Here is a 111,835-nt window from a genome sequence, read left to right on the forward strand (position 1 = left end):
TGCCGCTGCACAACGCGGCCTATGATTTCCAGGACGGGCTGCTGCCCCTGGGCGCGGCCTATTTCGCCACCCTGGCGCGTCAGAGGCTGGCCGGCTGAGGCCGCTACCAGCGCCTGCCATAGCCGCCATGGCCATAGCCACCATGGCCGTAGCCATGCGAAGGGCGGCCATAGCCGTGCCCGCGGCCGTAGCCATGGCCGCGCGACGGGCGGCGGTAATGCCGGCGGTCGTCATCGTCGTTCAGCGAGCCCGCGAGCAGACCCGCCGCCAGGCCGGCACCGGCGCCCAGTGCCAGGGTGCTGCCCCAGTCGGTCGAGCCGTCCGGGTTCTGGCAGCCGGTCAGGGACAGCATGGCGGCAAGAGCCAGGGGAGCCAGGATGCGACGCATGGTGGAATCTCCTCCGATCCTTCGCAACCTAGCGCAGGGTCAAGGCGGCATGGCAGCGGAACCGGGGCGTTCCTGTGGCGCATCGTGGCAATCGGGGCGCCGACGCCGCGCCTTCCCTTCCACCTCCTCCTGCGCCGCCCCGCCCTTCAGCCCCGCGCGCCGGAGAAGGCGTTGAAGGTCTGCAGCGTGTAGGTGTCCTTCACCCCCTCGACCGACTGCACCTTCTCCACCACGAACAGGCCGATATCGCGGTCGTTCTCCAGGTAGAACTTGCCCAGCAGGTCGTACTGGCCGGAGATGGAGTGCATCTCCGACAGCTCCTCGATGGTGTCCGCCATCTCGCGGGCCACCTGGTAGGCCTTGCCCATCTCACATTTCAGCATGACGAAAATGGCGCGCATCGCTTCCCAACCCTTGCCTGAGTGCCCGGCTCCGCCGCGCGGCGGCGGGGCCGGGGCCAGCATCGCCCGATCCTGGCCCCGCGCACAGGACCTAGAGCAGATGCCCGCCGCGATGAAGGCCCGGCCGGAGCGGGGAGGGGGCGGACCGGCGGCGGGCGGTGGCATGGCAGGGGTCCGTTAACGGCCGCCCGCCCAGGCTGGCCGCCTTGCCCCACCCAGCCTGCGAGGCCCCTCCGCCCATGACCATCCCTGGTCTTTCCCCGGCCCTGACGGCCGCCCTGGCAGCCGCACCGCGCCGCCTGCTGCCCGCCCTGCTGCTCTGCCTCGCCACCTGGCCAGCCCTGGCCCAGGGGCGGCAGGACTTCACCCTCATCAACCGCACCGGCTACGAGATCCGCGAGGTCTATGTCGGCCCCACCCGCAGCGACAGCTGGGGCCGCGACGTGCTGGGCGACGGCGTGCTGCCCGCCAATGCGCGCCGCGAGATCCGCTTCTCCGCCCGCACGCGGGACTGCATGTTCGACATCAAGGTGGTCTACAGCGACGACGACAGCACCGCCGAGTGGCGCAACCTCGACCTCTGCTCCATCTCGCGCATCTCTCTCTACTGGGACGCCAAGCGCCAGGTCAGCCGCGCCGAGTGGGAGTGAGCGCCCTCCGGAAATCCCCTGGAAATCACGCCAGGGCCGGGTAGCCCTGCCGCGCGCCCTCGGCTAGCTTGCCGCCCTGGTTGTCATATGACTGGCCGAGGGAACGAGACCATGGACGGGATGAGCACAGTTGGCCGCACGGGCGGCCAGCTTCTGGCCGACGCGCTGGTGGCGCAGGGCGTCACGCACGCCTTCTGCGTGCCGGGCGAATCCTATCTCGACCTGCTCGACGGCCTCTACGCCAACAGCGACAAGATCAGCCTCACCACCTGCCGCTTCGAGGCGGGCGCGGTGAACATGGCCGAGGCCCATGGCAAGCTGACCGGCCGCCCGGGCGTGGCCCTCGTCACCCGCGGCCCCGGCGCCGCCCATGCCGCCATCGGCGTGCATGTGGCGATGCAGGACAGCACGCCGCTGGTGCTCATCGTCGGCCAGATCCCCTTCGCCGAGACCGACCGCGAGAGCTTCCAGGAGGTGGATTACCGCCGCATGTTCGGCTCCGTCGCCAAGTGGGTGACGCAGATCGACGACGCCGCGCGCATTCCCGAGCTGATGGCGCATGCCTTCGATGTCGCGACCAGCGGCCGCCCCGGCCCGGTGGTGGTGGCCATCTCGGAGGAGATGCAGAAGGCCCAGGTGCAGGTGCCCGATATCGGTCCCGCCGAGGTGGCGGCGGCCCACCCCTCGCCGGCGGCACTGGAAAAAATGCTGGCCATGCTGGACGCGGCCGAGCGCCCGCTGGTGGTGCTGGGCGGCTCCCGCTGGAGCGCCGAGACGCGCCGCATCGTGCGCGAGTTCTGCGTGGCGCGCGACCTGCCCGTGGCCGTCGGCTTCCGCCGCCAGAGCCTCTATGACTGCACCCTGCCCAACTATGCGGGCGACCTCGGCGTCGGCGCCGATGCCGGGCTGGTGGCCAAGGCGAAGCAGGCCGACCTGATCCTGGCCCTCGGCACCCGCATCGGCGAACCGGTGAGCCAGGGCTACACCCTGTTCGACATGGCGGGCCAGGGGCCGCAGAAGATCGTCCACGTCTATCCGGACCAGGCCGAGATCGGCCGCGTCTACCGCCCGGCGCTCGGCATCACCGCCGAGATCAACGCCTTCGCGGAGGCGCTGGCGAAGCTGCCGTCACCCACCGGCCCGGCCCGCTGGTCGGCCTGGACGCAGGAGGTGCACGCCGCCCGCGTCAAGCAGGCCGAGGCGCCGGACTATGCCGGCCCGCTCAACCTCGCCCGCGAATTGCAGGCGCTGGAGAAGGTGCTGCCGGCCGACACCATCTTCACCTGCGACGCCGGCAACTTCGCCACCTGGCCCAACCGCTTCATGCACATGACGGAGCAGCAGGAGTTCCTGGGGCCCACCAACGGCGCCATGGGCTATGCGGTGCCGGCGGCGATCGGCGCCAAGATCAGCTTCCCCGGGCGCACCGTCATCGGGCTGGTGGGGGATGGCGGGTTCCTGATGACGGGGCAGGAGATCGCCACCGCCTTCCAGGCGGGCGTGGCGCCCATCGTGCTGGTGTTCAACAACGGCATGTACGGCACCATCCGCATGTATCAGGAGCGCGCCTATCCCGGCCGCGTCTCCGGCACCAAGCTGACCAACCCCGACTTCACCAAGTTCATCGAGAGCTTCGGCGGGCATGGCGAGCTGGTGGAGAAGGATGGCGAGCTGGTGCCCGCCTTCCAGCGCGCCGTGGCCAGCGGCAAGCCCGCCGTCATCGAGGTGCGGATCAACCCGGAGCAGGTGACGCACCGCGCCACCATCAGCGACCTGCGCGCGCAGGGGAGCACCAAGAAGCACTGACAGGCAGTCCGGGGGAGTGAACTCCCCCGGGCCCCCTCCTTTTTCTGTCAGGCTGCCGCAGTCGGGTTGAGAAGCGGGACGCTCTGACCGCAGCGTCCCGCCTCTCCGCCAGCCCGCGGCAGCCTTGCAGAATCAATCGCCGAGGGCGGCGCCCTCGCGGCGGGGATCGGCGCCACCGAGCAGGCCCTGCGGCGTCACCACGATGGCCTGTAGGCCCGAGGGCTGCGGGCGGATATCGGTCTTGTGGCCGCGCGCCTGGAGCTCGCCGGCCAGGGTGACGGCGGGGCTGCCGGCCTCCAGTTCCACCGCGCCGCCCAGGCTGTTGACGCGCGGCAGCGAAACGGCGGCCTGCGGGTCCAGCTTCCAGTCCAGCAGCCCCAACAGCGTCTGCGCCACATAGCCGATGATGCGCGCCCCGCCCGGCGAGCCGAGGCTGGCCACCAGCTTTCCTTCCGCGTCGAACACCAGCGTCGGCGCCATGGAGGAGCGGGGGCGCTTGCCGCCCTCCACCCGGTTGGCCACGGGGCGGCCTTCCATCTCGGGGCGGAAGGAGAAGTCGGTCAGCTCGTTGTTCAGCACGAAGCCGCGCACCATCAGCCGGGCGCCGAAGGCATCCTCCACCGTGGTGGTCATGGAGAGGGCGTTGCCCGCCGCATCCACCACCGAGACATGGCTGGTGCCGTGCTCCGGCTGCTCCGGCTGGGGCGCGAGGCCAGCCTGCCGCCAGCGCGGATTGCCGGGGCGAACGGCGGGGGCGGCGCGGTCCGCGTCGAGAAGCTGAGCGCGCAGGGTGAGGTAGCTGTCTTCCGTCAGCCCGCGCACGGGAACGGGCACGAAGTCGCTGTCGGCGAGGTAGAGGTTGCGGTCGGCATAGGCGAGGCGGCTGGCCTCCGCCAGCAGGTGCGCCGCCTGCGGCCCGCGCGGGTCGAGCCGCGCCATGTCGAAATGCTCCAGCAGGCCGAGGATCTGCGCCACCGCGACGCCGCCCGAGGAGGGTGGCGGGAAGCCGCAGACGCGCCACACCCGGTAGGGGGTGCAGAGCGGCTCGCGCTGCTTCGGGCGGTAGGCGGCGAGGTCGGCCTCCGTCATGCCGTTGCCGGCGCCGCCATGCCGCGCCACGGCGGCCACGATGTCGCGCGCCACCGGCCCTTCCGTCAGCGCCTTGCTGCCCTGGGCGGCCAGGGCGCGCAGCGTCTCGGCCAAGGCGGGGTTGCGGAGCACATGGCCGGCGGGGAGGGGGCTGCCATCGGGCGCCAGGAAATAGGCCGCTGAAGCCGGGTCCTGCCGCAGCCGCGCGGCATCGGCGGCGATGGTGCCGGCCAGGCGCGGCGAGATGGGGAAGCCCTGCTCCGCCAGCCGGATGGCGGGGGCGAAGAGACCGGCCCAGGGGAGCCTGCCTTCCGCCTTGTGGGCGGCCTCCAGCATCGGCATCACGCCGGGCACGCCGACGCTGCGGCCGGAGAGCACCGCCTCGTAGAAGGTCAGCGGCGTGCCATCAGCACGCAGGAAGAGAGCAGGGGTGGCGGCGGCGGGGGCGGCCTCGCGCCCGTCCCAGGCGGAGAGGGCGCGGCCGGCTGCGTTCCAGTGCAGCAGCAGCGCGCCGCCGCCGAGGCCGGAGGATTGCGGCTCTACCAGCGTCAGCACCGCCTGGATGGCGATGGCGGCATCGACCGCCGCGCCGCCCTGTCGCAGCATCGCGCGCCCGGCTTCGGCGGCCAGCGGGTGGGCGGCGGCCACCATCTGCCGCTCGGCCCGCACCGGGGCGCGGCTGCCGGCGAGCGCACCCGGCATGGATTGCGTGTCCTGCGCCCGGGCCGGCGGGGTGGCGGGCAGGGCGAGCAGCCATGCGCCAAGGAACAGGGAGAGGCGCGTCATCGGTCGATTCCTCCGCGGGACCGTGCCAGGATAGGCGGGTTGCGGCCGGGCTTGCATCCGGCGGCACTGGCGTCACCTATGGAGCATGACTCTCCAGGCGACGGAAAAGGCGTGATGGAACAGGACGAAACGGGCGCTGGCGGCCGCATCCGCCAGAAGCTGGTGGAGACGAAGCAGGCCTGGGCCAAGGCCGGCCGGCTGCTGACCGGCGAGACCGCCCGCCCCGAGGAGCAGCGCCTGCCCCCCGGCCAGCGCCTGGTGAAGGACTTCCCCGTTCTCGACCTCGGCATCCAGCCCGATGTGCCGGAGGGCGCCTTCCGGCTGACGCTGGACGGGCTGGTGGAGAACCCGGTGACGCTGGACTGGGCCTGGCTGAGCGAGCTGCCGCAGGAGGATCGCTTCAACGACATCCACTGCGTCACCCAGTGGTCGCGCTACGACAACACCTGGACCGGCGTGCCGGTGCAGGCGCTGCTGGACCTGGCGCGGCTGAAGCCGGGCGCGAAGTTCGTCAGCTTCGAGGCCTATGACGGCTACACCACCAACCTGTCGCTGGAGGATTTCGCCCGGCCCGAGAACCTGCTGGCGCATTCCTGGGAAGGCGAGCGCCTGACCCGCCAGCATGGCGGGCCGCTGCGGGCAGTGGTGCCGCATCTCTATCTCTGGAAGAGTACCAAGTGGGTGAAGCGCATCACCTTCCTGTCGGCGAACCAGCCGGGCTTCTGGGAGGTGCGCGGCTATCACGACCGGGGCGACCCGTGGCTGGAGGAACGCTATGGCTGAGCTTCCGCGCCGCGCCATCCTGCGCGCGGCGCCCCTTCTGGCGGTGCCGCTGCGCCCCGCGCGCGCGGCCGACGAGGCCGCCCGGGGCCATGATTTCCGCTTCGAGGACATCGATGGCGGCGAGATCGACCTCGGCGATCTCCGCGGCAAGCCCCTGCTGGTGGTGAACACCGCCAGCTTCTGCGGCTTCGCCCGGCAGTTCGAGGGCCTCCAGGCGCTGCACGACAGTTACGGCCCGCGCGGCCTGCTGGTGCTGGGCGTGCCCTCCAACGACTTCAACCAGGAAGCGGCCGACCGCAAGACCATCAAGGATTTCTGCGAGGCCACCTTCGGCGTCGCCTTCCCGATGGCGGCGCCCTGCCACGTGAAGGGGCCGCAGGCGCATCCCTTCTTCGCCTGGGCCGCCGCGCGCAGCACGGCGCCGCGCTGGAACTTCTTCAAGTATCTCGTTGCGAGGGACAGCCGCCTGTTGCAGGCCTTCCCGAGCAATGTGGAGCCGGACGCGCCCGCCTTCCGGCAGGCGATCGAGGCGGCGCTGGCGTGAGCGCGGCCTGGCGCCCGATGGCGCCCGGAGACCTGCCGGCGGTGAGCCGCATCGCCGCCGCCGTGCATCCCGGCTATCCGGAGGAGGATGCGGTGCTGGCCGAGCGGCTGGCCCTCTTCCCCGCGGGCTGCTGGATGCTGGAGGGGGCGGGCGGCCTGCTGGGCTACGCCATCAGCCATCCCTGGCACCGGGCCCGCCCGCCGGCCCTGAACACCCGGCTCGGCGCGCTGCCGGAGAACCCCGGCACCCATTACGTGCATGACGTGGCGCTGCTGCCGGAGGCGCGCGGCCAGGGTGCCGCCGGCCGCCTGATGCCGCTGCTGCTGGAGGCCGCGCGGGGCCTGCCGGAGCTTTCCCTGGTGGCGGTGGGCGGCTCCGTGCCCTTCTGGCGGCGCCAGGGCTTCCAGCTGGTGGACGATCCCGCCCTGGCCGCGAAGCTGCGCAGCTACGATGCTGAGGCACGCTTCATGGCCCGCCCGGCCGGTCCTCCGGGAGCGGCGGCCTGAGCGGCCCGGCAGGGCCGCGGCACTGCTTCACGCTGAAAATGACAGGCTTGTCATGACAGGTGCCGCCGCTCCCATGGCCGGCTGGTGGCGGAACAGGGGCGGCCGCGCCGGAATCGCCTTGCTCCACGGAAACATTTTGTTTCGGTTATTCAATTCCATATCATTTTCGCCTTCTCCTCCGCCCTGCCTAGACTGAGCAGGGGATTGCCGGAAATTCATCCGCGTGACGCGGGCCCGGTCTGTCTGGCGATCCTCCGGCTTCTTCGGGCCTCCCCGGCCGGAGCGGCTGCCGCGATGGAGGGGCTGGAAGCCTGGATGCCGCACACGCAGAGCCCCGGGCGGGAGCCCACGCTGTCCGTCTTCGATGCCGTCGTGATCCTGGTGGGCATCGTCGTCGGCATCGGCATCTTCAGGACGCCCTCGCTGGTGGCCGCGCATGTGGAGAGCGAGGCCGCCTTCATCGCCGTCTGGGTGGCGGGCGGTGCCGTCACCCTGGTCGGCGCGCTCTGCTACGCGGAGCTGGCGGCCGCGCACCCGCATGCCGGCGGGGAATACCATTTCCTCTCCCGCGCCTATGGCCGGCCGGTGGCCATGCTGTTCGGCTGGGCCCGCGGCACGGTCATCCAGACGGGCGCCATCGCCGGGGTGGCCTTCGTGCTGGGCGACTACGCGGCCCACGCCCTGCCGGCCGGGCCGCACGGCCCCGCCCTCTACGCCGCCCTCGCGGTCATCGTGCTGACGGGGGTCAACGTCGCCGGCACGTTCCAGGGCAAGACGCTGCAGATCGCCGTCACGATCCTCGAGATCGCCGCCATCCTGGCCATCATCGCCTTCGGCCTGTCCGGCACCGCCACGCCGCCCGTGCCGCCGGCGGAGACCGCCCCCGCCCAGGCCGCCGGGCTGGGCATGGCCATGATCTTCGTGCTGCTCACCTATGGGGGCTGGAACGAAGCGTCCTACCTGACCGGCGAGCTGAGGGACGCACAGCGGAGCATTCCGCGCGTGCTGCTGGCCGGCACGGCGTTCATCGTGGCGCTCTATGTTCTGGTCAACCTGGCGCTGCTGATGGTGCTGGGGCTGGAGGGGCTGCGCGCCTCGCCGGCGGTGGCCGCCGACATGATGCAGCGCGTCGCCGGCCCTGCCGGCGCCGGGCTCGTCACCGCCGCCATCGTCGTCGCGGCGGTGTCGACGCTGAACGCCACGATCTTCACCGGCGCCCGCACCTGCGCCGCCATGGCGGAGGACATCACCGTCCTCGCCCGGCTCGGGCGCTGGAGCGGGCGCGGCCGGACCCCGGCCAATGGCCTGCTCGCGCAGGGCGCCATCGCCCTGGCGCTGGTCGGGCTGGGGGCCGTCACGCAGGATGGCTTCCGCGCCATGGTGGATTACACCGCGCCGGTCTTCTGGGCCTTCCTGCTGCTCGTCGGCATCGCGCTCTTTGTGCTGCGCCGGCGGGAGCCGCGCCGCGTGCTGCCCTACCGGGTGCCGCTCTACCCCCTCACGCCGCTGCTCTTCTGCCTGACCTGCCTCTACATGCTGCATGCGAGCATCGCCTACACTGGCATGGGCGCGCTGGCCGGGCTGGCCGTCGTCGCCGCCGGCACGCCGCTGCTGCTGTTCCGCCGGCGGGAGGAGAGGGAACCCGCTGCCACCCTGCCGGCCGGGAAGGCCGCCCTGTCCCGCCCGACACGCTGACGATGGAGAGATCCGCCATGACACGCCTGCCCCTCCTCGCCACCGCCTGCCTTCTCTCCTTCTGGGGTGGGCAGCCCGCCGCCGCCCAGCCTGCCATCGGCACGCCGGCACCCGCCTACGCCCCCTCGGTCGGCCAGACCGGCAAGGACGTCGTCTGGGTGCCGACCCATCAGGAGCTGGTGGACCGGATGCTCGACATGGCCAAGGTCACGGCCGAGGACTACGTGGTCGATCTCGGCTCCGGCGACGGGCGGACGGTGATCACCGCCGCCCGGCGCGGCGCCCGGGCGCACGGCATCGAGTACAACCCGGATCTGGTGGCGCTGTCGCAGCGCAACGCGCAGGCGGCGGGGGTGGCCGGCCGCGCCACCTTCGCCCAGGGCGACATCTTCCAGTCGGATTTCTCCGACGCCACGGTCGTCACCCTCTTCCTGCTGCAGACGCTGAACGAGCGGCTGCGGCCGACCCTGCTGGCGATGAAGCCCGGCACCCGGGTGGTCTCCAACACCTTCACCATGGGCGACTGGGAGGCAGACCAGTCCTTCGAGCGGGATGGCCAGTGCACCAGCTTCTGCCGCGCCTATCTCTGGATCATCCCCGCCCGGGCCGGGGGGGCTTGGCGGCTGGGGGAGGAGGGCCGGCTCACCCTGGACCAGACCTTCCAGATGCTGAGCGGCACCCTGACGCGCGAGGGCCGCGAGCTGCCCCTCAGCGAAGCCCGGATGACGGGCGACCGCATCACCTTCACCGCCGGCGGGCAACGCTATTCCGGCACGCTGGAGGGCGACCGGATCGCCGGCCGGATCGAGGGCGGCGGCGCGTGGAGCGCCACCCGCGCCGCGCGCTGAGCGGGGGGAAGGGCGGGAGCAGTGGGGCTCCCGCCCTTCCTGTCACTCGAAGCGGTTGTTGCGCGGGAAGCCGTTGGGCGGCTGGCGGCCGGCGCCGGCGCGGTTGCCGCGCCAGGTGGTGAGGTCGGTCTCCAGCCGCATCCGCTCGCCGATGCGCCAGGTGAGGCCGGCCGTCCCCTGGAACACCTTCACGTCCGAGAGCCGCCCGTCGCGGTAGCCCTGCAGCGCCACGCCGCGGCCGCGCGTCATCTCCGGCACCTGCTCCAGCGGGAAGACCAGCAGCTTGCGGTTGGTGCCGATGATGGCCACCGTGTCGCCCTCCACCGGCACGCAGGCGGCCGCCTCGTGGCCGGCCTCCAGCGTCAGCACCTGCTTGCCGGTGCGCTTCTCGGCCACCAGATCCTCGGAGCGGATGACGAAGCCGCGCCCGTCATCGGCGGCCACCAGGTACTTGCGGCCCTCCTTCCAGACGAACAGCTCCACCACCTCGTCCTCGTTGGTGAGGTCCACCATCAGCCGCACCGGCTGGCCGTCGCCACGGCCGCGCGGCAGGGCCTCGGCCTTGATGGTGAAGCTCTTGCCGTTGGTGGCGAAGAGGCAGAGGCGGTCGGTGGTCTCGGCATGCAGGGCGATGCGCAGCCGGTCGCCCTCCTTGAACTTGTGCTCCGTCTCCAGCGGCACATGCCCCTTCAGCGCGCGGATCCAGCCCTTCTCGGAGAGGATGACGGTGACCGGCTCGCGCTCGACGAAGGCGCGCTCGTCGATCACCACGGCGGCGGGGGCGGTGTCGATGGCGGTGCGGCGGCGGCCGAGCTCCGTCTCCTCGCCGAACTTCTCCCGCGTCGCGGCGATCTGCTCGGCGAGCTTCCTCCAGCGCAGCTTCTCGCTGCCGAGCAGCGCCTGCAGGGATTTCTGCTCCGCGCTGAGCTTCTTGTGCTCCTTGCGGATCTCCATCTCCTCCAGCTTGCGCAGGGAGCGCAGCCGCATGTTCAGGATCGCCTCGGCCTGCATGTCGGTCAGGCTGAAGGTGCTGATCAGCACCGGCTTGGGCTGGTCCTCCTCGCGGATGATGCGGATCACCGCGTCGAGGTTGAGATAGGCGATGAGGTAGCCGTCCAGGATCTCCAGCCGCCGGGCGATGGCGTCCAGCCGGTGCTGGCTGCGGCGCACCAGCACCTCGTGCCGGTGGTCGAGCCAGGAACGCAGGACCTCCTTCAGCCCCATGACGCGCGGGGTGCGGCTGGCATCCAGCACGTTCATGTTCAGCGAGAGGCGGGATTCCAGCGGGGTCGCGCGGAACAGCGTCTCCATCAGCACCGCCGGCTCCACCGTGCGGTTCTTCGGCTCCAGCACGATGCGCACCACGTCGGTGCTCTCGTCCCGCACATCGGCCAGCAGGGGGAGCTTCTTCTCCTCCATCAGCTGCGCGATCTGCTCGATCAGGCGGGACTTCGCCACCTGGTAGGGGATCTCGGTGACCACCACCTGCCAGGTGCCGTTCTTCAGCGCCTCGCGTTCCCACCGGGCGCGGACGCGGAAGCCGCCGCGGCCGGTGGCATAGGCCTCGCGTATCGCCTCCGGCGATTCCACCAGCACGCCGCCCGTGGGGAAGTCCGGCCCCCGCATGTGGCGCAGCAGCTCGTCGATCTCGGCCTTCGGGTTCTCGATCAGCGCCAGCGCGGCGGCGCAGAGCTCGCCCGCATTGTGCGGCGGGATGGAGGTGGCCATGCCCACCGCGATGCCGTTGGCGCCATTGGCCAGCAGGTTGGGGAAGGCGGCGGGCAGGACGATCGGCTCCTGCTCCTCGCCATCATAGGTGGCGCGGAAATCGACCGCGTTCTCCTCGATGCCTTCCAGCATCGCGCTCGCGATGGCGGTGAGCCGCGCCTCGGTGTAGCGCATGGCCGCGGCGTTATCGCCGTCGATATTGCCGAAATTGCCCTGGCCCTCGACCAGCGGGTAGCGGGCGGCGAATTCCTGCGCCAGCCGCACCATGGCCTCGTAGATCGAGGCATCGCCATGCGGATGGTACTTGCCCATCACGTCGCCGACGATGCGGGCGCATTTCTTGAAGCCCGCCGCCGGGTCCAGCCGCAGCTGGTGCATGGCCCAGAGCAGCCGCCGGTGCACCGGCTTCAGCCCGTCCCGCACATCCGGCAGCGAGCGCGCCGTGATGGTGGACATGGCATAGGCCAGGTACCGCTCCGAGAGGGCGGCGGAAAGGTTGGTCGGCCTTACGGCGCCGCCTTCGGGCAGGGTGGTCAGGTCGTCGGGCATGGCGGTACTCCAGCACTCTCGGCACGCGCATGTGTCGGGGAGGGGCTAGCGCAGCGGGGCGCGTCGCACCAGGGGCTTCCCGCCGGAATAGAACAAAAAATGAACGAACAGCCAAGCCTTACAACGCCGTGTGACCGGGCCCGCAGGGGCTGACGCCGGCGAAGCGCGGCGGCCATAGTGGCAGCCGACCAACCCAAGAAAAACAAGAACGAATTCGGGAGAAATTCAGGAATGAGCGCCAGCGCGGACGCCATTGTACAACGCGGCATCGAGGCCGAGGACGATCCTTATCGCCTCACCAAGGACGGGGTCATGGAGCCCCCGGTCGGTTGGAGGCACTCGCTGAAGCATCTGGGGCCGGGGTTGATCCTCAGCGCCTCCATCGTCGGCTCGGGCGAGCTGATCGTCACCACCACCCTTGGCGCCACGGTGGGCTTCGCGCTGCTGTGGATGGTCATCTTCAGCACCTTCGTGAAGGTGGCGGTGCAGATCGAGCTGGCCCGCTGGTGCATCTCCACCGGCCAGCCGGCGCTCACCGGCTACAACAAGGTGGGGCCGCATGTCGGGCGGCTGAGCTGGATCAACCTGCTCTGGGCGCTCATGGCGCTCTCCAAGGTGCTGCAGATGGGCGGCGTGGTGGGTGGCGTGGCCCTGGCCATGAGCATCCTGCTGCCGCTTTCCGGGCCGCCCATGGGCGCCACCTCGATCACCATCTGGACCGTCATCGTCGCGGTGGGCAGCATCGCGCTGCTCTACAGCAACAAGTACAGCCGCATCGAGCGCGGCGCCGGCATCCTGGTGGTGATCTTCTCCTTCATCACCATCGGCATCGCCCTGGGCCTGCCCTTCACCCCCTACGCCTATTCGATGGACGACATCGCCAGCGGCCTGTCCTTCGCCATCCCGGCGGGGGCGGTGGGCGCCGCCATCGCCATGTTCGGCATCACCGGCGTCGGCGCCGACGAGCTGACCTTCTACACCTACTGGTGCATCGAGAAGGGCTATGCCCGCCATGTCGGGCCCAATGACGGCAGCGAGGCCTGGCAGCGCCGCGCCAAGGGCTGGATCAGCGTCATGTACAAGGACGCCTTCCTCTCCTGGGTCATCTACACCTTCGGCACCATCGCCTTCTTCATCATGGGCGCCGCGGTGCTGAACCCGCAGGGCGTGGTGCCGCAGGGCAACGAGATGATCACCGCCCTCTCGCGCATGTACACCGACACGCTGGGCCAGTGGGCTGGCACGGTGTTCCTGCTGGGCGCGGTGGTGGTGCTGGGCTCCACCCTGTGGGCGGCGGTGCCGAGCTGGTCGCGCATGTACGTCAACCTGCTGGCCGAGATGGGCGTGCTGGAATGGCGCGACACGGCGGCCCGGCTGCGCTGGATCCGCATCTTCACCATCGCCCTGCCGCTGATCTGGGGCGCCGCCTACCTGTTCATGCGCTCGCCGGTGCTGATGGTGCAGATCGGCGGCATCGCCACCGGCATCTTCCTGCTCGCCGTGGTGGTGGCGGTGTGGCACCTCCGCCGCACCGAGACCGATCCGCGCCTCTACGGCAGCGGCGCGTTCAACGCGCTGCTGGTGGTCAGCAGCATCGCCATCGTGCTGCTCGGCATCTACACGGGGCTGAGCGCGCTCAAGCTGGTCTGAGGCAGGGCCAGGGGGCGCAGCCCCCTGGATCCTTCCCTTGTCAGGGCGCGATGCGCCTCTCCTCCAGCAGGCGGGTCAGCATCTCGATCTGCCGCTCCTGCTTTTCCAGCAGCGCCGTCATCTGCTCGGCGCGCAGCCGGTCCAGCTTCTCGTGCAGGGCCATGATCTCGATCTCGGCCTTCAGGTTCACCTCGTAGTCATGCGCCGCCACCAGCCGGTCCTTCGCCGATTGCCGGTTCTGGCTCATCATGATGATCGGCGCCTGCAAGGCCGCGATCATCGAGAGCAGCAGGTTCAGGAAGACGAAGGGGTAGGGGTCGAAGGGCTGGCGCAGCAGCCAGAGATTGGCGCCCGTCCAGAGCACCAGCAGCAGCAGGCTGAGCAGGATGAAGCTCCAGGAGCCGCCGAAGCTGGCTACCTTGTCCGCCACCCGGTCGCCGAAGCTCAGCTTCTCGGAGAAGGCCTCGTTGGTGTCGTGGCTGAGCGGGCGGCGCTCCAGCGCGCGGCTCAGCGCGCGGTGCTCGGCCTCGCCCAGCGCCTCGCCGGCGCCGAACCAGCGCGCGGCGGCCTCGCGGAATTCCGGCTTCGGGGATTCGGACATGGCGGCGGCTCCGGGGCGCGGGGAAGCTTTCAGGGGCGGGCGTGGAACCACTGGCCCAGCGCCAGCCAGGGCCGCGCATCCCAGAAGCGGCTGGCCTGGCCGGAGGTGGAGGGCATCACCCAGACGGGCGGGAAATCCGCCGGCCCCTCCACGCGGCCATAGGGGATGGCGCCGGTGCGGCGGCCGAGGAAGGCGGCGGCCGGCGCCTTGGCGGTGAAGGCCACCGCCTGCGGCCGCACCGCGCGGATGCGGGCGGCGAAGCCCGCCGGGTCGTAGGCACCGGGGGGGAGCTGGTCGTCATTGCCGGCGGCGTGCTTGGCCATGTCGGTCAGGCCGATGCCGTGACGCAGGAGCTCCGGATACTCGGCCGGCGCCAGCCGCCGCGGCGTCAGCCCCGCCTGGTGCAGGATGCCCCAGAAGCGGTTGCCCGGATGCGCGTAGTAGGCGCCGCGCGCCGCCGAGACGAGGCCGGGCGCCGAGCCGCAGAACACCAGCCGCAGCCCGGGCGCCAGCAGGTCGGGCAGCACCGGGTCTGACATAGTGGGGTCAGGCATCGGCGGGGGCCTCGGGCTGCGGTGGCAGCAGGGCCTGGATGCGCGTCTCCAGCCATTCCCGCGCCGCCGGCACGGGGCGGTGGCGGCTGCCGAAGGCGTCGCGCGTCAGGAAGTGCCCGGTCAGCCGCAGCCCGGCGAGCCATTCGGCCGGGTCCGCCTCGGCCTGCCCGCCCTGCAGGAACAGCGGCAGCGGCAGCAGCCGCCCGGCATAGGGCGCGGCAGCCTCGGCGCTCACCGCCCGGCCGCTGCGGGGGGAGACATGGGTGAGATGCCCGGCCGTGCCGGTGACGGCGCAGGCGGAAAGGTCCAGCCCATAGCCCAGCGCCTCCAGCAGCAGCGCCTCCCAGCGTATGTAGTCGGCCAGCAGGGCCGGGGCGCCGCGCCCGAGATTGGCCATCAGCGCCAGCAGGCCGGAGAAGACGCGCGGCTGTGCCTCGCGCTCCGGCAGCGCGTCGGCGGCGAGGGCACAGGCGGAGTTGAGCAGGGCGAGGGCGAGGGGGTCGTCCAGCGCCAGGGCGGCGGTGGGGTGCACCATCTCGCCGCTGAAGGCGCCGAGCTGCTCGGAGAGCCGCGCCACCCAGCGCACCTCGACCAGGTTGCCCGGCTGCCACAGCCCCGCCTGGGCGCGGGAGGCGCCGCCCTTGGCCAGCCCCAGGTGCCGCCCCTGCGCCTCGGTCAGCACGCCGACGACGGCGCCGCCCTCGCCATGCGGGCGGGCCTCCAGCACGATGGCGGGGGCCTGCCACTCCATGTGTTCAGGCCGCGGTCGCCGGAGGCGAAGCCGGAAGCGTGGATCGCCGGGTCAACACCCCGGCCCTTAGCCCGCGTCGTCCAGGCCGATGGCGCGCAGCCGGGCGCGCTCCTCGTCCCAGCCCTGGCGTTCCTTGACGTTGAGGAACAGGTGGACGCGGCGCTCCAGCAGCTTCTCCAGCTCGGCGCGCGCCCGGCGGCCGATCTCCTTCACCTTGGAGCCGCCATCGCCGATCAGGATCGCCTTCTGCGTGGCGCGGCCGACATAGATGGTGCAGTCGATCCGCACCGAGCCGTCGCGCCGCTCCTGCCACTGCTCGGTCTCCACCGTGGCGTGGTGCGGCACCTCCTCATGCGTCTGGCGCAGGATCTGCTCGCGCACGATCTCGGCGGCCAGCATCCGCTCCGGCAGGTCGGAGAGCTCGTCCTCCGGGAACAGCCAGGGGCCGTAGGGCAGGCGGGCGGCCAGGGCCGTCATCAGCCGGTCCAGCCCGTCGCCCTTCTCGGCGCTGATCATGAAGGTCTCCTCGAAGGAGAGCTGCTCGTTCAGCGTGGCGGTCAGCGGCAGCAGCCGCTTGGTGTCGATCAGGTCGGACTTGTTCAGCACCAGCCAGATCGGCACCTTGCTGCGCTTGAGGACGGAGATGATGGATTCCACCGCCTCCGTCATGCCGGCGCGCGCATCGACGATCAGCAGCGCCACGTCGGCGTCCTGCGCGCCTTCCCAGGCGGCGGCGACCATGGCGCGGTCGAGCCGCCGGCGGGGCGCGAAGATGCCCGGCGTGTCGGTCAGCACGATCTGCGTGCGGTCCTGCATCACCACGGCGCGGATGCGGAAGCGGGTGGTCTGCGGCTTCGGCGAGACGATGCTCACCTTGCTGCCGGCCAGCCGGTTCACCAGGGTGGACTTGCCGGCATTCGGCGCGCCCACCACGGCGACAAGGCCGCAGCGCGTCGGCGCCTCCGGTGTTCCGGCGGCGGGCGGGGGGTTGTTGGGGGTGTCGTTGGGCGGTGTGTCGTCGGTCATGTCTTGTTGCGTCCTGCCAGCCAGGCCTCGGCCGCCGCCTGCTCGGCCGCGCGCTTGGATTCGCCCTGTCCCTCCGCCTCGCGCCCGGCGGCGCGGACGGCCACGACGAAGACCGGCATATGGGACGGCCCGGTGGTGGAAACCAGCCGGTATTCGGGGAGACCCTCGGCGCGCCCCAGCGTGTATTCCTGCAGCCGGCTCTTGGCCGACATGGGCGGGGTCGGGTCGGCTTCCATGAAGGCGCCCCATTCGCGGCGGATGAAGCCGCGCGCCACCTCCAGCCCGGCATCGAGATAGAGGGCGCCGATCAGCGCCTCGGTCGCGTCGGCGATGACGGTGAAGCGGCCGCGCAGGCCCGTGCGCCCCTCGGCGGGCGGGATGCGCAGCGCGGCGGGCAGGCCGATCGCCTCGCCCACCTTGGCCAGCGTCTCGGCCGCGACCAGCACGGAGAGGCGCTTGCCGAGCGCCCCCTCGCGCTCCTCGGGGAAGCGCTCGGCCAGCCATTCGGCCATCACCAGCGCCAGCACGCGGTCGCCCAGGAATTCCAGCCGCTCGTTGGAATCGAGCATGCCGCGCCTGGGATCGGCGGCGGAGCGATGGGTGAGGGCGTGCGAGAGCAGCCCCGGATCGTTGAAGCTGTGGCCGATGCGGGACAGGAAGGCCGCCCCGTCCGGCAGGGCGGGACCGGCCTTGCTCATGCCGCCCGCTCCCTCACCGCACGCCCGAGAAGATGCGGTCCCAGCGCACCGCGAAGGGCCAGGCCCAGACTTCCCACCACGCCGCCGTGCCATCGACCGAGAAGAAGATCATCTCGGCGCGGCCCACCAGGTTCTCCACCGGCACGAAGCCCACCGCGTTCATCTCGCGGCTGTCGAGGCTGTTGTCGCGGTTGTCGCCCATGGCGAAGACATGGCCGGCCGGCACCACGTATTCGGTGGTGTTGTCGTACTGCCCGTCATCCGAGGCTTCCAGGATCTCGTGCCGCACGGGCGCGCCGCCGCCGGCGGCGGGCAGCGTCTCGCGGTAGCGGCGCACCGTCATGCGCGGGCCGTCGCCCTCCACCGTGTAGAGGCCGAGCCCCTCGCGCGGCACTTCTTGGCCGTTCAGGAACAGCCGGCCGCCGCGCATCTGGATCCGGTCTCCGGGCAGGCCGACGATGCGCTTGATGTAGTCCGTGCTGTTGTCGCGCGGGTACTTGAACACCGCCACGTCGCCGCGCGCCGGCAGCGAGCCGAAGATGCGGCCCTGGAACAGTTCCGGGCTGAACGGCATGGAGTGCCGCGAATAGCCATAGGCGTATTTCGAGACGAACAGGTAGTCGCCCACCAGCAGGGTGGGGATCATGCTGCCCGAGGGAATGTTGAAGGGCTCGAAGGCGACGGCCCGGATGCCGACGGCGATAAGCCCGGCATAGACCACGGTCTTGATGCTTTCGAGCCAGCCGCCGGTTTTCTTCGTCATCGGATGGTGTGCGCGAGGCCCTGCTTCGGTACGCCGCGCCAGCCGCCGCGACCCAGGAGGGGGGTAGAGCGCGGCGCGGGGGGCGCTGTCAAGGAAGGGCGGGAGTCGGGCGGAGGGCGCCGGCGGCCACGGCGCCGCCCGGAGCGCCCGCTGCCAGGCCGAAGGCACCGGCCAGCAGGCTGAGGGATTCGCGCCGCGCCGCCGGGTCGTGCACCGGCGTCAGCACCGCCACCTCCTCCGCGCCGAGTTCGGCCGCCAGCGCCTCCAGCCGCGCCTTCACCTGCTGCGGCGTGCCGATGATGGCCCGCGCCTGCATCCGCGCCAGCTTCTCCCGCTCCGCCTCGGTGTAGGGGTGCGCCGCGGCCTCCTCGGGGGTCGGCAGGGGCGGGTAGATGCCGCGGTCCCGCGAGAGGCGCCACAGCGCGCGGGAGGAGAACAGCCGCGCCGCCTCCGCCTCCGTGGCGGCGCAGAGGGCGAAGACGGCGATCGCCGCGCGCGGCGCCGGCAGCCGCCCCGCCTCGGCGCGGAAGCCCTGGCGGTAGAGCGACAGCGCCTGCTCCGCCCCCGCGCCATCGGTGATGAAATGCGCGAAGCAGTAGGGCAGCCCGAAATAGGCGGCGAGCTGGGCGCCGTAGTCGGAGCTGCCCAGCATCCACAGCTCCGGCCGCGTCGGCACCTCGGGCTGGGCGTGGACGTCGCGGAAGGGGTGGTTCACCGGCAGCCCCTCGCCGAGCCAGCCCAGCAATTCCTGCACCTGGGCCGGAAAGCGGTCGCCCTGGCCCAGCAACCCCTGCGCGGCAGCCGGGTTCAGCGCATAGGCGGTGCGCCCGTCGCTGCCCGGCGCGCGCCCCACCCCGAGATCGATCCGCCCTGGCGCGATCGCCTCCAGCACGCGGAACTGCTCGGCCACCTTCAGCGAGGAATAGTGCGGCAGCATCACCCCCGCCGAGCCGACGCGGATGCGCCGCGTGGTGGCGGCGATGGCGGCGATCAAGATCTCGGGTGCGGCGCCGGCATGGCTGCGGCTGTTATGGTGCTCCGCCAGCCAGTAGCGGGCGTAGCCCAGCGCGTCGGCATGCTGCGCCATGGCCAGGGTCTCGCGGATCGCCGCGTCGGCGCCGCGGCCGGAGGCGATGGTGGACTGGTCGAGGATGGAGAGAACGAGTGCCATGGCGGCAGGTTAGCGCCTTGCCGTCCCACGAAAAGGAAAAGCTGCCATGGGGGAGGAAACCGCCAGCCGCGCCATGGTCGCGGCGCATACCGCCGTGATGCGCCGGCAGTTCGCGCTGCTGGGCTCCAGCCGGCTGCCGGCGGTGCGCGGGATGGAGCGGATCTGGTGCTTCATGGAGGCGGTGCGGGCCGCCCAGCGCGGCACGCGGCTGACGCAGAAGGATCTCTATGCCCTGAGCTCCGGGGCGCTGAGCATGGCCACCCTCTCCCGCGCCGTGGCCGACGGGGTGGAGCTTGGCTACCTGATGCAGCGTCCGGCGCCGGAGGACAGCCGGGTGCGGCTGATCGAGCCCACCCCCCTCGGCCTGCGCCGCCTGGCGGAGCTGGCGCCGGAGGCGATGGAGGAACTGCGCGCCGTGCTGGCCGGGGAGGAGGAGGACAGCACCCCGGCGGCCGGCTAGGGCCGGCCCCCTCCGCCGCGGCCCGGGGGAGGCGCTGCGGCCTGCCCCGCCGCCGGGGCGCCCGCGCGCCCGGGGTGGCGGTGCGGCTGGTGGTCGAGCGGGCCTTCCACGAGCCAGTCCGCCCCGTCGGCGGTGGCGAAATCCGGCCCCAGCGGCGCCTTGCCGGCGCCGCCCGGCAGGTCCAGCACATAGGCCGGCCAGGCCAGCCCGGTGAGCCGCCCCCGCAGCGCCCGCAGGATGGCGCGGCCCTCCGCGACCGGCACCTCGAAGCGCGCCGTGCCGGGCGCGCGGTCCAGCTGGTGCAGGTAGTAGGGCTTCACCTGCGCGGCCAGCATGGCGCGGAACAACGCCGCCAGCGCCTCGGGGCTGTCGTTCACCCCGCGCAGCAGCACGCTCTGGCCGAGCAGCGCCACGCCGGCGCGGCGCAGCACCCGCAGCGCCGCCCGCGCCGGGGGCGCGAATTCCCGCGCGTGGTTGGCGTGGACGCAGAGGAACAGCGCTTTCTCGGTGCTCCCCAGCGCCTCGGCCAGAGCGGGCGTCACCCGCTCCGGCGCCGAGACGGGCACGCGCGAGTGCAGCCGGATGATGTCGAGATGCGGAATGGCCGAGAGCCGCGCCAGGATGTGCCCGAGGCGCCGGGGCGAGAGCATCAGCGGGTCGCCGCCGGTCAGGATCGCCTCGCGCACGGTCGGGGTGGCGGCGAACCAGTCCAGCGCCGCCTCCAGCTCCGCCTCCGAGAGCAGCCCGCCATCCGGCCCCACCACCTCGCGCCGGAAGCAGAAGCGGCAATAGACGGGGCAGGCCAGCAGCGGCTTCAGCAGGGCGCGGTCCGGGTAGCGGTGCACCACGCCCTTCACCGGGGTGAAGGGGGCGTCGCTGGTCGGGTCGCTGCGCTCCTCGGGGAGGGTGGTCAGCTCGGCGATGTCGGGCACGTATTGCCGGGCGATGGGGTCGGCCGGGTCGGCGCGGTCGATCAGCGCCTGCACCGCCGGGGTGAGGGCGATGGCATAGGTCCCGGCCAGCCGCTCCAGCCCCGGCGCCGATTCGGGCGGCACCAGCCCGGCTTCCACCAGGGCGGCGGCATCGCGCAGGGTGCGGGGCTTCAAAGGCGGGGAACCGTCGGGCATGGTCGCGCGCCTTACGCCCGGAGGCCGCAGCGCCGCAATGCCCGATCCCGCAACCCAGCCTTCCCTGCCCGTGTGGCACCCCGAGAGCCTGGCCCGCCGCCTGCCGGCGCTGCGCCGCCGTGCCCGCCTCGCCGCCGAGACCCGCGCCTTCTTCGCCGCGCGCGGCTACACCGAGGTGGAGACCCCCGCTCTGGTGCCGGCGCCGGGGATGGAGGTGCACCTCGCCGCCTTCCGCAGCGAGTTCCGCCCGATACTGGGTGAGGGCGGCTTCCCCCTCTGGCTGCGCACCTCGCCGGAGCTGGCCATCAAGCGGCTGCTGGTGGCCGGCTGCGGGCCCGTCTTCGAGATCGCGCGGGTGTGGCGCAACGGCGAGGTCAGCCCGCGCCACGCGCCCGAATTCACCATGCTGGAATGGTACCGCCCCGGCGCCACGCTGGCGGGGCTGATGGACGAGACGGAGGAATTCTGCCGCGCCGTGCTGCCGCCGCGCGTCGCCTTCGGCGGCGTCGAGACCGACCTGGCGGCGCCCTTCGAGCGGCTCACCGTGGCCGAGGCCTTCGCCCGCCATGCCGGCGGCCTCGACATCCTGGCCACGCTGGACGCGGCGGGGGAGGGCGACGCGGCGGCGCTGCACGCGGCCGCCCGCGCCGCCGGCTTCACGCCGCGGCCGGCCGAGAACTGGGAGGATCTGTTCTTCCGCATCCTGCTGGAGCGGGTGGAGCCGGCGCTGGGCCGGGCGCGGGCCACCTTCCTCACCCACTGGCCCGCCCCGCAGGCCGCGCTGGCCCGGCGCGACCCGGCGGATCCGCGCGTGGCGCTGCGCTTCGAGCTGTTCATGGCCGGCATCGAGCTGGCCAATGCCTTCGACGAGCTGACGGATGCGGCGGAGCAGGCCACCCGCTTCGCCCGCGACGTGGCCGAGCGCCAGCGCCTGTATGGCGAGGGCTGGCCCGTGGACGGGGATTTCCTGGCCGCCCTGGCGCAGGGCATGCCGCCCACCGCCGGCATCGCGCTGGGCTTCGACCGGCTGGCCATGCTGGCGGCGGGGGCGGGCAGCGTGGCGGAGACGCTGTGGCTGGGCCACTGGCCCTATCCGGCAGGTCCCCTCGCGGATGAAACCGGGGAAGGGTCTTCAGGCCCCTGAATCCGGGAACGATTCCCGGAAGAGTTCGCCGCCCCGCTCAGCGCCAGCGGGACAGCCAGCCCCGGCGCGGCGCCTCGCCCCCGGCGCGGCGCGCGCTGAGGGCCAGGGCGGCGGGGAACTCCACCGCGTTCAGCGTGACCGAATCGAAGCCCGCCTCGATCACGCCGCGCCAGGCATCGGCGCCGTATTCGGTCTGCACCCGCCAGTCCTCGCCGCTCTGCGCCGGGTCGCCATGGTAGCTGGGAGGCAGCCCGGCCCGGCTGCGACTCATCCGCCCGACGATGATCGGCACCGTGTAGGCCAGCGTGCCGCCCGGCCGCAGCACGCGGTGGCATTCGCGCAGCGCGGCCGCCGGGTCCGGCACATGCTCCAGCGTATCGGAATGCAGCACGGCGTCGAAGCTCGCATCGGCGAAGCTCAGCGCCTGCATGTCCTCCTGCGGATAGGTGGCGAGGCGGTAGCCGGGCATGGGCTTCAACGCCTCGCCCAGGCCGGCGGCGCCGTTCAGATCCAGCACCCGCAGCCGGCGCGCGGCGCGGCTGGTGGCGAAGCGGGCCAGCACCGGCCCGCCTTCCCAGGCCGCGAGCAGGGCGCGCGCCAGCGCGATGGCGCGCAGATTGCCGCCGCAGGCGAGGCAGGTGCGGCCCTGCTGCCGGTCGATATAGGCGGCCTCCTCGGCCGACAGCTCCCACTCCGCGATCAGGCCGGGCCACAGCACCGGCCGGTCCTCGAAGGCGGTTCCGCCGCAGATGGCGCAGAAGGTCATGCCCGGCCTCTCCCTACCAGCTGGTGCCCGGCGCGCGCAGCCCGCCGACGGTGAAGCCCGCATGCCGCGCCACGAAAGGCATCAGCCGCTCCAGCGCGTGCAGCATGGTGCCGTCATAGGGCAGCGGCTCCTCCGGATAGTCCTCCCAGCCCAGATCCAGGGCCAGCAGCGGCCGCAGCGCCGCGGGGCGGGCCCAGAACATGGTGCCGAGCGGGAAGTCGAAGGCCTCGTCCAGCGGCTGCGGCAGGCCCATCCGCGACGCCAGCGCCTCGGCCACCACCCGGTTGCCGTCCCAGCCGACGATGTGCGGGTCCTCCGCCATCAGCAGGCCCAGCGCCGGACGCGCGGCGAAGGCCGCGGCGGCGAGGTCGAGCATGGCGTGCTCGCCGCCCACCAGATTCTCCCACAGGAAATCGCACCAGACGCGCCCCAGCGTCGTATCGACCGAGATGCTCTTCTTGCCGTGCACATGCCCCACCACGTCGTAGCCGCCTTCGGCGATCTCCCGCGCGAAGCCGGTGAGGAAGGGGCCGATGTCGCGGCCGCGGTTCGGCACCAGCCGCACCGTCACGGCGCCATGGTGGTGGCGGAAGGCATGCCGCAGCGTGGCGGCCTTGCCCTCGCTGTCGGTGGACAGCAGCAGGTCGCAGGCGGTGCGGTTGGCGGCGAGGCGGCTGGCCAGCTCCGGTGCCATGTCGGGGTAGTGGAAATGAGCCTGCAGCGCCATGCGCGGGGCCGCTCCCGGCGCGGGCGGCGGGCTGGCGGGCGAGAACACCTCGCGCAGCCAGGGGCCGGCGGGGCGGCCCTGCTCCAGCCAGTGCGTCACCGGCTCTGCCTCGGCCTGCGGGCCATCCAGCCCGTGGGCGCGGGCATAGACCTGCGGCTGGAAGCCGGCGAAGGGCCGCCGCAGCAGCGGCGTGGGCGAGGCCTCCCGGATGCCGGACCACAGCGCCCATTGCCGCACAGCCAGCCGCTCGGCCGCGCCCGGCTCCTCCGGCGCGGTGCCGGGGGCGAAGGCCATGTCCGGATCGACCAGGCCGGAATCGATCAGCCGGTCGGTCCGCGCGCGGCGGGCCGGGTCGGCGGCGGCGCGGCCCCAGGCGTCGATCTGCCGCACATAGGCGTCCATGTCGTAGGCCCGGGCGCCAACGCGGGCGACCTGCTCGCGGCTGGCCGCCCGCAGCGCCGGGTCCTCCGCCAGCCGGCAGAGCGCCTGCGCGGCGGCATGGGCATCGAGATGCGGCACCACCATCCAGGCGATGTCCGGGTCGGAGGCCAGGATCTCGGCCGTGCCGCAGGCGCCGGCGAAGCAGACCGTCGGGATGCCGCGGGTGACGGCGTCGATGCCCACATTCGGCTGCGGGTCGAGCCGCGAGCACATGAAGAAGGCATCGGTGGCGGCATAGACCGGCTCCAGGTCGCTCACGGCGTCCATGAAGGCGAAGCTGTCCCCCAGATCCGACTGCGCGATCTGCTCGGCCAGGTAGGAGGAGTAGGTGTTGTCCTTCTCCGGGTCATAGCCATGGCCGATCCAGACGAAGCGCAGCTTCAGGTCGGGCCGCAGCCGCCGGGCGGTGGCGGCGGCGGCGATGAACAGGTCCACCCCCTTGCGGATGTGCACGAAGCCGGCCCCCAGCACCAGGAAGGCGTCCTCCATGCCGGGCGGGCGCAGGATGGCCCGCTGCCGCTCCGACAGGGGCTCGGCCTCGCCCGCGGGCATGGTGGGGTCGGAGCGGCCCTGCGGCATGATGTGCACGCCGCGCCGCTCGCGCAGCTCGGGGAAGGCCTCGAAGGAGGAGCGGGCGACGACCTGCGCCGGGAACACCACGTGCTCGGCATGGTCGTAGATGTCGCGCATCCGCCGCAGCGGCCGGGTGTAGGTGGCGAATTCGTGCACCAGCGCCACCACGGGCACGCCGAGCCGCGTCAGGGGCGGCACCATCAGGTGCGTCTCGATGCTGTTGGCCACCGCGTAGAGCGGCTGGTACAGCGCCACCAGCCGCTCGGCGATGCGCTGCATCTCGGCCGCCTTCCATTCCTCCCAGACCAGCGGGCCGATGACGACGCTGGCCATGCGGGCGAAATCGGCCTCCAGCTCGCCGCCATGCATCATCAGGCAGACGATGCGGTAGTCCCGGGAGAGGCGGCGGATCAGGTTCCAGCCCAGCACCGGCGCGCCGGTGCGCGAGCCGTCATGCGAGATGAACAGCATCACCGGCCGCCCGTCATCCGGCAGGGGCGGGAAGCTGAGGCGGTTCACCACCGGGCGGGCGGGGCGGCCTTCGCGCTGGCCGTGCTCGATGTAGTGCAGCAGCGGATGCACGCCCGCGGCCGCGAGGTCCGGGTTGCTTTCCAGGTAGAAGACGGGGTCGAAGCTGTCGCCCGGCTGCCAGCCCAGCAGCTCCCCGATCAGCACGTAATGCGTCACCGGGTCCAGGCCCGCGGGCAGCTGGCGGCCATAGGCCGCCTCGTCGAACACCGCGCCGGCGCGGATGCGGTCGGCGAGCACCTGGGCCTCGGCCGGGTTGCGCGGCAGGGGGCTCGGCGTCATCAGCGACAGCTCGGCCCAGACCAGGCCGGGCGGGCCATCGTAGCCGGACGCGCTGTAGTAAGGCCGCAGGAAATCGCTGGAGAAGCCGGGGCCGGGTTCCAGCCCCAGCCGCCAGCCGGTGCTCAGGTAGTGGCCGGCGGCGTCCGCCATCTCCGGCAGATCGGCCTCGGCGCGGTAGAACAGCTCGTCCAGCACGCCGGATTCGCGCAGCAGCGCGGCATCCTCGGCGCTGGACGGCGAGGCGGCGGGGTCCAGCGCCGCGCTCACGGGCGGCCCTGCCCGACGAGGCGGTCGCGCAGCCTGTGCCGCAGCGGCCGTGGCACCAGGCGGGCCAGATGCAGCACCCCCAGGCGGTGCAGCCGGGCGATCCGCTGCGCGCGCATCTCGGCCTCCTGCGCATCCTGCCGTGCCCGCTCGGCCGCCTCCAGCCGCAGGCGCTCCAGCTCGGCCATCTCGGCTTCCGTGGCGCCGGTGTTGCCGGCCGGCACCGCGCCGCGCGGCGGGCGCCGCCGGAAGGCCTGCCGCAGCGCCGCGTGCTGGCGCCGCAGCCGCTCCATCTCCCCTTGCAGCCCTTCCGCCTGGCCGTGGAGCAGGCCGATCTCCTCCCGCGCCGCGCTCAGCTCGTCCTGCAGGCGGGCGATGGTGGCGACGTTGTTCCGGGCATTCTCCTCGTAGATGGCGGCCTGCGTGGCATAGGCCGCGAGCTCCCGCCGCGTCGCCTCCGGGATTTCGCCCACAGGGGGGAGCGTGCTCGCCTGCACCAGGCCCTGGATCTCGCTGGTCTCGATGAAGAGCGAGTTCGGCACGTCATCCACCGCCGAATCGGAGGCGACGGCGATGAGGTAGGGGGGGCGGGGCAGGGCGCCGCTGGCCTCGTAATGCGCCGGGCCGCGCTTCTCGAAGGTCAGGGTGCGGGCCGGGCCGGTGCCGTCATCCGCCACCAGGGCGGAGCCCATCATCGGCCGCTGCGCGAGGAGATGCACCCGCGGGAAGAAGCGGCGCAGCAGCGCCTCGAACTCCGGGCGGGACAGCTCGTTCACATGGTAGGGGTTGGCCGCGCTGCCGGGCGGCGAATACACGTCCCGCTCGGGGGAGGAGATGATGAGGCGCCCGCCGGGGCGCAGCACCCGGCGCACCTCCGCCATGAACTGGTCGTGCTCGTAGAAATGCTCGAGCGTCTCGAAGGAGACCACGGCATCGACGCTGGCATCGGCCGCCGGCAGGCGGCGCGCGTCGCCCTGCTGGTAGCGCAAGTTCGCGGCGGGGTAGGCCCGCGCCGCGTGCTCCACCGCCTGGGCCGAAAGCTCCACGCCCAGCACCGAGCGCGCCGCCTGCGCCAGCAGGGCGGAGCCATAGCCTTCGCCCGCGGCCACATCCAGCACGTCCAGGCCGCGGCACAGGCTGCGCGCCAGGAAGTAGCGGTGCAGGTGCTCGATCTCGACCTGCCCGGAGGTGGCGGTGGTCAGACGCTCGCCCGTCCACTCCAGAGGCGCCGCGGGCATCGCCCGTTCAAAGATCTCACCCACGCGCTTGGTCTCCCTTCCGCTGTTCTGCTGCCCGCATGACGCGGCCGGGCGGGCCGCGTCGCCTATCTCAGCCCATGGTCGAGAGCGTGGCCGCGCCGGCCAGGTCGCTCAGGGTCCGGCTCATGCCCTCGGCGAAGGACAGGCGGGGCGCCCAGCCCAGCACGTCGCGCGCCCGGCGGATGTCCAGCACGCTGACCGGCACGTCGAAGGCCCTGCCGGGCTCGCGCCGCACGGCCAGGCGGCGGCCGAGGCGCGCCTCCAGCTCCGCGATGATGGTGTTGAGGCTGGTACCCTGGCCGCTGCCGATGTTGACGACCCAGTTCTCCCCGACCTCGGGGCAGGTGGCCAGCGCCGCCATGCCGGCCGCCGCGTCGGCGATGTGGATGAAGTCGCGCACCACCTCGCCATCGCCCCAGATGGTGATGGGCTGGCCGGTGAGGGCATGGTGCAGGAAGGTGGTGGCGGCGCCCTGGCCGCGCGCGAGGTCCTGCCCGGCGCCGAAGGGATTGGCGAGCCGCGCCACCCGGCAATCCAGCCCGTAAAGGGCGCGGTAGAGGCCGAGATACAGCTCCACCGCCGCCTTGCCGGCGCCATAGGCGGTGATCGGCGCGAGGGTGTGCTCCTCCGGCACCGGAACCTGGCGCAGCCGGCCATAGACCGTGCCACCGGAGGAGGAGAAGACCAGCCGCGGCGCCGCCTTGCCCCGCCGGCGCATGGCCTCGAGCAGGGCGAGGGTGGGGGTGGTGTTCAGGGCGAGGTCGCGGGCAGGGTCGGCATTGGCGCTGGCCGGCAGCGAGGCCCAGACATAATGGTGCACCACCGCCACGCCTTCGAGCATGGCGTCCCAGTCGGCGGTGGCCAGGTCGGCGGTGCAGTGGCCGATGCGGTGGCGGACCGCCTCGGGGTAGGTGACGGAGAGCGGCGCCCTGTCGCAGAGCATGACCGTCTCCCCGGCCTCGGCCAGGAGCAGCGCTACATGGCGGCCGATGAAGCCGCAGCCGCCAAGGATGAGATGATGGCGGGTCCCGGTCATGGCGCGAAGGAATCCAAGCTTTGTCTTTCCGTGAACAGGGCCATGAGCAGAACGCCGGGCCCTGAGGGCCCTCCGCGCTTATAGGCGAGGTGGGGAGGGTGCGCCACCACCCCTCCCGGCGCGGCTCGGGACGTGGCCCAGGGGAGCGTGGCCCAGGGGAGCGTGGCCCAGGGGAGCGTGGCCCAGGGGAGCGTGGCCCAGGGGAGCGTGGCCCAGGGGAGCGTGGCCCAGGGGAGCGTGGCCTAGGGGAGCGTGGCTCAGGGCGTGGCGGCGGTGGCCAGGGTGGCGGTGCCCGCCTCCGGCATGCCGCCGCGCGGCAGCGGGCGCCAGGTGCCGCCGGCCAGGATCTCGCTGGGGTGGAAGCGCGCCTTGTAGGTCATCTTGCGGCTCTGCGGCACCCAGTAGCCGAGATAGACATAGGGCAGCCCCAGCTCCACCGCCCGCCGCACCAGCCACAGGATGATGAAGGTGCCGAGCGAGCGCTTCTCCAGCTCCGGCTCGTAGAAGGAGTAGACGGCCGACAGCCCGTCGCTCAGCCAGTCGGTCAGGCAGCCGCCAAGCAGCCGGCCATCGGCGTCGCGGAACTCCACCAGCCCGGTGGTGATCGGCGTGTCCTCCACCATGGCGCGGTAGTCGTAGAAGCCCATCGCCGCCATGTCGCCATCCTGGTGGCGGCTGCGCTGGTAGCGCTGGAACAGCGAGAACTGCTCGGCCGTGGCGCGCGCCGGGGCGGGGCTGCCCTGCACCCCCTCATTGGCGCGGGCGACGCGGCGCTGCGTGCGGTCCGGCCGGAAGCCGGCGGCGTCGATGCGGATGGGAATGCAGGCCTGGCAGCCCGGGCAGACCGGCGAATAGGCGATGTTGTGGCTGCGGCGGAAGCCGGCGCGCGAAAGCCGGTCGTGCAGCGGCTCGGCATCGGGGCCGGTCAGCTCGGTCACGATCTTCCGTTCCAGCCGGCCGGCCAGGTAAGGGCAGGGCAGCGGCGCGGTGGTGTAGAAGAATTGCGGGCGGCGGGTGGAGCGGTGCAGCATCTGTTCCCCTACTTTCCCTGCCCGCGCGCCACGATGCAACGGTGGATGCGCACCTTCCGCCGCCTCATTCGCCCGTGGCCCCGCCGGGCACCAGGGTGAACTGGCCGCCCGCCTGCTCCGGCACGACGCCGAGGCGCAGCAGCCGCGCCCCTTCCGCGCCCTGTCCCGCCCAGAGCGGCGCTTGGTCTCCCCAGTGGCGGGAGAGCGGGTGGCCCGACTGCCCGGTGGCGATCACCGCCCAGGCGCCGTCGGGCGTGGCGAGGTCGAACACGGCGCGCAGGCCGGGGCCGTGCACGTGGCGGAAGCCGCCATCCATGCCGCCGCGGTTGACCGTCTCGCCATCGCCCGGCGTGGGCAGGGCGATGGCCGTCCAGCCGCCGAGGCCGGGGAGGAAGCGCAGCAGCGGGTGCTCGAACCGCACTTCATGCGCATCCCCCCAGCGCCAGGCCGCGGGGTCCGGGCCGAAGCGCGCCACCAGCGCCTCCACCGCCTCGGTCAGCGCGGCGGCGGCGAGCGCGGCACAGGCGCCGCCGGGGGCGAATTCCGGGGCCGGGCGGGGCGCGCCAGCTTCGGCGGCGGGGCGGCACCAGTGCGCGCCGCGCCCGTCCGGGTGCAGCACGAAGCGCAGAAACTCCGCCGTGGGCGGCCAGCCGCCCTCCGGCACGCCGCCATGCGCCAGCGCCATGCGGGCGGCCAGCTTCCACCAGGCGTTGAAGATGAGCGGCTGCGGCCGGTCCACCGCCATCTCGCCCTCCCAGCCCAGCAGCAGGTCGCGCGCCACGCCGGCCGGGCCGCCGGGGCGGGGCAGGGCCAGCAGCACCGGCAGCACCTCCCGCGCGAACAGGCTGGTGGCATCCTGCTGGATCGCCGCCTGGTCCTGCGGCGTGTGGCGCCCGCGCTGCGCCAGCAGGCCGTGGATGCGGCGGAAGCGCCAGTCGCCGTGCCAGTCGCGGCCGAGATAGGGCTCCGCCCCCTCCGGCTGCACGCGGTTGTTGGCGTTCACCAGCGCCCCGCCGGCGGGGCGCTCGGCATGGGGCAGCGCGTCGAAGGGCAGGAAGCCGGCCCAGTCATGGCTGCCATCCCAGCCGGGCGCGGGCAGGCTGCCATCGCCCGCGCGGCGCAGCGGGGTACGGCCGGTGAGGTACATGGCGATGCCGCCCGCCGCCTCCGCCACCATCAGGTTCTGCGGCGGCGCGGTGATGCGGGCGGCCGCCGCCCGCGCCGTGGCGAGGTCGCCCGCGCGGTTCAGCGCCAGCAGCCCGGCGGCGGCGCTGTCGCCCGGCTCCAGATTGGCCATTTGCACCGCGAGCACCGTGCCGTCCGCCGGGCTGCCCTCCAGGTCGGAGATCACCGGGCCGTGCCGCGTCTCGCGCACCCGCAGCACCTGCTCCTCCTGGCCGCGGACGGCGATGCGCTCCTCCCGCACGGTGAAGGGGCGGGGGCCGTCCGGCGTCTCGTAGCCCTCGGCGCCGGAGAGGCGCTCGATGAACAGGTCCTGCGTGTCGGAATGGGTGGTGGTGAAGCCCCAGGCCAGGCTCTCGTTGCGGCCGATCACCATGAAGGGCACGCCCGGCGCGGTGGCGCCCGCCAGGAAGCGGCCGCCCGGCAGCTCGATGCGCGCCAGATACCACAGGATCGGCGCCTGGAAGCCGAGATGCGGGTCGGACGCCAGCAGCGCGCCGCCACTGGCCGAGCGGGCGGGCGCCAGCGCCCAGGCGTTGGAGGCGACATTGGGCAGCGGCGCATCCTCGGGAAAGCGCGGCAGGGCGGCGGCGAGGCGCGCCATCCGCCCCGGCTCCAGCAATCCCGGCTTCAGCAATCCCGGCTCCAGCGCCGCCTGCCGCTCCGCCGCGCCATCGGGGCGGCCGGGGCTGTCATCGGCCGGCCACAGCTCGGCCAGCCGCGCGGGCGGCAGCAGGGCGGCGAGGCGGGCGCGGTCCAGCTCCGTGCGCCAGTTGTTGGAGAGCCACAGCCCCATGGTCTTGGCCCAGAGCAGCGAATGCGCCGGCTGCCATGGCTCCGGCACGCCGAGCGCCAGGAATTCCGGCGCGGCGAGCCGGCCGCGCGCGCCGATCCAGGCATTCACCCCCTCGGCATAGGCCTCCAGCACGGCGCGCGTGTCGGGCGGCAGGGCCTCGTAATCGGCCTCGGCGCGCTGGCGGAGCCCGAGGGTGCGGTGGAAGCGGTCCAGCCGCAGCGCCGCCGGGCCGGCGATCTCGGCCAGGCGGCCGCTGGCGTTGCGGCGCATCAGCTCCATCTGGAACAGCCGGTCCCGCGCATGCAGCCAGCCCAGCGCGCGCGCCGCGTCCGCCTCGGTGCGGGCGGTGATGCGGGGGATGCCGTGCGAATCCTCCACCACCTCCACCGGGGCGGAGAGGCCGGGCAGGCCGATGCGCCCCGCGCACGGGGGCAGGCTGGCCCAGAGCAGCCCGGCCGCGCCGAGGCCGGCCAGGATCAGGATCAGGGCGGCGGCGATCAGGCCGCGACGGAAGAAGCGGCGCAGCCGGCCGGGGCGTCTCTGCATGCTTCCCGATGTGGGGCGGAAGGCGTGCGGCCACAGCCCGGCTTGCGCCGTTTCACGCCTGCGTGAAGAGTGGCGCGATGCGCCGCACGCCCGAGACACGCGCCGCCGCCACGATGCGCGGCCAGCAGGCGGAGGAAGCCGTGGCCACCCGGCTTGAGGCGGCGGGCTGGGCGGTGCTGGCGCGCCGCCTCCGGGGCGCGCGCGGCGGCCCCGCCGGAGAGATCGACCTCGTCGCCGAGCGGGAGGGGCTGCTGGCCTTCATCGAGGTGAAGGCGCGGGCGGAGCTGGCGGGCGCCGCCCTGGCGCTCGGCCCGCGCCAGCGCGCCCGCCTGCTGGCGGCGGCGGAGGCGTGGATGGCGGCGAACCCCGGCCATGGCGCGGCCGGCGTGCGGTTCGACGTGGTGCTGGTGGACGGGGCCGGGCGGATGCGGCGCATCGCCGATGCCTTCCGGCAGGAAAGCTAGGCGCCGCCTCAGGGCACCAGCCGCACCGCCGCGATGATGACGATGGCCTGGGCGTAGGGATACTCGTCGGTCATGGTCAGGCTGACCTGGGCGCCGTAGCCCTGCGGCGTGATGGCGTCCAGCCGCTGCGCCGCGCCGCCGGTGAGGCGCAGCGAGGGCTGGCCGGTGGAGAGGTTCACCACCCCAAGGTCGCGCCAGAACACGCCCGCCCGGAAGCCGGTGCCGAGCGCCTTGGAGGCCGCCTCCTTGGCGGCGAAGCGCTTGGCATAGGTGGCGGCGCGCAGCTTGGGCGTGCGCGATTCCGCCTTCTTGCGCTCCAGCGGGGTGAAGACCCGGTCGAGGAAGCGGTCGCCGTAGCGCTCGATGGAGCGCTCGATGCGGCGGATGTCGACGATGTCGTTGCCGAGGCCGATGATCATGCCAGGGCTTTAGAGCAGAATCCCGCTAGGCAAAATCACCTCCGGGACAGCTCAGCGCTTGCGCACGAACTCCGTGCGCAGCACCAGCCCCTTGATGCTCTCATGCTTGCAGTCGATCTCGTCCGGGTCGTCGGTCAGGCGGATCGAGCGGATGACGGTGCCCTGCTTCAGCGTCTGGTTGGCACCCTTCACCTTCAGGTCCTTGATGAGGGTGACGGAATCGCCATCGGCCAGCAGGTTGCCCGCCGCGTCGCGCGGCTGCGGCCGGGCCGCCTCGGCGGCGGCGGCCAGCTCGGCGGCCGGGCGCCACTCGCCGGTGGCCTCGTCATAGACATACTCGTCGCTGCTCTCGGCCATGGCCGGCTCTCCCGCGGATAAGGCGCGGGTTCTCCCCCCGCCGGGGGAGGCCGGCAAGGGGTCTCAGCCCTTGCTGCGCTCCACCTGGATGATGCCGGGGCAGGCGCGCAGCGCCGCCACCACGTTGGAGAGGTGGCGCAGGTCGCTCACCTCCAGGTCCACCACCACCTCGGCATAGTCCGGCGCGCGGTGGGCGAAGCGGAGGTTGTGCAGCTTGCCGTTCTGCTTGGCGATGACGACCGTCATGGCGGCGATGGCCGAGTCCTCATTGGCCGTCACCACGTCCAGCCGGCCGAGATGGGCGCCCCCCGAGCCGGCCTCGTAGTCCCAGTCGATGTCGAGGAAGCGCTCGGGCGTGGCGGAGAAGGCCTCGAGGTTGTGGCAGTCATGCTTGTGCACCGTCACCCCCTTGCCGGTGGAGACGATGCCGACGATGCGGTCCCCCGGCACGGGGTGGCAGCAGCCGGCGAACTGCACCGCCATGCCGGCGACCAGGCCGGTGATGCCGGAGCTGGCCTCCCGCCGCCGCTCGGGGCGCATGACGGTGGCGCCGGGCTTGCCGCGGGCGCGGGCCAGCGGCAGGTGGTCCATCGGCCGCGGCGGGCCGCGCAGCTCGGGGATGGCGGCGTGCAGCACCTCCCGCGCCGAGAGGTTGCCGTTGCCGACGGCGACGCACAGCTCCTCGAAGCCCGGCTGCTTGAAGGCCTTGAGGGCGGGTTCCAGCAGCTTCTCGGAGAATTCCAGCCCCTCCTGCCGGAAGGCCTTGGCGATGGCGCTGCGCCCCTGCTCCTGGAACTCGGTGCGCTGCCGCGCCATGACGAAGCGCTTGATGCGCGCCTTCGCCTTGCCGGTGACGACGAAGCGCTCCCAGGCCGGGTTCGGCGTGCCGCCGCGCGCGGTGATGATCTCGACCTGGTCGCCATTCTCCAGCTGGTGGCGGAGCGGCACGATGCGGCCGTTGATCTTGGCGCCGACGCAGGCATCGCCCACCTGGCTGTGCACCTGGTAGGCGAAGTCGATCGGCGTGGCGCCGCGCGGCAGGGCGATCAGGTCGCCCTTCGGCGTGAAGCAGAAGACCTGGTCCTGGTGCAGGGCGAGCTTGGTGTGCTCCAGGAACTCCCCCGGCTCGGCGGCGGATTCCAGGATCTCCAGCAGCTCGCGCACCCAGGGGTAGCGGCGCTGCTTCGGCGCCTCGGCCGTGGGGCTGCCGCCCTGCTTGTACATCCAGTGCGCGGCCACGCCGTATTCGGCGATCTCGTGCATGTCCGGCGTGCGGATCTGCACCTCGATCTTGGCGTTGCGGCGCTCCGGCACCGTCACGCCGGTGTGCAGCGACTGGTAGCCGTTGGGCTTGGGCGTCGAGATGTAGTCCTTGAACCGCCCGGGCACCACGCGGTAGGCGGAGTGGATGGCGCCCAGCGCCGCGTAGCAGTTCGCCTTGTCCGTGGTGACGACGCGGAAGGCCATGATGTCCGAGAGCTGCTCGAACTCCACCTTCTTCTCGTGCATCTTCATCCAGATCGAGTAGGGCGATTTCTCGCGCCCCGTCACCTCGACCACCGGCACCTCCGCCTCCCGCAGCCTGGCCTTGAGGTCGGTGGCGACGTCGTCGATCAGGTCGGCGCCCTGGCCGCGCAGGAAGGCGAGGCGGGCGGTGATGGTCTGGTAGGCATCCGGCTGCAATTCCCGGAAGGAGAGGGATTGCAGCTCGGTCTTCACCGCGTCCATGCCGATGCGCTCGGCCAGCGGCGCGTAGATCTCCATCGTCTCGCGGGCGATGCGGGCGCGGCTCTCCGGCTTCGGCTTGAAGTGCAGCGTGCGCATGTTGTGCAGCCGGTCCGCCAGCTTCACCAGCAGCACGCGGATGTCCTCGCTCATGGCGAGGACGAGCTTGCGGAAGTTCTCCGCCTGCTTGGTGCGCTCCGATTGCAGCTCCAGCCGCGTCAGCTTGGTGACGCCGTCGATCAGCCGGGCGATGTCGGCGCCGAAGCGCTTCTCCAGCTCCGGCAGGCCGAAGCTGGTGTCCTCCACCACGTCGTGCAGCAGGGCGGTGGCGATGGTGGCGGTATCCAGCCGGTAGCCGGCCAGGATGCCGGCCACGGCCAGCGGATGGGTGATGTAGGGGTCGCCATTCTCCCGCGCCTGGGAGGCGTGCGCGGTGGCGGCGATGTTGTAGGCGGATTCCAGCAGCGCCACATCGGCGCGCGGATCATAGGCGGCGACCCGCCGGGCCAGCTCGGTGCCCGGCGTCTCCACCGGCGGCGGCGGCGCTGGCACGGCGATGGCGGGGCCGGATGGCAGCCCCTCGGGCGCACGCGGCGCCGGGTTGAAGCTCGGCCCGGCGCCGGGTTTCAAGCGCGCCCCCGGCTCAGCGGCGGCCGCCGCCGCCGCCGAGCTCGGCGGCAATCGCCGCCTCGATGTCGTCGGGCGAGAGATCCTCGAGGCCGGCGCCCTCGGGCGAGTTGTCCTCGCTCACATCCATCACGCCGAAGATGTTCTCGTCGGTGGCGATGAGGTCGATCACCTCCTCCTCCACCGGCTCCGGCTCCGGCGCACGCAGCAGGGATTTCACGAGGTCCTCGTGCAGCGCGTCCAGCTCCACCGTCTCGTCGGCGATCTCGCGCAGGGCAACGACGGGGTTCTTGTCGTTGTCCCGGTCGACCGTCAGCTCCTCGCCCCGGCTGATGTTGCGGGCGCGCTGCGCGGCGATCAGGACCAGCTCGAAGCGGTTCGGGATCTTCAGGATGCAGTCTTCGACCGTGACGCGGGCCATGGGCGGCCTCCAACTCAAAATCTGTGCTGAACGCCTGAGATAGCCACCGCATCCGCGAATAGCAAGCTTCTGGCGCCTTTGTGCGCCGCGCGGCCGGCGCGGCGGCCGCGTCAGAGCGGCCGCATCGGCGCCGCCGGCAGTTCCGCCAGCAGCGCTTCCACGCTGCGGCCGAGGCGCGGATGCACCCAGCCCGGCGCCACCTCGGCCAGCGGCTCCAGCACGAAGCGGCGCAGATGCGCGCGCGGGTGCGGCAGCACCGGGTCCGGCGCGTCGCGCACCGTCTCCCCCATGGCCCCCATGGCGATGATGTCGAGGTCCAGGGTGCGCGGGGCGTTGGGGTAGGGGCGCTGGCGGCCGGCCGCCTGCTCCAGAGCCTGCAGCGCCGCCAGCAGCGCCGCGGGGTCCAGGCCGCCGGCGCAGCGCGCCACGCCGTTCGCATACCAGGGCGCGCCGGGCAGGGGCGGCTCCGGCGCCGTCTCCCACCAGCGCGAGACGGCCTCCAGCCGCAGGCCGGGAATGCCGTCCAGCGCCGCCGCGGCGGCCTCGCAGGTGGCGCGCGGGGCGCGGCCATCCGTGCCGGGGAGGTTGGCGCCGAGCGCGATCAGGATCATGCGGGGGGTTCCGGCCGGGCGTTGCGGCGCCCCCATGCCACGGAAGCGCGCCGCCATGGAAGGGTGCCCTGCCGCGTCAGGCGGCCCGCACCTGGTCGCGCCCGCCATGCTTGGCGGCATAGAGGGCCGCGTCGGCCCGGTGGATCAGCGCCTCGAGCGACTCGCCGCGCTGCCAGGCGGCGACGCCGCCGCTCACCGTCACCATCAGGCGGCCGCCCTCCCAGGACACCGGGTTCTCCGCCTGGGCGGCGCGGATCCGCTCGGCGATGGCGCGGCCCCCCGACGCATCGCAGCCCGGCACCAGCAGCATGATCTCCTCGCCGCCATGCCGGCCCAGCAGGTCCTGCGGCCGGCAGAGGCGGGCGGCCAGCCGGCAGAAGCCGACCAGCGCCGCATCCCCCGCATTGTGGCCATGGGTGTCGTTGAGCTGCTTGAAGCGGTCGAGATCGAACAGCACGAGGGCGAAGCCGGGGCCGCCATGCTCCGCCTCCGCCAGGATCTGCGCCGCACGCTCGGCGAAGCGGCGGCGGTTGAGCAGGCCGGTCAGCGGGTCGGTGCCGGCCAGCCGGTCCAGGCGGCGGTTGGCGGCGCGCAGCTCGCGGGTGCGCTCATCCACCAGCCGGGTCAGCTCGCGCTGGCGGTGGCGCAGATAGGCGGTGCGGCCCTGCACCAGCCCCATCACCGCCAGCCCGCAGACCATCAGCGCCAACAGGCCGAACCAGGTGCTCTCGAACCAGCGCGGCGGCACAGCCAGGACCAGCGAGGTCTCGGCCGCGGGGCCGGCGCCCACGGGTCCGGTCCAGGCGCGCACCTGCAGGCGGTGCAGGCCGGGAGGCAGACGCTCGAAATGGGCGGCGGGGTCCTCCGGGTTGGCCTCGGTCCATTCCTGGTCGAGGTCGGCGAGGCGGTAGGCGTAGCGCGTGCCGGCGGGGGCGTGGAAGTCGAGCAGGGCGAAGTCCACCCGCAGCCGCCGCACGCCTGTGGGCAGGTCGAGCCGCGTGCCGGCGGTGGGGGCGAGGCCTGGCGGCATCGCGTGGCCATCCAGCGCCATGCCGGTGAAGCCGATGCGCGGCGGCGGGCGGGGCTGCTCGGCCCGCCCGGGCAGCACGATGGAAAGGCCGCCCAGCCCGCCGAACAGCAGCTCGCCCCCCGGCGCCCGGGCGGCGGAGCGTGGCAGATAGGTGCGCACCCGCACCCCGTCGCGCATGGTCAGCACGCGGGCCGGCCCGCCATCGGCCGGGATCATGGTCAGGCCCCGGGCGGTGGAGGCCCAGATCCGGCCCTTCGCGTCCGGCAGCAGGGCGGCCACGCTGTTGTCGCTCAGCCCCTGGCGGGTGGTCAGGGTGCGGAAGCGCGGCGCCTCGCCCGGCGGCGGCGGCCAGCTGCCGACCACCCCCACCCCGCCGCCGAAGGTGCCGACCCAGATCCGCCCCCGCGCATCGGCCAGCACGGAGCCGATGTTGTCGTGCGGCAGGCTGTCGGGCCGGCCGGGGTCGTGCCGCAGGGTGATGGGCTCGGCACTGCCGGATAATGAGGCAGAAGGCGGAAAGAGGCTGAGCCCCCCCGCCGTGCCAACCCAGGTGCCGGCGGCGCCGATCTGGTCGATGCCGTGCACCGGCGTATCGGCCAGGCCGCTGTCCGGCGTGATGCCGCGCTGCCAGCGGCGCAGCACCCGCCCCGCCGCGTCCAGCCGGAGCATCCCCTCCTGGGTGCCCACCAGCAGCCCGTCGCCATCCCGTGCCAGCGCGTTCACCACCTCGCCCTCCAGGGCGGGAATGGCGGAGGGCGTGACCTCCAGGCTGCGGCCGTCGATGCGCGCCACGCCGCGGGCGCCCGCTAGCACGCTGCCATCCGGCAGCGGCAGCAGCGCCTGCACCTCGCGCGCCGTCTGCGGGTCTTCCAACTGCAGCCGGTGCAGCGCGCCCGTGGCGGGGTCCAGCACGTCGATGCGGCCCTGGCCGAGGCCCAGCCAGGCGCGGCCCTGCCGGTCCACCGCCACGCTGTGGACGTTCTGGTCCGAGAGGGTGAGCGGCGACAGGGGCGAGGGCAGCACGGAGAGCACGGCCCGCGCCTGGGTGTCGTGCCGGTTCACGCCGCGCTCGGTGGCGATCCACACATTGCCCGAGCGGTCCCGCAGCATCGCCCGCACCGCGTCGCCGGAGGGCGAGACGGGCAGGGCGGGGTCGTGCTGGATCAGGGTGGGGGCGTGCTCGCCATCCACCGCGATGATGCCGATGCCGTCGGTGGCGGCCCAGAGGAGGCCGGGGCTGGGCTCCAGCAGGGCGGTGATGGTGCGGCCGCCCGCCTGGCCCTGGCGGCCGGACAAGCCGGGGCGGGAATGCACCACGCCGTCCTCGACCCGGCCCAGGCCGCTGCGGCCCGTGCCGAACCACAGCCGCCCCGCCGCGTCCTGCAGCAGCGACCACACCGCGTCCTCCGCCATCTCGCGCGCCAGGGCGGTCTCGGCCTCCAGCGGGCGGAAGATGGCCTTGTCCGGCAGGCGGCGGCGCAGCCCGGCGCCGCTGCCCACCCACAGCGTCCCGTCCGCCTCCTCCAGCACCGAGAGGGCGCTGAGCTGCGGCCAGCCGGGTACGGGCTCTATGCGTTCGGCGCCGGCCGGCCAATGGGCCAGCCCGGCCTCGCTGGCCACCCAGGCGCCGCCGTCCCGCGCGGGGGCGAGGGCGAGGATGCGGCTCCAGCCCGGTGCCCTGTCCGGCGGCTCGATGGCGATGAAGGCGTCCGTGTTGGGGTCGAAGCGCGCCAGTCCGCCGGCATGGGTGCCGACGAGCAGCCCGCCATCCGGCAGGGCGAGCAGCGCCCGCACATGGTTGTCCGGCAATCTGTCGCTCTCGCCCGGGCGCGCCACGTAGGGCTGCACGCGGTAGCCGTCATGCCGGGCGAGACCCCCCAGCGTGCCGATCCAGATCGCCCCCTGGCGGTCCTGCGTCAGGGCGGTGGCGGTCTCGTAGGGCAGGCGGCGGGCGGCCGCGATCGGCTCGAACACCCGGGTGGCGAAAGCCTCCCAGTGCGAGGCGGCGGCGGCCGGCGCGAGCCCGGAAAGGGCCAGAGCCGCGAGCAGACAGCCCACCAGCCGCAGCGGGACGCTGCGCGGCAAGGTATGGAACCCGAGACGGCCGGCCGGCTAGCGCCGCCCGGCGAACTCCGGATTGAGGCGCAGCGCGTCCGTCGTGTCGAAATCGCGCAACACGGCGTCGTCCGCCATTTCCACCTCCACCACGCGGTCAGCGTATTTGCCGGCCAGATGGCGGGCTCCCACATCACCCGTGATCTGCATCATTTCCGGAAGAAACTCCCGCGACCAGAGCATTGGATTACCCTGTTTCCCGCGGAAGGTGGGCATCACGATAGCGCGGCCCTCCTCCGGGTCGAAGGCGGCGAGCAGCCGGTCGAGCATCGGGCCGGTGATCAGCGGCATGTCGCCCAGGCAGATGAGCACCCCCTCCGCCTCCGGCGGAAGCGCGGCGAGCCCGGCCTTCAGCGAGGCAGAGAGGCCCTCGGCATAATCCTCCGTCTGGGCGATCAGCACGGGGCGGCCGGCCAGCGCCTCCTCCACCCGCTCCCGCTCGTAGCCGGTGACGGCGATGACCGGCCGGGCGCGGCTGTCCAGCACGTTGGCGACGACGCGCGCCACCATGGGCACGCCCTTGTTGTCCGGCACCAGCAGCTTGTTGAGCGGCGCCATGCGGCGGGAGCGGCCGGCGGCCAGCACCAGCGCCGCCACCTGCCGCGGCCGGCGCGGCGCGGCGCCGGTGGGGGCATTGCGCGGCGCCGCCTCGCGCGGCAGCGGCCGCGCCTCGATCTCCTTCAGCAGCCCGCCGACGCCCATGCCGGCGATCTCCCGGCTCCCCACCGGCAGGCCGGCGAAGAGGCGCTGCAACACCCAGTCGAAGCCGTTGAGCTTGGGGCTGCGGGCGCAGCCGGGCAGCACCAGGGCCGGGATGGTGCCGATGCGGCCGAGGCAGAGCAGGTTGCCGGGATCGACCGGCATGCCGAAATGCTCGATCCGCCCGCCGGCGCGGACGATGGCGGCGGGGCCGACATCGCGGCGGTCCACCACCGCCGATGCGCCGGCGATCAGCAGCATCTCCGCCCCCGCGCGCTTCAGCCGGGCCAGCGCCTCGGCGATGGCGGCCTCCTCGTGGCGGCAGCGCTCGGGCGGCAGGAGCTGGCCGGCGAGGCCCGCGATGCGCGCCTCGGTCGCCTCCACGGCGCCTTCCATGATGCTTTCCTTGAGGCCGGGCAGCTCGGTCAGCACCAGCCCCACCTTCAGCGGGCGGAAGGGATGGATGGCCAGCGCCTGGCCGGAGCGCGCCACGGCCTCGGCCACCTGCAGCACGCCGCCCGGCACGGCGAAGGGGATGACCTTCACCGTGGCCAGCATCTCCCGCGCCGAGACGGGGGTGTGGTTGGGCAGGGTGGCGAGCGTCAGGCTCTCGTCCAGCGCGTTGAGGCGGTTGACCAGCGCCTCGTTCACCACCAGCAGCCCGGCGGCGTCGGCCTGCAGGTTCACCCGGCCGGTGGCGGCGCGGGTGCGCGCCAGCAGCGGCCCCATCAGCGCCTCGCCGATGCGGTGGGCGGCCTCGTTCTCCGGCACGTCGCCGCTTTCCAGGCGAGCGGCGATCACCTCCCGCTTGCCGGCCTCGCGCAGCGCGGCGATGGCCTCGGCATCCAGCACCGTGCCCTTCTTCAGCACCCGGCCGGGCAGGCGCAGCGTGTGGGCGAGCACGGCGCCCTGGGCGTCGTCGAGCGGCGTGGGGCCGAACTGCATGGCTTGGGCCTATCGGTCGGCGAGGGCGGCGCCGCGGCGGCGGGCGACGATCTCGGCCATGATGGAAAGGGCGATCTCGGGCGCCGTGACGGCACCGATGGACAGGCCCACGGGGGCGGCGATGCGCGCCATGGCCTCCTCCGGCAGCCCGGCCTCGGCCAGCCGCGCCACGCGCTTGGCATGGGTGCGCCGGCTGCCCAGCGCGCCGATGTAGAAGGCGGGGCTGCGCAGCGCCACCTCCAGCGCCGGGTCGTCCAGCTTCGGGTCGTGGGTGAGGGTGACCACGGCGGTGCGGGTGTCGGGGGCCAGGGCCTGCATGGCCTCGTCCGGCCATTCGTCGACCAGCGTCACGCCACCGCCGAAGCGTTCCTCGGTGGCGAAAGCGCGGCGCGGGTCCACCACCGTCACGGCGAAGCCCAGGCCCAGCGCCATCGGCACCAGCGCCTGCGCCACATGCACCGCCCCCACCACGATCAGCCGCAGCCGCGGGTTGTGCGGCTGGATGAACCAGGGCGCGCCCTCATGCGCCAGGTTGGTGGCGGCGTCGGCGGCCAGCGCGGCCTCGGCGGCGGCGGCCAGCGGCGCGGGCAGGCCGTCCTCCGGATGGAGGTACTGGGTGCCGTCGGAGAGGCGCGTGGCCACCGCCACGGCGCGGCCGGCGGCGCGCGCGGCCTGGAGGCGGGCGAGGAAGGCCGCCTTCACGCCACCCGCTCCCCCTCGAGCTTCTCGACGAAGACCTTCAGCTTGCCGCCGCAGGCCAGCCCCACCTCCCAGGCGCGCTCGTCGCTGATGCCGAAATCGAGCAGCTGCGGCGTGCCCTCGGCCATCGTCTTGCGGGCGGCCTCGGCCACCGCGCCCTCGATGCAGCCGCCCGAGACGCTGCCCGCCATCCGGCCGGAGGCGGTGACGGCGAGGTTGGAGCCGGCAGGGCGGGGCGAGCTGCCCCAGGTCTCCACCACGGTGGCCAGCGCCACCGTCTCGCCCTCGGCCAGCCAGCCGGCGGCGGTGGCGAGGATGTCTTCCTGGTCGCTCATCGTGATCCTCCGACAGGTTGGCCCATGGGCTGGCGTGGCGCGGGGCCGGAGAGGGTCCGCACCAGCGCGCGCAGGCTTTCAATGTTGTGGACCGGGCGGTGCTCATGCACCAGGGGGAGCATGGTGCGTATGCCCTGCGAGCGGGGCTGGAAGCCGCTGTAGCGCAGCAGCGGGTTCAGCCAGATCAGCCGGCGGCAGGAGTGGCGCAGCCGCTCGGTGGCGGCGGCGAGGCGGGCGAGGTCGGCCGCGTCGCCGCGCTCCAGCCCGTCGGTGATCAGCAGCACCACGGCGCCCTGGCCCAGCACGCGGCGGCCCCATTGCCGGTTGAACAGGTCCAGCGCCTCGCCGATGCGGGTGCCGCCCGACCAGTCCGGCACCAGGTGGCTGACCATCTCGAAGGCCACCTCGGCGTCGCGGTGCCGGAGCGGGCGGGTGATGTTGGTCAGCCGGGTGCCGAACAGGAAGGTGGAGACGCGGTCCCGGTCGTTGGTCACGGCGTGCAGGAAGTGCAGCAGCACCTGGGCGTAGCGCGCCATGCTGCCGGAGATGTCGCAGATCGCCACCAGCGGCGGCGGCCGCTCCACCCGGCGGGAGCGGTGCAGCGCCGAGACCTCGCCGCCCTGGCGCATGGCGTGGCGCAGCGTGGCGCGCAGGTCGGCGCGCGGCCCGGCGGGGTCGGGGCGGAAGCGGCGTGTCGGCCGCTTGTCGAGCGGCAGGGCGAGGCGGCGGATCTCCTGCCGCGCCGCCGCCAGCTCGGCCGCGCCCATCGCCTCGAAATCCATTTTTGCGAGTGCCTCGCTGGCGCTCACCGTCAGGCTGGCATCGACCTCCCGCTCGGGCTTCTGGGGCGGCAGCGGCGGCGGGGCCTGGCCGCCCAGCGCCTCGGCCAGCCGCCGGCCGCCCGGCGGCGGCTTGGGCGGCGGCTGGCCCTGGCTCAGCGCGTCCATGGCGGCGGCGTGGCGGCCGGCCTCGGGGTCGCGCCACCAGAGGCGGAAGGCGTGGTCGAACAGGTGCTGGTGCTCGTGCCGGTGCACCAGCGTGGCACGCAGCGCGGCCTGGGCCTGCCGGCGGTCGGCGAGGTCGATGCGGGTCAGCGCCTCGGCGCCGGCCAGCATCTCGGCCGGGCCGATCGGCAGGCCGGCGCGCCGCAGCAGCCGGCCGAAGCCGAGCAGGTTGGCGGCCAGCGCGCCGGCGGGCGGCGCGCCGCTCATGCCGGAAGGCGGCCCGTCACCGCTCCGGACATCAGAAGGGCATGGCCGGGGCAGGGGGCTGCTTCACCGCCTCCACCAGCCTCGCCGTCTCGGCACCGCGCAGCTTGGCGATGTCGTCCTGGTACTTCAGCAGAGCGCCCAGGGTCTCGTCCACCAGCACCGGCTCCAGCTCGGTGGCGTCCAGGGCGCGCAGCGCGTTGGCCCAGTCGATGGTCTCCGCGACGCCCGGCAGCTTGAAGAAATCGCCGCCGCGCAGCTTCTGCACGAAGGCTACCACCTGCGCCGAGAGCGCCTCCGGCAGGCCGGGGGCGCGGCTGGCCAGGATGGCCCGCTCGCGCATCGCATCCGGGTAGTCCACCCAATGGTAGAGGCAGCGGCGGCGGATGGCGTCGTGCACCTCCCGCGTGCGGTTGCTGGTCAGCACCACGATGGGCGGCGTTTCGGCCCGCACGGGGCTGTGCTCGGGGCCCAGCTCCGGGATGGAGAGCTGGAAATCGGCCAGGATCTCCAGCAGGAAGGCCTCGAAGGGCTCGTCCGCGCGGTCCAGCTCGTCGATCAGCAGCACGGCGGGCGGGCCAGAGAGGGCGGCCAGCAGCGGCCGCTCCTGCAGGTAGCGCCGGTCGTAGATGCCGGCCTCCAGCCGGGCGCGGCCCGCCTCGCCCTGCGTCTCGCCGGTGGCCTCGGCCAGGCGGATGGCCATGAGCTGGCGCGCATGGTTCCATTCATAGGCCGCCGCCTGCAGGTCCAGCCCGTCATAGCATTGCAGCCGCACCAGCCGGCGGCCGAGGCCGCTGGCCAGCACCTTGGCGATCTCCGTCTTGCCGGTGCCCGGCTCCCCCTCCAGGAAGAGGGGGCGGCCCATGACCAGCGCCAGATGCACGGTGGTGGCCAGCGCACGGTCGGCCACATAGCCGCCGAGGGCCAGGAGCCTTTCCGTCTCCGCGACGGAACCGGGCAAGGCGGAACCGGGCAGGGCGGAATCGGGCGGCGGCGAGGCCGGGGAGGAGGCGGGCATCGGCGCCACGGCTCAGCCGAGCACGAACAGCAGGAACAGGATCACCAGGAACACCGCCGAGCCGCCCCAGAACAGCAGCGGCAGGCCCATGATCTCGGCCGGCAGAAGCTGGAAGATGGAGAGGCCGGGCGAGGGCGCGGCCACCGGCGTGGCATAGCCGCGCTTCGGCGCGCGCTCGTGGCTGGTGTGGCCGCCCGTCTGCAGCGTGGCGGGCTTGCCGCCGGGCGGGGTCTCGCCGGCATGCTCGGCCAGGCCCGCGCCGATCAGCGTGGCGGCGCCGAGGCGCTCCACCGGCGCGGCGTCGCCCACCTCGGTGCCACGGGCGGGGGTGGGCACGGCGCCGGGGGGCAGGTCCGGCTCCTGCGAGGGGCGCGGGGGAGCGCCGGCGGCGGCGGAGCCGGGGGTGGGCGCCGCCTCGGGCGGGGTGGAGACGATGGCGGCGAAGCGGTCGAAGAACTGGTCGGCCATCTGCTTGGCCGTGCTGTCGATCAGCCGGGCGCCGAGCTGCGCCATCTTGCCGCCCACCTGCGCCTTGGCGTTGTAGCGCAGCAGGGTGGTGGTCGGGCCCTGCTCCTCCAGCGCCACGTCGGCGCCGCCCTTGGCGAAGCCCATGGCGCCGCCATTGCCCTCGCCGCCGATGGTGTAGGAGACGGGCGGGTTGATGTTGGTGAGCTGCACCTTGCCGGTGAACTTCGCCGCCATCGGCCCGATCTTCACGGCAACCCGTGCCTGGAAGCTGTCATCGCCCGTGCGCTCGACCGACTCGCAGCCGGGGATGGCGGCGCGCAGCACCTCGGGGTCGTTCAGCCCCTCCCAGACCGTCTCGCGCGGCGCCTCGATACGGCGTTCACCGGTCATCTCCATGGCGACTCTCCCTCTCTGCTGTGCGGAAGCTAAGGCGGGCCGGCGCCGGGGGGAAGGGTGGCGCGGCCGATGGTGTGTTCCGGGGCGGGTGGTGCCCCGGCCGGGGCTGGTGTAGGGGCGGTGGCCGGGAAAATTGCCGCGGCCGCCCTTGGGGCCGGCCGCCCGAATCTGAAGGAAACGGTCGATGCCGGGGGTCTGGTCGCGCCGCGGGGTCGCGCGTGTGGGGGCGGCGCTGCCCTCGTTTCTGGTCGGGCTAATGGCCGCCGCCCCGGCGCTGGCGGCCCAGGGGGCGGTGCAGGCGGTAGGGCCGGGGGCGGCGGAGCACGCGGCGCCGGCCCTCTCGGCGCTGTGGGCGCTGCCCTTCGCCGGCGTGCTGCTCTCCATCGCGCTGATGCCGTTGCTGGCGGGGCATCTCTGGCATCACCATTACGGCAAGATCGCCGCGGGCTGGACGGCGCTGTTCCTGCTGCCCTACGCAGTGGTGTTCGGCGGCGGTCACGCCTGGCATGAGTTCACGCACGTCCTGGTGGGCGAATACCTGCCCTTCATCACCCTGCTCCTCGCGCTCTACACCACGGGCGGCGGCGTGCTCCTGAAGGGCAACCTGGTCGGCACGCCGGGCACCAACACGGCGCTGCTGGCGGTGGGCACCGCCATCGCCAGCCTGATGGGCACGACCGGCGCCTCGATGGTGCTGATCCGGCCGCTGCTGCGGGCCAACGCCGGGCGACAGCGGAAGATGCACAGCTTCGTCTTCTTCATTTTCCTGGTCAGCAACATCGGCGGCAGCCTGACCCCGCTCGGCGACCCGCCGCTCTATCTCGGCTTCCTCAAGGGGGTGAGCTTCTTCTGGCCCACCACCAACCTGTTTGCGCCCTTCCTGTTCTGCACCGCGCTGCTGCTGGCGCTGTACTGGGTCATCGACACCCTGGCCTACGGGCGCGAGCGCAAGACGCCGATCGCCGCCGCCGCCGAGCGCGCGACGCATGCCGACCATGCCGAGGCGCCGCCCGGCGAGAAGCTCGGCATCGATGGCTGGGTGAACGTGGCGCTGATCGGCGCGGTGGTGGCCGGCGTGCTGATGCAGGGCGTGTGGCTGCCGGGCGAGATCTCGCTGCTCGGCCAGCCGATCGGGCTGGAGCGGGTGGTGGCGATGGCGCTGTTCCTGGCCATCACCGCCGCCTCGGTCTGGCTGACGCCGGCACGCATCCGCGAGGCCAATGGCTTCACCTGGGGGGCCATCCTGGAGGTGGCCAAGCTGTTCGCCGCCATCTTCCTCACCATGGCGCCGGTGCTGGCCATGCTGAAGGCCGGCGCCCACGGCCCGCTCGCCGGCCTGGTGGCGCTGACCTCGGACGCCGCCGGCCAGCCGCTCCCGGCCATGTATTTCTGGCTGACCGGCGCGCTCTCCTCCTTCCTCGACAACGCGCCGACCTACCTCGTCTTCTTCAACATGGCGGGCGGCGACGCCGCCACGCTGATGGGGCAGGGGGCGCTGACGCTCGCCGCCATCTCCTGCGGCGCGGTGTTCATGGGCGCCAATTCGTATATCGGCAACGCGCCCAACTTCATGGTGAAGGCCATCGTCGAGGAGCAGGGCGTGCGCATGCCGAGCTTCTTCGGCTATTGCGGCTGGGCGCTGGTGTTCCTGGTGCCCACCTTCGTCCTGGTCACGTTCCTGTTCTTCTGAGACCGCCCGAGAGGAAACCGCCCATGCCCTACGTCATCGCCGACGACCTGCCCGAAGCCCCCGCCGGCCAGCGCTTCCGCGCGCTGCTGGAGCGGCCGCAGATCCTGCGCATGCCCGGCGCGCATCTCGGCATCGCGGCGCTGCTGGCCAAGCAGGCGGGGTTCGAGGCGCTCTACATGTCGGGCGCCGCCATGTCCGCCACCATGGGCCTGCCCGACCTCGGCATGATCACGGTCGATGACGTGTCCTGGCACATCCGCCAGGTGGCGCGCGCCTCGGCCCTGCCGGTGCTGGTCGATGGCGACACCGGCTATGGCGAGGCGCTGAACGTGATGCACATGGTGCGCAGCTTCGAGGAGGCCGGCGCCGCCGCCGTGCACCTCGAGGACCAGCTCCTGCCCAAGAAGTGCGGCCACCTGAACGACAAGAAGCTGGCCGATGCGCGCGACATGGCCGCCAAGGTGGCCGCCGCCCGCAAGGCGCGCCGCCACCTCTACCTGATCGCCCGCACCGACGCCGCGGCCAGCGAGGGCATGGACGGCGCCGTGGCCCGCGCGAAGCTCTACCTGGAGGCCGGCGCCGACGCGATCTTCCCCGAGGCGCTGACCACGCGCGAGATGTTCGAGGAGTTCGCCCGCCGCATGCCGGGGGTGAAGCTGCTGGCCAACATGACCGAGTTCGGCCGCACCCCCTTCTTCACCGCCGAGGAGTTCGAGGCCATGGGCTATTCCATGGTCATCTGGCCGGTGAGCCAGCTGCGCGTCGCCGCCCGCGGGATGGAGGAGCTGTATGCCGCCATCGCGCGGGATGGCGGCACCCACAAGATGATCAACCGGATGCAGACCCGCGCCGAGCTGTACGAGACCATCGGCTACCACGACTACGAGTCGCTCGACTCCACCCTGGTGAAGACCATCGTGCCCGAGGGCATGCCGCAGGACCGCTGATCAGCCGGCCAGCACCTCCGCCAGCGCCTCGGCGGCGGGGGAGAGGCTGGCGCCGCGGCGGCGCAGCAGCACGATGCGCCGCCGCAGCAGCGGCGTGTCGATCGGCCGTGTCTCCAGCAGCGGCGCCACGCGCAGCTCCACGGCGGTGGCAGGCAGCACGGCGATGCCGAGCCCGGCCCGCACCAGCGCCACCGCCGTGCTCATGTAGGTGGCCTCGTAGGCCGGGCGGACGCTGAGGCCGGCGGCGGCGAAGGCCTGCTCCACCAGGGCGCGCAGGCTGCTCTCCGGGTCGGTCAGCACCAGTGGCGCGGCAGCCAGCGCCGGCAGGGTGAGGCTCGCCGCGGCGGCGAAGGTGTGGCCGGGCGGCAGCACCGCCACCAGCGAATCCTCGAAGAGCGGCGTCTCCTCCAGCTCCGGCTCCGGCCCGGCGGCGTGGCCGATGCCGAGCTCCGCCTCGCCCGCCTTCACCAGCGCCGCCACGCGCCGCGCCACCGCGTCCCGCACCATCACGCGGATGCCGGGATGGGCGGCCCGCAGCCGCGCCAGCGCCCCCGGCAGCAGGTTGGCCGCCACCGAGGGCAGCACCGCCAGATGCACCACGCCCGAGCGCCGCTGCGCCTGCTCCCGCGCGCCGGCCACCACCGTCTCCAGCTCGTCCAGGATGCGCTGGAAGGAGAGCGCCAGCGCCTGCCCCGCCAGGGTGGGCCGCACCCCGCGCGCCGAGCGGTCGAACAGCGTGACGCCGAGGCTCTCCTCCAGCGTGCGGATCTGCAGGGTGAGGGCGGGCTGCGAGACGTGCAGCCGCGCCGCAGCCCGGCCGAAGCTGCCCGTCTCCACCGCCATGGTCAGGGCGCGGATCTGCCGCAGGGAGTAGCTCATAATTTTTCCCTATGACTGCGCTAGGAAAAACTCAATGGACTTATGGCCGGCGGCACGGCGAGATGGCCGGGAAGGGGCCGGCTGAGCCCCACCCGGTTGGAGACGGCACCATGACCCACCCCACGCTTCGCCGCCGCGCCCTGCTGGGCGGCGGCCTCGGCCTCGCCGCCCTGCCGCTCGCGGCGCCCGCCCTCCGCGCGCAGGAGGCGTGGCCGAGCCGCCCCATCCGCATGGTGGTGCCCTTCGGCGCCGGCACCAGCACCGACATCATGACGCGCCTCGTCTCCGTCCCGATGTCGAAGACGCTGGGCCAGCCCGTGGTGGTGGAGAACCGCGCCGGCGCCGGCGGCGTGGTGGGCAGCGACGGCGTGGCGAAGGCGGCCCCCGACGGCTACACCCTCTGCATGGGCAGCATCGCCTCGCATTCGGTGAACGTCTCGCTGATGCCGAACATGCCCTACGACGTGCTGCGCGACTTCACGCCGATCTCCCTGGTGACGGAGGCGCCGAACCTGCTGGTGATCTCGCCCAAGGTGCCGGCGAAGACGCTGCCCGAGTTCATCGCCTGGGCGAAGCAGCAGCGCGGCGGGGTGAGCTACGCCTCGGCCGGCAACGGCACCTCCAGCCACCTGGCGGGGGAGCTGCTGAAGCTGCGCACCGGCGCGCCGCTGGAGCACGTGCCCTACCGCAGCGGCGCCCAGGCGGTGACCGACGTGATGGCCGGCAACGTGCCGATGATCGTCTATCAGGTGACGGCGGTGCTGCCCTTCGTGCGCGAGGGCACGCTGCGGGCGCTGGCTTCCACCTCCGCCGCGCGGCTGGAGCTGACGCCCGAGATCCCCACCGCCATCGAGCAGGGCATCGCCGAGTTCGACGTCGCCGCCTGGCACGGGCTGTTCGCCCCCGCTAGCCTGCCGGCGCCGGTGCGGGACCGGATCTACGGTGCGCTGAAGGCGGCGCTGGATTCGCCCGAGCTGCGCGCCCAGCTGCGCGAGCAGGGGCTGCAGCCCGTGGGCATGGCGCCCGCCGAGTTCCGCCCCTGGCTGGAGGCCGACATCGCCAAGTGGCGCGAGGTGGTGCGCGTCTCCGGCGCCCGCGCGGATTGAGGGCGGCAGGCATGGCTCCCGACACCCTGCTCCGCATTGGCTGCGGCTCCGGCTTCTCGGGCGACCGGATCGACGCGCCCGGGCCGGTGGTCGATGCGCTGATCGCCGCCGGCGGCCCGGCCGCGCTGATGCTGGAGGTGCTGGGCGAGCGCACCCTGGCCCTGGCCCAGCGCGAGCGGCTGCACCGCCCCGAGGCCGGCTACGAGCCGGCGCTGATCGACCTGCTGCGGCCCATCCTGGCGCGCTGCGTGGCGCATGGCATCCCCATCGTCACCAATGGCGGCGCCGCCAATCCGCGCGGCGCGGCGCAGGCGGTGCTGGCGCTGGGGCGGGAGCTCGGGCTGCCCGCGCTCCGCATCGGCGTGGTGGAGGGGGACGACATCCGCGGCACGGACGCGCTGGACGACCTCGACCCCTGGGAGGGCGATGCCGGGGCGGTGCTGGAGCCTGCACGGGTGATCGCCGCCAATGTCTATCTCGGCGCGGCGCCGATCGCCGAGGCGCTGCGCGGCGGCGCGCAGGTGGTGGTCACCGGCCGCTGCTCCGACCCTGCCCTGGCGCTCGGCCCCATGCTGGCGCATTTCGGCTGGAGCGAGGATGACTGGGACCGCCTCGCCGCCGGCACCATGGCCGGGCACCTGCTGGAATGCGGCTCGCAGATCACGGGCGGCTACTTCGCCGACCCCGGGGTGAAGGACGTGCCGGGGATGGCCACGCTCGGCTTCCCCATCGCCGAGATCGGCGCGGATGGCGCGGTGCTGATCACCAAGCCCGCCGGCACCGGCGGCGTGGTGGACCGCCGCACCGTGACCGAGCAGCTCCTCTACGAGCTGCACGACCCCTCGGCCTACCTCACCCCCGATGTGGTGCTGGACATCACCGGCGTGCGCATCACCGAGGAGGCACCGGACCGGGTGCGGGTCGCCGGCGCGCGCGGGCGGCCACGGCCGGAGCGGCTGAAGGCCACGGTCAGCCTGCCCGGCGGCTGGCTGGGCGAGGGCGAGATCTCCTATGCCGGCCCCAATGCCCGCGCCCGCGCCGAACTGGCCGGCCGCACCCTGCGCGAGCGGCTGCGGATGCTGGGGCTGGAGGCCGCGGCGCGGCTCGACCTGATCGGCGTGGTCAGCGTCTTCGCCGGCGATGACAGGGTGCCGGCAGGCACCGCAGACGTGGCGCCGGCCGATCTGCGGCTGCGCCTCGCCGTGGCCACCGAGACCCGCGCCGAGGCGGAGCGGGCGGTGCGCGAGGTGCTCTCCCTCTACTGCTGCGGCCCGGCCGGCGGCGGTGGCGTGCGCACGCGGGTGGTGGACCGCATCCGCACCCTCTCCTTCCTGGTGCCGCGCGAGCGGCTCGCCCCCCGCGTCATCCTGCTGGAGCTGGAAGCATGAGCGCCGTGCCGCTGTACCGCCTCGCCCATGCCCGGGCGGGGGACAAGGGCAACCGCCTGAACATCGCCCTCATCGCCCACCGCGCGGAGGACTGGCCGCATCTCGCCGCGCAGGTGACGGAGGCGCGGGTGCTGGCGCATTTCGCGCATCGCGGCGCCAGCGCCGTGCGGCGGCACGACCTGCCGGGCCTCGGCGCCTTCAACTTCGTCATCGAGGACGTGCTGCAGGGCGGCGTGAACGGCGCGCTGAACCTGGACGGGCATGGCAAGTCGCTCTCCTTCCACCTGCTCGCCCTGGAGGTGGAGCCGCCCGCGCCGGGCTGACTCGGCGCCCCCTGTTGCTCCCCCTGGGCGGCGGCGGCGTGACTGCTAGACTTGGCGGCATGGGAACGAAACGCCGAGACCTGCTGCTGGCGGCCGCCATGGCGCCGCTGGCCGCCCGCCTGAGCCCGCCCCGCCCCGCCCTGGCGCAGCCTGCCACCGCGGCGGAGCCGCCGCCCGTGCTGCTGATCCACGGGAATGGCAACCACGCCGCGCTGTGGATGACCACGCTGTGGCGCTTCGAATCGAATGGCTGGCCGCGCGGGTGCCTCGCCGCCCTCAACCTGCCCGACCCGCTGGCGCGCGACGACGACGCCATCCCGCAGCCCCGGCGCAGCGGCACGGAGGATTTCCGCCGCGCGGTGGAGGAGGCCGTGGTGGCGCTTCGCCAGCGCACCGGGGCCGCGCGGGTTGCGCTGGTGGGCAACAGCCGTGGCGGCTACCCGATCCGGGATTTCGTGGTGCATGGCGGCGGCGCCCCGCAGGTCTCCCACGCGGTGCTGTGCGGCACGCCGAACCGGGGCGTCTATGACTGGGAGTGGAACCGCAACCGCGAGTTCAACGGCCGCTCGGATTTCCTGCGCCGGCTGAACGGCGGCGAGACCGATGTGGTGCCCGGCACCGCCTTCCTCACCCTGCGGAGCGACGGCAACGACGTCTACACCCAGTCCGACGGCGCCGCCTATGGCCGCCCTGGCACGCCCACCGGCATCGACGCCACGGGGCCGGCGCTGCGCGGCGCGACCAACCTGGTGCTGGGCCAGCTCGACCACCGCGAGGTGGCCTACCACCCGCGCGCCTTCCGCGAGATCTACCGCTTCATCGCGGGGCGGGAGCCGGAGCGGCTGGCGATCGTGCCCGAGGCGCGGCCGGTGCTGGATGGCATCGTCAGCGGCACGCCGGGGGGCGTGCAGACCAACCGCCCCGTGCCCGGCGCCACCGTGACGGTGTGGCGCACCGACCCGGAGAGTGGCGCGCGGATGGGCGAGGCGCTGCACCGCCGCACCACGGGCGAGGATGGCCGCTGGGGCCCCGTGGCCGTGGCCCCCGACTGGACCCTGGAGCTTGAGGCGGCCGCGCCCGGCCATCCGGTCACGCATTTCTATCGGTCGCCCTTCCCGCGCTCCTCGGAGGTGGTGCATCTGCGCCCGGCGCGGCCGATCTCGGCGGAGGACCGCGCGGCGGGAGCGGTGCTGCTGTTCACCCGGCCGCGCGGCTATTTCGCCCGCCCGCGCGACGCCATCATCCTGGATGGCCGGGAGCCGGAGCAGGTGCCGCTGGGTCTGGCGCGCGTGGCCACCGTCACGCTGCGCCGCCCGGCCGGGGAGGTGGGCCGTACCGTTGTCGGCCAGTTCAACGAGGAGCGCGTGGCCGCCCGCCTCTGGCCCGTCTCCGAGGACCGCGTGACGGTGGCCGAGCTGACATCCTGACCCGAAGAAAAAAGAAGGGGGTCCGGGGGAATTCATTCCCCCCGCCCTTGTTCTTCAGGCTGCCGCCAGTTCCGCCAGCACCGCCGCCGTATCGGCCCCCAATGCCGGCGCTGGCGCCACCCAGGCGCCGAGCCCCGGCAGGCTGGGCATCGGCATCTCGCCCAGTTCCGGCTGCGCCATCATCGGCGCCGCGCCAACCGCCCGCACATGCGGGTCGGCCAGCCAGTCCAGCGGGGTGTTCACCTTCTCCGCCAGCAGCCGGGCGGCGTGCAGGGCGCGCAGCCAGTGCTCGGCGCTCTCGCGGGCGAAGATCTCGCGCAGCAGGGGGAGCAGGGCGTCGCGGTTCCGGTCGCGGTCTGCGAAGGTGGCGAAGCGCGGGTCTTGCGGCAGGTCCGGCCGGCCGATGGCGCCGCAGAGCGCGACGAACTCGGCCTCGCGCACCAGTGCCACCATCACCCAGTTGCCGCAGGCGGCGCGGTAGCTGCCGGCGGGCACGTTCAGCGCGGCGGGCGCCTGGCCGAGCAGCCCCGCCTCGGCGATCGGCATGGCCAGCAGGGCGGCGGTGCCGGCCATCAGCGAGATGTCCAGCACGCGGCGGCGCGGCGCCGCGTCGAGCTGGCGCTGGGCCAGGGCGGCCTGCACGGCGGCGAAGGCGGAGATGCCGGTGACGACATCGGCCACCAGGCAGCCCACCTTGTGCGGCGCGCCGTCGGCGCCCGTGTTGAGCGCCACCAGCCCGGTATAGGCCTGCGCCACCGAATCGGTGCAGGGCCGCTCCGCATAGGGGCCGGTCTGGCCGAAGCCGGAGATGGAGAGGCAGACGGCATTCTCCGGCGTCGCCTCCGGCCCCAGCCCGAGGCGGGCGGCGACGCCGGGGCGGAACGCCTCGATCAGCACGTCCGCCCGCGCGGCGAGGGCGCTGGCGGCGGCGCGGCCCTCGGGCGACTTCAGGTCCAGCACCACGCTGCGCTTGCCGCGGTTGAAGGTGGTGTGCATCACCGACTGACCGTCGCGCCGGGTGGAGAGGCCGCGCGACCAGTCGCCTTCCGGCGGTTCCAGCTTGATGACATCGGCGCCGGCGGCCGCCAGCAGCATGCCGCAATAGGGCCCGGCGATGCCCTGGCCGGCATCCAGCACGCGCAGCCCGCGATAGGGCTTCAGCCCGTGGTCCATTGCATTTCCTCCCTCATCGTGCGGCGATGGTGGGACGAGACAAGAAAATAGGGAAGGGAACCTCCATCCATGCGCATCACCCGCAGGGCGGCGCTCGCCGCTATGCCCATGCTCGCCGCGCTGCCGCCCGCCGCCTCCGTGGCACAGGGGAGCTGGCCCACGCGCCCCCTGCGCTTCGTCGTGCCCTACCCGCCGGGCGGGCCGACCGACATCCTGGGGCGGGTGGTGACGCAGCAGCTTTCGCAGCGCCTGCCGCAGCCGGTGATCGTGGAGAACCGCAGCGGCGCCTCGGGCATCGTCGGCAGCGGCGAGGTGGCGCGGGCGGCGCCGGATGGCGCCACCTTCCTGGTGAACGCCTCGCTGCACGTCATCATCCCGCACCTCAACCCGCAGATGCCGTTCGACACGCTAGCGGCCTTCGAGCCGGTGACGAACATCGCCCGCGTGCCGCTGATGCTGGTCGTGAACAAGGACCTGCCCGTGCGCTCCGTGCCGGAGCTGATCGCCTGGCTGAAGCAGAACGGGGGGCGGGCCGCCTACGGCTCCTCCGGCATCGGCGCGGCGCCGCACCTGGCGGGGGAGCTGTTCAAGCAGCTCACCGGCACGCAGATGGCGCATGTGCCCTATCGCGGCTCCGGCCCGGCGCTGGCGGATCTGCTGGCGGGCAACATCCAGCTGATGTTCGATTCGATGCCGAGCAGCGCCGGCGCGGTGCGGGACGGGCAGTTGCGGGCGCTGGCGGTGAGCACCGGCGGCCGCGTCGCCGCCTTCCCCGACCTGCCCACCGTGGCCGAGGCAGGGGTGCCGGGCTACGAGATCGCCACCTGGTACGGCATCTGGGCGCCGGCCGGCACGCCGGCGCCGGTGGTGCAGGCCCTGCAGCAGGCGGTGGCGGCGGCGGTGGCCACGCCCGAGGCCCGCGAGCGCCTGGCCACGCTCGGCGCCGACCCGGTGGCCGACACGCCCGAGGCCTTCGCCGCCTTCACCCGCACCGAATACGCCCGCTGGGGCAAGCTGGTGCGCGACGCGAAGATCGAGGCCCAATGATGCGCGCCATCGTCTGCGAATCCTGGCGCGACTTCGACGCGCTGGAGATGAAGGAGATTCCGCCGCCGCCGCTGCGTCCAGGGGGCGTGCGGCTGCGGGTGGAGGCGGTGGGCGTCTCCTTCGCGCAGCAGCTTGTCGTCGCGGGCAAGTACCAGCGCCGGCCGCCGCTGCCCTTCGTGCCGGGCACCGAGGTGGTGGGCACCGTGCTGGAGGCGGCGCCGGACGCCGTGGCGCCGCCGCCCGGCACCCGCGTCTTCGCGGCGCTGGACTGGGGCGGCATGGCGGAGGAGGCGGTGGCGGACGACATCCATGTGGTGCCGCTGCCCGCCACCCTGGCCGATGGCCCGCAGGCCGCCGCTGCCGTGGCGATGCCGATCAGTTACCCCACCGCCGCCTCCGCCCTGCTCTGGCGCGGAAGGCTGGAGCCGGGGCAGTGGGTGCTGGTGCAGGGGGCGGGGGGTGGCGTCGGCCTCGCCGCGCTGGAGGTGGCGCGGGCGGTGGGGGCGCGCGTCATCGCCCGGGCCGGTGCCGCCAAGCACCCGATGCTGCATGCGCGCGGCGCCGATGTGGTGCTGGACAGCGCCGCGCCCTTCCGCGAGGCCACGCGGGCTGCCACGGGCGGGGAGGGCGTCGCGCTGGTGCTGGACACGCTGGGCGGCGAGGCCTTCGACGAGGGGCTGCGCTGCCTGGCCGATGGCGGCACGCTGCTGACGCTGGGCTATGCCGGCGGCGCCATCCCGCAGCTGGGCGTGAACCTGCTGCTGCTGAAGAACATCGGCGTGGCCGGGCTGAACTGGGGCACCTATCTCGGCTGGTCGCCCGGCGACAACCGCCGCGCCCACGCGCCGCGCGTGCGCGCGCTGTGGGAGCAGCTGATGGCGTGGTGGGCGGCCGGCCAGCTCCGCCCGGAGGTGCATGCCGCGCTGCCCCTGGAGCGGTTCCGCGAGGCGATGGCGATGGTCCGCGACCGCCAGGCCGTGGGCCGCGTGGTCCTGACCCCCTGATGGCGGGGTCCGGGGGGATACTATCCCCCCGGCGGGGGTCCAGGGGGCGGCGCCCCCTGGCGCTTCAGTGCCCCGCGGCCAGCGTCGCCCCTGGCTTGTCATGGACGCCGAGCCGCTCGACCATGGCCGCGCTGGCCTCGTTCATTCCTTCCACCGCCACCTCGACGCCGCGGTTGCGGAAGCCCAGCACCACGCGGTCCAGCGCGCCGATGCCGCTGAGGTCCCACAGATGCGCCTGCCGCACGTCGATGACGACGCGGGCGAGATCCTCCTTCAGGTCGAAGGCGGCGATGAAATCCTCGGCCGAGGCGAAGAACACCTGCCCGAGCACGGTGTAGCGCCGCTCGCGCCCGTCGGCTGAGAGGGCGGAGGAGATGCTGAACATCCTCCGCACCTTGCCGGCGAAGAAGATGCCACTGAGCAGCACGCCCGCCAGCACGCCCTTGGCGAGGTCGTGCGTGGCGAGCACCACGGCGACGGTGGCCAGCATCACCACCGAGGAGCTGCGCGGATGCGTCAGCAGGGTGCGCAGCGAGGCCCAGTTGAAGGTGCTGATCGAGACCATGATCATCACCGCCACCAGCGCCGCCATGGGGATGCGGCGGACGAGGTCGCCCAGCGCCAGGATCAGGAACAGCAGCACCACGCCCGCCACCAGGGTGGAGAGCCGCGTGCGCCCGCCCGAGCGGACGTTGATGACCGATTGCCCGATCATGGCGCAGCCCGCCATGCCGCCCAGGAAGCCGGTGGCGAAGTTGGCGACGCCCTGGCCCACGCATTCGCGGTTCCGCTGGCTGCCGGTGTCGGTCATCTCGTCGACCACGGCCGCCGTCATCAGCGATTCCAGCAGGCCCACCGCCGCCAGCGTGGCGGAGTAGGGCAGGATGATGCGCAGCGTCTCGAAGGTGAAGGGCACGTCGGGCAGGAAGAAGTGCGGCAGCGCGTCCGGCAGGGCGCCCATGTCGCCCACGGTGCGGAGGTCGAGCCCCAGCGCCCAGGCCAGCGCCGTCAGCACGATGATGCACACCAGCGGCGAGGGCACCGCCGTGGTCAGGCGCGGCAGCAGGTAGATGATGGCGAGGCCGGCCGCCACCATCGGGTAGGTGAGCGCCGGCACGCCGATCAGCTCCGGCAGCTGGGCCATGAAGATGAGGATGGCCAGCGCGTTGACGAAGCCCGTCAGCACCGAGCGGGAGACGAAGCGCATGACGCGCCCGAGCCGCGCCGCTCCGGCCAGCACCTGGAGGATGCCGGTGAGGATGGTGGCGGCGAAGAGGTATTGCAGCCCGTGGTCCTTCACCAGGCTGACCATCACCACGGCCATGGCGCCGGTGGCGGCCGAGATCATGGCCGGCCGGCCGCCCGCGATGGCGGTGATGACGGCGATGGAGAAGGAGGCGTAGAGCCCGACCTTGGGATCGACGCCGGCGATGATCGAGAAGGCGATGGCCTCCGGGATCAGCGCGAGGGCGACGACGAGGCCGGAGAGCAGGTCGGCACGGACATTGCCGAACCATTCGGCGCGCAGCCGCGCGGGATTGAGCATGAAGGGGAACTTCCGGGAAGCGGGGACGAAAGGAGCGCCAGCCACGCACGGCGTAGGACGCGCCAGTCTGGCGCGGCATAACGCGGCGGATCAATCAGGGCTGGCGTCGGCCTACATCGGACTTGTCGTCTCTCCGGGAGGAGGCGCCTTGTGCGGCGCAGCAAATCGGCTCCGCCTTAACGCCGTTCCAGGGGCGGCGCAACCCTGCTCAGCCCCCCGCCAGCCGCAGCGCCAGCCCGGCCAGCGCCGCCAGCGCCAGCACCTTGGCCACGCCCATGCGCAGCCCGAGCAGGGCGATTCCCGCCAGCACCGCCAGCCCCAGTGCCGCCAGGTCCAGGCTGGCCGGCACCGGCAGTTCCAGCCGCAGAGGGCCGGCCTGCCAGGCGGTGCGCTCCGTGAAGATCAGGCGCAGCGCGAACCAGGCCGCCAGGTTGGCGATGACGCCGACCACCGCCGCCGTCACCGCGGCCAGGGCGCCGCGCAGCCGGGGCATGGCGTGCAGCCGCTCGATGAAGGGGGCGCCGAGGAAGATCCAGGCGAAGCAGGGCGCGAAGGTGACCCAGAGGGTCAGCAGCGCGGCGGCCACGGCGCTGACCGGCCCCTGCTGCCAGCCAGCCAGGAAGCCCACGAACTGCAGCACCAGGATCAACGGCCCCGGCGTCGTCTCGGCCAGGCCGAGGCCGGCCAGCATCGCCTCGGCCGAGAGCCAGCCGTAATGCTCCACCGCCTCCTGCGCCACATAGGCCAGCACCGCGTAGGCGCCGCCGAAGGTGACCACGGCCATGCGGGCGAAGAACCAGGCGACATCGCCGAACAGCCCGGTGCCCATCAGCAGCGCCACGGACCACGCCCACAGCGCCAGCACGGCCAGGCCGGTGCGGCGGGCGCTGCGCGCCATGCGCTGCGGCCGGCCCGGCTCCTCGGCCAGCAGGCGGTCGATCATGGCCGGGGGGCCGGATGCCGACACGGCGCCGGCGGCGGGCGCGAAGGTGGCGGGAAAGGCGGCGCCGAGCAGCATGGCCGTGCCCACCACCAGCGGGAAGGGCAGGTTGAAGGCGAACAGCGCCAGGAACGCGCCGAGCGCCAGCAGCAGGGCGAGCGTGCCGTGCAGCGCGCGCCGCGCCACCTTCAGCAACGCCTCCACCACAAGCGCCAGCACCGCGCATTGCAGGCCGAAGAACAGCGCCTCGACCGCCGGCACCCGGCCGAGCGTGACATAGAGAAAGGACAGCGCGAGCATCACCGCCGCGCCGGGCAGGATGAACAGCAACCCGGCCAGCAGGCCGCCGCGGACGCCGTGCATCAGCCAGCCGAGATAGGTGGCAAGCTGCTGCGCCTCCGGCCCCGGCAGCAGCATGCAGAAATTGAGGGCGTGCAGGAAACGGGCCTCGCCCACCCAGCGTTGCTCCTCCACCACCTCGCGGTGCATCAGCGCGATCTGCGCCGCCGGGCCGCCGAAGGAGAGACATCCGATTCGCCACCAGAGGCGGGCGGCCTTGCCAAGGCTGGGATAGGAACTCGGCTCTCCGTCGCGCATCGCTGCCACCTTCTTCCGGCGCAGGCGTTTAGACAGGAAGGCGGGACGGGAGGGAAGGGGCGTGGAGGGCCTGAAAAAGCGGACGGCGCCCGGACATGGCCTGGGCGCCGTCATACGCTCTTTCTCCGTCCCTTTAGCGGGACTGTTCCTCCCCAAACTCGGCCTGCAGAGCAATCCCGAGAGACCTCATCTTAACAGGTCTTGTATAAGACACAAGTCTATCTTCTGGAACGCCTTGATCCGGCTACGCAGATCGTGAACAGAGCATTTCCAGATCCTGTGACGGCCGAAGGACCATGCTGCTCTCCATGCCGATGACCGCTGCCCGATGACGGCCACTTCCTCCCGATCCCGCCTGGATGCCCGCCCGCTCTATCGCCAGGTGGAGGAGATCCTGCTCGGTCGGATCGTCGGCGGCACCTGGCCTCCGGGCCACCTCCTGCCGGCCGAGCCGGAGCTGGCGAGCGAGCTGGGCGTCTCGCAGGGCACGGTCCGCAAGGCGCTGGCCGCGCTCGAGCGCCGCCACCTGATCGACCGCCGGCAGGGCCGCGGCACGACGGTGGCGAAGCACACCAGCGACACGGCCCGCTTCCACTTCTTCCGCGTGCGCGACCTCAGCGGCCGCGCCGTGGTGTCGCGCATCATGATCATCTCCTGCGCCCAGGGGCAGGCGGCGCCATGGGAGGCGGCGGCGCTGGGGCTGGAGACGGGTGCCCCGGTCTACCACCTGCGGCGGATTCGCATGCTGGACGGCAGCCCGCGAATCTTCGAGCGCTGCACCCTCTCCGGCGCCGTCTTCTCCGGATTCGCGCTGCCGCCGGGCGAGCAGCCCTCCGAGCTCTACGTTTATTTCCAGCGCACCCATGGCGTGACGGTGGAGCGCGCCGAGGAGGAGCTGTCGGCCGCCGGCGCCGATGCCGAGACGGCCGCCGCCCTGGGCAAGCCAGAGGGCACGCCGCTGCTGATGGTGCAGCGTATCGCCTATGATGTGGCGGACCGGCCGGTGGAAGTGCGGCTCTCCATGATCGACACCGAGCGGCACCGCTACGCCGTCCGGCTGGACTGAGAATCAGCGCTCCCGGCCGGCCCTGCGGCCGGCTCTCCGGCGGCCCTCGCCGCGTGGCGGCCGGCGCATGGCGCTTGCACCCGGGGGGGTGGGGTGGTAATGGCGCGGCCTTCCTGATTTACCGCTGACTACGACAGCACGTTAAGAAGAGAGGCCCGGCGCCATGGCCGTTCCGAAAAAGAAGGTTTCGCCCTCCCGCCGCGGGATGCGCCGCAGCCACGAGGCCCTGTCCACCCAGGCACACCACGAGTGCCCCAACTGCGGCGAGCTGAAGCGCCCGCACCATATCTGCGCCTCCTGCGGCCACTATGACGGCCGTGAGGTCGTTGCCGCCGGCAAGGCCCTGAAGGCGGCGGTCCGCACCTGATTGTTCCGGCCCGCCGAGGGGATTTGACACCTTGTCGCAGGTGACACTGCCGCAGGGCAGCGCCCCGCAGCAACCGCCTGCGGGGGGCTTCGCCCTGGCCATCGATGCCATGGGCGGCGACCATGCACCGGAATCGGTGCTGGACGGTCTGGAACTCGCGGCGGAGCGGCACCCGAAGGCGCGCTTCCTGCTGGTGGGTGACGAAGCCCGGCTCGGCGCGCTGCTGGCGCGCCGGCCCAAGGCCGCGCGCGTCTGCGCCATCCGCCATGCGCCCGAATCCATTCCGGGCGACATGAAGCCGACGGCAGCGCTGCGCGTCCGCAACTCCTCCATGCGCATCGCCATCGACGCGGTGGCGGCGGGGGAGGCGGCGGGCGTCGTCTCGGCCGGCAACACCGGCGCGCTGATGGCGCTCGGCAAGATCGTGGTGAAGGCGCTGCCGGAGGTTGACCGGCCGGCGCTTGCCGCCATCGGGCCGTCGGCGCGTGGCGACGTGGTGCTGCTCGACCTCGGCGCCAACATCGTCTGCGACCCGCGCAACCTCGTCGAGTTCGCCGTGATGGGCGATGCCTTCGCGCGCGCGGTGCTGGGGCTCACCAAGCCCAGCATCGGCCTGCTCAACGTGGGCAGCGAGGAGCTGAAGGGCGACGACCGTGTCCGCCAGGCGGCCGAGATGCTGCGCGAGACGGTGCTGGCCCCCAATTTCCACGGCTTCGTCGAGGGGCACGACATCACCGCCGGCACTGTCGACGTGGTGGTGACGGACGGCTTCACCGGCAATGTCGCGCTCAAGACCGGCGAAGGCGCCTTCAAGCTGGTGGGCACGCTGCTGAAGCAGGTCTTCACCTCCTCGCTGGCGGCCAAGCTCGGCTACCTGCTCGCCCGCCCGGCGCTGGACCGGCTGCGCGAGTGGATGGACCCCCGACGCTACAACGGCGCCGTGCTGATCGGCCTGAACGGCGTGGTGGTGAAAAGCCATGGCGGCACCGATGCGCTGGGCTTCGCCCATGCGGTGGACGTCGCCATGGACATGGTGAACCACCGCTTCAACGACCGCATCCGCGAGGTGCTGGCGACGCTGCCGCCGCGCGGCAAGCCCGCCGTGGCCGCCGCCGCCGAGCCCGGCGTCAACGCCCGCTGACAGGCGGCCCCTGGGACCTCGCCGCATGACCTATCGCGCCCTGATCGCCGGCACCGGCGCCTACCTCCCCGAGCTGGTGCTGGACAACGAGGCCCTGGCGGCACGCCACGGCCTCGACACTTCCGACGCCTGGATCCGCGAGCGCACCGGCATCCGGCAGCGCCACCTGGCGGCGCCGGGCGAGCTGGCCAGCGACATGGCCGCCGCCGCCGCTCGCGCCGCCCTGGCGCAGGCCGGCCTCGGGGTGGAGGCGGTGGACGCCGTCATCGTGGCCACCGCCACGCCGGATTCGGTGTTCCCCTCCACGGCGGCGCGGGTGCAGGCCAAGCTCGGCGTGACGCAGGGATTCGCCTTCGACATCGCCGCCGCCTGCACCGGCTTCGTCTATGCCCTCTCCGTGGCGGATGCGATGATGAAGGCGGGGCAGTGCCGCTGCGCGCTGGTGATCGGCGCCGAGGTGTTCTCGCGCATCCTGGACTGGGCGGACCGCGGCACCTGCGTGCTGTTCGGCGACGGCGCCGGCGCGGTGGTGCTGTGCGCCGCGGAGGCCGGCAGCACCGAGCGCGGCCTGCTCTCCTGCCATTTGCACGCAGATGGCCAGCATGGCGACATCCTGCAGGTGGAGGGCGACAGCGGCCTGCTGCGGATGACCGGCAAGGAGGTGTTCCGCCACGCCGTCAGCAAGCTGGCGAGCGTGGTGGACGAGGCGCTGCAGGCCAACGGCCTCGACAAGTCGGATGTGAAGTGGCTGGTGCCGCACCAGGCCAATCTGCGCATCATCGAGGCGATGGGCCGCAAGCTCGGCCTGCCGCGCGAGCAGGTGGTGGTGACGGTGGACCGCCACGCCAACACCTCCGCCGCCTCCATTCCCCTGGCGCTGGCCGAGGCGACGCGGGACGGGCGCATCCGCCAGGGCGACCTGGTGCTGATGGAGGCGATCGGCGGCGGCCTTACCTGGGGCGCCGCGCTGGCGCGCTTCTGAGCCGGCTGGTCCCGGCTCCTCGCTGCGCTACCAGGTTTGTGACTCGTCCTCACAGGCATGCGTGTTGCGTGGAACGGCTCGGTGGCGTGAACGTTCCTGCGTGCAGATCCCGGTAACGGGTCCTCAGGCAGTGGAGCTTTCATCGAGATGTCGCCGGATATTTCCGCCGAGCCGGCCAACCGGTCCCTGGCCGACCGCAGCGAGTTGCCTTCGCGTGGCGACTGGCAGAAGGTCCAGCGCCCCGCCTACCATTCCGAGGAAGGCGAGGGCGACCGTTCGGACTGGACGACGCTGTTCAAATCCGCCCTGGTGGTGATGCTCGGCGTCGCGGGGCTGACGGCGTTTCTCTCCGGCGTGATGGCGCAGTAGTCGCCACCGGGCGCTTCCTGCCCCCGGAAGTGCCATCCTGCTGAAGCGGCCGGCAAATTGCACAGGCTCAGCGGAAATTTCATGGGGTAAGCCATACAACCGCCTCTTGGCTTCGAGGGGGGCGGCCCTGTATGGTCCGGCCGCCCTCAGGGGAAGGTTCGCGGGAACTTTTTCCCGAAGGCCGGGGGATCGAACCAATGCTGATTACGCTGCCGCCGGACTATCGGCCGTCTGACACTGAAGAATTCATGAACCCCCAGCAGCAGGAATATTTTCGCCAGAAGCTGCTGCGCTGGCGTCAGGATCTGCTGCGTGAGGCCGGAGACACGCTGGCCAGTCTGAGCGAGGGCGGTATCAGCGAGGCCGATCTGGCGGACCGCGCCAGTGTCGAGACCGACCGGGCGCTGGAACTGCGCACCCGCGACCGTGCCCGGAAGCTGATCTCCAAGATCGATCAGGCGCTGGAGCGGATCGCCAACGGCACCTACGGCTATTGCGAGGAGACGGGCGAGCCGATCGGCCTGCGCCGGCTGGAGGCGCGCCCCATCGCCACCCTCTCCATCGAGGCGCAGGAGCGCCACGAACGCATGGAACGAATCCACCGCGACGACTGAGGGCGGGCCAGGGGAGGGGGACGCGCCCTCCTCAGCCGCCCCGCGGGCCCTAGGTGGCGCCGGGTAGGCCCAGCCTCGGCTGGATTGCCACCCTCCGGCAGCCTGGCCTGGCCGAGGCCCTCCTTCATCATTCGCCCGCCGGTCACGGCGCTCCGGGCCAGGAAGGCGGCGCCGGCCATGCCACGGCCGGTGCCGGCATTGCCGCCCACCCGGGCCATGCGGCCGGGCTCGCTCACCGCGAGCATGGCGTTGCTCCGACGCCTGCCGCCCTCAGAGGCGGAAGCAGGGGCGCCTCCGGGCCGGTGATCCGTGCCTGCCGCCAGGATAGCGACTGCGCCGGGACAGGCCGGTCCGGCCGCGCATTCAGGCCGGAGCGGAGGGTGACATGGATGCCGCGGATGCCCATATCCGGACGGGCCGGCATTCCCGCCCCATCCTCTCTGCAACGAGCCGTGACATGGCTTCGCCGTGACGGATGGGGAGAGCGTTCCTACTTACCGCTTGCAATACACCCCGATCCGGTGCATCTGCGCCGCGACGGTGGGTGCGGTGAATCGCCCGGCGGTTTGGCCGCGCCCTCGGATCCGGCAGGCCCTGCGGTCCTGCGGCAGCGGTGGGCTGAGGGCAACGGTCCGGCCCCCCGAGGCCGCCGCCAAGGCTTGGGCGGTCCCGGACCGGCAAACAGAGCTTCAGGCGAGGGCGCGGAGGGAAGGCCGAGCCCATCGCGCATACCCCTTTCCCACGCGGCACCTGCCGCGTATGTCTTCCGCGCGGCAGCCGCCGCGTGACTTTTCCGCGCGGCTGGCGCCGTGCAATTTTCAGCGCGGCAGCCGCCGCGACGCGTATGGAGGCCCCCGTGGCGCGCACCCCGCTCGAGAAGATCCGCAACATCGGCATTACGGCGCATATCGACGCCGGCAAGACGACGACGACCGAGCGGATCCTGTATTACACCGGCAAGTCCCACAAGATCGGTGAGGTCCACGAGGGCAACACCACGACCGACTACATGGAGCAGGAGCGTGAGCGTGGCATCACGATCACCTCCGCGGCCGTGACGGCGATGTGGAACGACCACCGCATCAACATCATCGACACCCCCGGCCACATCGACTTCAACATCGAGGTGAACCGCTCGCTGCGCGTGCTCGACGGCGCGGTGTTCGTGATCGAGGGCGTGGCCGGCGTGCAGCCGCAGTCCGAGACCAACTGGCGCCTGGCCGATCGCTACAACGTGCCGCGCATCATCTATGTCAACAAGCTGGACCGCACGGGCGCCGACTTCTACCGCGCCGCCGCGACGCTGACCGAGAAGCTCGGCATCACCTGGGTGACGCTGCAGCTGCCGATCGGCATCGAGGACACGCTGAAGGGCATCGTCGACCTCGTCACGATGAAGGCGCTGGTGTGGGAAGGCGACGAGCTCGGCGCCAAGTACCACGAGACCGAGATCCCCGCCGACCTGGCCGACAAGGCCGCCGAGTACCGCCAGCTGCTGCTCGACACCGCCCTCTCGGTGGATGACGCGGCGATGGAAGAGTATTTCGAGAAGGGCGACGTCTCGGTCGAGACCCTGAAGAAGTGCATCAAGAAGGGCACCATCGCCGGCACCTTCCGCCCGGTGCTGTGCGGCTCCTCCTTCAAGAACAAGGGTGTGCAGCCGCTGCTGGACGCCGTGGTCGACTACCTGCCGAGCCCGGTGGACGTCGAGGGCATCAAGGTCGCCCCCGAGGAGGGCCAGGACGACGACCCCAGCGCCGAGCGCCGCGTCATCGAGATCAGCGAGCAGGCGCCCTTCTCGGCGCTGGCCTTCAAGATCATCAACGACAAGTACGGCAACCTGACCTTCATCCGGGTGTACTCGGGCGTGATCAAGCAGGGTGACACCATGCTGAACACGACCAAGGGTCACAAGGAGCGCATCGGCCGCATGTTCCAGATGCACGCCGACAAGCGCGAGGAGGTCAAGGAGATCTTCGCCGGCGACATCGTCGCGGTGGTGGGCCTGAAGGACACCGGCACGGGCGACACCCTGGCCGACCCGTCCGACCCGGTGGTGCTGGAGCGCATGGCCTTCCCGGTGCCGGTGATCGACATCTCCGTTGAGCCGAAGACCAAGGACGGCGTCGAGAAGATGACGCTCGGCCTGCAGAAGCTGGCCAGCGAGGACCCCTCGCTCCGCCTGAAGACCGACCAGGAGACCGGCCAGACCATCCTGTCCGGCATGGGCGAGCTGCACCTTGAGATCATCATCGACCGCCTGCGCCGCGAGTACGGCGTGGACGCCAACATCGGCGCGCCGCAGGTGGCCTACCGCGAGACGATCACCAAGCCGCACACCCACACCTACACGCACAAGAAGCAGTCGGGTGGTTCGGGCCAGTTCGCCGAGGTGAAGATCACCTTCGAGCCGAAGGAGCGGAACGAGGGCATCGAGTTCCACAACGGCGTCGTCGGCGGCTCGGTGCCGAAGGAGTATATCCCGGCGGTCGAGAAGGGCATCAAGGTCCAGGCCGACACCGGCGTGCTGGCCGGCTTCCCGACGGTGGACTTCAAGTACACCCTGACGGACGGCAAGTACCACGACGTCGACTCCTCGGCCCTGGCCTTCGAGATCGCCGCCAAGGCCTGCTTCCGCGAGGGCATGAAGCTGGCCGGCCCGGTGATCCTGGAGCCGATCATGGACGTCGAGGTGACCACCCCGCAGGACCATGTCGGTGACGTGGTGGGCGACCTCAACCGTCGCCGCGGCGTGATCCAGAGCCAGGATATGGCGGGCACCTCCGTCATCGTCCGCGCCCATGTCCCGCTGAAGGAGATGTTCGGCTATATCTCCAACCTGCGTGGCATGACCAAGGGTCGCGCCTCCTTCTCGATGCAGTTCCACCACTACGATCCCGTGCCGCGCAACGTGGCCGACGAGATCATGAAGCAGTCCGCCTGAGGCTGACGATGCGGCTCCGCTGGCAGCGCGGCCGCATCGAGGATCCGGGGCCCGGCGCGGCAGATCCGCACCGGGCGCTGGAATGGGTTGGTTGCGACGACGCGGGCGATCCCATCGCCCGCGTCGTTCGCGTTCGTGGGCCGGTGATGTTCCGCTGGCACTGGCGCCATGCCGTGGCGCTGGACGACGAGGCGCGGGTGGTGGAACTCCGCCCCGACATGCCGGAGGATCGCTGGCTGGTGGTGGTGCGGGAGCGCGTGGTGGGCCGCGCCAGCCTGCCGCTCGCCGCCGTGCGCCGGGCCGAGGCGATGCTGCGTGGCGGCTAGCCCCCCGCCTCAGCTCGGCAGGCAGCGGATGATGTCGCGGTGGCCGCGGGCCAGCACCGGGCGCGTGCCGTCCGGGCAGGCCATGCCGGCGTCGCGCCGGGCGGGGGCCAGCCCCGCATCCCAGGCGCCGCCGCCCGGCGCCCTGTCCATCGCGCGGTCGCAGCGGCCGGGCACGCCCTTCACCGGGGCGCCGCCATTCGGGCAGAGCCAACGGCGTATGGCCTCGAGCTGCGCGGCATTCGGCCGGCGTGGCGGCTCGGCCCAAGCGACGGGAGCCGTGCCGAGCAGGAAGAGGGCCAGCAAGGCCGCGTTGCGCCAGCGATGCGTCATGGGTCGCTGCATAGCATGCCGGGCGGCGCGGTGCCGATTTCAACATGACAAATCGGAAAGGTCTTGAACCGGAACCGGTTTGGCGCAACATCATGCTCCATGGACCCGCGATCGCACGACCGCCCCGTTCTCGACATGACGCCCGAGGGCGAATTCCGTGGCCCCGCGCCACGCCCGACGACCTGGCTCGACCGGCTGCTGATGCGCCTGGGCGGCGTGGCCGCGCTGGTGGCCATCGTCGCCGTCGGCATTGTCGTGGCCGGCATCGCGGTGGCCTTCTTCGCCCTGGCGCTGCCGGTGGCCCTGGTGGCGGGGCTGGTGGCCTTTGGCAGCCTGTGGTGGCGCGCCAAGCGCAACGGCCGGGCTTTCCGCATGTCCGCCACCATGATGCGGCGCTGACGACGGAACGCTCACCTTCTCCTTTCTCCATCAACCCGGGCCGTCTCTACGAGGTCCGGGACGATGGGCGCGTCTATACCGAGGAACAGCCCGGGCAGCCCGAGGCGGTTGGCCGCATCCGCGCCATACGCCTGTGGTGGATCGCGGCCGTGGGCGCCAACGTGGTCAGCATGGGGGCGGCCGCCGGCGGCTATATCCTGTTGGGCCTGCGGGCCGGTGCCCTGCTGGGCCTGCTGGTGATGGCGACGGTGCCGCTGCTGGCCGTGGCGCCGCTGCTCGATTGGCGCCGGCAGCGCATGGCGCGGCAGTGGCACGCCGCCCGGCCGCGCCGATTCGGGCTCTAATTCACCGGCTGTGGCTGGCGCAGGCGCTGCCGGTAGGTCAGCGCCTCGGCCAGATGTGGCCGGGCGATCCGCTCCGCCCCCGCGAGATCGGCGATGCTGCGCGCCACCCGCAGGCAGCGGGTGAAGCCGCGGTTGGATAGCCCCAGGCGCAGCGCCGCCTGCTCGGCCAGTGCCAGCGCCTCCGGCTCCGCCAGGGGCGTGAGCGCCTCGAGCGGTGCCTCGGCATTGCTGGGCGGACCGCCTGCGCCGAAGCGTGCCACCTGCCGCCGCCGTGCCGCCGCCACCCGGGCGGCGATGGCGCGGCTGGTCTCGCCGGCAGGGGCCCGCGCCAGCTCACCGGGCGGTATCGGCGCCATGCCGATGGTGAGGTCCATCCGGTCCAGCAGCGGGCCGGAGAGCTTGGCCTGGTACTGCTCGCCGCAACGCGGGGCTTGGCCGCATTCGCGAGACGCCTCGCCCAGATGGCCGCAGCGGCAGGGGTTCATCGCCGCCACCAGTTGCAGCCGCGCCGGGTAGCGCACATGCGCCGCAGCGCGGCTGATGACGCATTCGCCCGTCTCCAGCGGCTGGCGCAGCGCCTCCAGGGCAGGGCGGGGAAATTCCGGCAACTCGTCCAGGAACAGCACGCCGCGATGTGCCAGGCTGATCTCGCCCGGCCGTGCCCCCGGCCCGCCGCCGATCAGCGCCGCCTGGCTGGCGGAATGGTGCGGGTCCCGGAAGGGCGGGCGGGCGGAGATGCGGCCGGATTCGATCAGCCCGGCCACACTGCGCACCAGGCTCACCTCCAGCGCCTCCGCCGGCGTCAGATCGGGCAGAAGGCCGGGCAGGCGGGCGGCCAGCATCGACTTGCCGGCGCCGGGCGGCCCGACGAGAAGCAGGTTGTGCCGCCCGGCGGCGGCGATCTCCAGCGCCCGCTTGGCGCTCTCCTGCCCCTTCACCTCGGAGAGGCAGGGGCCGGGCGGGGCGTCCCGCTCCAGCGCCGGGGGCGTGGGGGGCGTCATGAGCTGCCGCCCCGTCAAATGCGCGATGAGCTGTCGCAGATCCTCCGCCGCCAGGATCTCGATGGAGCCGGCCCAGGCCGCTTCCGGCCCCTGCGCGCCGGGGCAGATCAGCCCCAGCCCGCGGCCCGCGGCGCCCAGCGCGGCGGGCAGGATGCCGGCCACCGGCCCGATGGCGCCGTCCAGCGCCAGCTCGCCCAGCGCGGCGAAGCCCGCCAGCTCCTCGCGCGGCACGATGTCCATCGCCGCCAGCAGCGCCAGGGCGATGGGCAGGTCGAAATGGCTGCCCTCCTTCTGCAGCCCGGCGGGGGCGAGGTTCACCAGCACCCGCTTCGGCGGCAGCGCCAGCCCCAGCCCGGTGAGGGCGGCGCGCACACGCTCCCGGCTCTCGGCCACCGCCTTGTCCGGCAGCCCCACCAGGATGAAGGCCGGCAGGCCGGGGGCGATCTGCACCTGCACCTCCACCGGCAGCGTCTCGATGCCGGAGAAGGCGAAGCTGGCGAGGCGGGCAATGCTCATGGAGCGGGACGATACGGCCCCGCTCCGGGGTGTTCAACCTATTGGTTCTTCAGCGGCCCCAGCCGGTGAGGAAGCGCTCCAGCAGCCCGCCAATCTTCTCGGCATTGTAGCCGCCCTCCTGCACCACCGCCGTGGGCAGGCCGAGGCCGGAGAGCATGGCGCCCGCGCGGGCGAAGCCGTCCGCGCTGACGCGCAGGTAGCTCAGCGGCTCGTGCTCCGAGGCGTCGAAGCCGAGCGGCACCACCAGCGCCTCGGCGCCGAACTCCCGCGCCCGCGCGGCGGCGGCGGCGACGGCCTCCAGCCACGCATCGTCGCCGCTGCCCTGGGCGAGGGGCAGGTTCAGGTTGCAGCCGGCGCCCGCGCCGCCACCCGTCTCGCCGGCATAGCCGACATACCAGGGGTAGTAGCCCGCCGGGTCGCCATGAACCGAGACGGTCAGCACGTCGCCGCGCTCCCAGAAGATGCCCTGTGTGCCGTTGCCATGGTGGGCGTCGATGTCGATGACGGCGACGCGCTTCGCCCCCGCCCGGCGCAGATGCTCGGCGGCGAGCGCGCTGTTGTTGACGTAGCAATGGCCGCCGGCGCGGGCGGCATAGGCGTGGTGGCCGGGCGGGCGGCTCAGCGCGTAGGCGGTGCCGCCCTGGGCCGCCACATCGGCCGCCGCCAGGGCGCAGCTCGCCGCGCCGAGGATCGATTCCCAGCTGCCGGGGCCGATCGGGCAGGCGGTGTCGGCCGTGTACCAGCCGGTGCGGCCGACGATCCCGCTGGCCATGGTGGCGCCCTGTGCCAGCATCTCGGGCGCCGGGTGCATGTTGGCCACCACCTCGGGGCCCTTCTCGGGCAGCGCCGCCCAGGCCTCGGCGGCCTCGGCGAGGAAGGCCACGTAGCCTTCGTCATGCACGGCGAGCAGCGCCTCGCGCGGGGCGGTGGGCGCCATCTCCGGCGCCGCGCCCATGGCCTCTAGCGCGGCGAGCAGGGCCTCGGCCCGCCCCGGCACCTCGAAGTTGCGGCGCACCTGGCCGCGCTGGAGGAAGAATTGCGGCGTGTGCCGCGACTGGTCGGGATGGGCAAAGGCTCGCATGAACGGAGGTTATGCCTGCCATGCGCCCTTGTCGATCCGCCCAAGGCAGGGCTAGCGTTCGTTCCAGGGAAGTTTCATCGGGAGAGCCCAAATGGGTCTGTCACGTCGTGGCCTCATGGCCACAGCGATCGTTTCCCCCTGGCTGATGCGCGCCGGGGATGCGCTGGCGCAGGGCATCCAGCCCAAGCGGGGCGGTACGCTGACCACCATCGTCAATCCCGAGCCGCCGGTGCTGCATGTCGGCGTCAACAACCAGGCGCCGACGCTGATCGTCGGCGGCAAGATCTTCCAGGGGCTGCTGCGCTACAGCGCCAAGCTGGAGCCGATGCCGGAGCTGGCGAAAAGCTGGGAGGTGAGCGCCGACGGGCTGGAATACACCTTCCACCTGCAGGAGAACGTGAAGTTCCACGACGGCCAGCCGATGACGGCCGAGGACGTGGTGTTCTCCATCATGAAGTTCCACATGGAGGTCTCGCCCCGCGCCCGCGGCGTCTTCGCGCGCATCAAGGAAGGCGTGGCGGTCGACGCGAACACGGTGAAGTTCGTGCTCTCCGCGCCCTTCGAGCCCTTCCTGCTGATGTTCGACGTGACGGTCTCGGCCATCGTGCCGAAGCACCTGTTCGACGGGCAGGACTACCGGCAGGCGCCGGCGGTGCAGAAGCCCATCGGCACCGGGCCGTTCCGCTTCGTCGAGTGGCAGCGCGGCAACTTCATCAGGCTGGAGCGCTTCGACGGCTACTGGAAGCCGGGCCAGCCCTATCTCGACTCGATCATCTACCGCGTGGTGCCGGACAGCCAGAGCCGCCGCCTGGCGCTGGAGACGGGCCAGGTGCAACTCACCCAGTCGAACGACATCGAGCCCTTCGACGTGCCGCAGATGCGCGCGCGCCCCAACCTCGAGGTGCAGACGGCGGGGTGGGAGTATTTCGGCCCGCTGATGTGGCTGGAGCTGAACCACCGCGTGAAGCCGCTCGACGACGTCCGGGTGCGCAAGGCCCTGGCCCATGCGGTGAACCGCGACTTCATCGCCCAGCGCCTGTGGTTCGGCATCGGCAAGCCGGCCACCGGCCCGGTCGCCAGCTCCACCCGCTTCTACGACGCCAGCGCGAAGATGCCGGCCTACAACGTCGAGGCGGCGAAGAAGCTGCTGGACGAGGCGGGGCTGAAGCCGAACGGGCAGGGGGTGCGCTTCACCATCCGCCACCTCTCGCTGCCCTATGGCGAGGTGTTCACCCGCCTTGGCGAGTTCCTGCGCCAGTCGCTGCGGCAGGTGGGCGTCGATCTGCAGCTCGAGAGCGTCGATGTCGGCACCTGGGCGCAGCGCACGGCGAACTGGGAGTTCGATACCACCATCAACTATCTCTACCAGTATGGCGACCCGACGCTCGGCGTCGAGCGCAGCTATGTCTCCACCAATATCAAGAAGATCCTGTTCTCCAACGTCGCCGGCTACGCCAACCCGAAGGTGGACGCGCTGTTCACCCAGGCGCGCGACGCGGCCGACCCGAAGGCGCGGCAGGCCGCCTTCAGCGAGGTGCAGAAGCTGCTGGTGGAGGAGGTGCCGCTGGTCTGGCTGATGGAGATGGCCTTCCCCACCATCTACGACAGGAAGCTGAACAACGTCATCACCTCGGGCGCCGGGGTGCATGCCAGCTTCGACGACGTGTTCCTGGCCTGATGGGGGCCTCGAAGCTGCCCGGCTACCTGCTGGGCCGGGTGGTGAAGGCGGCGATCGTGGTGCTCGCGATCGTCGTCTGCAACTTCTTCCTCATCCACGCCGCCCCCGGCGACCCGGCGAGCATCATCGCCGGGCAGTCGGGCGCGGCCGACGCGAAATTCCTGGAGCAGCTGCGCGCCCAGTTCGGGCTGGACCAGCCGCTGCACGTGCAGCTCTGGCTCTACCTGAAAGGCGTGCTGACGCTCGATCTCGGCTTCAGCCACCGCCAGCAGATGCCCGTCTCCACCCTGCTGTGGGACCGGCTGCCGGCGACGCTGCTGCTCACCGGCGCGGCCTTCCTCTTCGCGGTGGGTCTCGGCGTCACCATGGGGGCGCTGGCGGCGCGGCGCGTCGGCACCTGGGGGGATTCCGTCATCACCGTGCTGGCGCTCGCCTTCTATGCCACGCCGCTGTTCTGGGTGGGGCTGATGCTGGTGCTGCTGTTCAGCGTGACGCTGGAATGGCTGCCCTCCTTCGGCATGGCCTCGGTCGGAGTCGAGATGAGCGGGCTGGAGGCGGTGCTGGATGTGGGGCGGCACCTGATCCTGCCCGGGCTGACGCTCGGCCTGTTCTATGTCGCGGTCTATGCGCGGCTGACGCGCGCCACCATGCTGGAGGTGGCGGACCAGGACTTCGTCAAGACGGCGCGCGCCAAGGGCGTGCCGGAGGGGCGCATCCTGCGGCGGCACATCCTGCGCAACGCGCTGCTGCCGGTCATCACCTTCGCCGGCATCCAGGCGGGGCAGCTCGTCGGCGGCTCGATCCTGGTGGAGACGGTGTTCGCCTGGCCCGGCATCGGGCGGCTCGCCTTCGAGGCGCTGCTGGCGCGCGACTACCAGGTGCTGATGGGCGTGTTCTTCTGCACCAGCGTCATGGTGGTGCTGTTCAACCTCGTCACCGACCTGCTCTACGCCCTCGTCGATCCGCGCGTGGAGGCCTCGGCATGAAGGAGTTCTGGCGCAACTTCGCGCGCAACCGCGGCGCGGTGGTGGGGCTGGCCATCCTGCTCGGCGTGCTGGCGCTGGCGCTGCTGGCGCCGCTGCTCTACCCCGGCAGCCCGTGGGACATGGCGGGGATGCCCTTCGCGCCGCCGGGCGAGATGGGCATGCTGCTCGGCACGGACAGCCTGGGGCGGGACGTCGCTGCCGGCATCGCGCATGGCGCGCGCGTCTCGCTGCTGGTGGGCGCCGTCTCCACCGTGGTGGCGCTGGTCATCGGCGTCTCGCTCGGCGCCTTCGCCGGCTATCTCGGCGGCTGGGCGGATGACGTGGTGATGCGCTTCACCGAGTTCTTCCAGACCATCCCGAGCTTCGTGCTGGCCATCCTGCTGGTGGCGATCTTCACGCCCACCATCGGCAGCATCGTCTTCGCCATCGCCGTGGTGTCCTGGCCGCCGGTGGCGCGGGTGGTGCGGGCGGAGTTCCTGTCGCTGCGCTCGCGCGAGTTCGTGCAGGCCTCCGAGGTGCTGGGCAAGTCCCGCCTCAGCATCGTCTTTGGCGACATCCTGCCCAACGCGCTCTCGCCCATCGTCGTGCTCGCCTCGCTGATGGTGGCCTCGGCCATCCTGCTGGAGAGCGCGCTCTCCTTCCTCGGCCTCGGCGACCCGAACATGATGAGCTGGGGCTTCCTCATCGGCTCCGGGCGCAGCGTCATCCGCATCGCCTGGTGGATGAGCGTGTTTCCCGGCATCGCCATCTTCCTCACCGTGCTGTCGCTCAACCTGGTGGGCGAGGGGCTGTCGGACGCGCTGAACCCGCGCCTCACGCGCAACCGCGGAGGCAAGGCATGACCCGGCTCCTCACTGTCGAGAACCTCACCGTCGCCCTGCCCGCGGGCGCCGACCGGCCGCATGCGGTGGAGGATCTCTCGCTGCATCTCGATGCCGGCGAGATCCTCTGCGTGGTGGGCGAGAGCGGCTCGGGCAAGTCGATCACCGCCAACACGGTGATGGGGCTGCTGCCCAAGGGCCTGCCGGTGACGGCGGGCCGCATCACCTTCGAGGGGGAGGAGATCCTCGGCCTCTCCGCCGAGGCGCTGCGCTCCCGCCGCGGCCGCCGCATGGCCATGGTGTTCCAGGAGCCGATGACGGCGCTGAACCCGCTGATGAAGGTGGGCGACCAGATCGCGGAAGCCCTGCAGGTGCATGGCCAGGGCCACGCGGCGCGCGCCCGCGTGCCGGAGCTGCTGGCCGCCGTGAACCTGCCGGACCCGGCGGCGATCGCGCGGATGCACCCGTTCCGCCTCTCGGGCGGGCAGCGGCAGCGGGTGATGATCGCCATGGCCCTCGCGCTCGAACCGGCGCTGCTGATCGCCGACGAGCCGACCACCGCGCTCGACGTGACGACGCAGATGCAGATCCTGCGGCTGATCCGCGAGATCCAGTCCCGCAAGGGCATGGGGGTGATGTTCATCACCCATGATTTCGGCGTGGTGGCGGAGATCGCGGATCGGGTGGCGGTGATGCAGCATGGCCGCATCGTCGAGCAGGGGCCGGCTTCGGAAATCCTCAACGCGCCGCGGCACCCCTATACCCGCGCGCTGATCGCCGCCGTGCCGCATGGCGCGGCCGCCGCGCGCGCCGCCATCCGCCCCGCGCCCGTGCTGGAGATGAAGGGGGTGCAGAAGACCTACCAGCGCGGCGGCTGGTTCGGCGCCCGCGCCACCGTGCGCGCCATCCACGATGCCGACTTCACGCTGAACAAGGGCGAGACGCTGGGGCTGGTGGGCGAGAGCGGCTCGGGCAAGTCGACCCTCGCGCGCTGCGTGGTGCGGCTGGTGGAGCCGGAACAGGGAGAAATCCTGTTCCATGGCACCGATCTGCGGCCGCTCTCGCGCCAGGGCTGGCTGCCCTACCGGCGCCGCATCCAGATGGTGTTCCAGGACCCCTACGCCTCGCTCAACCCGCGCCGCAAGGTGGGGGAGGCGATCATGGAAGGCCCCATCACCCACGGCGTGCCGCGCGCCGAGGCGCTGGCGCGCGCGCGCGAGCTGCTGCGGCTGGTGCGGCTCGACGAATCCGCGCTGGAGCGCTACCCGCATGAGTTCAGCGGCGGGCAGCGGCAGCGCATCGGCCTGGCCCGGGCGCTGGCGATGCAGCCGGAGCTGCTGATCGCCGACGAGCCGGTCTCGGCACTCGATGTCTCGGTGCAGGCGCAGGTGCTGGAGCTACTCGCGGAAATCCGCCAGCGGCTGGGGCTGACCATGCTGTTCATCACCCACGACCTGCGCGTCGCCGCGCAGATCTGCGATCGCATAGCGGTCATGCGGCGCGGCGCCATCGTCGAGCTGGGCGCGACGGATCAGGTGTTTGGCGCGCCGAAGCACGAATACACCCGCGCCCTGCTGGACAGCATCCCCGGACGGGAGTGGACTCCTCCCGAACTTTCCGAATCTGCCTGAAGGACCGATCATGTCGACACTCGATTCCGGCGTCCGCCGCGCCATCCTCGACGCCGTGCAGGCGCTGGAAGGGGAGGCCGTCGCGGCGCTGGAGCGTCTGGTGCGCTGCCCCTCCACCCTGGGCAACGAGGCCTCCGCGCTCGACGAGATGGCGCGCAACTACCAGTCGCTCGGCCTCGACCCGATCCGCATCCCCACCGTGCCGGAGAAGCTGGCCGCCCATCCCGGCTTCTCGCCGCCGCTGGTCTCCTATGAGGGGCGGGACAATGTGGCCGCCGTGTTCAAGCCGCGCGAGCGGAAGGGCCGCAGCCTGGTGCTGCAGGGCCATGTCGACGTGGTGCCGGAGGGGGCCGCCGAGATCTGGGAGACGCCGCCCTACGAGCCCAGCATCCGGGCGGGGCGCATGTATGGCCGCGGCGCGGGCGACATGAAGGCGGGCGACATCTCCAACGTCATGGCCTTCCGTGCCCTGCAACTCGCGGGGCTGCAGCCGGCCGCCGAGGTGCAGTTCCACTCGGTCATCGAGGAGGAATGCACCGGCAATGGCGCGCTGGCCTGCATGATGGCGCTGCCGAAATGCGATGCCGTGATCATCCCCGAGCCCGGCCCCGGCGTGGAAGGGCTCTACACCGCCGAGGTCGGCGTCATCTGGGCCTGGGTGACCGTTACCGGCCGCCCCGTGCATGTGCGGGACATGCAGGCGGGGGTGAACGCCATCGAGGCGGCCTATGTCATCTCCCAGCGCTTCAAGGCCTATGAGGCGGAGATGAACCGGGCGGAGAACATCCACTCCTCCTTCTTCGGCGTGAACCACCCGGTCAACGTCAATTTCGGCACGGTGCAGGGCGGCGAGTGGAACAGCTCCGTCCCCACCCGCGCCAAGATCGGCCTGCGCGTCGGCATCATGATGGGCAACACGGCGAAGGCGGTGAAGGCCGATATCGAGCGGCTGGTGGCCGAGGCGGCGGCCGATGAGCGGCTGCGCGGCACCAAGGTGGCGCTGGAATTCGCCGGCTTCATGGCCGACCCCTGCGTGTTCGACAAGGAAGCCACCATCGTGAAGATGGTGCAGCGCCACTTCTCGGAGGCCAATGGCCGCGAGCTGCGCGACTACCCCGCCTCCGGCCTCACCGATGGCCGCTTCTTCGAGCTGTACCAGAAGACGCCGGTGGCCTGCTTCGGGCCGGATGCCGATGCCATCCACGGCATCGACGAGAGTGTGGGTCTGGACAGCTTCCACGCCACCACGCGCACCATCGCGCTGACCATGGCCGAGTGGTGCGGGGTGGAGAAGGCATGAGCAACCTTCCCGTCAACAATCTTCCCGTCTCCGGCGCCCGACTCTGGGAGAGCCTGATGGCGATGGCGCGGATCGGCGCCACGGCGAAGGGCGGCTGCAACCGCCAGACACTGACCGATCTCGACGGCGAGGGCCGCGCCCTGCTGCAACGCTGGGCGGAGGAACTCGGCTGCACCGTGCGCGTGGACCGCGTCGGCAACATGGTGATCCGGCGCGAGGGGCGGGACCCTTCGCGCCGCGCCGTGGCGATGGGCAGCCATCTCGATACCCAGCCGACGGGCGGCAAATATGACGGCGTGCTGGGCGTCCTCGCGGGGCTCGAGGTGCTGCGCGCGCTGCACGAGGCGGGCATCGAGACCGAGGCCCCCATCGTGCTCGTCAACTGGACGAATGAGGAGGGCGCCCGCTTCGCACCGCCGATGATGGGCAGCGGCGTCGCCATGGGCCTGTTCGAGGAGGCCGAGGTGCTGGCCAAGACCGACCCGGCCGGCGCCGTGTTCGGCGAGGAACTGCGCCGCATCGGCTGGCAGGGCGAGGCCGACCCGGCCGAGCTTCAGAAGCTCGGCGCCTATTTCGAGGTGCATATCGAGCAGGGGCCGCTGCTGGAGGCGGATGGCATCCCGGTGGGGGTGGTGGACCGCGCACTGGGGCAGCTCTGGTACGATGTCACCGTCACCGGCGAGGACGCCCATGCCGGCTCCGCCATGGGGCCGCGGCGGGATGCGATGGTGGCCGCCGCCATCCTCGTCCAGGCGGTGGAGGAGATCGCGCGCGAGGCGGGCGGCGACGGGCGTGGCACGGTGGGCCGCCTCACCGTGGTGCCGGACAGCCGCAACGTGGTGCCGAGCCGCGTGTGGTTCAGCGTCGACTTCCGCCATGGCGACCCGAAGGCGCTGGCCCGCATGGGCGAGGCGCTGGAGGCGCGTGCCGAGGCGCTGGCCGCCGCGCGCGGCGTGGAGGTGGAGGTCGCGCCCTTCTGGGAATTCCCGCTGACGCCCTTCGACCCCACCCTGGTCGCCGCGCTGCGCCAGGCCGCCGAGGGCCGCAACCTGCCCTACCGCGTGATGCCGACCGGCATCGGGCATGACGCCGTCTATCTCGCCCGCCGTGTGCCGACGGCGATGATCTTCGTCCCCTGCGAGGGGGGCATCAGCCACAACGAGGCCGAGGCCATCACGCCCGAATGGGCGGAGGCCGGGCTGGTCGTGCTCGCCGACGCGGTGCTGGCCACCGCCGGGCGGGCGACAGGGGAGTGAAGTCCATGCGCATCGCCATCGGCGGTTTCCTGCACGAGAGCCATTCCTTCGCGCCACGCTCGACGGAGTGGGAGGATTTTGTCCATCCCGGCGGCTTCCCGGCTTTCCAGCGCGGCGCCACGCTGCTCGACACGCTGCGGCCGAGCGCGGTGCCGGCGGCCGGCGCCATCGCGGTGGGCGAGAAGCGGGGCGACACGCTGGTGCCGCTCGCCTGGGCCTTCGCCAACCCGGCCGGGCCGGTGCGCGCGGCGGCCTTCGAGCGCATCGCCGCCTGCATCGTGGCCGACCTCACCGCGGCGTTGATGGAGGCGCCGCTGGACGGCGTCTATCTCGACCTGCACGGCGCCATGGTGGCCGAGGACTACCCCGATGCCGAGGGCGAGCTGCTGCGCCGCGTGCGCGCCGTGGTGGGCGCCGAAGTGCCCATCGCCGCCAGCCTCGACCCGCATTGCAACCTGACCGAGCAGATGGTGCGGCTGGCCGATGTGCTGGTGCCCTTCCGCACCTATCCGCATGTGGACATGAAGCCCGCCGGCGCCCGCGCCATGGAGCTGCTCGGCGCCCGCATCGCGCGCGGCGCGCCCTATGCCCGCGCCTTCCGCCAGCTCGACTACTGGATCTCGCTCACCGCGCAATGCACGCTGGTGGAGCCGATGAAGGGGATCATGGACCTCCGCGCCAGCCTCGCCGAACGGCCGGGCGTGGTGGAGCTCGGCTTCTGCTTCGGCTTCCCCTATGCCGACTTCGCCGATTGCGGCGTGGCGCTGGCCTGCTACGCAGAGGACCAGAACGCCGCCGATGCCGCCGCCGACGCGCTGCTGGCCGAGCTGGCGGCGCGCGAGCCGCGCTTCGCCGGCGGCGTGGCGCCGGCGGCGGAGGGCGTGGCCGAGGCCATCGCCATCGCCGCGCGCAACCCCGGCAAGCCCGTGGTGCTGGCCGACACGCAGGACAACCCCGGCGGCGGCGGCCATGGCGACACCACCGGCCTGCTGGCCGAGCTGGTGCGGCAGGGCGCCGATGCCGTGCTGGGCCTGATCAACGACGCCGAGAGCGCGGCCGCCTGCCACGCGGCGGGCGAGGGCGCCGAGGTGACGCTGAAGCTCGGCGGCAAGTCGGATGGCGCGCCGCTGGAGGTGACGGGGCGGGTGCTGAGGCTCTCGGACGGGTGCTTCACCTGCACCGGCCCGATGACCGGCGGCAACACCGCCGATCTCGGCCCTTCGGCGCTGCTCGGCATCGGTGGCGTGAAGGTGGTCGTGGTCAGCCGCAAGATGCAGGCGCATGACCAGGCGCTGTTCCGGCACCTGGGCGTGGAGCCGGCGGCGGAGAAGATCGTGGCGGTGAAGAGCAGCGTGCATTTCCGCGCCGACTTCCAGCCGCTGGCGGAGCAGGTGATCGTCGTGGCGGCGCCCGGCCCCGTGGTGGCCGACCCGTCCTCGCTGCCTTTCCAGAATCTCCGCGAGGGCCTGCGCACCCGGCCGCACGGCGCGAATGCTTGAGTAAGCAAAGAAGTTCTTTTTTGTAAAAAAGAACCAAAAAACTTTTTCCAGTCTGGCGTGGCGCTAACCGATAGCGTGACGCCAAACTGAAAAAGTCTTTTTGCTTCTTTTTCTTCAGAAAAAGAAGGTTACTTCTCCTGCTTCTCTGCCAGGAAGGCCCGCACCGCCTCGGCCTTCGGCATCGGCGCCACCGCGCCATACCCCGTGGTGGCCAGCGCGGCGGCGGCGTTGGCGTAGCGCGCCGCTTCCTCCAGCGTGTCCCCCGCCACGAAGCGTGCCAGGAAATTGCCGGCGAAGGTGTCGCCCGCGCCGGTGGCGTCCACCGCCTTGACCTTGCGGCCGGGCAGGGTGGTGCGCCCCTCGCGCGTGGCCACCATCACGCCGTCCTTGCCGAGCTTCAGGATCACGCGCGGCGCCATCTCCAGGTAGAAATCGGCGATGGCATCGGGCTGATCCAGCCCGGTCAGCGCGGTGGCGTCGTCGTAGCTGGGCAGGGCGATATCGGCCATGCGCAGCGCCGCGTGGATGGTGGCCCGCGCCCGCGGCAGCGGCCAGAGGGCGCGGCGCAGGTTGGTGTCGTAGGATACGGTGACGCCGGCCGCGCGCGCGATCTCCATGGCGCGGAAGCAGGCATCCGCCGCGCTGGCCGAGATGGCCTGGCTGATGCCCGAGACGTGCAGCACCCTGGCCGCGCGGATGGCGTCCTCCGGCATGTCGTCCGGCGCCATGCGGCTGGCGGCGCTGCCGGCGCGGTAGAAGGTGAAGGCGTGCCCCTCCGGCCCGTGCGTGACGAAGTAGATGCCGGTGGGCGCGTCCTTGCGGCGGATCACCGTGCTGGAATCCACCCCCTCGCGCGCCCAGAGCGCCATGAAGCTGTCGCCCGGCGCGTCCTGGCCGAGGGCGGTGATGTAGCCCGCCCTGGCCCCCGCGCGCGCGGCGGCGACGGCGGCGTTGGAGGTGTCCCCGCCATGGCCTTCGAGGTAGAGGGCGCGCCCCGTCTCATCGGGCGGGAGTTGGTTGAACTCCAGCATCGGCTCGCCCAGGCAGAGGATCTCCGCCGCGCTCATGCCTGCATGATTCCGAGCGCCTCGCGCGCCGCGGCCTGCACCGCCTCGCGGTTGCCGGCGGCGATCGCCTTCTCGTCCACCAGCTTGCCGCCGATGCCGACGAAGGCGGCGCCGGCCGCGATATACTCGCCCGCGTTGCGCGCATCGACGCCGCCCGTGGGGCAGAAATCGACGCCGGGGAACACCGAGCGCAGCGCCTTGACGTGCGCCGGGCCGCCGACCGAGCTGGCCGGGAAGATCTTGACCACGTCGGCCCCGGCGGCGCGGGCGGCACGCACCTCGGTCGGCGTCAGCGCGCCCATCATCAGGCAGGCGCCGGCCTCGCGGGCGGGCGCGGCGAGGGCGGGATCGACCCAGGGCGAGACCAGGAAGCGCGCGCCGGCCTGGATGCAGGCCTCGGCCCGGGCGGCATCCGGCACCGTGCCGGCGCCGACCAGCAGGCCCGGCTCGGCCGCCAGCTCGCGGATGACGGAGAGCGCGTCCGGAATGGTCAGGGTGATCTCGAAGATGGTGATGCCGGCATCGCGCAGCCATTGCGCGGCGGTGGCGGCATGGGCGGCGGTGCTGGTGCGCACCACGGGCACGATGCGGGCGGCGCGAAAGGTGTCGATCAACGGATGCGGGGCCACGGATACTGTCCTTCACGGCGTGCAGGGCGTGCGTCGCGCCCAGGGGCGCGGGGGCCGCAGGCTAGCCGCGCGGGGCGGGGCCGTGAAGCGGGTGGCGGCATTTTGCCGGCCGTGACCGGAAGGCGGGAAGCCAGGCGGCTTCAGGCCATCGAGGCGAGCTTGCCGGCGGTCTTTTCCAGCGTGCGCGCGGCGGCGTGGGCGTGCTGCACCTTCTCGGCGGTGCGGCCGAGCGTCTCCTGGTAGCTGTGCACCTGGGTGGCGAGGCCACCGGTCGCGTCGCGCAACGCGGCGAGGTTCTGGCGGAACTCGGCGACGGCGTGCGCCTGGGCGGACAGGGCGGTCTCCAGCTTGCGCAGGGCCAGGCGGAGCCGGTCCTCCGGGGTCTGGGGGAAGGCCAGCAGGGGGGCGGGTTCAGGCTCCATGCGGGATCTCTCGGCTACATGTTAACGGGATATGAACGGTAGCCGATCGCAAAACCTGGGATAAGTCAAAAAATAGATAACCGCTTTGCCATCTTCGCGAGCAAGGCGAGCCGAATCGCCATTCCCCCGCCGCGCCCGATCTGCTCTAACGCCCGGCCCTCGAACGGCCCGGGCATGCACCATGTCGGACATCATCGGCATCGACTTCGGCACCACGAACAGCGTCATCGCCCTGCGCGACGGGGAGGGGCGGGTGGCGACGGTGCGCTACCAGGTGGGCGGCAAGGTGCTGGACACCTTCCGCTCCCTGCTCTGCTTCTGGGCGGAGGAGACCGGCCCCTCGCGCGGGAAGCTGCAGCACGCCGCCGGCCCGCACGCCATCGAGGCCTATCTGGACGACCCGCTCGGCAGCCGGCTCATCATGTCGATGAAGAGCTACCTGGCCAGCCGCAGCTTCACCGAGACCCGCATCTTCGGCCGGAGCTACGGGCTGGAGGAGCTGATCTCGCTGTTCCTGCGCGCGCTGGCCGGGCATGCCATGGGCGGCGCCGCGCTGGGTGCCGCGCGGGTGGTGGCGGGGCGGCCGGTGCGCTTCGTGGGCGAGCAGGCGGATGACGCGCTGGCCGAGCGCCGGCTGCGCTCCGCCTTCGCCGGCGCCGGCTGGGAATCGCTCGACTTCGCGCTGGAGCCCGAGGCGGCCGGGCACCGCTTCGCCGCCGGGCTGGACGGGGCCGCGCATGTGCTGGTGGGCGATTTCGGCGGCGGCACCAGCGACTTCTCGCTGCTGCGCTACGAGCCGGGCGCGGCGCGGCGCGTCACCGCGCTGGGCCATTCCGGCGTCGGCATCGCCGGAGACGCCTTCGACTACCGGATCATCGACAACGTGGTTTCGCCGCGCCTCGGCAAGGGCGGCAGCTACCGGGTGATGGGCACGGCGCTGCCGGTGCCGCCCAGCTTCTACACCAGCTTCGCCCGCTGGCACCGGCTCTCGCTGATGCGCGCGCCGCGTACCCTGCGCGAGATCGGCGAGGTGGCGCGCGCCGCCGACCATCCGGAGCAGCTGCACCACCTGATCCGGCTGGTGGAGGACGAGGCGGGCTATGCGCTCTACCAGGCCGTCTCCGGCGTGAAGGCGGCACTCTCCGGCGCCGAGGCGGCGGTGCTGCGCTTCCGCCACGGCGGCTTCGCGCTGGAGGAGACGGTGCGGCGGGCGGATTTCGAGGCCTGGATCGCGCCCGAGCTGGCGCAGTTCGGCGGGGCGGTGGACCAGGCCCTGGCCGAGGCCGGGCTGCCGGCGGGGGCGGTGGACCGCGTCTTCCTCACCGGCGGGTCATCCCTGGTGCCGGCGGTGCGGCGGCTGTTCGAGGCGCGCTTCGGCGCCGAGCGGGTGGCGCATGGCGGCGAGTTCGTCTCGGTCGCCGAGGGGCTGGCGCTGATCGGCGCGGAGCGGGTGGCGGCCTAGCCGGCCTCCCACTCCGCGGGCGCCGGCCGCGCCTGGCGGCGCAGGGCGAGGGCGGCGGCGCAGGGCACGGCCAGCAGCAGCAGCACACCCGCCCAGCCCAGCCCCTGCGCCCCGCCAAGGCCCAGGCTGCCGGCCGCGCCGGCCAGCAGCGCCAGCAGCAGGCTGACCAGCCGGTGCGGCCTGCCCGTCTCGGCCGTGGGTGCCAGGGCGGCGCGCCACAATGCGGCGCCACGCTCCGGCATCGTCGCCAGGGCGGCGAGGCCGGCCAGGGCGCGGTACCCGCGGGGCGCCAGCAGTGCCGCCTGCGCCAGGCGGAACAGCGGCAACATCAGCGCCGGCAGCAGGAAGGGCAGCAGGGGCGCGGCCTCCAGCAGGCGCGCGGCGGCCAGGGCCAGGGTCCAGGGCAGGGCGAGCACCGCCAGGGCCAGCCACAGCGCATCGCCCGCCGAGGCCGCCGGCTCGGCCAGCAGGTGGCGGCGCTGCGCCGGCGAAAGGCCGCGGTGCCGCGGGTTCAGCAGGGCGGCGCCATGCCGGCGCAGCCCGTGCAGCAGCCCCGCCACGCTGGCCTGCGGCACCGCCGGCACATGGCCGGCGGCCAGGCCATCGGCCAGCTCCAGCCCGTCCCAGCCCTGGCGCAGCAGGCGCAGCCCCAGCTCGGCCGGCTGGCAGGGGGCGGCCTCGTCCCAGCCGCCCGCCATCTCCAGCGCCGGCCGGCGGATCAGCGCCAGGGCCGGGCGCAGCGGCACGGCGCGGTGTTCGTTGCGGGCCCGCTGCACGCGCGGCCAGCGCGAGGCATCGGCCGCGTGGGCCAGCCGCTCGGCCAGCGGCGCGCCCCGCTCCGGCGCGCAGGCGGCGGCCTGCACGAAGCCGAGGCCGGGGTCGCGGAAGAAGGGCACGGCGTGGCGCAGCCAGTCCGGCTGCACACGGCAGCCCGGCTCCAGCGTGGCCACCAGCGCGGCATCCGGCGCCATCTCGCGCAGGGCGAAGTTGCGCGCCGCCCGCTGCCCGGCGCCGAGATGGAAGAAGCGGAAGCGCGGGCCGAGCCGGGCGCAGTGCTCGGCCACCGGCTCCCAACTCTCGGGGCTATGGCTGCTGTCCAGCACCAGCACCTCCAGCGCGCCGTAATCCAGCTCCGCGAGGTGGTCCAGCGTGTCGCGCAGCAGGGCAGGCGGCATGTCCTGCGTCGGCAGATGCACCGAGACACGCGGCTCCGGCCCGCCTGCCTGCCCCAGCGCGGGGTGGCGGCGTCGGTAGGCGCGCGCGAACAGCGAATCGGCCAGCAGCCGCGCCTCCCACAGCAGCAGCAGCGCCATGGGCAGGAGAAGGACGAGCAGCGCCAGCCAGGCCGGATGCGACGCCAGCCCCTGCCGCGCCAGGACAGCCAGCCCACCGGCCAGGAGTTGCCCCGGCAGCGCCACCATCAGCAGGCCGGGCCAGCGCAGGCCGCCCGCGCCGCGCAGCGCCCAGGCGCCGCCGCGCAGGCCCGCCAGCGCCGCGCCGCCTCCCCAGGCAACGGCCCCGCCGCCGCCCGCCGCCCACCACGCCGCCCCCTGCGCCAGCGCGAGCAGTGGCAGCAGCGCCCAGAGCAGCGGAGCGGGCGCGTGGCCACCCCGCCCGCCCTGCCGCAGTGGCATGGGAGCGGCGGAGAGGCCGGCATTGCCCGGAACAGGGCGTAGGGCGCGTGCATTCATGGCGTTCCGACTCCAGACGGCGGTGCGCGTCGCGCGATGACTCCTCCTATGCGGGTGCCCTGCGGCGGTGGATCGGCGTCTTGATGGCAGGAATGGGGCCTGAAGGCGTGACCCATCCCGGGCGAGGGGCTAGAACCGCCGCCTGCACCCCCAACGGAGACCGCCCCGCCATGGGTATCGCCATCGAGATCGGCGTGATTTTGCTGCTCGTCCTGCTGAATGGCGTCTTCGCGATGAGCGAGCTGGCGATCGTCTCCTCGCGCCGCGTGCGGCTGCTCGGCCTGCAGCGGAGCGGACGGGCCGGCGCCAGCACGGCGCTGGAACTGGCGGAGGATCCGCAGCGCTTCCTGCCCACGGTGCAGGTCGGCATCACGCTGGTCGGCGTGCTGGCGGGCGCCTTCGCCGGGCAGGGGCTGGCGCAGCGGCTGGGCGGGCTGCTGGCGCAGATCCCGGGGCTCGAGACCTATGCCAGCCAGATCGCCCTCGGGCTGGTGGTGCTGGGCATCACCTATCTCTCGCTGATCCTGGGCGAGCTGGTGCCGAAGCAGCTGGCGCTGCGCAACCCGGAGGCGGTGGCGGTGCTGGTGGCGCGGCCGATGTCGCTGCTCTCCCGCGTCGCGGCGCCGATGGTTTGGCTGCTCTCCCGCTCCTCGGCGCTGGTGCTGGGGCTGCTCGGCGCGAGCAAGCCGGTCTCCACCACCATCACGGAGGAGGAGGTGCGCGCCGCCGTGGCCGAGGGCGCCGAGGCCGGCGCGCTGGAGCGCGAGGAGCATCACATGATCGAGCGCGTGCTGCGGCTGGCCGACAAGCCGGTGCGCGCGCTGATGACGCCGCGCACCGAGGTGGAGTGGATCGACCGCAATGCCGGCCCCGAGGAGGTTGCGGCGCGGCTGCGCGCCAGCACGGTGACGCGCTTCGTGGTGGCGGACGGGCGGATCGACAACGTGGTGGGCGTGGTGGCGGCGAAGGACCTGCTGGACCAGATCCTCACCGGCGCGCCGCTGGACCTGAAGGCCGCGCTGCGCCAGGCCTCCGTGCTGCCCGACGGCCTCTCGGCGCTGGACGGGCTGGCCCGGCTGCGCAAGGACCCGCTCGGCATCGCGCTGGTGATGGACGAGTATGGCAGCTTCGAGGGCGTGGTGACCGCCTCCGACCTGCTGGAGGCGATCGTGGGCGAGCTGGGCCCGGCGCCGGCGCCGCAGGCCGGCGGCGTGGTGGAGCGCCACGATGGCAGCCTGCTGCTCGACGGCATGATGGCCAGCGACGAGCTGCGCGCCCGCCTGGACCTGCCCGGCCTGCCGGGCGAGGGCAGCTACCACACCGTGGCCGGGCTGGTGCTGGCGCTGCTGCAGCGCGTGCCGCGCGAGGGCGACCGCATCGCCTGGGCCGGCTGGCGCTTCGAGATCATCGACATGGACGGGCGGCGGATCGACAAGGTGCTGGTCAGCCAGGACCCCTCCAGCACCGGCTGATCCAGCACCGGCTGAGCGGGCATGAAAAAGCCCGCGCCTCCCGGGGGAGGCGCGGGCCGGGCCGTGGCCCCTCCGCCCGCGGGCGGAGGGGCGGGCCGGCTGTCAGAGGCCGGCCTGGGTGACGAACTTGGTGTTCAGGTAGGCCTCGATCGCCTCGGAGCCGCCCTCGGAGCCGTAGCCGCTGTCCTTGATGCCGCCGAACGGCACTTCCGGCAGGGCCAGGCCGAGGTGGTTGATCGTCATCATGCCGGTCTCGACCTGGCTGGCGATGGCGTTCGCCGTCTTGGCCGAGCGGGTGAAGGCATAGGCGGCGAGGCCGAAGGGAAGGCGGTTGCTCTCCTCCACCACCTCGTCGAAGTCCTTGAAGGGCACCATCAGCGCCAGCGGGCCGAACGGCTCCTCGTTCATGGCGCGCATCTCGCGCGTCAGGCCGGTGATCACCGTCGGCTCGTAGAAATAGCCCTTGTTGCCGATGCGGTTGCCGCCGGTGCGGACCTCGGCGCCCTTCTGCCGGGCATCGGCCACCAGCGCCTCCATGGCGGGGATGCGGCGGTCATTGGCCAGCGGGCCCATCTGCACGCCATCCTCCAGCCCGTTGCCAACCTTCAGCGACTTGGCATAGGCGGTGAACTTGTCGACGAACTGGTCGAACACCTTCTCCTGCACCAGGAAGCGGGTCGGCGAGACGCAGACCTGGCCGGCATTGCGGAACTTGCTGCCGGCGAGGGTCTTGCTGGCGTGGTCCACATCGGCGTCGTCGAACACGATGGCGGGGGCGTGGCCGCCCAGCTCCATCGTCGCGCGCTTCATGTACTTGCCGGCCATCTCGGCCAGGTGCTTGCCCACCGGGGTGGAGCCGGTGAAGGTCACCTTGCGGATGGTGGGGTGCGGGATGAGGTAGGAGGAGATCTCCGCCGGCACGCCATAGACGAGGCCAACCACGCCCTTCGGCAGCCCGGCATCGATGAAGCAGCGGATCAGCTCGGCCGGCGAGGCCGGCGTCTCCTCCGGCGCCTTGACGATGATCGAGCAACCGGTGGCCAGCGCCGCGGAGAGCTTGCGCACCACCTGGTTGATCGGGAAGTTCCACGGCGTGAAGGCGGCCACGGGGCCGACCGGCTCCTTGATGACGAGCTGGTACACGCCCTCGGCGCGCGCCGGCACCACGCGGCCATAGGCGCGGCGGGCTTCCTCGGCGAACCAGTCGATGGTGTCGGCGCCGGCCATCACCTCCATCTTCGCCTCGGGCAGGGGCTTGCCCTGCTCCAGCGTCATCAGGCGGGCGATGCTGTCGGCGCGCGAGCGCAGCAGGTCGGCGGCCTTGCGCATCAGCTTGGAGCGGTCGAAGGCGGAAACCTTCTTCCAGGTGGCGAAGCCCCGCTCGGCGGCGGCCAGCGCCTCGTCGAGGTCGCTCTCATTGGCGTGCGGAACGGTGCCGATCTGTTCCTCGGTGGCCGGGTTCAGCACGGGGATGGTGCGGCCGCCGGTCGCGGCGCGCCACTGGCCGTCGATATGGAGCAGGACGTCCTGGTACATCTACAGCGTCTCCTCAACTGGTCGGGGTTGGGGCGAATGTGGACCCGCGAAACGCGAAGCACCACCCCTTGACCCGGAGTTTTCGGCCGCTCGTCGGATGATCCTGCAACGGGGTATCGAGGGGCGATCAAAAAAGGCCGGGACTTCCGCCCCGGCCTTCGTTCCGTCCGCCGAGCCGTGGCTCAGCCTTCCTGCAGCACCGCCACGCCCGGCAGCGTCTTGCCTTCCAGCCACTCCAGGAAGGCGCCGCCGGCGGAGGAGACATAGGTCATCCGCTCCGCCACGCCGGCATGGCGCAGCGCCGAGACGGTGTCGCCGCCGCCGCCGATCGTCTTCAGCCCGGCCGAGGTGGTGAGCCCCGCGGCCATCTGCGCCACCTGCACGGTGGCGGTGTCGAAGGGCGGGATCTCGAAGGCGCCGAAGGGGCCGTTCCACACCAGGGTGGAGGCGCGCTTCAGGCGGCTCTCGACCGCGGCCACCGTGCCGGGGCCGACATCGAGCGCCATCATGCCCTCGGGCACCTTGTCCGCCGCGACGGTGCGGTGCGGGGCGTTGGCGGCGAAGGCCTCGGCGACGACGAGATCCTCCGGCAGCAGCACCTCGCAATTGGCGGCCTTGGCCTCGTCGAGGATGCGGAGCGCCGTCTCGTGCATCTCCGCTTCCTGCAGCGACTTGCCCATGGACATGCCCTTGGCCGCCAGGAAGGTGTTGGCCATGGCGCCGCCGATCACCAGCACGTCCACCTTGCGCGACAGGTTGCCGAGCAGGTCGAGCTTGGTGGAGACCTTGGCGCCGCCGACGATGGCGACGACCGGCCGCGCCGGGGTGCCGAGCGCCGCGTCCAGCGCCTCCAGCTCGGCCTGCATCAGCCGGCCGGCATAGCTGGGCAGCCTGTGCGCCACGCCCTCGGTCGAGGCATGGGCGCGGTGGGCGGCGGAGAAGGCGTCGTTGACGAAGACGTCGCCGAGCTTCGCCAGCGCCTCCGCCATCGCCGGGTCGTTCTTCTCCTCGCCGGCGTGGTAGCGGGTGTTCTCCAGCACCAGCACCTCGCCATCCTTCAGGGCGGCGACGGCGGCCTCGGCCACGGGGCCGATGCAGTCATCGGCGAAGGCGACGGGGCGGCCGAGCGAGCCAGCGAGCGCCTCCGCCATTGGCTTCAGCGACATCTCCGGCACCCGCTTGCCCTTCGGCCGGTCGAAATGGCTGCACACGATGACGCGCGCGCCCTTCTCCGCCAGCTCGCGGATGGTGGGGGAGAGGCGCTCGATGCGCGTGCGGTCGGTGATCTGACCGTCGCGCACCGGCAGGTTGAGGTCGGCGCGCAGCAGGACCCGCTTGCCGGCGGGGTCGAGCTGATCGAGCGTCCGGAAACGGGCCATCGCCGCGCCCTCCCTCAGAGCTTGCCGAGATAGGCGGCGGTGTCCGACATGCGATTGGAGAAGCCCCACTCGTTGTCGTACCAGCTCATCACCCGCACCAGCCCGCCATCGACCACCTGGGTCTGGGTGGCGTCGAAGGTGGAGGAGTGCGGGTCGTGGTTGAAGTCGATGCTGACCAGCGGCGCGGTGTTGTAGCCGAGGATGCCCTTCAGCGGGCCGTTCTCGGCCGCCTCCTTCATCACGGCGTTGATCGCCTCCTTGGTCAGGCCCTCGGTGCGCTCCGGCACGAAGTCGAGGCTGACGAGCGAGACGTTCGGCGTCGGGATGCGGATGGCGGTGCCGTCCAGCTTGCCCTTCAGCTCCGGCATCACCAGGCCCACGGCCTTGGCGGCGCCCGTCGAGGTCGGGATGGCCGAGACCGCCGCGGCGCGGGCGCGGTGCAGGTCCTTGTGCAGCGTGTCGACGGTGTTCTGGTCACCCGTGTAGGCGTGGATGGTGACCATGTAGCCGCGCAGGATGCCGAACTTTTCGTGCAGCACCTTGGCGACGGGCGCCAGGCAGTTGGTGGTGCAGGAGGCGTTCGAGACGATCTTGTCCTCGGCCGTCAGCGTCGTGTGGTTCACGCCGTAGACGATGGTCTTGTCCGAGTTCTCGCCGGGGGCCGAGATCAGCACCTTGCGCGCGCCGGTGCCGAGCAGCACCTGCGCCTTCTCGCGCGCGGTGAAGATGCCGGTGCACTCGGCGGCGATGTCGACGCCGTCCCACTTCAGCTTCGTCGGGTCGCGTTCGGCCGTCACCTTGATCGGGCCCCAGGTCTTGCCGTGGGCCTTGATGGTGATGCTGTCGCCCTCGACGATCACCTCGCCGGGGAAGCGGCCATGCACGCTGTCGTAGCGGAAGAGATGCGCGTTCGCCTCGACCGAGCCCAGGTCGTTGATGGCAACGAACTCGACATCGTCGCGCCCGCTCTCGCAGGCGGCGCGCAGCACCAGGCGGCCGATGCGCCCGAACCCGTTGATCGCGACCTTAACAGCCATGGTGTCTTCCCTTGTCTTTCCCGATTGGTCTTGAAGCGTCTCAGCCCAGCTTGCGCCGGACTGCCGTCACAACCGCCTCGGCCGTGATGCCGAAGTGGCGGTAGAGATCCTCGGCCGGTGCCGAAGCGCCGAAACCCGTCATGCCGATGAAGGTTGCATCACGGCCAAGCCAGCGCTCCCAGCCGAAGCCGAGCGCCGCCTCGATGCCGATGCGCAGGCCATCGCCCAGCACGGCGGCGCGGTAGCTCTCGTCCTGCAGCGCGAACAGCTCCCAGCAGGGCAGGGAGACGACGGCGGTGGGGATGCCCTCCGCCTCCAGCGTGGCGCGCGCCGCCATGGCGAGCTGCACCTCGGAGCCGGTGGCGATCAGGGTCGCCTTGCGGGCGCCGGAGGCCTCGGCCAGCACGTAGCCGCCGCGGGCGGAGCGGTTCTCGCCCGCCTCCTCGCGCAGGGCGGGGAGGTTCTGGCGGGAGAGCGCCAGCACCGAGGGGCCGTCGGCGCGGGCCACCGCCAGCTCCCAGCACTCCGCCGTCTCCATCGCGTCCGCCGGGCGGAACACATGGAGGTTGGGGATGACGCGCAGGCTGGCCAGCGTCTCCACCGGCTGGTGGGTCGGCCCGTCCTCGCCGAGGCCGATGCTGTCATGCGTCAGCACATGCACCACGCGGGCGCGCATCAGCGCGGCGAGGCGGATGGAGGGGCGCATGTAGTCGGCGAAGACGAGGAAGGTGCCGCCATAGGGGATGACGCCGCCATGCAGCGCCATGCCGTTCATGGCGGCGGCCATGCCGTGCTCGCGGATGCCCCAGTGCACGTAGCGCCCGCCCATGTTGGACGGCGAGAGCACGGGGATGCCCTTGACGTTGGTGTTGTTGGAGCCGGTGAGGTCGGCCGAGCCGCCGATCATCTCGGGGATGGCCGGCACCAGCACCTCCAGCGCGCGCTGCGAGGCGACGCGGGTGGCGATCTTCGGCTTGTCCTCGGCGAGCTTGGCGCGGTAGGCGGCGGCGGCCTCGTGCCAGCCCTCCGGCAGCTTGCCGGCCATGGCGCGCTCGAACTCGGCCTTCTGCGGGTGGTTGGCCAGGCGCTTCAGCCAGGAGCGGCGGGCGCCGGCGCAGCGGCGGCCGGCGGCCTCCCAGGCGGCCTTGATGTCCTCCGGCACCTCGAAGGGGCCGCTGGTCCAGCCCAGCGCCTGCTTGGCGGCGGCGGCCTCGGGGCCGCCCAGCGGGCTGCCATGGCTGCCGGCCGTGCCGGCCTTGGTGGGGGCGGCGAAGCCGATGATGGTGCGGCAGGCGATGATGGTCGGGCGGGTGCTGCGGGTGGCGCCTTCCAGCGCCTTCTCCACCGCCGCCGCGTCATGCCCGTCCACCCGCTTCACCGCCCAGCCATAGGCGGCGAAGCGCTTCAGCACGTCGTCGGAGCTGGCCATGTCGACCGCGCCGTCGATGCAGATGCCGTTATCGTCCCACAGCACCGTCAGCTTGTTCAGCTTGAAGTGGCCGGCGATGGAGGCGGCCTCGTGGCTGATCCCCTCCATCAGGCAGCCATCGCCGGCGATCACCCAGGTGCGGTGGTCCACCAGGCTCTTGCCGAAGCGGGTGGCGAGGTGCCGCTCGGCCAGCGCCATGCCGACGGCGTTGGCCAGCCCCTGGCCGAGCGGGCCGGTGGTGGTCTCGATCGCCGGGTGCTCGCCATATTCCGGATGGCCGGCGGCCACCGAATGCAGTTGGCGGAACTTCCGCAGGTCGTCCATCGCCATGCCGGCATGGCCGGAGAGATGCAGCCATGCGTAGAGCAGCATCGAGCCGTGGCCGGCCGAGAGCACGAAGCGGTCGCGGTCCGCCCAGCGCGGGTCGGCGGCGTCGTGCTTGAGGAACTTGCTGAACAGCACGGTCGCGGCGTCGGCCATGCCCATAGGCATGCCGGGGTGGCCGGACTTGGCCTGCTCGACGGCGTCGATGGCCAGGGCCCGGATCGCATCGGCCATCCGCCGCGTCTCGGTCACCGGCAGAGCCAGGATCTTCTGCTGCGCCGCGATGGCGGGGTTGGCGGAAGCGTCGGGAAGGGGGGCGATACTGGCCAAGGTCAAGAACCTCTCTGGCGTCGGGACGGCTATAGAGGGGCGGGGAAAAAGCGGCAACCCAACGGGCCTTCACGCCCGCATAAGCCCTGCCGGATCATAAATGATGCGCTCCCTTAGCCCGGCGGCGCCCCGCAGGCCAGCCCCGGATCGCGCGGGCCAGCCCCGCTGGAGGTGCCGCCGGGCGCCGGAAAAAGCTTCGCCCGAGGATCGTTCCGGCGGCAGGTTCCTGTTGCGGCGCAGCGCGGGGCGCGCCAGATGTTCGGCGCCATGAAGCTCCCTCTCGCCCTGCCGCGCCACCGTCCCGGCTTCCGGGAGACGGCGCTGTTCCGCCCGCAATCGGTGGTGCTGCTGGCCGACCCGGCCTTGCCGGAATCCGGCATCCTCGCCCGCAACCTCGCCACGGGCGGCTTCGCCGGGCCGATCCACGCCATCGGCCTCGCCGCCGAGGGGCTGCTGCCGGCGGAGGCGCTGGAGGCGCTGCCCGCGCCGCCCGACCTCGCCGTACTCTGCCTGCCGCCCGGGGCGCAGGAGGCGGCGATGCGGGCGCTGGCGGCGCGGGGCTGCTTCGCCGCCATCGTCCCGGTGGCCGGGCCGGACCTCGCCGCCCTGTCGGAGAGGACAGGCGTGCGGGTGCTGGGGGCGCACAGCTTCGGCCTCTGCCTGCCGCGCATCGGGCTGAATGCCAGCCTGTCGCACATCGCGCCGCGCCCGGGGCGGCTGGCGCTGCTCTGCCAGTCCGGCGCCATGGCGCGCGCCGTCATCGACTGGGCGGAGGGGGAGGAGCTGGGCTTCAGCCACATCGTCGGCATCGGCACCAACCAGGGGCTGGGCTTCGCGCTGGCCCTGGACTGGATCGCGCGCGACCCGGAGGCGGGCGCCGTGCTGCTCGACCTGCGGCGGATCAAGAACCGCCGCCTGTTCATCTCCGCCGCCCGCGCCACGGCCCGCACCCGCCCCGTGGTGGCGATCCGCCCCGGCGGGCGGCAGGCCGATGCCTCCGGCCTCGCCGATGCGGTGATGGAGGCGGCGCTGCGCCGCGCCGGCGTGCTGCGCGTGGGTGGGCTGGAGGACCTGCTGGCGGCGGCCGAGACGCTGGCGCGGGTGCGCCCGGCGCCGCGCGGCGGGCTGGACGCGCTGGCCGGCGACCGGGTGGCGATCGTCGCCAACGGCCAGGGGCCGGCGCAGTTGGCGGCCGATGCCGTGCTGCAATCCGGCGGCCGCCTGGCCGCCTGGAGCCCGGCGGCGCAGGAGGCGTTCTCGCTGGCGCTGCCGCAGGCGGCCCCCGGCAACCCGCTGCTGCTGCCGCCGCAGGAGGGGCACCGCCTGGCCGAGGCCGCCAGCCTGCTGGCCGCCCTGCCGGAGGTAGATTCGGTGGTGGCGGTGCACGCGCCCGCGCCGGGGCAGGATCAGGAGGTGGCGGCCAGCGCCCTCGCCGCCGCCGCGCGGGCGACGCGCGGCGCCCCGGTGCTGGTGGGCTGGCTGGGCCAGGCGCCGGCCGCCGCCGCCGCGCGCCGCCGTCTGGCGCTGGCCGGCCACGCCGTCTTCGCCACGCCGGAGGCCGCGGTGCGCGGCGCCCTGCACTTGGCCACCGACCGCCGCAACCGCGCCGCCGCCGCCGAGTTGCCGCCGCGCGACATGCTGGAGCTGGCGCCGGACCGCGCCGCCGTGCGCGCCGTGATCGACGCCCTGCGCGCCGAGGGGCGGCTCGGCTTCACCGAGGCGGAGGCGCTGCGCATCCTGGAGGCCTACGGGCTGCCGGCGGTGCCGGGGCAGGCGGTGCCGGATGTCGATGCCGCCATCGCCGCCGCCATGCGCCTGGGCTTCCCCGTGGTGCTGAAGGTCCTGAGCCCCGACCTGCCGCGCAAGACCGAGGTGGGGGGCGTGGTGCTGGGGCTGAAGGACGTGGCCGGGCTGCGCGCGGCGGCGGCCGCCATGGTGGCGCAGGTGCGCGCCGCCCGCCCGCAGGCGCGGATCGACGGCTTCCTGGTGCAGCGCCAAGCCGGCGGCGCCGGTCCGCTGCGCCCCCATGAGCTGCGCCTGCGGCTGGGCGACGACCCGATGTTCGGCCCCTGGATCGGCTATGGCCGCGGCGGCACCGCCTCCGACTTCGAGCCGGACGTGGCGTTCGACCTGCCGCCGCTGAACCGCACCCTGGCCCTGGCGCTGATCCGCCGCACCCGCGGGGTGCGGCTGCTGGAAGGCTTCCGCGACCACGCGCCGGTAGACCTGACCCTGCTGGCCGACGCGCTGGTGCGCCTCTCCCAGATCGCCATCGACTTCCCCGAGATCGAGGGGCTGATCGTCAACCCGCTGCTGGCGGACGGGAAGGGGCTGCTTGCGCTGGATGCCTCGGGCGGGCTGCGGCCGCCGGGGCAGCGCTCCATGCTCTCCGTGCCGCCCTATCCGGCCGAGCTGGCGCGGGAATGGACGGCGCGGGATGGCCGCCGGCTGCTGGTGCGCCCGATCCGCCCGGAGGACGCCGCCGCCCATGCCGAGGCCTTCCGCAACCTGGCGCCGGAGGATGTGCGCTGGCGCTTCTTCAGCCAGATCAAGGAGCTGCCGCCGGCGCAGCTCGCCCGCATGACGCAGATCGACTACGACCGGGAGATGGCCTTCGTGGCGGTGGACAGCAGCGGCGAGGGGCCGCCGCGCACCGTGGGCGTGGCGCGGCTGATCCGCGAGCCGGGCGGCGCCCCCGGCGACCCGGCGGTGGGCGAGTTCGCGGTGGTGACGCTGCCGGGCTGGAAGGGCCAGGGCCTGGCCCGGCACCTGATGGAGCGGCTGCTGGAGTGGGGCCGGGGGCAGGGGCTGGAGCTGGTTGTCGGCCAGGTGCTGGCCGACAACCAGCCGATGCTGGGCTTCGTCCGCTCCCTCGGCTTCACCCTGCGCCGCTCGCCGGAGGATGACGAGGTGATGGAGGCGCGGCTGGCGCTGTAGGGCGCGTCCGCGCCGCGCCTCAGCGCGGCGCGGCCTCCTGCAGCAGCTCCCGCAGGCGGCTGGCGGCGGCGGGGCCCTTCAGCGCGTTGCGCCAGGCAGCCTCGGCCACACGCTGGTGCACCGACACCGCCTCGTCCGCCGCCGTGATGGTGCCGACGCCGATGGCCGGGCTGGCGGTGAGGTCGGCGGGGAAGGGGCTGGTGCAGACATGCGCCCGCTCCCGCCCGCGCAGCACCATGAAGCTGCCCGCCGGCTCGGTCGGCAGCAGGCCGATCTGCAGCCCGATGGGCACGCTCTCCATCAGCGTGGCGATGCTCTCCACCTCGTCGCGCGCCGCCTGCCGGCACCGGTTGCGGGTGCGCTCCGAGAGGGCGAGGCTGCCCGCCACGCCTTCGGCCAGGAAGCCGCGCAGCGCGGTCTCCGACAGCATGGCGATGATGTTGGCGCGGCGCGACTGGTGCAGCTTCTTGCGTGCCGTCAGCAGGCCCATCGCCTGGTCGGCGGCGGCACGGGCGGGGATGCGCTCGGGCGCCGCATCGGCCGCCTCGGCCCAGGCCTCCGCCAGGGCGCCGTCGAAGGCCTCCGTGGTGGTCTGGTAGCAGAAGGCGCCGCCGACCTGCAGGATCTGGTCGGACTGCTCCTCGACCTGGCGCAGCCGCTCCTGGAAGGCGATGGGGCGGGAGAAATACTCCACCCCGATCCCGAGCAGGGAAAGGGGCGAGATCTTCAGCAACTCAGCCAGCCGCCGGATCGTGTCCAGCTTGATGACCTCGCCCTTCTCGTAGCGATACAACGCGGCCCGGGACACGCCCAGCCGCGCCGCGATCTCCTCGGCCCGCAGGCCGGACTCAAGACGGTAGGCCCGCAATTGCTGGCCGATATCGGCGAAACGCATGACACCTCTTGTCGATATCAACCGGTTCATATTCGTCTGCGGCGAAAAATCTCGCCGGACGGCGCTAGGACAGAAAATGCGGCCGGGGCGGCCTTCTGGCAACGGATAATCGCGAGATGATAAGAATCTTTCTCAAAACGAAGTGCCCTGGCGGGCCGGAATCGGCCCGCCAGGGGCCGGCCAAGCCTCAGCTTCCGGAGACTTTATGCGCCGCAAGCATTTCAAGAGCCTGAACCAAACCGGAGTGATCCCACTGCCCCCCGCCAGCCGCCGCGCAGGCCGAGAATAGCTGCTGAGTCGAGGCTGTGTTGGGCAGCGCGACCCCGAGCTCCTTCGCCGACTGCAACGCGAGGTTGAGATCCTTCTGGTGCAGGGCGATGCGGAAGCCGGGCTCGAAGGTGCGCTTGATCATGCGCTCCCCGTGCAGTTCAAGGATGCGCGAGGTCGCCAGCCCGCCCATCAGAGCCTGCCGCACCTTGGCGGGATCGGCCCCGGCCTTGCTGGCGAAGACCAGCGCCTCGCCCACCGCCTCGATGGTCAGGGCGACGACGATCTGGTTGGCCACCTTGCAGGTCTGCCCGGCGCCATTGGCCTCGCCCACCAGGGTGATGTTCTTGCCCATCGCCTGGAACAGCGGCAGGGCGCGGTCGAAGGCTGCCTGCGGGCCGCCCACCATGATGGTCAGGCTGGCCTGCTTGGCGCCCACCTCGCCGCCGGAGACGGGGGCGTCGAGATAGTCGCAGCCCTTCTCGTTGACGCGGCGGGCGAAATCCTTGGTGGCGGTCGGGCTGATCGAGCTCATGTCGATCACCAGCTTGCCGGGGGAGAGGCCCTCGGCCACGCCCTTCGGGCCGAACAGAACGGCCTCCACATCCGGCGTGTCCGGCACCATCAGGATGATCACCTCGGCCGCGGCGGCGATGGCGGCCGGGTCCGGCAGCACCTCGGCCTGGGCGCGGATCTCCTCCTTCAGGCTGGCGCGGTCGGGCACCAGCAGCGTATGGCCCGCCGACTTCAGGTGCAGCGCCATGGGATGGCCCATGATGCCGAGGCCGATAAAACCGATTTTCATCTTTGGACGTCTCCTCCGGGAAGTGCGGGCCTGGTCAGGCGGCCTTGTAGGGGGCGAACCAGCCGAGGCCGGCCACCGTCTCGCCCGCCGGCCGGTACTCGCAGCCGATCCAGCCACGGTAGCCCAGCGCGTCGATGCGATCGAACACGAAAGCCCAGTTCACCTCGCCGGTGCCCGGCTCGTTGCGCCCCGGCACGTCCGCCACCTGCATGTGCGCGATGATGGCCAGGTGCTTCTCCACGCGCTTGACGATGTCGCCCTCGCTCACCTGGCAGTGGTAGAGGTCGAACTGCAGGCCGAGCCTGTCCTCGCCCACGGCGGCGATGATGTCGGCCCCCTGCTGCATGGTGGTCATGAAGATGCCGGGGATGTCGCGCTGGTTGATCGGCTCGATCACCGCCTTCACCCCCGCCTTGGCGCATTCCTCGGCTGCCCAGGCCAGGTTGGCGCCATAGACGGCCGTCAGCGTGTCATGCGCCACGCCGGCGGGGCGCAGGCCCGGCATGATGTGCAGGCGCGGGCAGGAGAGGGCGGCGGCGTAGTCCAGGGCCTGCTTCAGCGCTTCGCGGAACTCGGCCTGGCGGCCGGGGATGCAGGCCATGCCGCGCTCGCCCGCCGCCCAGTCGCCGGGCGGGGCGTTGAACAGCACCTGCTGCAGCCCGTTGTCCTTGAGGCGGGTGGCGATCTCGGCGGCGGGGAAGTCGTAGGGAAAGAGGAACTCCACCGCCTCGAACCCCGCCGCGCGGGCGGCGGCGAAGCGGTCCAGGAAGGGCAGTTCCTGGAACATCATGGACAGGTTGGCGGCGAAGCGCGGCATGCGGGATCTCCGGATATCGGTGGGAGCGCGGCCTCGCGCCCCGGTGCTGGCGCGGCACGCTAGAGGGCTGGGCGCGGAGTGCAAGCCCTTGTCCGACAAGCTGCCGTGCGCATCCGGCGCGCCGCTGGCGGCGGCGCCGCGGCTCAGGCACATTCCCTGCCATGAGCTCCTCCTCCTCCCCGGGTGACCGGGCGTTGCGGCCGGCCCGGATTCTGGGGCTGGCGGCCCTCTCCGCGCTGCTGCTCGGCTGTCTGCTGGTATTGCGCCCGTTCATCTCGGCGCTGCTGTGGGCGGCCATCCTGGCCTTCTGCACCTGGCCCGCCTACCGCACCCTGCGGGACCGGCTGCGCCTCTCCCCCGGCCTCGCCGCCCTGGTGATGGTGACGCTGGAGATGCTGCTGGTCGGCCTGCCGCTGCTCTTCGCCGCGCCGATCCGCGCCGAGGATGTGGAGGGGCTGCGGCGCAACGTCGAAGGGCTGGTGGCCGGCGGCTTTCCGGCGCTGAGCGACAAGCTGGCCGCCATTCCCTGGATCGGCGCCTCCCTCGCCGAGCGTTGGGACGCGCTGCAATTCGACTTCAGCCCGCTCACCAGCCTGCTGCAGCCCTATGCCGGCGTCATCGCCCAGCAGGCGCTGGCGCTGCTGCTGGCGGTGCTCTCGGGCCTGGCCGAGCTGGTGCTGGCCATCCTGCTCTCCTTCTTCTTCTACCGCGACGGGCCGCGCATGGCGGCGGGGCTGGAGGCGCTGGTGGGCCGCATCGCCGGGCCGCAGGCGCGGCGGCTGGTGCAGCTGACCGCCAATGTCACCATCGGCGTGGTCTATGGCCTGCTCGGCACGGCGGTGGCGCAGGGGGTGCTGACCGGCCTCGGCCTCTGGATCGCCGGGGTGCCGCAGCCGGTGCTGCTGGCGGTGGTGGCGGGCGCCCTGTCGGTGCTGCCGGTCGGCGCGCCGCTGGTCTGGCTGCCGGCGGCGCTCTGGCTGTTCGGCCAGGGCTCCACCGGCTGGGGCATCTTCCTGCTGGTCTACGGCGCCTTCGGCATCAGCAGCGTGGACAACGTCATCCGCCCCTGGCTGATCAGCCGCGGCGCCGACCTGCCGCTGCTGCTCACCATCCTGGGCGCGCTGGGCGGGGTGCTGGCCTTCGGCTTCCTCGGCCTGTTCCTCGGGCCGGTGCTGCTGGCGGTTGGCTTCACCCTGCTGCGGGACTGGGCGGAGGAGGAGCCGGAAACCCTGCGGTGAGGCGGCGGGCGCCGGGGCTGGCTTTCCTTCCGTCCCTCGCGCTTCCCTTCCGTCCCTCGCGGTGGTTGATTGCGCGGCTTGACCAGGAATGCGCCGGCCTCCTAGGGACGGGACCCGAAGGCCGGGTTTGGGGACGAAAAGGCTATGTGGAACGGAAGGGCCGTGGCGCGCGCCGCCACGGCGAGGTTTGCTCGCGCGGCCGCATGGGGCGGCCGCCGGATGCGCAGGGCCGGCTGAGCGATGCCCGCCTTCATCCTCTCCCGCCTGTTGCAGGCGATTCCGGTGCTGCTGGTGGTGGCGCTGATCAGCTTCGCCATGTTCGCCTATGTCGGCGACCCGGTGGCGATCATGCTGGGCCAGGACTTCACCGAGGCGCAGCGCCAGGCGCTGGTGGCCAGCCTGGGCCTCGACCAGCCCTTCTTCGTGCAGTTCTTCAAGTTCGTGGTGAACGCGGCGCAGGGCGAGTTCGGCCTCTCCTACCGCCTCTCCCGCCCCGTGGCGGAGCTGATCGCGGAACGCGCGCCCGCCACGCTGGAGCTGGCCTTCGTGGCCGCCGCCATCGCCATGCTGGTGGGGGTGCCGATGGGGGTCTATACGGGCCTCTACCGCAATTCCTGGCTGTCGCGCTTCTTCCTGACCTTCAGCCTCATCGGCGTCTCGCTGCCCACCTTCCTCATCGGCATCCTGCTGATCCTGGTGTTCTCGGTGCTGCTGGGCTGGCTGCCGAGCTACGGCCGGGGCGAGGTGGTGCAGCTCGGCTGGTGGAGCACCGGCCTGCTCACCGCCGATGGCTGGCGCGCGCTGATCCTGCCCGCCATCACCCTTGGCCTGTTCCAGCTGACGCTGATCATGCGGCTGGTGCGGGCCGAGATGCTGGAGGTGCTGCGGACGGACTACATCAAGTTCGCCCGCGCCCGCGGCCTGCCGGACCGCAGCGTGCATTTCGGCCACGCGCTGAAGAACACGCTGGTGCCGGTCATCACCATCGCCGGCCTCCAGCTCGGCTCCATCATCGCCTTCGCCATCGTGACGGAGACGGTGTTCCAGTGGCCCGGCATGGGGCTGCTCTTCATCCAGAGCGTGGGCTCGGCCGACATCCCGGTGATGGCCGCCTACCTGATGCTGACGGCGCTGATCTTCGTGGTGATCAACCTCGTGGTGGACATCCTGTACTACATCGTGGACCCGCGCCTGCGCGCCGGGCGCGGGGGGCACTGAGCCATGGCGAACGCCCTGTCGCGCGCCCTCGATTCCGACCTCTGGTATTCCTTCAGCCGCTCGCCGGTCACGGTGGTCTCGGCGGTGGTGGCGCTCGTCTGCATCATGGGCGCCGTGCTCGCGCCCTGGATCGCGCCGCACAACCCGTTCGACCTCGCCAGCCTCAACCTGATGGACGCCTTCAACCCGCCGGCCTGGACGGAGGAGGGCAACGCTTCCTTCCTCCTCGGCACGGACGACCAGGGGCGGGACGTGCTCTCCGCCATCATGTACGGCGCGCGCGTCTCGCTCATCGTCGGCCTCTCGGCGGTGGTGTTCTCCACCGTGGTGGGGGTGGGGCTGGGGCTGCTGGCCGGCTATCTCGGCGGCACGGTGGATGCCGTGCTGATGCGCGTGGCCGACATCCAGCTCACCTTCCCCTCCATCCTGGTGGCGCTGCTGATCGACGGCATCGTCCGCGCCGCCCTGCCGCCCGAGGCGCATGAGGCGATCGCGCTCTATGTCGTGGTGTTCGCCATCGGCGTCAGCAACTGGCCGCAATTCGCCCGCACCGTGCGCGGCTCCACCCTGGTCGAGCGCAACAAGGAATACGTGCTGGCTGCCCGCGTCATCGGCCTCTCCAAGCTGCGCATCATGCTGACGCATGTGCTGCCCAACGTGCTGGGGCCGGTGTTGGTCATCGCCACGCTGAATCTCGGCTTCGCCATCCTGGCGGAGGCCACGCTCTCCTTCCTGGGTGTCGGCGTGCCGCCGACGCAGCCCTCCCTCGGCACGCTCATCCGCATCGGCAACGACTTCCTGTTCAGCGGCGAGTGGTGGATCACCCTGTTCCCCGGCATCGCCCTGGTGGCGCTGGTGCTCTCCGTGAATCTCCTGGGCGACTGGCTGCGCGACGCCCTGAACCCGAGGCTGCGCTGATGAATCCTGTCCCTGCCGCAGCCGCGGCGCCGCTTCTCGAAGTCCGCAACCTGCGCGTCGAGTTCCCGACCCGGCGCGGCACGCTGACGGCGCTGGACGACGTCTCCTTCTCCATCCGCGCCGGCGAGGTGCTGGGGGTGGTGGGCGAATCCGGCGCCGGCAAGTCGATGACGGGCGCCGCCATCATCGGCCTGCTGGAGCCGCCCGGCCGCATCGCCCGCGGCGAGATCCTGCTGGACGGCCAGCGCATCGACAACCTCCCGCGCGAGAAGATGCGGCGCATCCGCGGCAAGCAGATCGGCGCCATCTTCCAGGACCCGCTGACCACGCTGAACCCGCTCTACACGGTCGGCCGCCAGCTGCAGGAGACCATCCTCACCCACCTGCCGATGACGCCGGCCCAGGCCCGGGCGCGCGCCATCCACTGGCTGGAGGAGGTGGGCATCCCCGGTGCCGCGCAGCGCATCGACAGCTACCCGCACGAATTCTCGGGCGGAATGCGGCAGCGCGTCGTCATCGCGCTCGCCCTCTGCGCCGAGCCGCGCCTGGTGGTGGCGGACGAGCCCACCACGGCGCTCGACGTTTCGATCCAGGCGCAGATCATCGCGCTGCTCAAGCGGCTGACGCGCGACCACGGCACGGCGGTGATGCTGGTGACGCACGACATGGGCGTCATCGCCGAGACCGCCGACCGCGTGGCGGTGATGTATGCCGGCCGCGTCGCCGAGATCGGCCCGGTGCGGGAGGTGGTGAAGGCGCCCAACCACCCCTACAGCGCCGGCCTCATGGCCTCCATCCCGCCGCTGGACCGCAAGGTGGAGCACCTGGCGCAGATCGATGGCGCCATGCCGCGGCTGACCGCCATTCCGCGCGGCTGCGCCTACAACCCGCGCTGCCCGCACGTCTTCGACCGCTGCCGCGTGGAGCGGCCGGACCTGCTGGACGCCGGCACCACCCGCGCCGCCTGCTGGCTGCACGACCCCGCCTCCGAGAAGAGGGCTGCCCATGTCTGAGAACGCCGCCGGCCAGCCGCCGATGCTGGAAGTGCGGGACGTGGCCCGCTACTTCGATGTCTCCCGCCCCCTGCTGCAACGCCTGCTGGCGCGCGAGGGCAAGCGCACGCTGCGTGCCGTCGACGGGATCTCCTTCGACGTGCCGCGCGGCACCACCCTCTCGCTGGTGGGTGAGTCGGGCTGCGGCAAGTCCACCGTGGCGCGGCTGGCGGTCGGCCTCTACGGCACCACGCGGGGCGCGGTGCTGTTCGACGGCAACGACCTCTCCTCCGCCCGCGCCGATGCCGCCCAGCGCCGGCGGATGCAGATGATCTTCCAGGACCCCTATGCCAGCCTCAACCCGCGCTGGCGGGTGCTGGACATCGTGGCCGAGCCGATGCGCGCCTTCGGCCTGGTATCGGACCGGGCGGCGCGCGAGAAGCGCGTGGGCGAACTGCTCACCCAGGTCGGCCTCTCCCCGGCCGACGGGCAGAAATTCCCGCACGAATTCTCGGGCGGGCAGCGCCAGCGCATCTCCATCGCGCGGGCGCTCTCCTCCAACCCTGAGTTCCTGGTCTGCGACGAGCCGACCAGCGCGCTGGACGTCTCCGTGCAGGCGCAGATCCTCAACCTGATGAAGGATCTCCAGCGCCGCATGGGGCTGACCTACCTCTTCATCAGCCACAACCTCGCCGTGGTGCGGCAGGTCTCGGACCGGATCGGGGTGATGTATCTCGGCCGGCTGGTGGAGCTGGCGCCCTCCGAGACGCTGTTCGAGGCGCCGCGCCACCCCTACACGCGGGCGCTGATGGAGGCCATTCCGGACCTCGACATGACGGGGCGGGAGCGCATCCCCGTCGGCGGCGAGGTGCCGAGCCCGATCAGCCCGCCCTCCGGCTGCGCCTTCAACCCGCGTTGCCCGCTGGCCAATGACCGCTGCCGGCGGGAACGGCCGGAGATGACGCCGGTTGGGGCCACGCTCGTTGCCTGCCATGCCGTCGAGGAAGGGCGGGACAGGCAGTAGGTAGAAGGAAGGCCGGGGGAAGGAATTCCCCCGGACCCCCATCTTCCTTCTGTCAGTTCAGGACAGGATGTCCTCGATGCGCAGGGGCAGCTTGCGCACCCGGATGCCGGTGGCGTGGAAGATGGCGTTCGCCAGGGCAGGGGCGGTGCCGGTGATGCCGATTTCGCCCAGGCCCTTGGCACCGATCGGGCCGATCTTGTCGTCCCGCTCCTCCAGCATCTCCACATCCAGCGCGGGAATGTCGGCATTCACCGCGATGTGGTACTCGGCCATGTCGGCGTTGACGAAGGAGGCGTGGTTGCGGTCCACCTCGCTCGCCTCCAGCAGCGCGTTGGAAAGGCCCCACACCATGCCGCCCATCAGCTGGCTGTGCGCCGTGCGCGGGTTGAGGATCTTGCCGCCGGCATAGACGCCCACCATGCGCGGCACGCGGATGGTGCGGGTGCGCGGGTTGATCCGCACCTCCACGAACTGCGCGCCGAAGGCCAGGGCCGTGAAGCTCTGCATGTCCGGCCCGCCCTGCGGCGAGCCGGCGCGCCAGAGCATCTTGCTCTGCTTCGCGGGCATCTCGGGATGCGCCCACTGGTCGGTGGCCTCGACCTTGCCGCGCGGCAGGCTGGAAACCGCCTCGGCCAGGCTCTGGGTCGCGTTGCCGGCGCGCACCGTGCCCTCGCTGAGCGAGAGGCTGGCGGGGGCCATGCCCTTGAAGGGGCCTTCCTCCACCTCGGTGAGCGCCTGGAACAGCGCGGCCCGCGCCTGCTCGGCCACCTTGCCCACGGCATTGCCGCTGGCCAGCGCCGTGGTGCTGCCGCCGGCCACGTTGGCGGGGTCGAAGGCGCTGTCGCCGAGGCGCACCGTCACCTTGTCCGGCGTCAGCCCCAGCCGGTCGGCGGCGATCTGCGCCAGGATGGTGTAGGTGCCGGTGCCGATGTCGGAGGCCGAGCAATGCACCTCCGCGCGCCCTTCCGAGGTCAGCCGCAGCGTGGCCGAGCTGGTGCTGATGAAGGTGGGATAGACCGCCGTGGCGCAGCCCCAGCCGATCAGGTCGCCATCCCGCGTCATGCTGCGGGGCGCGTGGCTCCGCTGGCTCCAGCCGAACAGCTCGGCGCCGCGCTCGTAGCAGCGCAGCAGCGAGCGGCTGGACCAGGGCAGGCCCTTCACCGGGTCCTTCGCCGGCTCGTTGCGGCGTCGGAACTCCACCGGGTCCATCCCCAGCGCCACCGCCATCTCGTCGATGGCGCTCTCGAAGGCGAACACCGCCGGCGTCTCGGCCGGGGCGCGCATGAAGCCGGGTGCGTTCACATCCGTCCGCACCAGCCCCTCGCGGATCTTCATGCCGGGGATGTCGTAGAGCCGCGCCAGGATCTCGCCGCCGGGGAAGGAGACGTTGTCGAAGCGGCAGGTCTGGTTCTCGGTGATGTAGTGGAAGGCGCGCAGCTTGCCCTCCGCCGTGGCGCCGAGGCGGATGTGCTGCCGCGCCGCCGGGCGGAAGGAGGAGGTGGGGAAGCCCTGCTGGCGCGAGACCTGCAGGATCACCGGCCGCCCGGCCAGCTTCGCCGCGGCGCAGGCGAGCAGGGTGGTGCCCAGCACCGTCGCCTTGCCGCCGAAGGCGCCGCCGATATAGGGCGAGACCACCCGCACCTTGTCCGCTGGCAGGCCGAAGGACTTGGCGATGCCCGCGCGCATGCCGCCCGCCCACTGGCTCGGCACATGCACCGTCAGGCCTCCCATCGGGTCCCACTCGGCCAGGCAGCCATAGAGCTCGATCGGGTTGTGGTGCTGCGCCGGCTCCTCGTAATCGGCCGTGACGCGCACCGCGGAGGCTTCCCACTCGGCATCGGCGTCGCCGACATCGAGGCTGCCGACCTCCTCCTCGGAAGGCGCGCCCTCGGGCAGATGGGCGACGGCGCCCGCCCGGGCCTCGTAGCGCACCGGCAGGATGCCGGCGGCATATTCGGCCTGCTCGCGCGTGTCGGCCAGCACCACGGCCACGGGCTGCCCGTGGTAGCGGATCTCGTCGCTCTCCAGCGGCCGGAAGGAGGCGTGCGCGTGGCCGCCCTCCTGCATCGGCTTGTCCTCTTCCAGCTTCGGCATGGTCCGGTGGGTCATCACCAGGCGGATGCCGGGCAGGGCGGAGACCGCCGCGTCATCGATCGCGGCGACGCGGCCGAGCGCGACGGGGGAGAGCACCAGCGCCGCGTGCAGCATGCCGGCGCGGCTGTTGTCGAGCGCGTAGCGCGCCGCGCCCGTCACCTTGGCCGGGCCGTCGAGGCGCGGCTGCGGCGTTCCGATGATGGCGTTCATGCGGCGTCTCCTTCCTCGGCGCGGCGGGCGGCGCGCAGCAGCGCGTCCTCCACGGTGCGGCGGCCCAGCTCTACCTTGAAGGCGTTGCCGGGGCGTGGGTCGGCGCCGTCCATCGCGCGGGCGGCTGCTTCCTTCATGCTGGATTCGTCGAGGCTGCGGCCGCGCAGCAGGGCTTCCGCCGCCGTGGCGCGCCACGGGGTGGTGGAAAGCCCGCCCAGCGCGATGCGCGCCTCGGCCACGCGCCCGCCTTCCATCCGCAGCGCCACGGCAGCGGAGCTGATGGCGAAGGCGAAGGATTCGCGGTCCCGCACCTTGGCGTAGCAGGAGGTCCGGCCGGCCCGGTTCGCGGGGACCAGGATGGCCGTCAGGATCTCGCCGGGGCGCAGCGCCGTCTCGGCCTCGGGATGCTCGCCATAGGAGATGTGGAAGCTGTCGATGGGCATGGTGCGGCGGCCCTGCGGCCCGGCGATCTCCACCGCCGCGTCGAAGGCGGTGAGCGCCACGGCCCAGTCGCTCGGCATGGTGGCGATGCAGCGCTCGGAGCCGCCCAGCACCGCGTGCTGGCGGTTGACGCCGTCGAGCGCCGCGCAGCCGCTGCCGGGGCTGCGCTTGTTGCAGGCCTGGTAGCGGGTGTCGCGGAAATACATGCAGCGGGTGCGCTGGAGCAGGTTGCCGCCCACCGTCGCCATGTTGCGCAGCTGCGCCGAGGCGGCCAGCAGCAGGCTCTCCGCCAGCGCCGGGTAGTCCTGCCGCAGCACGATGTCGTCCGCCACCTCGGCCATGCTGGCCAGGGCGCCGAAGCGCAGCGTCTCGCCGCCGGTGTCGAAGCCGCGCAGCTCCGCCACGTCCCGCAGGTCGATCAGCCGGTCCGGGCGCATCACGCCGATGCGCATCAGGTCCACCAGCGTGGTGCCGCCGGCGAGGTAGGAGGCGCCCTCCATGGCGCCATGCCGCAGGGCATCCTCAAGGCTGCTCGCGCGGTGATAGGCGAAGGGCTGCATCACGCGCCTCCCTTGGCGGCGACGTCCTGCACCGCCTTGACGATGTTCGGATAGGCGCCGCAGCGGCAGAGATTGCCCGACATGAACTCGCGGATCTCCTCCGCGCTGCCGGCGTGGCCCTCGCGGATGCAGGCCACGGCCGAGATGATCTGCCCCGGCGTGCAGTAGCCGCACTGGAACGCATCGTGGTCGATGAAGGCCTGCTGCATCGGGTGCAGCGCCTCGCCCTCGGCCAGGCCCTCGATGGTGGTGATCTCCTGCCCCTGCGTGGCCACCGCCAGGGTCAGGCAGGCATTCATCCGCTTGCCGTCGATCAGCACCGTGCAGGCGCCGCAGGCGCCCTGGTTGCAGCCGGGCTTGGCGCCGGTGAGGCCCAGATGGTCGCGCAGCGCATCGAGCAGGGTGGTGCGCGTGTCCATGGCCAGGCGGTGGGCCTGGCCGTTGACGCGCAACGTCAGGGTCGCGATCGGCCAGTCGCCATCGGGCGCCGGCGGCACGGCGCGGGGGGGCGCCGCGGCCGGGTGGTGGGCTTCGCTCATTTCCGTCTCCGCTTGTTGGGGATCCCGCATTTCGCGAAATCAACGCGCCGGAGACGGAGGAGGTGCGTTCACAGGGCCGTGCCACGGAGCCACGGCACGAGAGCGGAGAGGACCGGGGCGCGGCGCCCGGCCCGGCGGGCCTAGGGCAGGGTGGCGACGAAGTTCTGCTGCTCGAGGAAGTTCAGCCGCGCGGCATGATCGTCCAGCCGGCACAGCATGAAGCCGGACAGGCCGACGCCGACCCGGCGCGTATCCGCGGCGCCCAGGCGCGAGAGGTCGATGCCATCGCCGGTATCCAGCTCCACATCCAGCGGGCCCGCATGATCGACGGGCGGCAGGTCGAGCATCAGCGTCGGGTGCTGGCCGGGCTCCACCGTCACCTCGAACTGGGCGACGGGCCTTCCCTGGCTGTGGCAGCGCAGGTTGAGGGTCAGCGGAACCGGCGGCGAATGCATCTGGAGGTAGAGGCGCAGCGCCGCGCCGCCGGCCTCCGGCGGCAGGGCCAGCCTGAGCGTGCTGAGGCCGCCACGGCACCACACGCCCCACTCCTCCAGCGGGTACCAGCCCGGCCCGTGCCGGGCCATGTCCGCCACGGCGTAGCGCAGATCGGGGCGGGTGAGCGCGCGGCGGCGGCTGAGGTAGCGCTGGCCAAGTGCAAGGCTGGCACGGGCTTCCGGCGGCTGTGGCGGCAGCGCCGCCAGCGCCTGCAACGCGCTGAACACCTGGTCCTTCACCGCACTCCAGCTGCGTGGCCGGCCCTTGTCGAGCACCACCGCCTCCCGCTCGGCGCGGAAGGCGTCGTCGAACATCACCCGCTCCAGCAGGGCCTCCAGCTCGGGCATGTTCTGCGGCGTGAAGTAGAGCGCCGCCTCGCCGCCCGCCTCGGTCAGCGCGGAGTGGCGCGGCGTGACCACCACCTTGCCATGCGCCAGCGCCTCGGTGATGGGCAGGCCCCAGCCTTCGTAGTGGCTGTTGTAGACGGTGAAGGAGCAGCGCTCGTAGAGCGCATCGAGCTCCAGGTCGGAGATGCGCGAGAGCAGCACGACATGGCGCTGCAGCTCGGGCGCGTTCTGCAGCAGGTTCAGCGCCGCCTCGGCATGCCAGCCGGCCTTGCCCACGCAGACCAGGCGCGGCACCCGGGAGGGGCCGTGCCGGCGCAGCAGCTGCAGCCAGGCGCTGAACACCAGCAGGTGGTTCTTGCGGCTCTCGATGGTGGAGACGAACAAGGCGAAGCGCTCGCCCGGCCGCAGCACGCGCAGCGCCGGCATCGACACGTCGCCCGACAGCGCGGCGACGCTGCGCGGGTCCGCGTCGAGCCGCACCACATGGCCGGGCAGGGAGAAGCCGGGCTGCAGCCGCGACATCTGCTCGGTCACGTCGCGCAGCGTGTTCTCGGAGTTGCACAGCAGGCCGTGCGCGTGCAGCCCCAGGGCGGAGAACCAGCGCGCGTAATCCTGCACCATGCTCTGCAGGCAGTGCTCGGGCACGATCAGCGGCACGCAGTCATGCACGAAGGGCACGTAGCGGACGCCGTCGCGCTCCTGCACGGCGCGCAGGGCGCGGAAATACTCCGCGAAGCCGAAGGAATTGCCGAGATTGACCAGCAGCGCCCCGGGCGCGAAGGCGATGGGCGGGGCCTTGGCCACCTTCTCGCGCAGCGCGTCGCGCGCCTCGGTCCAGTCCGGGTCCTCCGTGTCCGAGCCGGAGGCGGAGAGGGCGCAGAGCGTGGCGAAGGCCGCGCCGTCCACCGGGTGCCAGTTCAGCTCCGCCGGGTCGAAGGCGGCGAAGGAGAGCTGCAGCCCCTCCGGCGGCGCCTCGGCGATGGCGCGGTTGACGATGCCGATCTGCACCCGCTGGATACCCGTCGGCGTCCGCGCGCCGTTGAAGTAGTCCAGCACGTCGCTGACATCGAGCACCACCGAGACGGCCGCCCCCGGCGGCGAAGGCGTGGCCGCCGCCGGGGGGGGCGCCTCCGTGGCATCCGCCGCGGCGGAGACTGTGGGCGCGGGGAGGAAGTCCGCAGGAGGCGAGACCGCGCCGCCGGGCGGGGGCTGCGCCAGCCAGGCCTCGCTGGCCCGGGCCTCACGCTGGGCATCCGCATGGCCGGGGTCCAGCGCCAGGGCCCGCGCATAGGCCAGCGCCGCATCCCGGCGCTGGCCCAGCAGCTTGTGGGCATGGCCGATCTGCAGCTGCAGGTCCGCATCCTCCGGCGCCTGCCGCTCGGCGTCCCGGTAGCGGTCCAGCGCGGCCTCGACCTTTCCGGCCTCTTTCAGGCAATGGCCTTCCTGCACCCGCAGGGGCCATGCCTCCGGCCGCAGCAGCACGACGCGTGCATAGAATTGCGCGGCCTGCAGCCATGCGCCCTGGTCGCGCCGGCTGTCGGCGGCGGCCAGCAGCTGGTCGGCATCGTCGGAGTTGAGCTCGGCGTCTGATGTCATTGTGTCCGGTTTCGTAATCCACGCTTCGGGGGGAAGGCAACCTCGTGTCGGCGGCTCAACGATACCATCGGCCTTAATGTTCCGGCAGGGCGCCACCACCGCGCAGCACGGCCTCGGCGGCGGCGGACCAGCCATCCCCCTCGTGCAGCACCAGCCCGGCCTGGATCTGGTCCGGCCCCCGTCCCAGCCGGTGGCCGCGCAGGAGCACGCGCCGCGCGGCCTGCCCCGCGCGTGGCCAAAAGGGGGTCAGCACCACCTCGGCGCAGCGGGCGGCGCGCAGCGCGGCCGCGGCCTCGGCGAAGCGCGCCGCCGGCAGGATCAGGCTGAGGCTGCCCCGCCGCTCCAGTGGCGCCGCCAGGGCGCGGGTCCAGGCGGCGAGGTCCGGCCCGGCGCCGGCATGGGTGGCGCCGGCGCGCATCGCCTCGGGCGGCGGGCTGCCATCCGGCCAATAGGGCGGGTTGGCGAAGGAATGGTCCAGCCGGGGCAGGGCACGCCGAAGGGCAGGGTCGGCGATGTCGCCCTCCAGCACCGTCACCTGCGCGGCCACGCCGTTGAGCGCGGCGTTGCGGCGCGCCAGCGCGGCCAGGGCGGGCTCGCGCTCCACTGCGAAGACGCGCAGCCCCGGCACGCGCGCCATCAGGCACAGGAACACCGCGCCGCTGCCGCAGCCGCCCTCGAGCACCGTCTGCCCCGGCCGGGCCCGGATGCCGGCGGCCAGCAGCACCGCGTCCAGCCCGGCGCGCAGCCCCTGGCGCGGCTGCAGCAGGCGCACGCGGCCATCCAGCAGCCGGTCCTCGGCCAGTTCCTCCGCCGCCGCGAGGCTCACGCCGGGGCCTCGCCCGCCTGCCGCAGCACGGCCAGGGCGCGGCGATGATCCTCCTCCAGCACCGCCAGCCGGCGCGGGAAGGCACCGATGCCGCCATGCAGGGCGCTGACATGCGCGTCGAGCTGCACCGCCGTGATGCCCGCATCCGCCAGCAGCGCCACCAGGAAGGAGAGACGGACCGGATCGGGGCTCTCAACCAGGACGCGCATCGGGTGTGGATCTCCGGCATGGGGCCATGGGCCGCTCGGCCGGCGCCTTGCTGCCCGGGAACCCGGTGGGTATGGTGCGCGCCCCAGCACAGAGGTCAATGGCCGCGTGAGCTTTCCCGCCGCGCCGATGCGCACCGCGCCCGATACGATGCCCAGCACCCCCCCACGCCCGGATGCCGAGGATGCGCTGACCGCCCTCATCGGCCTGGTGCGGGAGGATCTGGAGGCCTGCAACCGCCTCATCCTCGAGAAGATGCAGAGCCCGGTGCAGCTGATCCCGCAGCTGGCGGCGCATCTGATCGCGGCCGGCGGCAAGCGGCTGCGCCCGCTGCTGACCCTGGCCGCCGCCCGCCTCTGCGGCTACCGGGGCGAGCGGCATGTGGGCCTCGCCGCCTGCGTCGAGTTCATCCACACCGCCACGCTGCTGCATGACGACGTGGTGGACGAGAGCGACCTGCGCCGCGGCCAGGCCAGCGCCAACGCCGTGTTCGGCAACCAGGCCAGCGTGCTGGTGGGCGACTTCCTGTTCGCCCGCGCCTTCCAGCTGATGGTGGCGGATGGCTCGCTGGAGGTGCTGGACATCCTCTGCTCGGCCGCGGCCACCATCGCCGAGGGCGAGGTGCTGCAACTCGTCATCCAGAACGACACCTCCTCCACCGAGGCGCAGTACCTGGACGTGATCGAGGGCAAGACCGCCGCCCTCTTCGCCGCCGCCACCCGCGTCGGCGCCGTCGTCGCCGACCGGCCGCGCATCGAGGCGGAGGCGCTGGACAGCTATGGCCGCAACCTCGGCATCGCCTTCCAGCTCGTCGACGATGCGCTGGACTACTCGGCCGAGCAGGAGCGGCTGGGCAAGACGGTGGGCGACGATTTCCGCGAGGGCAAGATCACCCTGCCGGTGCTGCTGGCCTTCGCCCGTGGCGACGAGACGGAGCGCGCCTTCTGGCGCCGCGTGCTGGAGGAGCGGGAGCAGGGCGAGGACGACCTCGCCCATGCGTTGGCGCTGATGCAGCGCCACCGCGCCTTCGACGACACCATCGCCCGCGCCCGCCACTATGGCGACCAGGCCCTGGCGGCGCTGCAGGGCTTCCCCGACTGCGCCGAGAAGCAGGCGCTGATGGACATCGTCGAGTTCTGCATCGCGCGGGTGCGCTGAGGCGGGGGAGGGGAAAGCCCCTCCGCCTCCACGTATCCCTGAGAAGCCCCTGGGCGCTGCCACCGCAGC

Annotated in this window: 100 protein-coding genes (1 of these 100 cut by a window edge); 46 read left to right on the forward strand and 54 right to left on the reverse strand. The window is 72.5% G+C overall.

Annotation, left to right across the window (positions count from 1 at the left end):
* Positions 1–98 carry the end of an amidohydrolase gene (locus CR165_RS02115; RefSeq protein WP_109515291.1) on the forward strand. 1,072 nt of this gene lie to the left of the window's left edge, so 98 of the gene's 1,170 nt are visible here — the last part of the coding sequence; its start codon lies off the left edge, out of view; the stop codon is at positions 96–98.
* 5 nt (positions 99–103) lie between these two features.
* On the opposite strand, the gene CR165_RS02120 is transcribed toward CR165_RS02115, so the two are convergent.
* Both CR165_RS02120 and CR165_RS02125 read right to left on the reverse strand, forming a co-directional pair.
* Positions 104–388, reverse strand: coding sequence for a hypothetical protein (locus CR165_RS02120; RefSeq protein ID WP_109515292.1), 285 nt, complete (start codon positions 386–388; stop codon positions 104–106).
* 146 nt (positions 389–534) lie between these two features.
* Positions 535–789: an Lrp/AsnC ligand binding domain-containing protein gene (locus tag CR165_RS02125; protein ID WP_109515293.1), complete on the reverse strand. Its 255-nt coding sequence runs from the start codon at positions 787–789 to the stop codon at positions 535–537.
* Between the two features lie 239 nt (positions 790–1,028).
* On the opposite strand from CR165_RS02125, the gene CR165_RS02130 reads away from it, so the two are divergent.
* Together CR165_RS02130 and CR165_RS02135 are read left to right on the forward strand one after the other, a co-directional pair.
* Positions 1,029–1,439 (forward strand): argininosuccinate lyase, encoded by a 411-nt coding sequence (locus tag CR165_RS02130; RefSeq protein ID WP_219929661.1) that lies wholly within the window; start codon positions 1,029–1,031, stop codon positions 1,437–1,439.
* A 111-nt stretch (positions 1,440–1,550) separates the two neighbouring features.
* Positions 1,551–3,245: a thiamine pyrophosphate-dependent enzyme gene (locus CR165_RS02135; protein ID WP_109515294.1), complete on the forward strand. Its 1,695-nt coding sequence runs from the start codon at positions 1,551–1,553 to the stop codon at positions 3,243–3,245.
* 132 nt (positions 3,246–3,377) lie between these two features.
* Here CR165_RS02135 and ggt read toward each other — a convergent pair whose 3' ends face one another.
* Positions 3,378–5,120 carry a gamma-glutamyltransferase gene (gene ggt / locus CR165_RS02140; protein WP_109515295.1) on the reverse strand — a complete coding sequence of 581 codons (1,743 nt, stop codon included), beginning with the start codon at positions 5,118–5,120 and terminating at the stop codon, positions 3,378–3,380.
* 114 nt (positions 5,121–5,234) lie between these two features.
* Here ggt and CR165_RS02145 point away from each other — a divergent pair, with 114 nt between their 5' ends.
* The 5 genes from CR165_RS02145 (at position 5,235) to CR165_RS02165 (ending at position 9,496) form a co-directional block, all read left to right on the forward strand.
* Positions 5,235–5,903 carry a sulfite oxidase-like oxidoreductase gene (locus tag CR165_RS02145; RefSeq protein ID WP_109515296.1) on the forward strand — a complete coding sequence of 223 codons (669 nt, stop codon included), beginning with the start codon at positions 5,235–5,237 and terminating at the stop codon, positions 5,901–5,903.
* A complete protein-coding gene (locus CR165_RS02150; RefSeq protein WP_109515297.1) occupies positions 5,896–6,447 on the forward strand; it encodes a glutathione peroxidase in 552 nt (183 codons plus the stop codon). The genes CR165_RS02145 and CR165_RS02150 overlap by 8 nt, the downstream gene beginning before the upstream one ends.
* On the forward strand, positions 6,444–6,953 hold the full coding sequence (locus CR165_RS02155) for a GNAT family N-acetyltransferase (RefSeq protein WP_245906056.1): 510 nt from the start codon (positions 6,444–6,446) through the stop codon (positions 6,951–6,953). The genes CR165_RS02150 and CR165_RS02155 overlap by 4 nt, the downstream gene beginning before the upstream one ends.
* 315 nt (positions 6,954–7,268) lie before the next feature.
* Positions 7,269–8,648: an APC family permease gene (locus CR165_RS02160; protein WP_109515476.1), complete on the forward strand. Its 1,380-nt coding sequence runs from the start codon at positions 7,269–7,271 to the stop codon at positions 8,646–8,648.
* A gap of 17 nt (positions 8,649–8,665) precedes the next feature.
* Positions 8,666–9,496, forward strand: coding sequence for a class I SAM-dependent methyltransferase (locus CR165_RS02165; RefSeq protein ID WP_109515298.1), 831 nt, complete (start codon positions 8,666–8,668; stop codon positions 9,494–9,496).
* Positions 9,497–9,538: 42 nt separating this feature from the next.
* On the opposite strand, the gene parC is transcribed toward CR165_RS02165, so the two are convergent.
* Positions 9,539–11,773, reverse strand: coding sequence for a DNA topoisomerase IV subunit A (gene parC / locus CR165_RS02170; protein WP_109515299.1), 2,235 nt, complete (start codon positions 11,771–11,773; stop codon positions 9,539–9,541).
* Positions 11,774–12,004: 231 nt separating this feature from the next.
* Here parC and CR165_RS02175 point away from each other — a divergent pair, with 231 nt between their 5' ends.
* Positions 12,005–13,423: an Nramp family divalent metal transporter gene (locus CR165_RS02175; protein ID WP_109515300.1), complete on the forward strand. Its 1,419-nt coding sequence runs from the start codon at positions 12,005–12,007 to the stop codon at positions 13,421–13,423.
* 40 nt (positions 13,424–13,463) lie between these two features.
* Here CR165_RS02175 and CR165_RS02180 read toward each other — a convergent pair whose 3' ends face one another.
* From CR165_RS02180 to CR165_RS02210, 7 genes are all read right to left on the reverse strand, one after another.
* Positions 13,464–14,024, reverse strand: coding sequence for a DUF1003 domain-containing protein (locus tag CR165_RS02180; protein WP_109515301.1), 561 nt, complete (start codon positions 14,022–14,024; stop codon positions 13,464–13,466).
* Positions 14,025–14,053: 29 nt separating this feature from the next.
* Complete coding sequence (locus tag CR165_RS02185; protein ID WP_245906058.1) at positions 14,054–14,578, reverse strand: mismatch-specific DNA-glycosylase; 525 nt, start codon at positions 14,576–14,578, stop codon at positions 14,054–14,056.
* Positions 14,571–15,329, reverse strand: a complete 759-nt coding sequence (gene recO, locus CR165_RS02190; RefSeq protein ID WP_109515303.1) for a DNA repair protein RecO — start codon at positions 15,327–15,329, stop codon at positions 14,571–14,573. Before recO ends, CR165_RS02185 begins: the two co-directional genes overlap by 8 nt.
* A 66-nt stretch (positions 15,330–15,395) precedes the next feature.
* Positions 15,396–16,355: a GTPase Era gene (era, locus tag CR165_RS02195; RefSeq protein ID WP_109515304.1), complete on the reverse strand. Its 960-nt coding sequence runs from the start codon at positions 16,353–16,355 to the stop codon at positions 15,396–15,398.
* The gene (rnc, locus tag CR165_RS02200) at positions 16,352–17,053 is read right to left on the reverse strand and encodes a ribonuclease III (RefSeq protein WP_109515305.1); all 702 of its coding nucleotides are present in this window, start codon (positions 17,051–17,053) and stop codon (positions 16,352–16,354) included. Before rnc ends, era begins: the two co-directional genes overlap by 4 nt.
* A 13-nt stretch (positions 17,054–17,066) precedes the next feature.
* Positions 17,067–17,816: a signal peptidase I gene (gene lepB, locus CR165_RS02205; protein WP_109515306.1), complete on the reverse strand. Its 750-nt coding sequence runs from the start codon at positions 17,814–17,816 to the stop codon at positions 17,067–17,069.
* An 88-nt stretch (positions 17,817–17,904) separates the two neighbouring features.
* Positions 17,905–18,987 (reverse strand): LLM class flavin-dependent oxidoreductase, encoded by a 1,083-nt coding sequence (locus CR165_RS02210; protein WP_109515307.1) that lies wholly within the window; start codon positions 18,985–18,987, stop codon positions 17,905–17,907.
* A gap of 46 nt (positions 18,988–19,033) precedes the next feature.
* On the opposite strand from CR165_RS02210, the gene CR165_RS02215 reads away from it, so the two are divergent.
* Positions 19,034–19,447, forward strand: coding sequence for a helix-turn-helix domain-containing protein (locus tag CR165_RS02215; protein ID WP_109515308.1), 414 nt, complete (start codon positions 19,034–19,036; stop codon positions 19,445–19,447).
* Here CR165_RS02215 and CR165_RS02220 read toward each other — a convergent pair.
* The gene (locus CR165_RS02220) at positions 19,444–20,574 is read right to left on the reverse strand and encodes a lysine-2,3-aminomutase-like protein (protein ID WP_109515309.1); all 1,131 of its coding nucleotides are present in this window, start codon (positions 20,572–20,574) and stop codon (positions 19,444–19,446) included. The two genes, CR165_RS02215 and CR165_RS02220, sit on opposite strands and share 4 nt — an antisense overlap.
* A 37-nt stretch (positions 20,575–20,611) precedes the next feature.
* On the opposite strand from CR165_RS02220, the gene epmA reads away from it, so the two are divergent.
* Positions 20,612–21,718 (forward strand): EF-P lysine aminoacylase EpmA, encoded by a 1,107-nt coding sequence (gene epmA / locus CR165_RS02225; RefSeq protein WP_109515310.1) that lies wholly within the window; start codon positions 20,612–20,614, stop codon positions 21,716–21,718.
* A gap of 37 nt (positions 21,719–21,755) precedes the next feature.
* Here the strand turns inward: epmA and CR165_RS25930 are convergent, their stop codons facing one another.
* The 6 genes from CR165_RS25930 to CR165_RS02255 form a co-directional block, all read right to left on the reverse strand.
* The gene (locus tag CR165_RS25930; RefSeq protein WP_109515311.1) at positions 21,756–22,484 is read right to left on the reverse strand and encodes a class I SAM-dependent methyltransferase; all 729 of its coding nucleotides are present in this window, start codon (positions 22,482–22,484) and stop codon (positions 21,756–21,758) included.
* 13 nt (positions 22,485–22,497) lie between these two features.
* Entirely contained in the window at positions 22,498–25,302 is a 2,805-nt protein-coding gene (locus tag CR165_RS25935; RefSeq protein WP_109515312.1) for a rhamnan synthesis F family protein, read from the reverse strand.
* Positions 25,299–26,561 (reverse strand): methyltransferase domain-containing protein, encoded by a 1,263-nt coding sequence (locus CR165_RS02240; RefSeq protein ID WP_146201812.1) that lies wholly within the window; start codon positions 26,559–26,561, stop codon positions 25,299–25,301. The genes CR165_RS25935 and CR165_RS02240 overlap by 4 nt, the downstream gene beginning before the upstream one ends.
* A 67-nt stretch (positions 26,562–26,628) precedes the next feature.
* Positions 26,629–27,594 (reverse strand): NAD-dependent epimerase/dehydratase family protein, encoded by a 966-nt coding sequence (locus CR165_RS02245; RefSeq protein WP_109515314.1) that lies wholly within the window; start codon positions 27,592–27,594, stop codon positions 26,629–26,631.
* A gap of 257 nt (positions 27,595–27,851) precedes the next feature.
* Complete coding sequence (locus tag CR165_RS02250) at positions 27,852–28,625, reverse strand: arginyltransferase (RefSeq protein ID WP_109515315.1); 774 nt, start codon at positions 28,623–28,625, stop codon at positions 27,852–27,854.
* Between the two features lie 64 nt (positions 28,626–28,689).
* Positions 28,690–31,149, reverse strand: coding sequence for a penicillin acylase family protein (locus CR165_RS02255; protein ID WP_109515316.1), 2,460 nt, complete (start codon positions 31,147–31,149; stop codon positions 28,690–28,692).
* 77 nt (positions 31,150–31,226) lie between these two features.
* Between CR165_RS02255 and CR165_RS02260 the strand changes: the two genes are divergently transcribed.
* On the forward strand, positions 31,227–31,613 hold the full coding sequence (locus CR165_RS02260; protein ID WP_109515317.1) for a YraN family protein: 387 nt from the start codon (positions 31,227–31,229) through the stop codon (positions 31,611–31,613).
* 8 nt (positions 31,614–31,621) lie between these two features.
* On the opposite strand, the gene acpS is transcribed toward CR165_RS02260, so the two are convergent.
* From acpS to CR165_RS02320, 12 genes are all read right to left on the reverse strand, one after another.
* Positions 31,622–32,032: a holo-ACP synthase gene (acpS, locus tag CR165_RS02265; protein WP_109515318.1), complete on the reverse strand. Its 411-nt coding sequence runs from the start codon at positions 32,030–32,032 to the stop codon at positions 31,622–31,624.
* 51 nt (positions 32,033–32,083) lie between these two features.
* On the reverse strand, positions 32,084–32,389 hold the full coding sequence (locus tag CR165_RS02270) for an alkylphosphonate utilization protein (protein WP_109515319.1): 306 nt from the start codon (positions 32,387–32,389) through the stop codon (positions 32,084–32,086).
* Between the two features lie 63 nt (positions 32,390–32,452).
* Positions 32,453–34,744: a RelA/SpoT family protein gene (locus CR165_RS02275; protein ID WP_109515477.1), complete on the reverse strand. Its 2,292-nt coding sequence runs from the start codon at positions 34,742–34,744 to the stop codon at positions 32,453–32,455.
* Positions 34,745–34,757: 13 nt separating this feature from the next.
* Complete coding sequence (gene rpoZ, locus CR165_RS02280; protein WP_109515320.1) at positions 34,758–35,162, reverse strand: DNA-directed RNA polymerase subunit omega; 405 nt, start codon at positions 35,160–35,162, stop codon at positions 34,758–34,760.
* 110 nt (positions 35,163–35,272) lie between these two features.
* Positions 35,273–35,773 carry a 2-amino-4-hydroxy-6-hydroxymethyldihydropteridine diphosphokinase gene (gene folK, locus CR165_RS02285; RefSeq protein WP_109515321.1) on the reverse strand — a complete coding sequence of 167 codons (501 nt, stop codon included), beginning with the start codon at positions 35,771–35,773 and terminating at the stop codon, positions 35,273–35,275.
* A gap of 76 nt (positions 35,774–35,849) precedes the next feature.
* Positions 35,850–38,888, reverse strand: coding sequence for a ligand-binding sensor domain-containing diguanylate cyclase (locus CR165_RS02290; protein ID WP_109515322.1), 3,039 nt, complete (start codon positions 38,886–38,888; stop codon positions 35,850–35,852).
* Positions 38,889–38,915: 27 nt separating this feature from the next.
* Positions 38,916–40,562: an NTP transferase domain-containing protein gene (locus CR165_RS02295; RefSeq protein WP_109515323.1), complete on the reverse strand. Its 1,647-nt coding sequence runs from the start codon at positions 40,560–40,562 to the stop codon at positions 38,916–38,918.
* Between the two features lie 9 nt (positions 40,563–40,571).
* A complete protein-coding gene (locus CR165_RS02300; RefSeq protein WP_109515324.1) occupies positions 40,572–41,264 on the reverse strand; it encodes an XdhC family protein in 693 nt (230 codons plus the stop codon).
* Positions 41,261–41,596, reverse strand: coding sequence for an XdhC family protein (locus CR165_RS02305; protein ID WP_109515325.1), 336 nt, complete (start codon positions 41,594–41,596; stop codon positions 41,261–41,263). Before CR165_RS02305 ends, CR165_RS02300 begins: the two co-directional genes overlap by 4 nt.
* A complete protein-coding gene (locus CR165_RS02310; RefSeq protein WP_109515326.1) occupies positions 41,593–42,807 on the reverse strand; it encodes a vWA domain-containing protein in 1,215 nt (404 codons plus the stop codon). Before CR165_RS02310 ends, CR165_RS02305 begins: the two co-directional genes overlap by 4 nt.
* Positions 42,808–42,838: 31 nt before the next feature.
* Positions 42,839–43,822 (reverse strand): AAA family ATPase, encoded by a 984-nt coding sequence (locus CR165_RS02315; protein WP_109515327.1) that lies wholly within the window; start codon positions 43,820–43,822, stop codon positions 42,839–42,841.
* A gap of 12 nt (positions 43,823–43,834) precedes the next feature.
* On the reverse strand, positions 43,835–44,680 hold the full coding sequence (locus tag CR165_RS02320; protein ID WP_245906061.1) for a CoxG family protein: 846 nt from the start codon (positions 44,678–44,680) through the stop codon (positions 43,835–43,837).
* Between the two features lie 190 nt (positions 44,681–44,870).
* Between CR165_RS02320 and CR165_RS02325 the strand changes: the two genes are divergently transcribed.
* Together CR165_RS02325 and prpB are read left to right on the forward strand one after the other, a co-directional pair.
* Positions 44,871–46,376, forward strand: coding sequence for a sodium:proton antiporter (locus CR165_RS02325; RefSeq protein ID WP_245906063.1), 1,506 nt, complete (start codon positions 44,871–44,873; stop codon positions 46,374–46,376).
* A gap of 23 nt (positions 46,377–46,399) precedes the next feature.
* Complete coding sequence (gene prpB, locus CR165_RS02330) at positions 46,400–47,323, forward strand: methylisocitrate lyase (protein ID WP_109515329.1); 924 nt, start codon at positions 46,400–46,402, stop codon at positions 47,321–47,323.
* Here the strand turns inward: prpB and CR165_RS02335 are convergent, their stop codons facing one another.
* Positions 47,324–48,202, reverse strand: coding sequence for a LysR family transcriptional regulator (locus CR165_RS02335; RefSeq protein ID WP_109515330.1), 879 nt, complete (start codon positions 48,200–48,202; stop codon positions 47,324–47,326).
* A 110-nt stretch (positions 48,203–48,312) separates the two neighbouring features.
* Between CR165_RS02335 and CR165_RS02340 the strand changes: the two genes are divergently transcribed.
* The 4 genes from CR165_RS02340 to CR165_RS02355 are packed head-to-tail and all read left to right on the forward strand — an operon-like array spanning position 48,313 to position 52,446.
* On the forward strand, positions 48,313–49,308 hold the full coding sequence (locus CR165_RS02340; RefSeq protein ID WP_109515331.1) for a Bug family tripartite tricarboxylate transporter substrate binding protein: 996 nt from the start codon (positions 48,313–48,315) through the stop codon (positions 49,306–49,308).
* A gap of 11 nt (positions 49,309–49,319) precedes the next feature.
* Positions 49,320–50,696, forward strand: a complete 1,377-nt coding sequence (locus CR165_RS02345; RefSeq protein WP_109515332.1) for an acyclic terpene utilization AtuA family protein — start codon at positions 49,320–49,322, stop codon at positions 50,694–50,696.
* On the forward strand, positions 50,693–51,019 hold the full coding sequence (locus CR165_RS02350; protein ID WP_109515333.1) for an AtuA-related protein: 327 nt from the start codon (positions 50,693–50,695) through the stop codon (positions 51,017–51,019). Before CR165_RS02345 ends, CR165_RS02350 begins: the two co-directional genes overlap by 4 nt.
* A gap of 59 nt (positions 51,020–51,078) precedes the next feature.
* A complete protein-coding gene (locus tag CR165_RS02355; RefSeq protein WP_109515334.1) occupies positions 51,079–52,446 on the forward strand; it encodes a hydrolase in 1,368 nt (455 codons plus the stop codon).
* A gap of 54 nt (positions 52,447–52,500) precedes the next feature.
* On the opposite strand, the gene CR165_RS02360 is transcribed toward CR165_RS02355, so the two are convergent.
* Positions 52,501–53,619, reverse strand: a complete 1,119-nt coding sequence (locus tag CR165_RS02360; RefSeq protein WP_109515335.1) for a CaiB/BaiF CoA transferase family protein — start codon at positions 53,617–53,619, stop codon at positions 52,501–52,503.
* Positions 53,620–53,688: 69 nt separating this feature from the next.
* Here CR165_RS02360 and CR165_RS02365 point away from each other — a divergent pair, with 69 nt between their 5' ends.
* Both CR165_RS02365 and CR165_RS02370 read left to right on the forward strand, forming a co-directional pair.
* Positions 53,689–54,666, forward strand: coding sequence for a Bug family tripartite tricarboxylate transporter substrate binding protein (locus tag CR165_RS02365; RefSeq protein ID WP_109515336.1), 978 nt, complete (start codon positions 53,689–53,691; stop codon positions 54,664–54,666).
* Positions 54,663–55,670, forward strand: coding sequence for an NADPH:quinone oxidoreductase family protein (locus CR165_RS02370; RefSeq protein WP_109515337.1), 1,008 nt, complete (start codon positions 54,663–54,665; stop codon positions 55,668–55,670). The genes CR165_RS02365 and CR165_RS02370 overlap by 4 nt, the downstream gene beginning before the upstream one ends.
* Before the next feature lie 64 nt (positions 55,671–55,734).
* On the opposite strand, the gene CR165_RS02375 is transcribed toward CR165_RS02370, so the two are convergent.
* Together CR165_RS02375 and chrA are read right to left on the reverse strand one after the other, a co-directional pair.
* Positions 55,735–57,216: a SulP family inorganic anion transporter gene (locus CR165_RS02375; RefSeq protein WP_109515338.1), complete on the reverse strand. Its 1,482-nt coding sequence runs from the start codon at positions 57,214–57,216 to the stop codon at positions 55,735–55,737.
* Positions 57,217–57,424: 208 nt separating this feature from the next.
* Positions 57,425–58,753, reverse strand: coding sequence for a chromate efflux transporter (chrA, locus tag CR165_RS02380; protein ID WP_109515339.1), 1,329 nt, complete (start codon positions 58,751–58,753; stop codon positions 57,425–57,427).
* Positions 58,754–59,081: 328 nt separating this feature from the next.
* Between chrA and CR165_RS02385 the strand changes: the two genes are divergently transcribed.
* The 8 genes from CR165_RS02385 to CR165_RS02420 all read left to right on the forward strand — a co-directional run bounded on the left by CR165_RS02385 (position 59,082) and on the right by CR165_RS02420 (position 66,562).
* Positions 59,082–59,819: a GntR family transcriptional regulator gene (locus CR165_RS02385; protein ID WP_109515340.1), complete on the forward strand. Its 738-nt coding sequence runs from the start codon at positions 59,082–59,084 to the stop codon at positions 59,817–59,819.
* 163 nt (positions 59,820–59,982) lie between these two features.
* Positions 59,983–60,186, forward strand: a complete 204-nt coding sequence (rpmF, locus tag CR165_RS02390) for a 50S ribosomal protein L32 (RefSeq protein WP_109515341.1) — start codon at positions 59,983–59,985, stop codon at positions 60,184–60,186.
* A 31-nt stretch (positions 60,187–60,217) separates the two neighbouring features.
* On the forward strand, positions 60,218–61,327 hold the full coding sequence (gene plsX, locus CR165_RS02395) for a phosphate acyltransferase PlsX (RefSeq protein WP_379648272.1): 1,110 nt from the start codon (positions 60,218–60,220) through the stop codon (positions 61,325–61,327).
* 25 nt (positions 61,328–61,352) lie between these two features.
* Positions 61,353–62,309 (forward strand): beta-ketoacyl-ACP synthase III, encoded by a 957-nt coding sequence (locus tag CR165_RS02400; protein WP_109515342.1) that lies wholly within the window; start codon positions 61,353–61,355, stop codon positions 62,307–62,309.
* A gap of 147 nt (positions 62,310–62,456) precedes the next feature.
* The gene (locus CR165_RS02405; protein ID WP_109515343.1) at positions 62,457–62,678 is read left to right on the forward strand and encodes a hypothetical protein; all 222 of its coding nucleotides are present in this window, start codon (positions 62,457–62,459) and stop codon (positions 62,676–62,678) included.
* Between the two features lie 197 nt (positions 62,679–62,875).
* Positions 62,876–63,292: an RNA polymerase-binding protein DksA gene (dksA, locus tag CR165_RS02410; RefSeq protein ID WP_109515344.1), complete on the forward strand. Its 417-nt coding sequence runs from the start codon at positions 62,876–62,878 to the stop codon at positions 63,290–63,292.
* Positions 63,293–64,136: 844 nt separating this feature from the next.
* Entirely contained in the window at positions 64,137–66,236 is a 2,100-nt protein-coding gene (gene fusA / locus CR165_RS02415; RefSeq protein ID WP_379634491.1) for an elongation factor G, read from the forward strand.
* An 8-nt stretch (positions 66,237–66,244) separates the two neighbouring features.
* On the forward strand, positions 66,245–66,562 hold the full coding sequence (locus CR165_RS02420; protein WP_109515345.1) for a hypothetical protein: 318 nt from the start codon (positions 66,245–66,247) through the stop codon (positions 66,560–66,562).
* Positions 66,563–66,571: 9 nt separating this feature from the next.
* On the opposite strand, the gene CR165_RS02425 is transcribed toward CR165_RS02420, so the two are convergent.
* The gene (locus tag CR165_RS02425; protein ID WP_109515346.1) at positions 66,572–66,892 is read right to left on the reverse strand and encodes a hypothetical protein; all 321 of its coding nucleotides are present in this window, start codon (positions 66,890–66,892) and stop codon (positions 66,572–66,574) included.
* Between the two features lie 99 nt (positions 66,893–66,991).
* On the opposite strand from CR165_RS02425, the gene CR165_RS02430 reads away from it, so the two are divergent.
* Complete coding sequence (locus CR165_RS02430) at positions 66,992–67,291, forward strand: hypothetical protein (RefSeq protein WP_109515347.1); 300 nt, start codon at positions 66,992–66,994, stop codon at positions 67,289–67,291.
* Positions 67,231–67,635 carry a hypothetical protein gene (locus tag CR165_RS24375; protein WP_146201813.1) on the forward strand — a complete coding sequence of 135 codons (405 nt, stop codon included), beginning with the start codon at positions 67,231–67,233 and terminating at the stop codon, positions 67,633–67,635. The genes CR165_RS02430 and CR165_RS24375 overlap by 61 nt, the downstream gene beginning before the upstream one ends.
* Here the strand turns inward: CR165_RS24375 and CR165_RS02440 are convergent.
* Together CR165_RS02440 and CR165_RS02445 are read right to left on the reverse strand one after the other, a co-directional pair.
* Entirely contained in the window at positions 67,632–69,152 is a 1,521-nt protein-coding gene (locus tag CR165_RS02440; RefSeq protein ID WP_109515349.1) for a YifB family Mg chelatase-like AAA ATPase, read from the reverse strand. The two genes, CR165_RS24375 and CR165_RS02440, sit on opposite strands and share 4 nt — an antisense overlap.
* A 49-nt stretch (positions 69,153–69,201) precedes the next feature.
* The gene (locus tag CR165_RS02445; protein ID WP_109515350.1) at positions 69,202–70,233 is read right to left on the reverse strand and encodes a histone deacetylase family protein; all 1,032 of its coding nucleotides are present in this window, start codon (positions 70,231–70,233) and stop codon (positions 69,202–69,204) included.
* A gap of 91 nt (positions 70,234–70,324) precedes the next feature.
* Between CR165_RS02445 and CR165_RS02450 the strand changes: the two genes are divergently transcribed.
* The 7 genes from CR165_RS02450 to CR165_RS02480 are packed head-to-tail and all read left to right on the forward strand — an operon-like array spanning position 70,325 to position 79,404.
* Entirely contained in the window at positions 70,325–71,911 is a 1,587-nt protein-coding gene (locus CR165_RS02450; protein WP_245906065.1) for an ABC transporter substrate-binding protein, read from the forward strand.
* Positions 71,911–72,897, forward strand: a complete 987-nt coding sequence (locus CR165_RS02455; protein WP_181377967.1) for an ABC transporter permease — start codon at positions 71,911–71,913, stop codon at positions 72,895–72,897. Before CR165_RS02450 ends, CR165_RS02455 begins: the two co-directional genes overlap by 1 nt.
* Positions 72,894–73,739 (forward strand): ABC transporter permease, encoded by an 846-nt coding sequence (locus CR165_RS02460; RefSeq protein WP_109515351.1) that lies wholly within the window; start codon positions 72,894–72,896, stop codon positions 73,737–73,739. Before CR165_RS02455 ends, CR165_RS02460 begins: the two co-directional genes overlap by 4 nt.
* Entirely contained in the window at positions 73,736–75,349 is a 1,614-nt protein-coding gene (locus CR165_RS02465) for an ABC transporter ATP-binding protein (protein WP_109515352.1), read from the forward strand. Before CR165_RS02460 ends, CR165_RS02465 begins: the two co-directional genes overlap by 4 nt.
* Positions 75,350–75,359: 10 nt before the next feature.
* Positions 75,360–76,649, forward strand: a complete 1,290-nt coding sequence (locus tag CR165_RS02470) for an ArgE/DapE family deacylase (RefSeq protein WP_109515353.1) — start codon at positions 75,360–75,362, stop codon at positions 76,647–76,649.
* Positions 76,646–77,905 carry a Zn-dependent hydrolase gene (locus CR165_RS02475; RefSeq protein ID WP_109515354.1) on the forward strand — a complete coding sequence of 420 codons (1,260 nt, stop codon included), beginning with the start codon at positions 76,646–76,648 and terminating at the stop codon, positions 77,903–77,905. The genes CR165_RS02470 and CR165_RS02475 overlap by 4 nt, the downstream gene beginning before the upstream one ends.
* A gap of 5 nt (positions 77,906–77,910) precedes the next feature.
* Positions 77,911–79,404, forward strand: a complete 1,494-nt coding sequence (locus CR165_RS02480) for a M81 family metallopeptidase (RefSeq protein ID WP_109515355.1) — start codon at positions 77,911–77,913, stop codon at positions 79,402–79,404.
* 128 nt (positions 79,405–79,532) lie between these two features.
* Here CR165_RS02480 and CR165_RS02485 read toward each other — a convergent pair whose 3' ends face one another.
* The 3 genes from CR165_RS02485 to CR165_RS02495 form a co-directional block, all read right to left on the reverse strand.
* Positions 79,533–80,471, reverse strand: coding sequence for a sugar kinase (locus CR165_RS02485; RefSeq protein WP_109515356.1), 939 nt, complete (start codon positions 80,469–80,471; stop codon positions 79,533–79,535).
* Positions 80,468–81,100 carry a bifunctional 4-hydroxy-2-oxoglutarate aldolase/2-dehydro-3-deoxy-phosphogluconate aldolase gene (locus tag CR165_RS02490; protein WP_109515357.1) on the reverse strand — a complete coding sequence of 211 codons (633 nt, stop codon included), beginning with the start codon at positions 81,098–81,100 and terminating at the stop codon, positions 80,468–80,470. Before CR165_RS02490 ends, CR165_RS02485 begins: the two co-directional genes overlap by 4 nt.
* Positions 81,101–81,240: 140 nt before the next feature.
* A complete protein-coding gene (locus CR165_RS02495; protein WP_109515358.1) occupies positions 81,241–81,522 on the reverse strand; it encodes a hypothetical protein in 282 nt (93 codons plus the stop codon).
* Positions 81,523–81,703: 181 nt separating this feature from the next.
* On the opposite strand from CR165_RS02495, the gene CR165_RS02500 reads away from it, so the two are divergent.
* Positions 81,704–82,984 carry an Hsp70 family protein gene (locus CR165_RS02500; RefSeq protein ID WP_109515359.1) on the forward strand — a complete coding sequence of 427 codons (1,281 nt, stop codon included), beginning with the start codon at positions 81,704–81,706 and terminating at the stop codon, positions 82,982–82,984.
* Here the strand turns inward: CR165_RS02500 and CR165_RS02505 are convergent.
* Positions 82,981–84,675: a glycosyltransferase gene (locus tag CR165_RS02505; protein WP_146201814.1), complete on the reverse strand. Its 1,695-nt coding sequence runs from the start codon at positions 84,673–84,675 to the stop codon at positions 82,981–82,983. The genes CR165_RS02500 and CR165_RS02505 overlap by 4 nt on opposite strands.
* A gap of 170 nt (positions 84,676–84,845) precedes the next feature.
* On the opposite strand from CR165_RS02505, the gene CR165_RS02510 reads away from it, so the two are divergent.
* On the forward strand, positions 84,846–86,147 hold the full coding sequence (locus tag CR165_RS02510; protein WP_109515361.1) for a hemolysin family protein: 1,302 nt from the start codon (positions 84,846–84,848) through the stop codon (positions 86,145–86,147).
* 102 nt (positions 86,148–86,249) lie between these two features.
* Here CR165_RS02510 and CR165_RS02515 read toward each other — a convergent pair whose 3' ends face one another.
* The 4 genes from CR165_RS02515 to tkt all read right to left on the reverse strand — a co-directional run bounded on the left by CR165_RS02515 (position 86,250) and on the right by tkt (position 92,182).
* On the reverse strand, positions 86,250–87,683 hold the full coding sequence (locus tag CR165_RS02515) for an NAD-dependent succinate-semialdehyde dehydrogenase (protein ID WP_109515362.1): 1,434 nt from the start codon (positions 87,681–87,683) through the stop codon (positions 86,250–86,252).
* A 182-nt stretch (positions 87,684–87,865) separates the two neighbouring features.
* A complete protein-coding gene (locus CR165_RS02520; protein ID WP_109515363.1) occupies positions 87,866–89,062 on the reverse strand; it encodes a phosphoglycerate kinase in 1,197 nt (398 codons plus the stop codon).
* A gap of 14 nt (positions 89,063–89,076) precedes the next feature.
* Positions 89,077–90,099, reverse strand: a complete 1,023-nt coding sequence (gap, locus tag CR165_RS02525) for a type I glyceraldehyde-3-phosphate dehydrogenase (RefSeq protein WP_109515364.1) — start codon at positions 90,097–90,099, stop codon at positions 89,077–89,079.
* Between the two features lie 40 nt (positions 90,100–90,139).
* Positions 90,140–92,182 (reverse strand): transketolase, encoded by a 2,043-nt coding sequence (tkt, locus tag CR165_RS02530; protein WP_109515365.1) that lies wholly within the window; start codon positions 92,180–92,182, stop codon positions 90,140–90,142.
* 267 nt (positions 92,183–92,449) lie between these two features.
* Here tkt and CR165_RS02535 point away from each other — a divergent pair, with 267 nt between their 5' ends.
* Positions 92,450–95,119, forward strand: coding sequence for a bifunctional acetate--CoA ligase family protein/GNAT family N-acetyltransferase (locus CR165_RS02535; RefSeq protein ID WP_109515483.1), 2,670 nt, complete (start codon positions 92,450–92,452; stop codon positions 95,117–95,119).
* A gap of 19 nt (positions 95,120–95,138) precedes the next feature.
* Here CR165_RS02535 and CR165_RS02540 read toward each other — a convergent pair whose 3' ends face one another.
* From CR165_RS02540 to otnI, 3 genes are all read right to left on the reverse strand, one after another.
* Entirely contained in the window at positions 95,139–96,014 is an 876-nt protein-coding gene (locus CR165_RS02540) for a helix-turn-helix domain-containing protein (protein ID WP_109515366.1), read from the reverse strand.
* Between the two features lie 187 nt (positions 96,015–96,201).
* Positions 96,202–97,086, reverse strand: a complete 885-nt coding sequence (locus tag CR165_RS02545; RefSeq protein WP_109515367.1) for a 2-hydroxy-3-oxopropionate reductase — start codon at positions 97,084–97,086, stop codon at positions 96,202–96,204.
* Between the two features lie 34 nt (positions 97,087–97,120).
* On the reverse strand, positions 97,121–97,903 hold the full coding sequence (gene otnI, locus CR165_RS02550; RefSeq protein ID WP_109515368.1) for a 2-oxo-tetronate isomerase: 783 nt from the start codon (positions 97,901–97,903) through the stop codon (positions 97,121–97,123).
* Positions 97,904–98,064: 161 nt separating this feature from the next.
* On the opposite strand from otnI, the gene CR165_RS02555 reads away from it, so the two are divergent.
* From CR165_RS02555 to CR165_RS02575, 5 genes are all read left to right on the forward strand, one after another.
* Entirely contained in the window at positions 98,065–99,141 is a 1,077-nt protein-coding gene (locus tag CR165_RS02555) for an AI-2E family transporter (RefSeq protein WP_109515369.1), read from the forward strand.
* A 240-nt stretch (positions 99,142–99,381) separates the two neighbouring features.
* Positions 99,382–100,359 (forward strand): ABC transporter permease, encoded by a 978-nt coding sequence (locus tag CR165_RS02560; protein WP_109515370.1) that lies wholly within the window; start codon positions 99,382–99,384, stop codon positions 100,357–100,359.
* A 3-nt stretch (positions 100,360–100,362) separates the two neighbouring features.
* Entirely contained in the window at positions 100,363–101,277 is a 915-nt protein-coding gene (locus CR165_RS02565; RefSeq protein ID WP_109515371.1) for an ABC transporter permease, read from the forward strand.
* Positions 101,277–102,290, forward strand: a complete 1,014-nt coding sequence (locus tag CR165_RS02570; protein WP_109515372.1) for an ABC transporter ATP-binding protein — start codon at positions 101,277–101,279, stop codon at positions 102,288–102,290. Before CR165_RS02565 ends, CR165_RS02570 begins: the two co-directional genes overlap by 1 nt.
* Entirely contained in the window at positions 102,283–103,293 is a 1,011-nt protein-coding gene (locus CR165_RS02575) for an ABC transporter ATP-binding protein (protein WP_109515373.1), read from the forward strand. Before CR165_RS02570 ends, CR165_RS02575 begins: the two co-directional genes overlap by 8 nt.
* A 57-nt stretch (positions 103,294–103,350) precedes the next feature.
* Here the strand turns inward: CR165_RS02575 and CR165_RS02580 are convergent, their stop codons facing one another.
* The 6 genes from CR165_RS02580 to CR165_RS02605 all read right to left on the reverse strand — a co-directional run bounded on the left by CR165_RS02580 (position 103,351) and on the right by CR165_RS02605 (position 110,610).
* On the reverse strand, positions 103,351–105,597 hold the full coding sequence (locus tag CR165_RS02580; RefSeq protein ID WP_109515374.1) for a xanthine dehydrogenase family protein molybdopterin-binding subunit: 2,247 nt from the start codon (positions 105,595–105,597) through the stop codon (positions 103,351–103,353).
* Entirely contained in the window at positions 105,594–106,598 is a 1,005-nt protein-coding gene (locus tag CR165_RS02585) for an FAD binding domain-containing protein (RefSeq protein ID WP_109515375.1), read from the reverse strand. The genes CR165_RS02580 and CR165_RS02585 overlap by 4 nt, the downstream gene beginning before the upstream one ends.
* Positions 106,598–107,137, reverse strand: a complete 540-nt coding sequence (locus CR165_RS02590) for a (2Fe-2S)-binding protein (protein ID WP_109515376.1) — start codon at positions 107,135–107,137, stop codon at positions 106,598–106,600. The genes CR165_RS02585 and CR165_RS02590 overlap by 1 nt, the downstream gene beginning before the upstream one ends.
* Positions 107,138–107,277: 140 nt before the next feature.
* Positions 107,278–109,575, reverse strand: a complete 2,298-nt coding sequence (locus CR165_RS02595; RefSeq protein ID WP_109515377.1) for a glycosyltransferase family 4 protein — start codon at positions 109,573–109,575, stop codon at positions 107,278–107,280.
* A 73-nt stretch (positions 109,576–109,648) separates the two neighbouring features.
* On the reverse strand, positions 109,649–110,401 hold the full coding sequence (locus tag CR165_RS02600) for a tRNA1(Val) (adenine(37)-N6)-methyltransferase (protein WP_109515378.1): 753 nt from the start codon (positions 110,399–110,401) through the stop codon (positions 109,649–109,651).
* Positions 110,398–110,610, reverse strand: coding sequence for a putative signal transducing protein (locus tag CR165_RS02605; RefSeq protein WP_109515379.1), 213 nt, complete (start codon positions 110,608–110,610; stop codon positions 110,398–110,400). Before CR165_RS02605 ends, CR165_RS02600 begins: the two co-directional genes overlap by 4 nt.
* 127 nt (positions 110,611–110,737) lie before the next feature.
* Here CR165_RS02605 and CR165_RS02610 point away from each other — a divergent pair, with 127 nt between their 5' ends.
* On the forward strand, positions 110,738–111,766 hold the full coding sequence (locus CR165_RS02610; RefSeq protein ID WP_109515380.1) for a polyprenyl synthetase family protein: 1,029 nt from the start codon (positions 110,738–110,740) through the stop codon (positions 111,764–111,766).
* The last annotated feature ends 69 nt before the right edge of the window (positions 111,767–111,835 follow it).

The organism is Teichococcus aestuarii, from assembly GCF_003116135.1.
GTDB classification, from domain to species: Bacteria; Pseudomonadota; Alphaproteobacteria; order Acetobacterales; family Acetobacteraceae; genus Pseudoroseomonas; species Pseudoroseomonas aestuarii.

Excerpts from the sequence above, each read along its gene's own strand:
- lepB (WP_109515306.1), bottom strand. The coding sequence starts at position 17,816 with ATGACGAAGAAAACCGGCGGCTGGCTCGAAAGCATCAAGACCGTGGTC.
- CR165_RS02295 (WP_109515323.1), bottom strand. The coding sequence starts at position 40,562 with ATGCAGTTCGGCCCCACGCCGCTCGACGACGCCCAGGGCGCCGTGCTC.
- CR165_RS02350 (WP_109515333.1), top strand. The coding sequence starts at position 50,693 with ATGAGCGCCGTGCCGCTGTACCGCCTCGCCCATGCCCGGGCGGGGGAC.
- fusA (WP_379634491.1), top strand. The coding sequence starts at position 64,137 with ATGGAGGCCCCCGTGGCGCGCACCCCGCTCGAGAAGATCCGCAACATC.
- CR165_RS02540 (WP_109515366.1), bottom strand. The coding sequence starts at position 96,014 with ATGCGTTTCGCCGATATCGGCCAGCAATTGCGGGCCTACCGTCTTGAG.
- CR165_RS02120 (WP_109515292.1), bottom strand. The coding sequence starts at position 388 with ATGCGTCGCATCCTGGCTCCCCTGGCTCTTGCCGCCATGCTGTCCCTG.
- CR165_RS02465 (WP_109515352.1), top strand. The coding sequence starts at position 73,736 with ATGACCCGGCTCCTCACTGTCGAGAACCTCACCGTCGCCCTGCCCGCG.
- CR165_RS02315 (WP_109515327.1), bottom strand. The coding sequence starts at position 43,822 with ATGCCCGCCTCCTCCCCGGCCTCGCCGCCGCCCGATTCCGCCCTGCCC.
- CR165_RS02370 (WP_109515337.1), top strand. The coding sequence starts at position 54,663 with ATGATGCGCGCCATCGTCTGCGAATCCTGGCGCGACTTCGACGCGCTG.
- CR165_RS02260 (WP_109515317.1), top strand. The coding sequence starts at position 31,227 with ATGCGCCGCACGCCCGAGACACGCGCCGCCGCCACGATGCGCGGCCAG.
- CR165_RS02130 (WP_219929661.1), top strand. The coding sequence starts at position 1,029 with ATGACCATCCCTGGTCTTTCCCCGGCCCTGACGGCCGCCCTGGCAGCC.
- CR165_RS02545 (WP_109515367.1), bottom strand. The coding sequence starts at position 97,086 with ATGAAAATCGGTTTTATCGGCCTCGGCATCATGGGCCATCCCATGGCG.
- prpB (WP_109515329.1), top strand. The coding sequence starts at position 46,400 with ATGCCCTACGTCATCGCCGACGACCTGCCCGAAGCCCCCGCCGGCCAG.
- CR165_RS02485 (WP_109515356.1), bottom strand. The coding sequence starts at position 80,471 with ATGAGCGCGGCGGAGATCCTCTGCCTGGGCGAGCCGATGCTGGAGTTC.
- CR165_RS02220 (WP_109515309.1), bottom strand. The coding sequence starts at position 20,574 with ATGCCCGACGGTTCCCCGCCTTTGAAGCCCCGCACCCTGCGCGATGCC.
- CR165_RS02575 (WP_109515373.1), top strand. The coding sequence starts at position 102,283 with ATGTCTGAGAACGCCGCCGGCCAGCCGCCGATGCTGGAAGTGCGGGAC.
- CR165_RS02360 (WP_109515335.1), bottom strand. The coding sequence starts at position 53,619 with ATGGACCACGGGCTGAAGCCCTATCGCGGGCTGCGCGTGCTGGATGCC.
- CR165_RS02475 (WP_109515354.1), top strand. The coding sequence starts at position 76,646 with ATGAGCAACCTTCCCGTCAACAATCTTCCCGTCTCCGGCGCCCGACTC.
- recO (WP_109515303.1), bottom strand. The coding sequence starts at position 15,329 with ATGGAGTGGCAGGCCCCCGCCATCGTGCTGGAGGCCCGCCCGCATGGC.
- CR165_RS02455 (WP_181377967.1), top strand. The coding sequence starts at position 71,911 with ATGGGGGCCTCGAAGCTGCCCGGCTACCTGCTGGGCCGGGTGGTGAAG.
- rnc (WP_109515305.1), bottom strand. The coding sequence starts at position 17,053 with ATGAGCAAGGCCGGTCCCGCCCTGCCGGACGGGGCGGCCTTCCTGTCC.
- CR165_RS02560 (WP_109515370.1), top strand. The coding sequence starts at position 99,382 with ATGCCCGCCTTCATCCTCTCCCGCCTGTTGCAGGCGATTCCGGTGCTG.
- CR165_RS02510 (WP_109515361.1), top strand. The coding sequence starts at position 84,846 with ATGGGTATCGCCATCGAGATCGGCGTGATTTTGCTGCTCGTCCTGCTG.
- rpoZ (WP_109515320.1), bottom strand. The coding sequence starts at position 35,162 with ATGGCCCGCGTCACGGTCGAAGACTGCATCCTGAAGATCCCGAACCGC.
- CR165_RS02385 (WP_109515340.1), top strand. The coding sequence starts at position 59,082 with ATGACGGCCACTTCCTCCCGATCCCGCCTGGATGCCCGCCCGCTCTAT.
- CR165_RS02580 (WP_109515374.1), bottom strand. The coding sequence starts at position 105,597 with ATGAACGCCATCATCGGAACGCCGCAGCCGCGCCTCGACGGCCCGGCC.
- CR165_RS02325 (WP_245906063.1), top strand. The coding sequence starts at position 44,871 with ATGCCGGGGGTCTGGTCGCGCCGCGGGGTCGCGCGTGTGGGGGCGGCG.
- CR165_RS02365 (WP_109515336.1), top strand. The coding sequence starts at position 53,689 with ATGCGCATCACCCGCAGGGCGGCGCTCGCCGCTATGCCCATGCTCGCC.
- CR165_RS02340 (WP_109515331.1), top strand. The coding sequence starts at position 48,313 with ATGACCCACCCCACGCTTCGCCGCCGCGCCCTGCTGGGCGGCGGCCTC.
- CR165_RS02500 (WP_109515359.1), top strand. The coding sequence starts at position 81,704 with ATGTCGGACATCATCGGCATCGACTTCGGCACCACGAACAGCGTCATC.
- gap (WP_109515364.1), bottom strand. The coding sequence starts at position 90,099 with ATGGCTGTTAAGGTCGCGATCAACGGGTTCGGGCGCATCGGCCGCCTG.
- otnI (WP_109515368.1), bottom strand. The coding sequence starts at position 97,903 with ATGCCGCGCTTCGCCGCCAACCTGTCCATGATGTTCCAGGAACTGCCC.
- CR165_RS02570 (WP_109515372.1), top strand. The coding sequence starts at position 101,277 with ATGAATCCTGTCCCTGCCGCAGCCGCGGCGCCGCTTCTCGAAGTCCGC.
- CR165_RS02180 (WP_109515301.1), bottom strand. The coding sequence starts at position 14,024 with ATGTCCGAATCCCCGAAGCCGGAATTCCGCGAGGCCGCCGCGCGCTGG.
- CR165_RS02335 (WP_109515330.1), bottom strand. The coding sequence starts at position 48,202 with ATGAGCTACTCCCTGCGGCAGATCCGCGCCCTGACCATGGCGGTGGAG.
- CR165_RS02245 (WP_109515314.1), bottom strand. The coding sequence starts at position 27,594 with ATGACCGGGACCCGCCATCATCTCATCCTTGGCGGCTGCGGCTTCATC.
- chrA (WP_109515339.1), bottom strand. The coding sequence starts at position 58,753 with ATGCGCGACGGAGAGCCGAGTTCCTATCCCAGCCTTGGCAAGGCCGCC.
- CR165_RS02610 (WP_109515380.1), top strand. The coding sequence starts at position 110,738 with ATGCGCACCGCGCCCGATACGATGCCCAGCACCCCCCCACGCCCGGAT.
- CR165_RS02175 (WP_109515300.1), top strand. The coding sequence starts at position 12,005 with ATGAGCGCCAGCGCGGACGCCATTGTACAACGCGGCATCGAGGCCGAG.
- parC (WP_109515299.1), bottom strand. The coding sequence starts at position 11,773 with ATGCCCGACGACCTGACCACCCTGCCCGAAGGCGGCGCCGTAAGGCCG.
- CR165_RS02515 (WP_109515362.1), bottom strand. The coding sequence starts at position 87,683 with ATGTACCAGGACGTCCTGCTCCATATCGACGGCCAGTGGCGCGCCGCG.
- CR165_RS02555 (WP_109515369.1), top strand. The coding sequence starts at position 98,065 with ATGAGCTCCTCCTCCTCCCCGGGTGACCGGGCGTTGCGGCCGGCCCGG.
- CR165_RS02495 (WP_109515358.1), bottom strand. The coding sequence starts at position 81,522 with ATGGAGCCTGAACCCGCCCCCCTGCTGGCCTTCCCCCAGACCCCGGAG.
- CR165_RS02565 (WP_109515371.1), top strand. The coding sequence starts at position 100,363 with ATGGCGAACGCCCTGTCGCGCGCCCTCGATTCCGACCTCTGGTATTCC.
- CR165_RS02215 (WP_109515308.1), top strand. The coding sequence starts at position 19,034 with ATGGGGGAGGAAACCGCCAGCCGCGCCATGGTCGCGGCGCATACCGCC.
- CR165_RS02520 (WP_109515363.1), bottom strand. The coding sequence starts at position 89,062 with ATGGCCCGTTTCCGGACGCTCGATCAGCTCGACCCCGCCGGCAAGCGG.
- ggt (WP_109515295.1), bottom strand. The coding sequence starts at position 5,120 with ATGACGCGCCTCTCCCTGTTCCTTGGCGCATGGCTGCTCGCCCTGCCC.
- CR165_RS02320 (WP_245906061.1), bottom strand. The coding sequence starts at position 44,680 with ATGACCGGTGAACGCCGTATCGAGGCGCCGCGCGAGACGGTCTGGGAG.
- CR165_RS02450 (WP_245906065.1), top strand. The coding sequence starts at position 70,325 with ATGGGTCTGTCACGTCGTGGCCTCATGGCCACAGCGATCGTTTCCCCC.
- CR165_RS02150 (WP_109515297.1), top strand. The coding sequence starts at position 5,896 with ATGGCTGAGCTTCCGCGCCGCGCCATCCTGCGCGCGGCGCCCCTTCTG.
- folK (WP_109515321.1), bottom strand. The coding sequence starts at position 35,773 with ATGATCCTGATCGCGCTCGGCGCCAACCTCCCCGGCACGGATGGCCGC.
- CR165_RS02420 (WP_109515345.1), top strand. The coding sequence starts at position 66,245 with ATGCGGCTCCGCTGGCAGCGCGGCCGCATCGAGGATCCGGGGCCCGGC.
- era (WP_109515304.1), bottom strand. The coding sequence starts at position 16,355 with ATGACCGACGACACACCGCCCAACGACACCCCCAACAACCCCCCGCCC.
- CR165_RS02310 (WP_109515326.1), bottom strand. The coding sequence starts at position 42,807 with ATGAGCGGCGCGCCGCCCGCCGGCGCGCTGGCCGCCAACCTGCTCGGC.
- CR165_RS02355 (WP_109515334.1), top strand. The coding sequence starts at position 51,079 with ATGGGAACGAAACGCCGAGACCTGCTGCTGGCGGCCGCCATGGCGCCG.
- CR165_RS02445 (WP_109515350.1), bottom strand. The coding sequence starts at position 70,233 with ATGCGAGCCTTTGCCCATCCCGACCAGTCGCGGCACACGCCGCAATTC.
- epmA (WP_109515310.1), top strand. The coding sequence starts at position 20,612 with ATGCCCGATCCCGCAACCCAGCCTTCCCTGCCCGTGTGGCACCCCGAG.
- CR165_RS02250 (WP_109515315.1), bottom strand. The coding sequence starts at position 28,625 with ATGCTGCACCGCTCCACCCGCCGCCCGCAATTCTTCTACACCACCGCG.
- acpS (WP_109515318.1), bottom strand. The coding sequence starts at position 32,032 with ATGATCATCGGCCTCGGCAACGACATCGTCGACATCCGCCGCATCGAG.
- CR165_RS02400 (WP_109515342.1), top strand. The coding sequence starts at position 61,353 with ATGACCTATCGCGCCCTGATCGCCGGCACCGGCGCCTACCTCCCCGAG.
- CR165_RS02460 (WP_109515351.1), top strand. The coding sequence starts at position 72,894 with ATGAAGGAGTTCTGGCGCAACTTCGCGCGCAACCGCGGCGCGGTGGTG.
- dksA (WP_109515344.1), top strand. The coding sequence starts at position 62,876 with ATGCTGATTACGCTGCCGCCGGACTATCGGCCGTCTGACACTGAAGAA.
- CR165_RS02425 (WP_109515346.1), bottom strand. The coding sequence starts at position 66,892 with ATGACGCATCGCTGGCGCAACGCGGCCTTGCTGGCCCTCTTCCTGCTC.
- CR165_RS02125 (WP_109515293.1), bottom strand. The coding sequence starts at position 789 with ATGCGCGCCATTTTCGTCATGCTGAAATGTGAGATGGGCAAGGCCTAC.
- CR165_RS02430 (WP_109515347.1), top strand. The coding sequence starts at position 66,992 with ATGGACCCGCGATCGCACGACCGCCCCGTTCTCGACATGACGCCCGAG.
- CR165_RS02145 (WP_109515296.1), top strand. The coding sequence starts at position 5,235 with ATGGAACAGGACGAAACGGGCGCTGGCGGCCGCATCCGCCAGAAGCTG.
- CR165_RS02345 (WP_109515332.1), top strand. The coding sequence starts at position 49,320 with ATGGCTCCCGACACCCTGCTCCGCATTGGCTGCGGCTCCGGCTTCTCG.
- CR165_RS02270 (WP_109515319.1), bottom strand. The coding sequence starts at position 32,389 with ATGGCCGAGAGCAGCGACGAGTATGTCTATGACGAGGCCACCGGCGAG.
- CR165_RS02595 (WP_109515377.1), bottom strand. The coding sequence starts at position 109,575 with ATGACATCAGACGCCGAGCTCAACTCCGACGATGCCGACCAGCTGCTG.
- CR165_RS02590 (WP_109515376.1), bottom strand. The coding sequence starts at position 107,137 with ATGAGCGAAGCCCACCACCCGGCCGCGGCGCCCCCCCGCGCCGTGCCG.
- CR165_RS02160 (WP_109515476.1), top strand. The coding sequence starts at position 7,269 with ATGCCGCACACGCAGAGCCCCGGGCGGGAGCCCACGCTGTCCGTCTTC.
- CR165_RS25930 (WP_109515311.1), bottom strand. The coding sequence starts at position 22,484 with ATGACCTTCTGCGCCATCTGCGGCGGAACCGCCTTCGAGGACCGGCCG.
- CR165_RS02185 (WP_245906058.1), bottom strand. The coding sequence starts at position 14,578 with ATGCCTGACCCCACTATGTCAGACCCGGTGCTGCCCGACCTGCTGGCG.
- CR165_RS02405 (WP_109515343.1), top strand. The coding sequence starts at position 62,457 with ATGTCGCCGGATATTTCCGCCGAGCCGGCCAACCGGTCCCTGGCCGAC.
- CR165_RS02135 (WP_109515294.1), top strand. The coding sequence starts at position 1,551 with ATGGACGGGATGAGCACAGTTGGCCGCACGGGCGGCCAGCTTCTGGCC.
- rpmF (WP_109515341.1), top strand. The coding sequence starts at position 59,983 with ATGGCCGTTCCGAAAAAGAAGGTTTCGCCCTCCCGCCGCGGGATGCGC.
- CR165_RS02165 (WP_109515298.1), top strand. The coding sequence starts at position 8,666 with ATGACACGCCTGCCCCTCCTCGCCACCGCCTGCCTTCTCTCCTTCTGG.
- CR165_RS02480 (WP_109515355.1), top strand. The coding sequence starts at position 77,911 with ATGCGCATCGCCATCGGCGGTTTCCTGCACGAGAGCCATTCCTTCGCG.
- CR165_RS02375 (WP_109515338.1), bottom strand. The coding sequence starts at position 57,216 with ATGCTCAATCCCGCGCGGCTGCGCGCCGAATGGTTCGGCAATGTCCGT.
- CR165_RS02255 (WP_109515316.1), bottom strand. The coding sequence starts at position 31,149 with ATGCAGAGACGCCCCGGCCGGCTGCGCCGCTTCTTCCGTCGCGGCCTG.
- CR165_RS02210 (WP_109515307.1), bottom strand. The coding sequence starts at position 18,987 with ATGGCACTCGTTCTCTCCATCCTCGACCAGTCCACCATCGCCTCCGGC.
- CR165_RS02305 (WP_109515325.1), bottom strand. The coding sequence starts at position 41,596 with ATGAGCGACCAGGAAGACATCCTCGCCACCGCCGCCGGCTGGCTGGCC.
- CR165_RS02440 (WP_109515349.1), bottom strand. The coding sequence starts at position 69,152 with ATGAGCATTGCCCGCCTCGCCAGCTTCGCCTTCTCCGGCATCGAGACG.
- CR165_RS02535 (WP_109515483.1), top strand. The coding sequence starts at position 92,450 with ATGAAGCTCCCTCTCGCCCTGCCGCGCCACCGTCCCGGCTTCCGGGAG.
- CR165_RS02470 (WP_109515353.1), top strand. The coding sequence starts at position 75,360 with ATGTCGACACTCGATTCCGGCGTCCGCCGCGCCATCCTCGACGCCGTG.
- CR165_RS02585 (WP_109515375.1), bottom strand. The coding sequence starts at position 106,598 with ATGCAGCCCTTCGCCTATCACCGCGCGAGCAGCCTTGAGGATGCCCTG.
- CR165_RS02505 (WP_146201814.1), bottom strand. The coding sequence starts at position 84,675 with ATGAATGCACGCGCCCTACGCCCTGTTCCGGGCAATGCCGGCCTCTCC.
- CR165_RS02605 (WP_109515379.1), bottom strand. The coding sequence starts at position 110,610 with ATGCGCGTCCTGGTTGAGAGCCCCGATCCGGTCCGTCTCTCCTTCCTG.